We start from the raw sequence: 115,343 nt of genomic DNA, 5'->3' as shown, positions 1-115,343 counted from the left end.
TTTATGGCAGTATAATCGCTAATCGCGTACCAGCTGCCCAGGTATTTCTTTTTCTCTTTCGGGTCTTTAATATCCTCTATAGATAAATCGCCTGTGGCTTTACGGCGCTTCATAGAAATAGGATACACCGGCATCAGCCAAAGCACCTTTACGCCAAGCTGCTTTAGCTTAGGAATATCTTTGGTAAAGGCATTAAACGTTCCCTCTTTAGAGTAATTACGAATATTAGCCTCGTAGATTACCGACTGTTCTAAAACAGCGTCATTTATTGGGGCAATTTCAACCGGTGCTACCGTAGCTACAGGTTTCTTGCTTTGAGAAGCCGTTTTTTTTACCTGTGCTGTACCAATGGTAAAAGCACTAAGTGCAAGGGCAGTTATGACTATTTTTTTCATTGTTTATTTTTTTTGAACCCACAAACAAAAATCCTTATCCAGGTTGATTTTAAACCTCCCCGTTTTTAATAAATCCTTTATTGTATCATCATTACTTAATATCCTGTCTAAATCTCTTGCTACAGCATAGCCTGTAAGATTGTTAATAACACTGCCATTTTCATACTGAAGGTTAAAAGAATATTTTTTCCTGTCTCCCGCTGAATCAAACTCTACAGGATTTAACTGGATAAACGGCCTTGAATCAGGGTCAAGTAACTTATCCATTATCATTTTCTTTTTAGCATCCCATAAATCAAGATATCTTCCTGCTCTCATATACTATCTGAAATTTACGTCAAAAAAACTAATTCAATTCCAGCACCAGTACCGATTTCGGCTCTATGGTAATGTCTTTAGTTACATCTACCATCTTACCTGTAATTACATCGGTACCGTTTTTAAAGGTTTTAATACCTTCAGCAAAACGAGTTGTCTTAAACGTACGGCTTTCGGCAGCGTTGTTTACCATTACCATAACCGTTTCCTTGTCGTTGTAACGGAAATATACGTACACGTTGTTATCCGGCAGAAAATGCATGGTTTTACCGTTATGAATAACATCCTTGCCTTTCCTCCAGCTAAACAGTTTTGACGTAAAATCAAAATACTGTTGCTGCTCTGCCGTACGTCCTGCCTTGGTAAAGGCATTGTTACCATCACCTTTCCAGCCACCCGGAAAGTCGTGGCGTATGTCGCCGTCGCCTTTGCCCTTATCACCTGCCATACCTATTTCCGACCCGTAGTACAACTGCGGAATACCCCTTACCGTAGCCACTATAGCCATAGCCATTTGGTACTTTTTAAAGTCGCCCTTATAGTTCTGGTTAATACGGTTAGTGTCGTGGTTTTCGGCAAATACCAGTATGCTGTTAATGTTGGGGTACAGGAAGTCGTTTGTAAAGTTGTTGTATACCTTTTGTACGCCGTTATCCCAACCCGAATTGTCTTCGTTAAACACCCATTGCAGTGCATCGTATAACGAAAAGTCCATTACGCTTGGCAGGTATGAGTTAAAACTTTCTATAGCGCCAATCTTACTGTCCTTTTGCCAATACGCCATGTGGGCAGGGTTTTGCATCCACACCTCACCTACTATGTTAAAGTACGGGTACTCATCAGTAATGGCCTTAGTCCATTTAGATATCCCTTCCTTATCATTGTAGCTGTACGTATCTACACGGAAACCATCAAGATCGGCATACTCTATCCACCAAATGGCATTTTGTGTAAGGTATTTTAGCACCAACGGATTGCTTTGATTCAGGTCGGGCATAGAAGGCACAAACCAACCGTCTACACACTGACGTTTATCAGTTTTAGAGGCGTTAACATCAAACTGCGTAGTCATGCGGTAGTTACTCTGCGAATAACCCGGGAACTGGTGCACCCACTCGTACGTAGGCAAATCTTTGTACATCCAGTGTTCTGCGCCCCAGTGGTTGGTTACATAATCCAGTACCAGCTTCATTTTACGCTTCTTCACAGCTGCCGAAAGGCGAAGGTAATCTTCGTTAGTACCGTAGCGTGGGTCTATTTTGTACACATCACTCTGGCCATACCCGTGGTAGCTGCCGCGCGGGTCGTTATCCTCGCACAGCGGTGTGGCCCAAACTGCCGTAGCCCCAAGCTCCTGGATGTAGTCCAGGTGGTCTATAATACCCTGAATATCGCCACCATGACGCCCGTTAAGGTTTTCACGATTGGCTTTTTCATTAGTATCTTTTGTTGAATCATTATTGGCGTTACCATTAGCAAAACGGTCGGGCATCAGCAGGTACATCATATCTGCCGATGTATAGCTCTCGCGTGTAGCCGAGCCTTCCCTACGCTGTTTCAGGTCGTACTTTTGGGTAAAAGCCACTTTATTCTTATCGTTTTTAAACGAAAAGGTAAGCTGCTTCGCCGGAACGTTCTTGGTATCTATGGTTACAAACACATAGTTAGGGTTTTCGGTTTTTGCTACATTAGTAACCACCACCCCATCGGACACTTCAGGTTTGTACTGGGCAATGTTTTTGCCGTAAAACATAACCTGCAGTTCCGGGTTGTGCATACCGCTCCACCAAAACGGCGGTTCGGTTTTTTGTACCTGACCAAAGGCTACGCTTGTGCCCAGTAATGCTATGTAAAGTAATTTTTTCATTGTTGCTGTTTGTTCTGCTGCAAGGTTTTAAAAACCTTGTAGCTATTATTTGTTTTTCCCACCCCGCCCTACGGGCACCCCTCCGACGGAGGGGAATTGTAGTACCCTATACTCCGCAGCGTGAGCATTCCCCTCCTCCGGAGGGGTGGCAGAAAGCCGGGGTGGGTATTATTTAAACCTACAAGGTTTTAAAAACCTTGCAGGTTATGTAGAGCTTCTTACACTGTAACCAGTTCGTTTGGTTTCACGGTAACTGTAGCACCGTTTACCACAACGTTTAGCTCATTGTTGCCTTCAAGGGTAAAGTGCGTGGCATCGGCCTGAACCGAAACCTTAAGCACCTGACCGCGGAAGTTTATCTTAAACGAATAGCCGTTCCACTGTGCAGGGATGCGTGGTTCAAAGTGTAGCGTATCGTTTTTCACGCGCATACCGCCAAAGCCTTCTACTATACTCATCCACGTACCTGCCATACTGGTTATGTGCAGTCCTTCTTCTACCTCTTTGTTATAGTCATCAAGATCCAGGCGCGACGTTCTTAAATAGAAGGTATACGCCTGCTCCATCCTGCCCAGTACCGCAGCCTGTATGCTGTGTACACATGGCGAAAGGCTACTCTCATGTACAGTAAGCGGCTCGTAAAAATCGAAATGCCTTTCAAGGGCTTCTTTGCTAAAGTGGTCTTCAAAGAAATAGAAACCCTGAAGCACGTCGGCTTGCTTAATGTATGGCGAACGCAGTATCCTGTCCCAGCTCCATTTTTGGTTAATAGGGCGTTGGCTGCGATCCAGCTGACTTACCGGTACAAGTTCCTTATCCAGGAAACCGTCTTGTTGCAGGTACACACCGTGCTCCTCACTGTACGGGAAGTACATACCATCGGCCACCTCTTTCCAAGAGGTAAGCTCCTCGGCATCCAGTTTTACAATTTCCATAATACGGGAATAGTCTGCCGGGTAATCTGCCTTAACCACATTTAGTTGCTCAGCCGCATAGCGTATACACCACTGTGCAATGTAGTTGGTATAGAAGTTATTGTTAATGTTGTTTTCGTACTCGTTAGGACCGGTTACGCCAAGAATCATGTACTTGTTTTTGTGCGACGAGAACGTAGCCCTCTGGTGCCAGAAACGCGCAATACCAATAAGTACTTCAAGTCCTTTTTCAGGGATGTAGCTGTAATCGCCGGTAAAGCGGTAGTAGTTGTAAATGGCAAATGCTATAGCACCATTACGATGAATTTCCTCAAAGGTAATTTCCCACTCGTTGTGGCATTCCTCACCGTTCATGGTAACCATAGGGTACAGTGCCGCACCGTTTTTAAAGCCAAGCTTTTCGGCGTTTTCTATGGCTTTACCCAGCTGATTATGGCGGTACGTAAGCAGGTTACGCGCTACCTGCTGGTCTTTTGTAGCCATGTAAAACGGTATGCAGTACGCTTCGGTATCCCAATAGGTAGAACCTCCGTATTTTTCTCCGGTAAAGCCTTTCGGGCCTATGTTTAGCCTCGGGTCTTTACCCAGGTACGTTTGGTTCAATTGGAAAATATTAAAACGGATACCCTGTTGTGCCTTAACGTCGCCATCAATAGTAATATCTGCCATTTCCCAAATGCCTGCCCAAGCCTGTTTCTGCTCTTCAAAAAGAGCATCGTATCCTTTGGCTTTCGCCGAAGTGATTACCGCTTTTGCAGCGTTAACCAATTGGTCTTCGGCATGGTTAAGCGTTACGGTATATCCGCCAAATTTCACTATGGCAGCAGTATCATTCTGGTTGGCTTCCAAGGTATAGGTAAACTGCACTTTGCTTTCGGTTGCCTCTGCAGATACAGGCAGTATTTGCAGGTCGTTACCATTCAGGAATATGCTGTTGTGCATATAGGTAGCCGCACCAAATTTGGTTTTAAACGTACGTGCCGTTACAAAAGCTTCATTAGCTTCATGATGCACGCCGGTAGGTTCCCAGAAGGTTTCCTCCCAGTTAGCATCCATGTTTTTTACGCCCGCATCTACATACGGCTTATAGGTAATTACTGCCGCGCGGTTTAGCGGGGTAATTTCATATTTTATAACGCCCAGTTCGTCTTGTACTACCGAAAGGAAGCGTTTTACATTTACTTTTATCTCTGTACCGTTTTGCAATACGGCTTCAAACGAGCGGCTGTACCAGCCCTCTTTCATATTTAGCTCACGACGGAAGTTGTTTACCACGCTGCATTTGGCAAGGTCCAGTGCTTCCCCGTTTACCTCTACGTCTATACCTATCCAGTTTGGCGCATTAAGCACTTTGGCAAAATACTCCGGGTAGCCGTTTTTCCACCAGCCCACCTTGGTTTTATCAGGATAGTAAACCCCTGCTATGTAGCTTCCCTGAAAGGTATGGCCACTATAGTGCTCTTCAAAATTAGCACGCTGACCCATAGCGCCGTTTCCTATACTGAAAAGGCTTTCGGACGAACGTACTCTTTCTGCATCAAATCCTTCTTCTATTACCGACCAATTATCCGGTAGTATGTAATCCTGGTTCATCTGTGTGTTTCTTATTTGTTAACTAGGGTTTCTAAAAACTGAATGGTGATTTCGGCAAACGAGCCGAAGTTGTAGTGTGCGCCCTGTAGTATGGCAGGGTCGCCTATGCTTACGCTGGTCATGCCGCCTATGTTAGCAGCTTCTACCCCAGCCATGGAATCTTCAAAAACAATACTGTCGGCAGGTGATTTGCCCAGCAGCTGTGCCGCACGCAGGAAAACTTCCGGATCGGGCTTGGCATTGGTTACGTCGTTACCGTCTACAATAGCATCAAAGTAGTGCAGTATACCTACCTTTTCCAGTATAGGACGTGCGTTTTTACTTGCCGAACCTAATGATATTAGCTGGTCATTGGCTTTAAGCCAATCTAAAACCGGCAGTACCCCATCCAGGATTTCATCGGCCTGCATGGCGTTTATGTAGTTTAGGTAATCGGTATTTTTTTCGGTAAGCCAACTTTCTTTTTCTTCATTTGTAGCCTGTATGTTACCCAGGCCAAGTATAATTTCAAGCGAACGCACGCGGCTTACGCCTTTTAGCAGTTCGTTATGTTCGTGCGTAAAATCGATACCCAGGCGGTTGGCAATTTTTTTCCATGCCAGGTAATGGTATTTGGCAGTGTCTACAATCACGCCATCCAAGTCGAATATGAATGCTTTCTGTTTCATTTGGGTTTTTTAGAAATATTCAGGGGAAAATATCCCTTTAAAGATTGTTTAGATTTTTACAGTGGGTTCGTCTGTGTCTTTTACACGGGTTACAAACAGCGCCGCAATGATAAATGACACACCACTGGCTATAATGGCATAGATTGGGTTCCCTCCATACACATATTTTACCATAGGGCCGCCTATAATGGCATTAACTATTTGCGGAATAACTACAAAAAAGTTGAATATACCCATGTAAACTCCCATTTTTCGGGGAGGTATAGAGCCCGTAAGAATAGCATAAGGCATGGCAAGTATGCTCGCCCAGCCCACTCCAACACCTATCATAGACAGGATAAGCCAGTCTGGGTTAGGCACAAAATAAACCGAAAGCAATCCTGCACCGCCTATAAGCAATGAATAGAAATGTGTTTTTTTACGCCCCAACACTTTGGCTATGGCCGGAAGAAAAAATGCTATTACAGCCGAAACAGCATTGTATACGCCAAATATTATTCCTGTCCAGTTACCCGCTTTATTATATAGAGCGGTTTCGGCAGGAGTAAATTCAAGCACCTCTTTTAGTGGCGTACCATACAGGTGGTGTGCTATAGCAGGGGTTGTAAACACCCACATACCAAACAGACCGAACCACGAAAAGAACTGTACCCAGCTAAGCTGGCGCATGGTTTGGGGCATCTTAGCAAAGTCAGTAAAAATGTCTTTTATGGAATGGGTTTCCTCTGCAGGTAACTGTGCTTCACCATTGACTGCTTCAAATGCTTCTATCTCTTTTGGCGTATATTCTTTTGTAGTTGTTATGGTTATTAATATAGCCACCACTATAGATATAGCACCTATAATGAAAGACAAGATAACGTTATAAGGCACTTCGCCGGGAACATCATCATGTGCTACATTAAACCAGTTAGCAAGCGCATACGGCAACCATGAGCCAATAACCGCACCTATACCTATCAGTACAGTTTGCAAGCTAAAACCTAATGTTCTTTGGTCTGAAGGCAACATATCTGCCACAAGTGCACGAAATGGCTCCATTGCAACGTTAAATGACGCGTCCATTATCATAAGGAAGCCAGCACCTATCCACAATGCAGGCATAATGGCGGTAAGCGCAGCAGCCTGAGGCATAAATACAAGCCCCAATGCAGCAAGTAGTGAACCTGCAAGAAAATACGGCTTCCTGCGCCCGAAACGAGTCCAGGTACGATCGCTGTAGTGCCCTATAATGGGCTGCACGATAAGCCCCATAAGTGGCGGAATAATCCAAAACCACGAAAGGGTATGCACATCGGCACCAAAAGTTTGCAGGATTCGGCTCGCATTAGCATTTTGTAATGCGAAACCCATTTGGATTCCCAGGTAACCGAAACTCATGTTCCAGATTTCCCAGAAACCTAATTTACGCTTTTCCATTATCGTAATTTAATGATTACTAATACGATAAGCGCATAGCTTATCAAAACTTAATTGTGTGAAGTGAAATTATAAGCTTTGATAATCAGTACAAAGATATACGTTTTTTAATCGGTTGGTTCACAGGGTGTAAAAAAAATTCCGGCACGGTGGCCGGAATTCTATTTTTTAACCCTTTGTTTTTAAGAATTTTACACAAAACTACAAGGTTGTCGTAATTTTTTGGTGAAGTGGTTATTTGGGTAATTCGGTTATTCGAAAGAGGTGGATTTGTGGATGTGTTAATACGTCAATTTGAAAAAACCACCCCGCCCGCCGCGGCGGGCACCCTCCAAGGAAGCTATCGTGTGGACACATCTTTGCGACTTAGCGTCTTTGCGAGGAATTTTCTACCACAAGGTGTACAAAGTTTTTCACAAAGGGCACAAAAGGCCTAAATTATGATTAATACGAACACCAAGGCTTTCCTTTGGAAAGCAAAAAAGTCCACAGAGCGATTTATGTCCACACGACAGCCAAGGGAAGGAGAAAGCTTACTCAAACCCAACAACTCTGATAGCACGGATTATAAATCCGCCTATCAAATTAATGAATATCCCATCGAATAACCGAATTACCAAATAAACGTATAACCTAATTCGTGCTTTCGCGTACTACAAGGTGGGTTTCTATGAGTTCGGTGCGGTAGTGTTCCGGTTCGGCTTCTTCCTCTTCTGTTTCTTCGGCTTCCAGCCTGTCGATGAGCAGCTTGGCAGCACGACCACCCATAACCTCACCATTTTGGCTTACGGTAGTAATGCTCGGGCTGCTGAACTGCGATATTATACCATCGGTAAATCCTATTACCGATAGGTCTTCCGGTATACGGATGCCCATTTTTGTAGCCAGTTTTATAGCGGTAACAGCAAAGAGTTCGTTTACGGCAAAAATGGCATCGGGGCGGTTATCGCGCAGCAGGGCCTCTATTTTGCTGGCGCAACCTTCTATATCCTCAATTTTTACAATCAGGTTTTCATCTATAGCCATATCATGGTCACTCAGCGCGTTAACATAGCCATCGGTACGCAGGCGGCCCACACTTACGTAGTCTACCGTAGTAATAAGCCCAATTTTTTTAAAGCCTTTACTTACAAAGAAATCTACTGCCTCATAAGCTGCAAGCTGGTCGTCTATAATTACCTTATCGCACAGCACGTCGTTTGTAACGCGATCAAACATCACCACTGGCATACCCTGGTTTATTACCTCCTGTATGTGGTGAAAGTCACGCTTTTGCTGGGTTTCCTTGCTAAGTGCCATAATAAAACCATCGGTACTGCCGGTAGCCAGCATTTCCATGTTTATTACCTCTTTGTCAAACGATTCGTTACTAAGACACACAATTACGTTATACCCGTGGTCGTTAGCCACCTGTTCTATACCGCTAATCACAGTAGCAAAAAAGTGGTGCACAATTTCAGGGATAATAATACCTATAGTCTTGGTTTTCTTATTCTTAAGACTCAGCGCTATGTTGTTTGGCTTGTAATTATACAGCTTAGCAAACGCCTGAACTTTAAGGCGGGTATCTTCTCCTATTTCGGGACTGTTTCGTAGGGATTTAGATACAGTGCTTATAGATACATCCAGTTCTTTGGCTATTTGTTTTAAGGTTACTTGTCTTTTCATCAGAAGAAAATTTATTGAGGGCGGATGAATCTTGTTTGTATGTACTTCCGCAAAAAACAAAGATATAATACATTGATAGTAAAACAGATTTTTCCCGAAAAAAGATTTAAAAGCACAACAAACCTGTGTTCATTAATATTTTAAAAACGTAATTCTAAAAGGCTCTACAAAAATGAGCACCCTTACATTGCTTCATTTAACGATAACGATTATTCATAAAACAACTTTTTAGCACAATTCTCTAAAATAGCATTCGAAAAATAAATAATATGTTTTTTGTTAAGAAAAAAATTGTAAATTTAATAACAAAGCTGTTTTAAGCTTTAAAGCCGACAGTGTTAACAATTATTAACCCGCAAAACTCTGATTTTCTATGTAGAAAAACTCCTTAAACCCAAGATTTAAAATTAAACCGACCACAAATTGTCAAAACCAAAATAAACCCCATGATATTTTTAAAAATTGACAATTAAACACCGTTAAAAGAGGGTTATTCATCGAAAGTTTTCAACACGACAACGTTGTAGTAGGGGGTGTTCAGCGAAAACGTTTTTTTGGTATGATGCTTTTAGATAATTTTAACCTTCGAAGTGATTTTATAAGCTATTTAAAAACGCAAATTTAACCTAAACAACTTGTATGAAAACTATGTATCAGAAGTTTTTATTGTTATTGCTGATGGTGCCTTTCGGGCTTTTGGCGCAGACCAAAAACCTAACAGGAACCGTACGTGATAATACCTCCGGACAGCCTCTACCCGGTGTAAATATTATAGTAGAGGGAACACAAAACGGCACTTCGACTGACATGGACGGTAAGTATACACTACCAAACGTGGCAAAAGGAAGCAAAATTGTGTTCAGCTTTATAGGATATGCGTCTCAAACCATAGACTATACAGGTCAGGCATCTTTAGACATAACCCTGTCTGAAGACGCTACACAACTAAAAGAAGTGGTAGTAATAGGTTACGGTACCACTACTAAAAAGAACAACTCGGCAGCGGTAACTACCGTAAAAGCAGAACAATTTCAAAAAGGCCCTATTGTAGGTGCAGAGCAGCTTATACAAGGCCGTGTATCTGGTGTACAGGTAACCACCGGTGGTGGTGAGCCAGGCAGCGGATCATTGGTGCGTATAAGGAGTGGTGCATCGTTAGCAGCTAACAGCGATCCTCTTTATGTAGTAGACGGTGTGCCTATTGAAGTAGGCGGTGGTGGATCTATAGGTGGCAGGAATGCACTTGCAGCCATTAATCAAAACGACATAGAGAGCATGACGATACTTAAAGATGCTGCAGCTACAGCAATTTACGGTTCGCGTGCGAGTAATGGTGTTGTTATTATTACTACTAAAAAAGGTAAGTCTGGCGAAATGAAAGTTAACTATATAGGTAACTTCCAGGCATATCAGGTAGGAAAAACTGTAGATGTGCTTAGTGCAGATCAATACAGGAACTTTGTTACCACAAACGGTACCCCTGCACAACAAGCGCTTTTAGGAACTGCTAATACTGACTGGCAAAAACAAATTTACCGTACAGCACTGGGTACAGACCACAACATTTCTGCCCAGGGTGGTAACGATAATATTGTGTACAGGGCTTCTATGGGATACACCAATATGAATGGTATCCTTAAAACCGACAATTTTCAAAGGACAACATTAGGAGCTAACGTTACAGGCAACTTCTTTGACAAGCACCTTAAAATTGAGGTAACAAACAAAAGCTCAATAATCTATAACCTTTATGCAGATAAAAGCGCAATTGGTGCCGCTGTAGCTTTTGACCCTACACAACCTGTACACCAGGACAACGCTTTCGGAAACTATTTCCAGTGGGCTACTAATGGTGCTTATGAAGTAAACGCAAGCCGCAACCCGGTAGCTTTCCTTGAGCAAAAGCACAATTATGGTAATAACTTCCGCAGCATAGGTAATGCTCAGCTTGATTATAAAATCCACGGATGGGAAGACATGAAACTTGTAGCCAACTTTGGTTACGACTATGCTTCAGGCCGTACTTATGGAGATGTGGACAGCGACTATGTTGTTACCGGCGAAGCAGGAAGCAGCTACGAAACTACACAGGACACTAAAATACAAAACATGGATTTGTATTTTAACTACAACAAGTATCTAGAGTCTATAAAAACAAACATAGAGCTAACCGGTGGTTATAACTATCAAGACTTTAAATACAGCGGCAGCGGCAGCAGCTATAGTGCAGTAAACGATATTACAAACTATTCTATACCGTACAACAACCGCCTTAACTTACAGTCTTTCTTTGGCAGGGCTACATTTACTATAGCAGACAAATACATCCTTAACGGATCGTACAGGGCAGATGCTTCGTCTCGATTTACAGACCACCCGTTTGGTTCTTTCCCTGCCGTATCCGGAGCATGGAAACTTAGCCAGGAGAATTTCCTTAAAGACAGCAAAGTTATTAGTGAACTTAAGCTGCGTGCAAGCTGGGGTATAACAGGACAGCAAGACACAGGATACCTTTATCCGGCAGCTGCACTATATTCGGTATCTACAAACACAGCAGCTTATCAAATGGGATATGATGCTGCAGGACACCCTGTATATTACACTACGTACTCTCCTACTGCTTACAACAAAGACCTTAAATGGGAACAAAGTACTACTACTAACTTTGGTGTAGACTTCTCTCTTTTCAACGGCCGATTTACAGGTACAGTAGAATACTATCAGCGTGAAACTAAAGACCTTATAGTATATGCACAAAACCCTCAGGGTGTAAACTTTTCTAACTATGCCTACTACAACATAGGTAACATGAAAAACAAAGGTTTAGAAATTATGGCCGATGTTTACCCAGTGAAAACTGACAACGTTACCTGGAGGGTTGGCGGAAACATTACATTCCAAAACTCTGAGATTACAAAACTTAACTCTCAAAGTGTACCTGGATTCCCTGGTTACAACATTGGTGGTATAAGCGGAGGTGTAGGTACTACCATACAAAACAACCAGGTAGGTTTTTGGCCAAACTCTTACTATGTGTATGAGCAGGCTTATGACGCCGATGGAAAACCGCTTGAAGGTGTATATGTAGACCGTAACAACGACGGTGTAATAAACGAAAAAGATAAATACCGTTTCCATAAGCCACAAGCTGATATATTCTATGGCTTTAATACAGACCTATCAGTAGGTAACTGGTGGTTTTCTACCAGCTTCCGTGGTACTTACGGAAACTACAACTACAATAACGTGTTTTCTAACACCGGCAACTACGCTACAGGCTTACCTACAAACGGTAATTACCTAAACAACATGCACACTAATGCCTTGGCTACTAACTTTAACAATCCGCAATACCTAAGCGATTACTACGTACAAAACGCAGCGTTCCTAAGGTGGGATAACGTAACTCTGGGTTATACATTTAAAAATGTATTTAAAGAAGGAAGCACCATGCAGCTAACAGGTGCTATACAAAACGTGCTTGTTATTACCGGATATAAAGGTATAGATCCTGAAATTGCAGGAGGTATAGACAACAACTTTTACCCAAGGCCTCGTATATATACCCTGGGCCTTAATGTAAACTTCTAAAAAAATTGTAAAAGAATATGAAAAACTTAAACATAAAACTTTTAGCAGGACTTTTTATAGCGTCGCTATCGCTTACTTCCTGTTTAAATGACCTGGATCAGTCAGACCCGGCCAGTGAGGGTATCCCTACTGTAGAAGAGCTGTACAGTGATCCGGCTGCTTACAAGCAAACCCTGGCTAAACTATATGCCGGATTTGCAACTACCGGACAGGTAGGACCTGCAGGTTCACCTGACATTGCCGGTATAGACGAAGGTTTTAGCCAGTACATAAGGGGCTTGTGGTATATGCAGGAACTTACTACTGACGAAGCCGTAATAGGCTGGAATGACCAGACTATTAAAGACTTTCATTACCAGACATGGTCGTCTAACGACAACTTTATAAACGCTACATGGAGCCGTCTTGACTTTGAGATTAAAAACTGTAACGAATTCCTTAGGCAAACCACAGACGAGAAACTAAACTCTCGTGGTGTAGATGATGCTACAAGGGCTGAGATACAGGTATATCGTGCTGAAGCTCGTTTCCTTAGGGCACTTAGCTACTGGCATTTCCTTGATTTCTTTGGTGGCCGTGTAGGGATTGTTACAGAAAACGACCCTACTTCGTATTTCCTACCGGAGCAGGCTACTGCGCAGGAATTGTTTGACTTTATTGAAAGTGAACTTTCTGAAATAGACTCTCAGCTTAAAGCTCCACGCTCTAACGAGTACCCAAGGGCAGACCAGGCAGCAGCATGGATGCTTAAGGCTAAACTGTACATGAACGCACAAGTGTATACCGGCACAGCCAAATACACTGAAGCTTTAGCTGTACTGGAAAACGTTATAAATGCAGGATACCAGCTTCATGATGATTATGATGAGTTGTTTATAGCAGACAACGACACTAACGGCGCTCAAAACGAAGTAATATTTGCAGTTGCTTTTGATGGCCTTAACACACAAACTTACGGTGGCACTACCTTCCTTGTGCATGCACCGGTGGGCGGCAGTATGAACATAGCCGAGTTTGGAATAAACGGCGGCTGGGGCGGCGTACGCACCACATCGGCCTTTGTAGGTAAGTTTGACACTAACACTTCAGATGACCGTTCAAACTTCCATACAGACGGACAATCTTTGGCGATAACAGACATTAGCAACTTTGCTGACGGTTACGGTATCAAAAAATGGAAAAACGTAACTTCTGAAGGAGTTGCAGGATCTGATGCAGCAGGAAACTTTGCAGACACAGACTTTCCTATGTTCAGGCTAGCCGATGCTTACCTTATGTATGCCGAATGTGCCCTAAGAACAGGAACACATATTTCTGAAGGTGTAGGTTATGTAAACCAGGTAAGAACGCGTTCTTTTGCAAGTACAGTAACTACCATAGACCTTGACTTCATTCTTGATGAAAGGGCTCGTGAGCTATACTGGGAAGGTCACCGCAGGACCGACCTTATTCGCTTTGGCAAATTTACAGGCGGTGCTTATGTATGGCCTTGGAAAGGCAACACGCCAAACGGAAGCCCTACAGCAAGCTACAGGAATATTTTCCCTATCCCTGCTAACGCTATGGCGGCTAACCCGCTACTTACACAAAACCCTGGCTATTAATAACTCAAAAAAAATTGTAACGCAATACTCATGAAAACTCTAAGAAACTCTATAATAGCGATATGCGCAATATTTGCGGTATCTTGTAACGTTGACGACGTAGAAAACAGGCCGGTAGTACAGGCCAATGGAGACATAACGCTTTCGGCTCCTGAGGACGGAAACGTATATGTACTAAGCCCTGACCAAATGAACAACCTTGCCGAAAGGTTTGTATGGACAGCTGGTGATTTTGGCGACGGTATTATACCTAACTACGATATTCAGATAGACTATTCTGGTGACAACTTTGATACTCCGGTAATAGTTGCTTCTACAAACAATACCACTCAGGTAGCAATAAGTCAAAACGTATTAAACAATGCGCTTCTTAGCTTAGGTGCTACTCCATTTGAGAGCGCTACCCTTCAAGTAAGGATTCGTGGTTATGTAGATTCAATAGAAATGTACAGTAACAGTGTAGAAATCTATGTAACTCCATACACTACAGAGACTCCTCGCCTATGGGTACCTGGCGGTTACCAGGCAGCAAGCGGATACGGTGCCGACTGGACTCCTGCAGATGCTCCTCAACTACTTGCTACAGGATACGGTGATACACACTTTGAAGGTTATGTATACTTTGCATCTGTAAGTGAGTTTAAATTTACTTCTCAGGCAGACTGGAATGGTACTAACTATGGTGCGGGCAGCGCAGCTAACACACTTGATGCAGCCGGTGGAAACCTTACTCCTCCTGCAGCAGGTTACTACAAAGTTGCTGCTAACACAGACCCTGCTACACTAAGCTATACACTTACTCCAGCAAGCTGGGGTATTATAGGTAGCGCTACTCCTACAGGATGGGACAGCGATACAGACATGGTGTATGACCCTGCTACTAAAAAATGGACCGTTACTATAGCCCTTACCGGTGGCCAGGAAGTTAAATTCCGCGCTAACGACGCATGGGATCTTAACTATGGTGATGACGGTGCTGATGCTTCTCTAAACGAAGGTGGTGCTAACATTGCAGTAGCTGCAACAGGTACTTACCTTGTAACACTTGACTTAAGCAGTCCGAGGGCGTATACTTACAGCCTTCAGCTTCAGTAAATATAACCTAATTTAAAGGGGCTGGCTTTTGTCAGCCCTTTTTTATCTCAAATTTCGACCTGATGAAAAAACTTACTTTAGTACTATTTTTACTATTAAGCGCTATAGGCTTTGCGCAGGTTTCTACCACGCCCAGCCCGGGCATCCCTACAGAGGCCATGACGCTTAACTTTAATAAGACAGGTACAGGCCTTGCATCGTATACCGGAACCATATATGCCCACATAGGCCTTACGGTAAATGGGCAGCAATGGCAAAACGTTATAGGTTCATGGGGAAACAACACTACCCAGCCTGCTCTTACAGCTGCGGGCGGCAGTAATTACACCCTTAACCTGGGACCAGACCTTTATACATACTTTGGTGTACCTACAAGCAGCACCATTACACAGATATGTGTAGTGTTCAGGGCAGCAGCAGGATCACCACAAACCGATGATTATTTTGTAAACGTTGGCGCGTTTCAGGTTACAATGACCAGCCCTGCCGAAAATTCTGTAACGCTTATTAACTCGGGCGCCAGCGTTAGCATTAGCGCTACAAATACAGGTGGTAATGCCAGCTACAACCTTTTGGCAAACGGCACCAGCATTAACACTAACAGCTCTACATCAAGCTACAGCTATACACACAGCAATATTACAGGCAACACCCATTACCAGCTTACCGCTACACTGGGCAGTGATGTTATTACAAAAGAATTTGACGTAATGGTAAATCCGGGCACCATAAGCGAGGCACTGCCTGCCGGTACCCGCGACGGTATAAACTACAACGCTACAGACAACACCAAAGCTATCCTTGTGCTTAATGCCCCGGGCAAGGACTTTGTTTATGTGGCAGGTAGCTTTAACGGCTACAATCCCGGCACAGCCTATGCGATGAAAAAAGACCCTGCAACGGGTAAATTCTGGCTGGAACTTACCGGTCTTACCGCAAACCAGGTATACACGTATCAGTACTGGGCAGTAGACCAAACGCCTCTTGCCAATACACAATCGCTTGTAAAGGTAGCCGACCCGTTCTCTACCCTTGTACTATCTCCTTATGACGATCCGTACATTACAGCCGACGTATACCCTAACCTTCCTGCATACCCTGCGGGACAATCTTATGAAGTATCGGTACTACAAACAGGCCAACAACCTTACAACTGGCAGGCAACAAACTTTGTACGCCCTGCTAAGGAAAACCTTATTGTATACGAAGCGCTTATCAGGGATTTTGGCAGCGATAAAACCTGGAACGGCCTTGCTGATAAAATAGCTTACTTTAAAGGATTAGCGGTTAACGCTATAGAGCTTATGCCGGTTATGGAATTTGAAGGAAACATATCGTGGGGATACAATACTGCATTCCACATGGCCCCTGATAAAGCTTACGGAACTCCGGACAGCATGAAGGCGTTTATAGACCTGTGCCACCAAAACGGCATTGCGGTAATACTGGATGTGGCACTAAACCACGTTTACGGCCGCTCACCATTGGCACGTATGTGGTGTACTGACCCTGACGGCGACGGTTTTGGCGATGCTTCAACCGAAAACCCATACTGTAATGTGGTGGCAAAACACTCGTACAGTGTAGGCACCGACCTTAACCACAGCAGTACTCTTACCCAGTACTACGTGCAGCGCACCGTAGAAGAATGGATGACAGAGTACAACATTGATGGTTTCCGTTGGGACCTTACCAAAGGTTTTACCCAAAACTGTACTGCCAGCGACGAAACCTGCACAAACGGTTATCAGGCAGACCGCGTGGCCATCCTTAAGCAATATGCCGACTACCAGTGGGCTATAGACCCTGATTTTTACGTAATCTTTGAACACCTGGGTGTAGGCGGCAGCGCTAACGAAGAAGTGGAATGGGCTAACTATCGTGTAAGCGAAGGAAAAGGTATAATGCCGTGGGGCAAGTTTAACAGCCAGTATAACCAGCTGAGCATGGGCTACCCGGACGGCAGTAACTTTAACGCCATGGACTTTGAAGTACGCGGCTATACTGCACCAAGGGTGATGGGATATGCCGAAAGCCACGATGAAGAAAGGCTTATGTACAAAAACCTTTTATACGGAGCATCATCTGGTAGTTATGATGTAAAAACATTAGCTACAGCCCTTGAAAGGCAAAAAGCCATAGGCGCAGTATTGTTTACCATACCGGGGCCTAAAATGCTATGGCAGTTTGGCGAGCTTGGATATGACTACGGTGTTAACTATTGCGAAAACGGCACCTACAGCAGTGACTGCCGCACAAACCCTAAGCCTATACCATCTGAAATAGGATATACTACTAATGATTCGCGTACGGCTATATACGATGTATGGTCGCAAATCATAGACCTTAGGCTGCATAACGAAGTGTTTAACACCACTACATTTACCATAGCATCGGGTACGCTTACACCAAGGATAGACGTATGGAACAACAATCTTACTGAAAATGACCTTAAAGCAGTAGTTGTCCTGGCCAACTTCAGTACAAGTGCACAAACCGTAAACACATCGTTTTCTATAAGCGGTGACTGGTACAACCTTATGGACGGTACCACAATAAGCAGTACGGTAACTACTGTTACCCTGCAACCGGGCGAGTTCAGGATATACGGCAACAAGCCTGCAAACCTGGGCACAGGTACTGTAAAAGCTGCTTCGGCAGTACTGTACCCTAACCCGGCTACAAATAGTTTTTACTTAAGCACTCCGGTAAACCACGCCGAGGTATATGCCCTAACCGGCCAGCTGGTAAAAAGCTACGGATCTAACACAAACGGAACCGGCTTTGACATTAGCGGACTTAGCAAAGGGATTTACCTTGTAAAAGTTACCGACACCACCAACCGCACCAGTACTATGAAACTCGTAAAAGAATAATAGTTTTTGTGTTAGTTAAATAAGTTTAAGTTAGGCATAGGGCTTCCTTTTAAACAGGGAAGCCTTTGCTTTAAATCCACAATGAATGAAGAAGAAGGCATTTCCCCAAAACATTTTTATTGCCCTGATGCTGTTGCTTGCAGGCTTTGGTTACAGCCAAACCACCAGTGTACAGTTTCAGGTAAACATGAATTACCAGGTAACCCTGGGCAACTTTAACCCCGCCACGCAAACCGTAGACGTTGCCGGCACATTTAATAACTGGGGCAGCCCCACAACGGTACTTAGCGATACCGATGGCGATGGTATTTACACCACTACCCTAACCCTTACCGTAGGCACTACCTATCAGTTTAAAACCCGTATTAACGCACAGTGGAACGGCACTGAGGAATTTTCGGGTGGTGGGCCAAACCGCAGCTATACCGCTGTGGAAAACGGTGTGCTAAGCTACTGGTACAACGACCAGCTTCCGCCGGATTTGCTGGACGTAAACATCAGCGCATCGGCACTTATAATACAGCCAGGCCAAAGCATACAGTTTACCGATGCTTCTGCCGGAACCCCGGTATCTTGGCAATGGTCGTTCCCGGGAGGAACACCTGCCACTTCTACAGACCAAAACCCGCAGGTGAGCTATGCGGCTGAAGGCAATTACAGCATAACCCTTACCGTAACCAATGCGGGAGGTGAATCGGCTACGGAAACATTTACAGACTACATACGTGTGGATGCCATGCAAACGCACTGGTGGAACGACCGCGTATTTTACGAAATATTTGTTCGCAGCTTTAAAGACAGTAACAACGACGGCAAGGGCGACATACAGGGGCTTATAAGCAAACTGGATTACCTTAACGACGGCAACCCGAATACGACTACAGACCTTGGTGTAACCGGCATATGGCTGATGCCGATAATGCCTTCGCCAAGCTACCACGGCTACGATATTACAAACTATCTGGGTATAGAAGAAGATTACGGCACCGCTGCCGATTTTACCGAACTTATCAATGCCTGCCACGCGCGCGGCATTAAGGTAATTATAGATATGGTAATGAACCATACCAGCAGCCAGCATCCGTGGTTTGTAGCCTCGGCTTCGAGCACTACAAACGATAAGCGCGACTGGTATATTTGGAACGACACGGATCCCGGTACCGCAGGACCTTTTGACACTTACCCATGGAACCTGCTAAACGGCGATTACTACTACGGTGCATTTTACAGCGGTATGCCCGACCTGAACTACTACAACCCCGAGGTACATACCGAAATGGAAAACATAGCATCGTACTGGCTTACTGATATGAATGTAGACGGTTTCAGGCTGGATGCCGTGCGCTACCTGTACGAAAGTCCGGGTGTGGTAGAAGACGATCCTCAAACTGTAGCCTACTGGCAACAATACCGCCAGTACTACAAATCGATAAAACCAGATGCTTTTGCAGTGGGCGAGGCTTGGGATATTACTTCGGTAGCCAAGCAATACACAAATAACAACGGACTCGACTATTGCTTTGAATTTGAACTGGCAGACAGCATCATCAACGGGCTGAACAGCACTAACGCATCTGACCTTATAAGCCAGATGAACGAGGTAATAACAAGCTATCCGTTTCAGCAATGGGGTACGTTCCTTACCAATCATGATGGCGACCGTACCATGAGCCGCCTGGGCAGCAGCACCGATAAGGCTAAAGCAGCTGCTACCATGCTGCTTACCCTGCCGGGTATACCTTATATATATTATGGTGAAGAAATAGGCATGACAGGGGTAAAACCTGATGAGAACATACGTACCCCCATGCAGTGGAGTAACACATCGGGGGGTGGGTTTACAAACGCAAATCCGTGGTACGCCATAAATGGCGACCTGCCTACTAAAAACGTAACCCTACAACAGGCTACAACAGGGTCGTTATGGCAGCACTACCGTAACCTTATAGCACTTCGCAACAACGAAGTAGCATTAAGGCAGGGTACTTACCTACCGGTAGCCAGCAACAACACAGGCATATTTGCTTACATACGCCAGTACCAAAACCAAAACATACTGGTAGTAGTAAACCTGAACAGCAGCACCGTAACCGATGCTACTGTTACGCTGGTAAACGGAAACATTACCCCGGGTAACTATACCATGACCGAACTGCTGGGTGGCAGCAGTCTTGACGTAACTGTTACTGCCGATGGTGGCTTTGCCGGACTGAACCCGGGCAGCATAGCAGCTAAAGGCTATAAAGTGTACAAGCTAACAGGTATACTGGGTACCGAAACGCTAAACAAAAACAGCGTAGTGCTGTACCCTAACCCTGCGGTAACAAGCTTTAGGGTGAATGTGGCAGCCGCTACTATAGAAATATACAACACCGCAGGCCAAAAGGTGAAAACCAAAAACAATGTAGCCGAGGGCGAAGCTGTAGACATAGCTTCGCTTGCCAAAGGGCTATACGTTGTAAAAGTAACCGGCACAAACGGCCGCAAACAGACGATAAAACTTCTGAAACAATAGTTTGGGTTAAATGATTGTTTCAACCACGAGGGGCTCCTGATAACAGGAGCCCCTTATTTTTTAGTTTCAATTCGCTGTTCTCATAAAAAAGCTGTTTAGCAAAGTTAAAACGGTATTTAGAATGCGCCTTCAACACGAGAACCCAAAGCTGGATGAACGTTAACCTGCATGTTCAGCGGCCTCACACCGAAGGTGTAATCTTTTTCTTTGAGTATCCCTGCGCTCGCTCTGCGAGTCTCTGTGTTACAAAATCTCCACAACCACCAAACTTATGAATGTTAGGGTAATGCTAAACCATTGGCGCGAAAAATGGTACCGTGCTATCTTTACAAAAATGATGGTTGAATATGAAAAAGCTACTGATACTACTCCCGCTGGCATTGCTGTTTGTAATGTGTAAAAGCAAAACCACCGCCAAGGCTACGCCTAAAGACTACATTATATATAGTGACAACTTTAAAGGCGCTACCGATGCACAAAAAAATAATTTTTTGAAAGGGCTGGATGCTACTGATGAAAACTACTCGGTGCTGATGCTAACCAAAAACTTTATAGGTGCAGAGATTACAGTAACTACAGACGGTAAGCAGGTGTACAAAGGCTACCCTATTTCAGACAAAAAACTGGGGCTGGCAGAAACCATACGCATCAGCAATACTGCCGATACCGAGGTATACGACTCCTACACCAAACAAAAAATGGTGCTGGAGCAAAAGGACACCAAAAAATATAAGTTTATATACATGGCACGCAGCGGTGCTAAGCAGGTGCCTTTTAAGGTGATGTATAGTAATAAGCTGAGGAAGTAAACCTGTTCAAATTTCAATCATTAGCAAATAGGCTATCGAGATGCTTTTTTACATCTTCAGCATATATAATAATTGTAGTATCTTTTTTTATGATATGGAAATCACTCGTGTTCTTTAATTTAAAAATAGAGTCTCCCACACTTATTTTATCCCACATAGGCTGAATTGGATAATATTTATGACGATAAACTTTAAAAAAGGGATTATTCCTGTTTGCAGAATCTAATGCTTTTTCATTTACCACGCCAATGATTTCTTCTTTTTTAAAATTGTCAACGAATTGCTCAATCATTTTTGGCTCACTGCTCATAAACATCATATAAAAGAAGAATGGAACAAAAAATACAACTGCACAGATTGCCTTCACTTCAGCACGCTCAAAAAATGACTCCTCTTCTGTATTATCTAAAAAATTGACTGGCATCGGTTTTTTTGTAAAGTTAGAAAACAAAACAATTCTAATTGCAGCAAATATATATCTCCTTACCTGTCATTTCATTAAAAACATCTTGTCAGTAAATCTTTTTACAACATATTTGTATTTCACATAAATAATTGTACTTTTGCACTCCCTTTATTGGGGATGGAATGTTTAATTAAAATAATTTACTGTGAACACATTAAGCTACAAAACAGTTTCGGCAAACAAAGCCACTGCACAAAAAGAGTGGATAGTTGTTGACGCTGAAGGGCATAATCTGGGACGTTTTGCTTCAAAAGTTGCGATGCTTTTAAGGGGCAAATACAAAACAAATTATACTCCGCACGTGGACTGTGGCGATAACGTAATTGTTATCAACGCAGACAAAATCAACCTTACAGGTAACAAACTTGACGACAAGACTTACATCCGTCACACTGGTTACCCTGGAGGTCAAAGGACGCTTACTGCAAAGAATGTAATGGCTAAGAACCCTGCTATCCTTGTAGAAAAAGCTGTTAAGGGAATGCTGCCTAAGAACAAACTTGGCGCTCAGCTTTTCCGTAACCTGAATGTATATGTAGGACCTGACCACAAACATGCTGCTCAGACTCCTAAAACCGTTAACTTAAACGACCTAAAGTAAGATGGCGACAATTCACAAAATTGGCAGGAGGAAAACTGCTGTTGCCCGTGTTTACCTAACCGCAGGTTCAGGAAAAATCACGGTTAACAAAAAAGATCTTGAGGTATACTTCCCTACCGCTACACTACAATACAAAGTGCGTCAGCCACTTTCTATGACTAACAACGTAGAAAACTTTGACGTAAAAGTAAACGTATATGGTGGTGGTGTTACAGGACAAGCTGAAGCTGTACGTATGGCTATCGCTCGCGCAATGTGCGAAGTTGATGCTGAAAACAGGCTTGTGCTTAAACCAGAAGGACTACTTACAAGGGATCCACGTATGGTAGAACGTAAGAAATTCGGCCAGAAGAAAGCCCGTAAGAGATTCCAGTTCTCTAAACGTTAATATTATCCGCATCCTGAAATTGATCAGGATATTGATTATTGATTTAAAAAAGAAACCATGTTGTTGTTGCCCCGCTGAGGCGAGGGGTTAGTTTAGCATCTAAATGGGCAAGGCCGTACATACGCCACTTACCCATTGCGCTTACTCAACAGAACGTAAACTATTACAAAAATGGCAAACAAAGTAGATGTAAAAGAATTACTGGAAGCAGGTGTTCACTTTGGACACATGACCAGGAAATGGGACCCTAACATGGCCCCTTATATATACATGGAGCGTAATGGCATACACATTATCAACCTGTATAAAACTGCAGCTAAAATTGATGAGGCTAACGAAGCCCTTAAGAAAATTGCTGCTTCTGGCCGAAAAATCCTTTTCGTAGCCACAAAAAAACAAGCTAAAGACATCGTAGCTGAAAAAGCTACAACTGCTAACATGCCATTCATCACCGAAAGGTGGCCAGGTGGTATGCTTACTAACTTCGTTACTATCCGTAAAGCTGTTAAGAAAATGGCTTCTATCGATAAAATGAAGAAAGACGGTACATTCAACACTCTTTCTAAAAAAGAGCGTCTGCAAGTAGATCGTCTACGTGCTAAGCTTGAGAAAAACCTTGGTTCTATTGCAGACATGACAAGGCTTCCTGCCGCTCTGTTTGTTGTAGACATTAAGGCTGAACACATCGCAGTAAAAGAAGCTCAAAAATTAAACATTCCGGTTTTCGCAATGGTTGATACCAACTCTGACCCACGTCAGGTTGATTATGTAATCCCTGCAAATGATGACGCTTCTAAATCAATAGAAAAAGTACTTTCTCTGGTAACTGGTGCTATCGTTGAAGGTCTTGCTGACCGCAAGTCTGACAAAGAAGACCTACAGGACCTTCCTGCAGCTGAAACTGCAAACGAAGAAACTGTAGTAGCTGAGGCTCCTGCAACTACTTCAGAAGAGTAAAAATTAACATTACAATAAAGCCGTTGTGCGGGGTAGTGTTTACTTTTGTGGCATTATCTGTATAACGGCTTTAATTTTTTTAACAAAACATCAAATAAAAAACAACATACAAAATGGCAAATATTACTGCTGCAGACGTAAATAAACTACGCCAGACTACCGGTGCCGGTATGATGGACTGCAAAAAAGCACTTGTAGAAGCTGAAGGCGATTTTGAAAAAGCAATTGAAATCCTTCGTAAAAAAGGACAAAAAGTTGCTGCTAACAGGGCTGACCGCGAATCTACCGAAGGTGCTGTTATCGCTGTTGTAAACGCAGACAAAACTTCAGGTGTGGTTATTTCACTAAACTGTGAAACTGACTTCGTAGGTAAAAACGAATCTTTCCTTAAACTGGCTAACGATTTTGCTGCCCTTGCACTTGAAAGCGCTTCTCTTGAAGATCTTCTTGCTAAGCCATACGAAGGTATCACTGTAGGTGAAAAACTTACTGAACAAACAGGTGTTATCGGTGAGAAAATAGAAATCGGTGCTTTCGAAAAACTTGAAGGTGCTTTTGTAGGTTCTTACATCCACGCAGGTAACCGTATCGCTACTCTTGTAAGCCTTTCTGCTAACGTAGAAGGTGCTGAAGAAGCTGCACGTAACGTAGCTATGCAGGCTGCTGCTATGGCTCCACTTGCACTTAACGAAGAAGGTGTAGACGCTGCTGTTGTAGAAAAAGAAATAGAAATCGCTAAAGATCAACTTCGTCAGGAAGGTAAGCCAGAAGCTATGCTTGAAAACATTGCTAAAGGTAAACTTGGCCGTTTCTTTAAAGATAACACTCTTGTAAACCAGGATTACATTAAAGACAGCAAACTAAGCGTAAGCCAGTATGTTAAGTCTGTAGATGCTTCTCTTATCGTTACAGGTTTTAAAAGGGTTGCTCTTGCTTAATTAGCACACTCTTTTATATCATATAAAACGCCCCATTCGGGGCGTTTGTGTTTTATATACTATTATCATTTAGAGTCTATCGCACCAGGCTAAAGTGTCCGCGTATGGTACGCCCGTCGGTCAGGTTCAGCAAATACCAGTAATCAGTAGACGGCACATGAGCACCATTATAAGTACCATCCCACTTTTGCGTAGGCGTAAGCGAAACCAACAGCTTTCCATAACGATCAAAAATATACACCATACTGCCTGTATAATTTTGCCCTGAAAGCCCAGGTATATACCATTCGTCATGGGTACCATCTCCATTTGGAGTAAAGTAATTGGGTATATCCAGCACCCCCACCCTTTTATCAATAATACCACACCCCTTTGTATCATACACATAAATGGTATGCACACCTCCTGATACATTCTGAAAATACGATTCTTCCTGCCACGGCCCATTAGGGCTGTCAAGACTGTACAAATAGGTAGTTTGTACCCCGCCCAATGGTGTAGCTACTATAGTTATGGTGTTATTATCTTTTAAGTCCTCTACCTCAACGGTATTAATTAGAGCAATATTACTCGCCGTTACTGTAAAGGTGCGCACTTTTTGGCACCCTGTATCCACATCGGTTACCGTTACTGTATAGGTACCCGGCATATTTACCTGAATAAAATTCGTGGTTTGCCCGGTACTCCACAAATAACTGTAATAATTACCTGCAACACCCGATTCCAGTATAATATAATCACCGGTATTAAGACAAACCAAACCAGCGCCCGTAGCCTCTATAGGCGGCAGCGAATGTAATATAAGCTGTATAGGCGCTATAGCCAGGCAGGCATTATTATTCTCTATACGCGCAAAAACAGTTTGACCTCCCAGCACCGTATTAGTAAATGCAGAAGCTATCCTGTTTTGCTCTAAAAGCGCATCGTTTTCCGTTAAATAATACAACACACTATTTACACCATTTTCATATCCCGCTGCTGCCAGGTTAAACTCAGCGTAGCCATCTTCCGCCCCGTCATCATCACATTCTTCAAGGGTAACAAGCGGATACTGGGTAGTATTTACATTCAATGTAAGCTGCGATACCCTGTAACATCCCGTAAGAGTATTTTCGGCACGTACGGCTATTTGTTCACTATATGCAACGATATTTGTATACGCGGCCGGCAGCGGATTAGTAGCTGCATCAGCATCGGCGGCTGTAGCATAATAACTCACAACCACATTGTTATTATTAGGACTTACAAACAACCCATCGGCCTGAGTAAGATTAAACTGGGTAATACCATCGGGGTTAATTTGTGGGTCGCATTGTTCCAGTACAGCGTTAAATGCAATAGGTGGTAATGGCTGTACTAACAAAGTAATAGGTACCACATAAAAACAGGCGGGATTTGCTACACTTTGTAACCTAAAGTACACAACAGTATCGGCAGTAGAAAAAGTTGCCGGCAGCGGGTTTTGCTGCGCATTGGCATTAATGCCATTAGCATACCAGTTTACCGTAAAACCACTACCCACGCCTAAACCTGTGGTAACCTCGCTAAGGGTAAAAGCATACATACCATTTGTGTTACTGCCGTCGGCATCCGTATCGCATACCGCGTAAGTATCTGAAGAAAGGCTGGGGCCTTCTGACACTATTAGGTTAAACGAACTTGTGGCAAAACAACTTGTATTACTGTTATTAACTACGCGCACATAAATAGTTTGCGGGTTTGTAGCATTAGTATAATCATTAACATTTAGCGGATTGTGGTTAGTGTCGGCATCTTCCTGCGATGCGTAATAATACACTGTGTAATCGGCAGCGCTTTGGCCACCTCTTACTGCTGCGCTATTATTACCTAACGTAAAGCTCATTTGCCCGGAATCGTCAACGCCGCAAAGCACCATGTCAGGAGGCGTATTAGCCACCGGAGGCGCCGTAACATTAACGCTGGAAGTAACTACATCTGTTCCGTCATTATGAGTTATGGTAGCGGTTACACTATATACACCCGAAGCGGCATACTGATGCTGTGGAGCTTCTTCAGTAGATGTAGCACCATCGCCAAAATCCCAAACCACAGAATTAAACACTTTATTTACGTATAACTGAAATTGTGTAGGCTGCCCCAAACAGGTTGCCGTGGCTACAATACGCGCCGAAAAAATAGACGTTATAAATGGTGGAAGCCCAAACACTGCTATAGACCCCACGGGGAGACTCACTCCGTTACTTATATAGTTACAGTCAGCACCATCATTTTCGGGGTTATTTATAACGTCGAGCGTGTTTTGTCCGTTTACTGCCTTATAAATTTTACCGTTAGGCCCCAGCTGTAATGTAGTACTGGTATTTCCACTCGCTATCTGTATGCCAGACGAGCCTATATCAATACTTTCCAGGTTATATTGCCACACAGAAGCATCACTCTGGGCATCCTGAAGGGAAACATATAGCTTCTTTTCTTGTGCAGAGAATTCAATTCCATACGGACGAACATCCTGTACAATCAAATCAGCATTAGAAAGCTGCCCGGTAGCATCATCAAAATCATAAAGGTAAACAGCTCCGTTATTTTCAGTTCCACCCGCTACAAATCCTCTTTGCTGATGCGCTATCGCAATGTATTTACCCGTAGGCGAAGCTTTAATACAGCCTATAGCATTTCGCCTGTATCCTGCAGTGGAAACAGTGGGTAAAATGGTTGTTATTACAGGAGTGGCATTTACCCCGTTTTCATCTACCGCAAAAGCATAAAACTGGTTTATAAAATGAGTTACCACCCAGTAACCGGTATCGGCACTGTTTTTAACGGCTGTAACTTTTTCGGAGCACCGATATTTTATTTGTTCTGTATCCAAAGGATCATAGGTAAGCAGCGGCACATTTCGGGTAATAACATCGCCTATACTGCCATTAGCACCAACTACAGACAAGTCTATTATAGAGTAGTTAAAACCATTATTAAAACCATCGTCAGCTTCAGGTATAGACTGCTGCCCATTAGGCTCATCATACACCCCGGTATACACATCGGGGTAAACGGCAGCATTTTGATGATGTGGCTCATCTACGGTAAAAACATAATAAATATTGGGATTATTCTTTTTAGGGATGATAATTGCCGACTGTGTACTCGATGGGTCACCAAACAGGCCGGTTCCCCCCATATAATTACCATTAGGCATTATTACATGGTTACGATCCCACACGGTACGCCCATCAGTATAAAAAAGCAGGTTCCCATCGGCATCACTCATAGAGCTACAGCCTTCATTAGTACTCATTTGTCCTCCTGCCAATGCCGATACCGTGCCGTCATCGTTAAAATGCACACCTGCATTCCAGCCGAAAAACCAGTTATTCGCCTCTTTTTGCGCAAAAAGAGGCAATACAAATAATAGTACGGCTATAAAGGTAATTTTCTTCAACGATGACAAATTGTAAATCTATCAAAAATAACACATTTAGCCCTGAAATGTGTTTATCATCACAAAAATATTAACCTATAAAAATAACTGCTTTACCGCAAAACACATTATTTTTTCACACTAAATACTACCTTTACATAAGTTGAGCAATAAAATGGCTAAGAAATATCAAAACTTCATACTGCATCTGTTAGGATGCCTTCTTTTTTTAAGTATCCCCGTGCTGCTCTCTCCAGACCTGCACAGTAATGGGGGCATCATTAATATGGCGCCATTCCGAAGAAGTTTTCTTACCCAGATTTTACTCTTAGGTTTTTTCTATGCTAATTATGCCTACCTGATACCGCAATTATATTTTACACGTAAGTATGTGCTTTTTTTCTTGATACTTGCCATAGCGCTCGCAATCATTTCATGGCTGCCTGATATATTAGTCCCCGAAGCACGTGAGCAAATGCACAATATGTTTAGGCCCCGCCCAGACAATTTGCCTCCGGGCATGCCGCCACCGGGTGATAACCGCTTTTTTAACCCTGGCCCTGAGAGAAGGTTTTTCAGGCCATTTTTCTTCGGAGGGTCATTGCAGTTTTTCCTCGCACTTTCATTGTCGTTTCTGCTTAGGGTAAACAAGCGCCTGGCCGACATAGAAAGCGAAAAGCTTAAAACGGAGGTAAGCTATCTTCGCGCGCAAATAAATCCGCATTTCCTGTTCAACACCCTAAACAGCCTGTATGCACTGGCGCTTGAAAAGAGCGATAATGCAGCCGAAGCCATCTTAAAATTATCGGGCATGATGCGCTATGTAGTTACCGAAAGCAGCCGCGAACACGTAGCCCTGCAAAGTGAAATAAATTACATAAAAAACTACATAAGCCTGCAGCAGCTTCGTATGGATGAAAATACTACCTTTAGCCTAAAGGTTCGGGGTGATGCTACAGGAAAGCAAATATCGCCACTGCTGCTGATTCCGTTTATAGAAAATGCCTTTAAATATGGGTTAAACCCCGAAAAGGAAGCTGTTATAGAAATTGCGATTGACATAGATGAAAACCAGTTGGCATTATACGTGAAAAACAATAAGGTAAACGTAAATATACCGGAAGAAGAAAGCAGCGGGCACGGACTGGAAAACACCCGGAAAAGACTGCAATTCCTTTACCCGGACAAGCATAGCCTCACAATACACGACAACCCCGATACATTTGAAGTAAAACTTATATTACTACTGGTATGATAAAAGCCATAGCCATAGACGACGAACCGTTAGCACTAAAGGTAATAAGCCATTTTTGCAGTAATGTAGACTACATAGAGCTTTGTAAAACCTTTACAAAGACTGACGAAGCACTGGCCTACCTGGAAAAAAACCAGATAGACCTGCTCTTCCTGGACATACAAATGCCCGGCAGGAACGGCCTTGATTTTTACAAGATGCTTAAACCGGAAACCATGGTTATTTTCACCACAGCATATAGTGAATATGCCGTGGAAGGCTTTAACGTAAATGCCATAGATTACCTACTGAAACCTTTTTCGCAAGAACGTTTTATTACCGCAACAGATAAAGCCAGTAAAGAATACCGTAACCGCAAAGAAAGCAAAGGAGCCGACAACCACCTGCTGCTACGTGCCGATTACAAACTGCACCGTATAGGCTATGAAGACATATTGCTTATAGAAGGACTGGACGATTATATACGTGTACATATAAAAGGTAAAAGCCCCATAACAGCCCGAATGTCTATGAAGGCAATAATGGAAAAGCTGCCTCAGCCTGATTTTTTAAGGGTGCACCGCTCGTACATAATACCGATGAACAAAGTAAAAAGCCTGTACAACAAAACCATACAAATTGAGGATTTTGTAATACCCGTGGGCGACACCTATAAAGAAACAGTATCTAAATACTTTTAATTAGGTACTGCATTTACAATATGGCTTTTTGTTTTAAACTAAAAAAGCCGAAAACACTTCTGTTTTATTTAACTGAAGGTTTAAATTTTTGGTAATACACATAGGGCTGCCATTATGGGCAGCCCTATTTATTTTATTTTATTTTGTTTCAAAAGATGTCTCCACTTGCTCCGTCAGTTCGAAAGAAGCTCTCGTGTCACTACGCTTCAATTAACATTGAAGAGATAAGAACTCTACGAACTCTTTAATATTCCGCAGGAATACTTTGAGAACTTAAAAAAGCATTAATAAAACTTTGAGAAACTTCGCGCTTCCTTCGGGTAACAACCTCTCTGTGTGCCCCTGCCCCTCCTCCGAGAAACTCTGTGTTACAATTTTGCACAAATCCGCCAAGACAAAAAGGAGAGATGTCCCTGCCTCACTTCAGCAATATTCAAGAGCGGATTTAAACCGTAATTCTTACTGTAAAACCCTCATAACTGCGCACATTCAGTACAGTACCGTCTTCAAATATTAAGTACTGCCCTTTTATACCGGTAAGCATACCGCTGTAATTTGGCGTGGTACTTAGGTTAAGGCTGCTTATTTTTTTAGGATACTGTAATACCGGATAATTTAAGATATATAAATGCTCGGGAGTGGTTTCAAAAAACTCCGTGGTTTCTGCAGGCAGTAGGCTCTGGGCACTGTTTCGCATAGCTACCAGGTCGAATTGTGTTACCTCGTTCGTTAACATCTTCTTCCAGTTTATCTTATCCGAATAATGATCTTTCAGCGCCACTTCGGTAATCCCTGCCAAATAGCGGTTAGGCACCTCCACAAGCGGTATAGCAGCACTGGCTCCCTGGTCTATCCATCGGGTGGGCACCTGTGTTTTTCGGGTTACCCCTACCTTCATATCGCTACTGCAAGCCAGGTATACTACATGTGGCTGTAGCTGCACGCGGCTTTCGTACTCCAGGTCGCGGTCGGCTACCCCCAGGTGGGCAGTACTCAGCTCAGGGCGCATAATCCAGTCGCCCACCGCCGGGCTGCTATAAAAACAATCATAACAAAAACCCTGACGCCATATTTTTTTCTTTTTACCACAATTAAGACACTGATAACCTGTAAAATTGATTTCAAAAGACTGCCCCAGCAGCTGGTTCATGTGTATAAAACTATCATTAAAAACCAGGTAGTACTGTATAGGACTGCCCGGCTCGGTTTGCATTTTTGTGAGTACGCCTTCGTATTGCATGGAAAAATTTACTATTTTTAAGGCAATAAAGATATAAAATATGGCATTGCCAATTATAAACTCTATTGCATCGTGGATCCTTAAAAAGCGTATACACGACATGGAGCTATTCCTGAAGTACCCCAATGAAGTGCAGGAAGAACTGCTTCATAACCTTTTAGACACTGCAAAAGACACCCTGCTGGGTATAAAATACGACTTTGCATCCATAAACAGTTACCGCGCCTTTGCCGAAAGGGTTCCCGTAAGCACTTACGAAGACCTGGAGCCGCTTATAGAGCAAACCCGCCGTGGCGAACAAAATGTATTTTGGCCCACTGCCATAAAATGGTTTGCCAAGAGTAGCGGTACCACAAACGCTAAGAGCAAGTTTATACCCGTAAGCCCCGAGGCGCTTGAAGACTGCCACTACAAGGCCGGAAAAGATATGCTATGCCTGTACCTGAACAACAACGAGGAATCGCAATTGTTTACCGGAAAAAGCCTGCGCCTGGGCGGCAGCAAGCAGCTGTATGAAGACAACAACAGCATTTTTGGAGACCTGTCGGCCATACTGATAGACAATATGCCGTTTTGGGCAGAGTTTAGCAGCACACCGAGTAACAAAACATCGCTTATGGGCGAATGGGAAACCAAGCTGACCGCCATAGTAAACGAAACTATAAACGAAAACGTAACCAGCTTTGCCGGTGTACCCAGCTGGATGATGGTGTTACTAAACCGTATTATGGAAACCACAGGCAAGGAAAACCTGCTGGAAGTATGGCCAAACCTTGAGGTGTACTTTCATGGTGGGGTAAGCTTTGAACCGTACCGTTCGCAGTACCAAAACATCATTCCGAAAGGAGATTTTAAATACTACGAAATATACAACGCATCCGAAGGGTTCTTTGCCATACAGGACAGCAACTACAGCAACGACCTGTTACTAATGCTGGATTACGGCATCTTCTACGAGTTTATACCAATGGACACCTTTGGTACAGACAGGCAACGCGTAATTCCGCTTAGTGAGGTTGAAATGAACAAAAACTACGCTGTGGTAATTACTACCAATGCCGGACTGTGGCGATACATGGTAGGCGACACCGTACGCTTTACCAGTCTTAGCCCGTATCGGATACGCATTACAGGGCGCACCAAGCACTATATTAATGTGTTTGGCGAAGAGCTTATGGTAGAAAACACCGATAAAGCCTTGGCCAAAGCCTGTGAACAAACCGGTGCCGAAGTACGGGACTATACCGTAGCCCCAATTTTTATGGAAGGTAAAGAAAAAGGCGCCCACGAATGGATTATAGAGTTTAAGGCTCAACCTGAAAACACTGAAGCTTTCAGGAATGCACTGGATCTTGCCTTACAAAGTGTAAACAGCGACTATGAGGCCAAGCGCTACAACAATATGACCCTAAATAAACTGGTACTAAATGTAGCCCGCCCTAAGCTTTTTTACGACTGGCTTAAAGAACAGGACAAACTGGGTGGCCAGCACAAAATACCACGCCTTAGTAACGAGCGCAACTATCTGGAACAGCTAAAAGCACTACAGGTAGAAGACAGTAGTATGGCTTAAAAATTTAACACTATAACCAACAGCCATTTGGCACTGCATTTGCTCACTATAGGCAAAAACATTTGAAATGAAAAAGATACAAAAGAAAAGGAACTATGTTTTAGCAGGTATTACCCTTATTGCTTTAATGGCCTCCTGTAGCCCACCGCATCGTTATGGCTGCAGCAGGCGTTGCCGCATTCCGCTATCAATAAACGAACAGCAAAAACCGGCACAACAAAGAACCGTTCATTCATAAATAACTTAAAAATTTAATTTTTAACATTTTTTTTGTACGTTTGAAGTATGAGTGTAAAGTACCACGGCTTATCGGAAGAATATGATGACAAACGCATAAAAGAATTGCGCAAGTATGGCATACTCGATACTCTGCCGGAGCAGGCTTATGACGATATGACCCGCCTTGCAGCAATAATATGCAATGCACCTATAGCCATTATAAGCTTGGTAGACAAAGACCGACAGTGGTTTAAATCCATAAAAGGGCTTGACGCCGAAGAAACACACAGGCAACATTCGTTTTGCTCGCACGCCATAGTAACCCCGGATCAACCTTTTATTGTAGAAGATTCACGCCTGGACGACCGCTTTAAAGACAACCCTCTTGTTACCGGCGCACCCAATATTGTTTTTTATGCCGGAATACCTCTAAAAAGTGAAAACGGCTATGGCTTGGGCTCTTTTTGCATTATAGATACCGTTCCAAGACACTTGTCTGATGAACAGATAGAAGCACTACAGATATTAGCCCGACAGGTAATGCTATTGCTGGAAATGCGTAAAAAAACAGCCGAACTGGACATTAAGACAGAAATGCTGGGAATGAAGCTTAAAAAATTTGACGAAACCGTAGCCCAAAAAGTAACGGAGGCAATGAATAAAAAGAAATAAAACCAAGACCGCAAAAACGGTCTTTTTTTTTTACAAAACCAACCATGCTTTTCCACACAAAAAAGTTTATTGTAAACTGCTCTATGCAAGACATTAAAAGACATTTTGCAAAGAAAGATTTTGATGACTTTACAATAGAATACCAACAGATGAACCTTTACTCGGTTAAAGCAAAAGACTCGTTTCTTGTATTTACTTTTGAAAGCGGTGAAGAATTCCCTATTGAAACAATGCTTAAAGTAAAACCGTTAGGAGAATCCACACAGTTTAGCTTAAAACCTACCATTAGAGCCGAAATGGTTCTTTTTAATTTTGTTGCAGTAATTCTATTGGGCATTATTTACTACACATTAACTATAGACTTCTTCCTTACCTCTGTAGCTATTGCAATAGTTATATTTTTTTCGCTTCATGGAGTATATTATAAGCAGGAACAAAAACTAAACATAGCTATATACCATTATTTTATGGAATACTACGCCATCAAAGAGACATAAAATGCAAAACCCCGCCAATGGCGGGGTTCACTATATAAAAAACTATCAAGATTATATCTTAAACGTAACCACCGGACGAACCGCATGGTTTACCAGGTCTTCACTTATGCTTCCGTTAAAGAAGTGGGCAAGTCCCTGACGACCGTGTGTGCACATACCCACAAGATCGGCATTTACACTGTTACTAAAGTGTAGTATACCTTTTTCTACATTAACATCGTTATAGATATTAACTGTAAAACCGTTTTCTATAGTAAAGCCTGCAGCAAAATCATTAATGATTTTTTCGGCAGCATGAGTAGATTTAAAATCACTTGGCGTATTTACATAAAGCAGGTGTAGTTTAGCCTTAAAGCTGTTTGCAAAATCTACCACTTGTGCAAATGGCTTTTTAATTTCAGCAGAGAAATTAGAAGCAAACACAAAGTTACTTGGGTTAAAATCTATCTCGTCTTTTTTGATAACCAGTACAGGAATATCAGAAGTCCTAACCACTTTTTCTGTGTTAGAGCCTATAAACATTTCCTTAAAGCCGCTGGCACCGTGCGATCCCATAACTATAAGGTCTATATCGTGCTTTTTAGCAGTTTTCACAACTCCTTCAAAAGCTTTATCAAACAATATTGCATCAGTAACAGCAAGGCCTTCAAGGCATTCAGCAGCTTTCACTTCATCAAACCTTTCGTGGGCTTTTTTAAGGAAAAATGCAATTTCAGGCACCTCAGCACCAGCTACTACGGCATCGTTTTCCTGGCTTGGTAAATCAAGCAGGTGTAACAGGAATATTTCGCCGTCATTTTCACGGGCTATCTTAGAGGCTACTTTAAGCGCGTACTCGGCATGGTCAGAAAAATCTGTCGGTACTAAAATTTTTTTCATAATGAATGCTGTTAAAAAAATGTTTCGGTTGCTAATTTAAACAGGTGAAAGGTAAGAATTAATTTTACATTAACCAATGATTTTCAAGATATAAAAATTATTCGTATATTTGCGCAGTTATTTACTAAATCATAAGTAATGAGGGGACACAGAGTCCCCTCTTTTTATACAAGTTATGGCATTAAAAGACAAAGTGGCCGCCCTTGTGGAAACCGCATTACAGGAACGCCCGCACCTTTTTTTGATAGACCTTACAGTGGGTGCCGATAATAAGATAAACCTTACTATAGACGGAGATAACGGCGTTACACTGCAAGATTGCATAGACATGAGCCGTGCCGTAGAGCATAACCTGGACAGGGAAGAAGAGGATTTTGCCCTTGAAGTAGCCTCGGCCGGTGCTGCAAGCCCGTTAAAGCTACCAAGGCAATACAAGAAGAATGTGGGCCGCACTATAAAGGTAACTACAGCAGAAAGCGAAATAGAAGCCGAACTTACGGATGCTACCGAAGAAGTTGCTGTACTGGAATGGACCGCCCGCGAACCTAAAAAAGTAGGTAAAGGAAAAGAGACTGTAGCCAAGAAGGCAGAGATACCTTATGGTGATATAAAACAAGCTGTTGTTGTAATTAAATTTTAAAAAATAGATGTTGGCATGGAAAATCTGGCACTAATAGATTCGTTTTCAGAGTTTAAAGATGATAAACTAATCGATCGTGTTACCCTTATGGCAATCCTAGAAGATGTTTTCAGGAATGCACTAAAAAAGAAATACGGATCTGACGATAACTTTGACATCATTATAAACCCGGACAAGGGAGATATGGAGATATGGAGAAACCGTGTGGTAGTAGCCGACGGTGAGGTAGAAGATCCTAACTCTGAGATTTCGCTTTCTGAAGCCCGAAAAATAGAGCCTGACTTTGAGGTAGGCGAAGAAGTGTCTGAAGAAGTAAAACTGATTCAACTGGGACGCAGGGCCATCCTTGCGCTACGCCAAAACCTTATCAGTAAGATACACGAACACGACAACACCAACCTTTATAAACAATTTAAAGATATAATTGGTGATATTTATACCGCAGAAGTGCACCACGTAAGGCCAAAAGCTGTAATTTTGGTGGATGATGAGGGCAATGAAATAGTATTACCAAAAGAAAAACAGATTCCATCTGACTTTTTCCGTAAGGGCGACAACGTACGCGGTATTATAGAAAACGTGGAACTGAAAGGTAACAAGCCACAAATTATCATGTCTCGTACTTCAGAGAAATTCCTTGAGAAACTATTCGAACAGGAAATCCCGGAAGTGTTTGACGGTCTTATCACCATTAAAAAGGTGGTACGTATACCGGGCGAAAAAGCTAAGGTAGCCGTAGACTCTTACGACGACAGGATAGACCCTGTAGGTGCTTGCGTGGGTATGAAGGGAAGCCGCATACACGGTATAGTACGCGAACTGGGTAATGAAAACATAGACGTTATAAACTACACTACAAATACACAGCTGTTTATATCAAGGGCACTTAGTCCGGCTAAAGTATCATCTATAAAAATAGACGAAGAAAGTCACAGGGCCGATGTGTTCCTTAAACTGGAAGAAGTATCTAAGGCTATAGGCCGCGGCGGGCATAACATAAAGCTTGCCGGCCAGCTTACCGGATACGAACTTGATGTAATACGCGAAGGGAACCCTGCTGAGGAGGAAGACGTAGAACTAAGCGAATTCTCTGATGAAATAGAACAGTGGATTATAGACGAGTTTGCCAAAATAGGCCTCGACACTGCCCGCAGCATACTAAACCAGGACGTACAAGACCTTGTAAGAAGGACTGACCTGGAAGAAGAAACAATCCTTGAAGTAGTAAGGATACTTAAAGAAGAATTTGAAGATTAACATCTGAGACTAAACCTATATTACGGCAACACAACACCGACGATAATAGTAAAAATAATTTATGTCTGAAGAAAGAGCAATAAGATTAAACAAAGTTTTAAGGGAACTGAATATTTCACTGGACAGGGCTGTAGACTTTTTAAAGGATAAAGGCCACATCATTGAGGCAAGTCCAAACGCCAAGATATCCGGTACGGAATATAATGCCCTTTTCAGCCAATTTTCTGCCGACCAAAGTAAAAAAGCCGCTTCGCTTGAGGTAAGCGAAGAAAAACGCAAGGAAAAAGAGGCCCTTCGCCTGGAGCGTGAGCGTGAGCTTGATGAAAAGAAGAGGCAGGATGAGGAAAAGCAAAGGCAACAGCAGGAAGTGATACGTGCACGCGCATCGCTTAGCGGGCCTGTGGCCGTAGGCAAAATAGACCTGAACCCTAAAAAACAGGAATCTGCACCTGCCTCTTCAGACAATACAGCTGCAGCTAAGCCTGAAACCGCACCGCAACAACCACAAGCCGAAAAACTGGTAGTGGAAGAACCGGTAAAAGCAGAAAAGCCAGCTGAACCGGTACAGCAGCCACAAGCCGAAAAACCGGTTGAAGCTAAACCGGCTCCTGCACCTGCACCAGCTCCGGTACAACCGCAAGCTCCTGCACCGGCTCCTGCTCCTGTAGCAGCCCAGCAACCGCAGGCACCGAAAGCCGAAAAACCGGTTGATGCTAAACCGGCTCCGGTACAACAACCTGTACAAAAACAGCCTGAAGTTGCTAAACCGGCCGAAGAAGCTGCACCGGTACAGGAAAAAATTGAAACACAGTACCAAAAACTTTCGGGTACTACATTTACCGGACAGAAAATAGACCTTTCTCAGTTTGAGAAGCCTAAAAAGAAGAAGGAAGATTTCCGTAAGGATAACAACCAACGTCCGGGTGGTGGTCAGCAAGGTGGTGGCCAGGGCGCTAACAACGACAAGAAGAAGCGTAACCGCATTACCCCAAACACTAACAACAACAATAATAACGGTAACAACAATAACCGACCTCAGGGTCAGGGTGGCGGACAAGGTGGAAACCAACAAGGTGGAAACCGTAACCACCAGGGCGGAGGAAACAACAATAACAACAACCGCAACAACCAGGGCGGTAACAATAATAAATTTGGCAACAAGCGTCCTGCCATTGTAGCTAAAGTAGAGCCTACCGAGGAAGAAGTTAAAAACCAAATCCGCGAAACGCTTGAAAAACTACAAGGTAAAGGTGGTAAATCTAAAGCCTCTAAATACCGTAGGGATAAGCGTGAAACGCACCGTCAACGTAGTGACGAGGAGCAACGATTAGCCGAAGAAGGAAGCAAAATACTGAATGTAACAGAATTTGTTACTGTAGGTGAAATTGCTACCATGATGGATGTGCCTATTACTAAGGTTATTGGTACTTGTATGGCTCTTGGCCTTATGGTTACCATGAACCAAAGGCTGGATGCTGAAACACTTAAAATAGTAGCAGACGAGTTTGGTTATGAAGTAAACTTTGTAACTACCGACATAGAAGAAGCTATAGAAGAAGTACAAGACCGCGAAGAAGATCTTGTAACACGTGCTCCTATAGTTACAGTAATGGGTCACGTAGACCACGGTAAAACATCGTTACTTGACTACATCCGTAAAGCAAACGTAATTGCAGGTGAATCAGGAGGTATAACCCAGCACATAGGTGCGTATGGTGTTACCCTTGAAAACGGCCAGAAGATTACTTTCCTAGATACACCGGGTCACGAAGCGTTTACCGCAATGCGTGCACGTGGTGCCCAGATTACGGATATTGCTATTATTGTAATTGCAGCAGACGACGATATCATGCCACAAACCAAGGAAGCCATTGCTCACGCGCAGGCTGCCGGTGTGCCTATGATATTTGCCATTAACAAAGTGGATAAGCCTACTGCTAATCCTGAAAAAATTAAAGAGAAACTTGCCGGTATGAACCTCCTTGTAGAAGACTGGGGTGGTAAATACCAATCACATGATATATCGGCTAAGCAAGGTATGGGCGTAAAAGAACTACTTGAAAAAGTATTACTTGAAGCCGAACTTCTTGACCTGAAAGCTAACCCTGATAAACTTGCCGTAGGTACGGTAGTAGAAGCCCAGCTTGATAAAGGCCGTGGTTATGTAGCTACTATACTGGTACAAGGCGGTACACTTCGTGTAGGCGACTACCTTCTTGCCGGTAAAAACCACGGTAAGGTAAAAGCTATGCACGATGAGCGTGGCCACAACATTAAAGAAGCAGGCCCGTCTACACCAATATCTATATTAGGTCTTGATGGTGCTCCTACAGCAGGTGATAAGTTTAACGTATTTGAAGACGAACGTGAAGCTAAGCAAATTGCTGCCAAGCGTACACAGCTTATACGTGAGCAATCTGCGCGTACTAAGAAGCACACTACCCTTGCAGAGCTTGGAAGACGTATTGCCCTTGGACAATTTAAGGAGCTTAACATCATCATCAAAGGTGACGTGGACGGTTCGGTTGAAGCGCTTGCCGATTCATTCTCTAAACTGTCTACAGAAGAGATTGAAATCAAGATTATACACAAAGGTGTAGGTGCTATTACAGAAAGTGACGTAATGCTTGCCTCTGCATCAGACGCTATCATTATAGGATTTAACGTTCGCCCAGCAGGTAATGCTAAACAGCTTGCCGATAAGGAAGAAATTGACATCCGTCACTACTCTATCATCTACGATGCTATAGATGACCTTAAAGACGCAATGGAAGGTATGCTTTCGCCAGAGCTTAAGGAAGAAATTACCGGTAGCGCAGAAATACGTGAGGTATTCAAGATTTCTAAAGTGGGTAGCATTGCAGGTTGTATGGTTACAGACGGTAAGATATTCCGTAACTCAAGGATAAGGCTTATCCGCGAAGGTGTGGTTATCTACACCGGTGAGCTTACTACACTAAAACGCTTTAAAGACGACGTTAAAGAAGTTTCTAAAGGTTATGACTGCGGTATGCAGATTAAAAACTACAACGACATACAACAGTACGACGTTATAGAAGCGTACCACGAAGTAGAAGTGAAAAAGAAACTGAAGTAATTCAGGTATATAAATGAAAGTCCCGCCATAGTGCGGGACTTTTTTTGTTTAGCATCATAATATAATATCATTTGTAGACAGCGATTTATAGCAGAGTGTTCCATTACGACGATAGGAGAAATCTCGGGTTATACATTATAGATGTTTCTACTCCGCTGCACTTTGGTCGACATGGAAGAAGCGGAAAACAACAACAAAAAACCCGCTCATGGCGGGTTTCATTTATTCTGCAGGGGCTAATTCTATTTCCAGCCCGTTTATATCTTCCGTTATGGGAATTTGGCATCCCAGGCGGCTGTTTGGCTTTACATTGTATGCCTCAGCCAGCATGGCATCCTCATCAGGACCCATTTCGGGCAAGGCGACATCATTAAGCACATAGCACTGGCATGATGCACACATGGCCATACCGCCACAAATACCTATAGTACCTTCGGGAGCCAGTTCGTATGCACGTACCACTTCCATGATGTTCATGGCCATATCAGTAGGCGCATCCACCTCGTGGGTTACTCCCTCCCTATCGGTTATCTTTAATGTTATATTGTTCATTTAATTTGTTTCAAGTTTCAAGTTTCAGGTTGCTTCCTCGAACTTAGTATAACACAGCTGAGAACTTGAAACCTGAAACCTGAAACAATTTATTCTATCGCTTTAACCACTTGCTTTTCGGCTTCCTTGCGGGTACCATCAAAGCCGTCTACACCGCTTACAGTGGTGTATTTAAGCACATATTTTTTACCCGGGTTAATACGGTTGTATACGCTTTGGCACATAAGGGTAGCCTCATGGAACCCACAAAGTATTAGCTTCAGCTTTCCGGGATACGTATTTACGTCGCCTATGGCATAGATACCCTCAATATTGGTTTGATAATCCAGTGCGTTGTTTACCTTAATAGCGTTCTTTTCTATTTCAAGTCCCCAGTTTGCAATGGGACCTAGTTTTGGCGTAAGCCCAAAAAGAGGAATAAAGTAATCCGCTTCAATACGCTGGTGTGCTCCTTCTATATCCAGGTCCAGTGCCTCTACCTTTTCGGCACCATGTATACCGGTAACCTCAGCAGGAGTAATAAGGCGTACTTTACCCAGGCTCTTAAGCTCCTGTACTTTCTCTACGCTATCAAGTGCCCCACGAAATTCGTTACGGCGGTGCACAAGCGTTACCTCAGCAGCTACATTAGCAAGGAAGATAGTCCAGTCCAGCGCCGAGTCGCCACCACCTGCTATTACAATCTTCTTATCGCGGAAAAGCTCAGGATCTTTCACAAAATATTCTACGCCTTTATCTTCATAAAAGGCAATGTCTTCTATCAGAGGCTTTCGAGGCTCGAAACTACCAAGACCACCCGCAATAGCTACAGCTTTAGCGTGGTGTTCTGTACCCTTGTTTGTGGTAACAATAAACGTACCGTCTTCAAGTTTCTGAATGGTTTCAGCACGCTCGTTAAGGGTAAAGCCCGGCTGGAACTGTTTTATCTGTTCCATTAGGTTAGTAACCAAATCACCAGCAAACACCGATGGAAAACCCGGTATATCAAATATAGGTTTCTTAGGATAAAGCTCGGTAAGCTGGCCACCCGGCTGCGGAAGCGCATCTATAATATGGCATTTTAGTTTTAACAGGCCTGCTTCAAATACGGCAAAGAGCCCTGTGGGCCCTGCACCTATAATTAATATATCTGTACTAATCATTCTTTAAAAAGGATAAAACGAATTCAAGGCAAAATTGCCTAAAAACGCTTTAAATAAATATGACATATATCATTGTAGCGGTTTAAGCTACATTAACTACTGTTTCTATTTGCGGAACGTATTTTTTAATGGTGGTTTCCACACCGGCACGCAGGGTCATTTGGTTTACGCTGCACCCCACACAAGCACCTTCAAGGCGCACCTTTACATGCTTATCTTCCTCAATATCAATCAGGCTGATGTTTCCGCCGTCTGACTCCAGGAACGGACGTATTTCGTCCAGTGCCTTTTCTACATTGATCTTAATTTCTTCTGTAGTCATATTATTTCTTTTTAACAGCCGAACATCCGGCCATAGTGGTGATTTTAATAGCTTCGGTTGGTGGCAGGTTATCGTTCCTGTCTACGGTTTCCTGAACTACATTGCGCGCAAGGGTTTCAAAGGCGGCCTCAAGCGGTGTAGCCGTTTGCAACGCAGCCGGACGACCGTAGTCTCCTGCTTCGCGAATGCTTTGCACTATAGGCACCTCTCCAAGGAAAGGCACATCCAGGTCTTCGGCAAGGTTTTTAGCACCTTCTTTACCAAAGATATAATATTTATTATCAGGAAGTTCATCCGGCGTAAAGTAAGCCATGTTTTCTATAATACCCAGTACCGGTACATTTATAGATTCCTGGCGGAACATAGCCACACCTTTTTTGGCATCGGCAAGTGCTACAGCCTGAGGCGTGCTTACAATTACCGCACCTGTAATAGGTAACGACTGCATAAGGCTTAAGTGAATGTCGCCGGTTCCTGGAGGAAGGTCAAGCAACAGGAAATCAAGTTCTCCCCAGTCGGCATCAAAAATCATCTGGTTTAGCGCCTTACCCGCCATAGGGCCACGCCATATAACAGCCTGCTCAGGTGTGGTAAAGAAACCTATAGAAAGGATTTCTACACCGTAGCTGCTTATTGGTTTCATTTTGCTTTTACCGTCTACTGTTACCGATATAGGGCGCGAACGCTCTACATCAAACATTATAGGCATAGACGGACCGTAAATATCGGCATCAAGCACACCTACTTTAAAGCCCATTTTAGCAAGGGTTACAGCCAGGTTAGCCGTAATAGTAGATTTACCTACACCACCTTTACCAGACGATACTGCAATAATATTGCTGATACCCGGTATTTGCTTGCCCTTAATTTCAGGTTTTTCAGGGGCTTCTACCCTTACGTTTACCTTTACTTTTGCTTCAGGCGAAATTTGTTCCTGAATGGTTTTTATAATATCGGCTTCGGCGCGCTTACGAATGTGCATGGCCGGTGTGTTCATTACCAGTTCTACCACTACTTCGTCACCAAAGGTAAGTACGTTGCGTACGGCACCGCTTTCTACCATATTCTGGCCTTCTCCGGCAAGGGTTATGGTTTCTAGTGCCTTTAATATTTCTTTTCTGTCGAGTTTCATAATATATATTAGCTAACAGCCTCTTATTAAGACTGATTTCAAATTGCAAAGATACTGTGAAAACCTGATACAATAAAAACATAGCCTTAAAATTATCAGAGCTTTTTAATACACTAACCCATGCATTTACAGCGATTATATTTGTTAATAATAACAACATCTTATAACAATAAAAAAGCTACATTTACACATGTAAATCACTAATTTTTAAACAAATACACAAAGTATGAAAAAACTTTTCGCAGAATTTTTCGGCACTTACTGGTTGGTTTTTGGTGGTTGTGGCAGCGCATTGTTTGCCGCGGGCATTCCCGATTTAGGAATTGGGTTTGCCGGAGTAGCACTGGCCTTCGGGCTTACGGTATTAACCATGGCGTATGCTGTGGGACACATTTCCGGAGGACATTTTAACCCGGCAGTATCATTCGGGTTATGGGCAGGAGGGCGGTTTACGTCTAAAGATTTGGTTCCCTACATCCTGGCACAGGTAATGGGTGGGCTTGCGGCAGCGGCAACACTGTATTTTATAGCTTCTGAAAAAAATGGTTTTTCTATAGACCCCACAAAGGCGGGCGCATTTGCTGCTAACGGATACGGAACTTTATCTCCTGATGGATACTCTACAGCAGCAGCATTTGTTACTGAATTTGTACTGACGCTGTTTTTTGTAGTGATTATTATGGGCGCAACAGATGTATTTGCCAATGGAAAATTTGCCGGTGTAGCTATCGGACTGGCACTTACACTTATACATCTTGTAAGCATACCTATAACAAACACATCGGTAAACCCGGCACGTTCTACCTCACAAGCAATATTTGCAGGAGGAGAGTACATACCCCAATTGTGGCTATTTTGGGTTGCACCTGTTTTAGGCGGTATAGTAGGAGGATTTATTTACAAGATACTTCTGGAATCTAAACCTAAATAAACTATTATAATAAAGGCGAAAAGTGTATTTCCGCCTTTATTATTTGAGTTCCACTACAGGATCCCAAAAGTATGTATTAAACTCAACAATCTTGTTATCCCTTACGGCTACCCCTTCGCTTTCCAAGAGCTGTTGCATAAGATTAGTTCCCTCAAAATGATGCTTTCCGGTAAGCAGGCCCACACGGTTTACCACACGGTGTGCAGGCACATCGCGCTCGCCTACTGCATTCATAGCCCAACCCACCATACGTGCCGAACGTGTAGCTCCCAGGTATTTTGCAATAGCACCATAACTGGTTACACGCCCGTAAGGTATCAGTCGTGCAACTTCGTATACTTTTTCGAAAAAATTATCTTGCTGCTGTGCCATAAAGAAACGGGTTAATTGCGCAGTATCTTTATCAGGGTTATAATGGCTACGATACCGGTAATGGAACCTATAAAGTAATTTACGTTTCGCATAAAGAAATCAGTTTTATGCTCAAACTTTTTAAAGAAGGCAATGTATAAGTAAAAAACAGCATACGCCCCCAGTACTATACCCACCACAAAAAGAAAGGTATTTATGGTTGAAAAGTCAATCACTTTACCGCGGGAGAAGGAAACCGTAACAAATACGTAAAAAGGTATGGGGAAGAAGTTAAGCGCCGAAAGCATGGCTCCCATAAGATAACTGCCCACCTTACTGCGTACTTTAATTTCTACATCCTTCTTTTTTTTCTTTTTTTCTTTCCGTTTTGCAAAAAAGAAAAAGTAAAAGGTAAGCAGAGCAAAAATGCATACCCCTATTTGTTGCAGTTCCAGTATTAACTCGTGGTTTCGGCTTATAATACGGGCAAAAGACACCGCTATATACGCCTGGATAAACACCACAGTAGCAGCACCCATGGCAAACAAGCCCGCACTTTTACGGCCTTCCTTAAGACTTACCTTGGCAGCAGTAATGTTTAGCAGACCCGGCAGTAATGTGGCCAGAAATGAAATGAGAAACCCCAGTACTACCGGAACTATGTGCTGCATATATTATTTAATTTTAAACCTTATATAGGTTATGGGCTTACCCTGCTCCAGGTACTGCTGCTCGTAAAAGGTTTGTATACCCGTTACAATTTCGGGAGCACCTTCATTACGGTACACATTGTGGTTAGCATAAATAACCTCGTGCCCTTCGCCATGCAGTAAGCCAAGAGTATAACCGTGCATAAACTCGCTATCGGTTTTAAGGTTTACCACACCATCAGCTTTTAGTATCTTTTTATAGCGTTGTAAAAACTCAGTATTTGTAAGCCTGTGCTTGGTACGCTTATATTTTATTTGCGGATCGGGGAATGTAATCCATATTTCACTTACTTCGCCTTCAGCAAAAAAATGCTCAATCAGTTCTATCTGTGTACGAAGAAAGCCTACATTAGTAAGTCCTTTCTCCACAGCAGTTTTGGCACCACGCCAAAAACGGGCACCTTTAATATCTATACCTAAGTAGTTAGCTTCCGGAAAACGCTCGGCAAGCCCCACAGAATATTCACCTTTACCACAGCCAAGCTCTAAAACTATAGGCATGTCGTTTTTAAAAAACTCCTCATTCCATTTGCCTTTAAGCGGAAAATTTCCGGCTACGGCTTCCTCCCTTGATGGTTGCAGCACATTGCCAAAAGTTTCATTTTCCCTAAAGCGCTTCAGTTTATTCTTACTTCCCACTATTTAAATTTAAATTTTTGGTAAAATTAGGGAAATATATGACAATTGAAATAATTTTAGATTGCGTAGGTAACTACTTTTTAAAAAGATAACATTTGGAACCGCGCAAAAAAATTCTGGTAGCCCCACTGGGAAAGGGCTTCGGGTACGCTACAAGGTGCATCCCCATAATTGAGGCGCTGGAAAACCACGGCTTTGAACCCATTATTGCTTCAAACGGGGGAGCGCTATTGCTGCTGCAAAAAGAATTCCCTCACCTTACAACGGCCGAACTGCCTGCTTATCATTTGGAATACGCAAAACCCGAAGGGCTTTTCAGCCTGAAAAAGGTAACGCAGTTAGTACACATGTACAGGGCCATACAAAAAGAGAAAAAAACGGTAGCACAGCTGGTACGGGAAATGGATATTAAAGGAATAATATCTGATAACAGGCCGGGCGCCTACAGTAAAAAAGTACCTTCGGTTTTTATAACCCACCAGGTAAACATACTACAGGGCAACCTTAGCGGTATAGCCAGCCATATGCACCGTAGTTTTTTTTGGAGGTTTACCCAATGCTGGGTACCCGATGTAAAAACCGGGCAAAACCTTTCGGGCAAGCTGGGACATACTGAGGAAGAAATACCAAACCTGCGCTATATAGGCACGCTAAGCCGCCTGCACAAAACAAATAAAGATAAAAAATACGACCTTGCCGTAATAATAAGTGGTGCTGAGCCACACCGCAGCCAGCTGGAAGAAAAGCTAAAACCGGCATTAATAAACTATGATGGTAATGTGGTACTGATACGCGGTATTGTAGAAACCGAACAAACCGTATACTACACCGGACACATAACAGAGTACAACTACATGAACAGCACCATGCTGGAAGATGTGCTAAACCGTAGCGAAATGGTGTTGTGCCGCCCCAGCTACAGTAACATTATGGATTTGGCAAAACTGTGTAAGTGTGCATTTTTTATCCCTGTACCGGGTAATGAGGAGCAGGAATACCTGGCCAAGAAAATGAAAAAGGCAATGATGGCTCCGTACTCTAAGCAGGAGAGCTTTAAAGCCGAGCATCTGGAGAAAGCCAAGATGTACAAAGGGCTTAGGGATATAAACGGACTGGGTAAATGGAAAGATTTATTTAGCCTTTTCGAGGGTGAATGAGAATTCTGACCCAGTACCAAATGTACTTTCTACATACATTTTTTCGTCGTGGGCTTCTATGATGTGTTTTACTATAGCAAGCCCCAGACCCGAACCGCCTTCGCTACGGGCACCGCTTTTATCTACACGGTAAAAACGCTCAAATAAACGCGGTATGTGCTTTTGCTCTATACCCTCGCCATTGTCTTTTACACGAATGATTACTTTGTTATTTACAAGATCTTCAATACTCACCTCAGTAGTACCGTCTTCTCTACCGTATTTTATAGAGTTCATAACAAGGTTTGTTACCACCTGTTGCACTTTTTCCTGATCGGCATATACCATAACAGGCTTAATGTACTTCATGTCGAACATCAGGATGATGTTTTTACTATCGGCCTTCATTTCCAGCAGATCGAATACATTTTGCACCAGTTCTATAATATTAAAGCGGGTATACTGCAGGTTAAGGTCGCCCACCTCCATTTTGGTAATCATATCCAGGTCCTGCACTATATATATAAGACGCTCCACACCTTTTTCGGCCCGTTGCAGGTACTTTTTACGCAGTGTTTTGTCGTTCATGGCACCATCGATTAGTGTAAGCAGGTAGCCCTGCACGGTAAACAGTGGTGTTTTTAACTCATGCGACACATTACCCAGAAACTCGCGGCGGTATTCTTCCTTGATTTTAAGGGTTTCTATTTCCATTTTTTTATCGCGCGCAAACTTTTCCAGCTCGCGGGTAAGCGTAGCCATATCGGTCATTATGGGCTTACTGCGTAGGGGGCTGGCTTCAAGCAGGGCAATATCGTCGTAAATTTTCTTTACCCTGCGGTAAATAAAATGCTCTACCCGGTATTGCAGCACAAAAAAACAGAAGGTAAATAACGAGAAGGTAAACAGCAGGATAAAAAACCAGTTTACCGTATAAACAAAATACAGCAGCCCTGTAAGCATGGCTGCTGAAAATAATGAGATATATGATGCCGATTTTACGGCAAACCTGTATGACTTTTTAAACTTTATGTTCACTAAATTTCGAGCTTATAGCCCACGCCTTTGATGGTTTTAAAAATTTCGTCGCCTATTTTCTCACGAAGCTTACGTATGTGTACGTCTATAGTACGCCCGCCTACAACCACTTCATTACCCCACACTTTATCCAGGATTTCTTCTCTTTTAAACACCTTGCCCGGCTTAGAGGCCAGCAGATAAAACAGTTCAAACTCCTTGCGTGGCAGTACAATTTCGCGGTCTTCTAATACAATTTTGTATTCTTCGCGGTTAATTTCAATATTACCTACCTTTAAAACATCCTCTTTGTTTTCGTCTTCTTTCAGCCTCCTTAAAAGCGCCTTAACCTTGCTAACAAGTAATTTTGGCTTAATCGGTTTGGCTATGTAGTCGTCTGCACCGGCATCAAAGCCTGCCACCTGCGAATAATCTTCGCTACGGGCTGTAAGGAACGTGATAATAACATTAGAAAGTTCGGGTATCTTCCTTATGTTCTCTACAGCTTCCATACCATCCATTTCGGGCATCATTACATCTATAATAATAAGGTGTGGCAATTCCTTCTTTGCTTTGGCTATTGCCTCCTTACCATTAACCGCAGTAACGATTTGATATCCCTCCTGAGAGAGGTTATATCCCACAATTTCAAGGATATCCGCTTCGTCGTCGACTAACAAGATCTTAATGTCTTTCTTCTTCATTTTTGACGCTATATGATTGTTTAGCGGTGGTAAAGGTAAAGATAATAAAAAACCGTCAAAGTGTGTTAACGGTAATTTAATCTGTTAACAATTTAATAATAAATAGTAAATCCAAATCTAACATTTGCCTAACATTTGGTTTAACACCTCAAAGCATCTTTGCACCGAAATTAAACGACACGAAATGAAACTTAGATTTTTAGTTATTTTACTACTTACGTTCTTAACAGGACTTGCACAGGAAAAGGCTACCTTAACCGGTAAAGTTACTGACAAGGACATGGGAGGCGAGGCTTTGCCTTTTGCCAGCGTTATGGTTAAAGGAACCCAACTGGTAACCAACACTGATGAAACAGGTATGTACACTTTACAGGTACCTGCCGGAACCTACACTATAGTATTCTCTTTCTTAGGTTATGAAAACAAAGAAGTAAAGGTAACTTTAGCTGCAGGAGAAACAAAAAACATTGACCAGATTCTTGGCTCTTCAAGCGTGCAACTACAAGATGTTGTAATAGAGAAGGTAATAAACCGGGAAAAAGAAACGGCTCTACTTTTAGAACAAAAGAAAGCCGTAGAAATAAAGCAAAGTATAGGCGCACAAGAACTAAGCCGTAAAGGTATTGGCGACGTAGAAGAAGGCCTTACAAAAATAACAGGTATTACAAAAGTTGGATCGCGCGGGCTTTTTGTTCGCGGACTTGAAGACCGATACAACAACCTTCTTGTAAACGACCTTGCGGTACCATCTAACAACCCTTTCCAGAAAATCATACCGTTAGATCTTTTCCCTACCGACATTGTAGGTGTGGTAGATGTTTACAAAACATTCAGCCCTAACATATATGCTGACTTTGCCGGAGGTACTTTTAATATCGCTACATCTAAAGGAAGTAAAGAAATTACTAAACTAAGCATAGGCGTAGGATACACTACAAACAACAACCTTTCTGATTTTAAAATATCTTCAGATGCTCATTCTGCAAAAGGATTCTTTGGCCTTACAGGCAGCGACAGGGAAATGCCTTCAATATTTGGCAACACCCCCACAAACAAGACGCTAACCGGACAACAGTCTGAGGCAGCTTTTAAAAGCGGATTCAACACCGATTCTTACAAGAGCCCACTAAATACCAGTATTGGCTTTTTGCACAGCGAAAAATTTGACCTTGCTAACAACGGAAAATTAAGCTATATCCTGTCTATAAACGCAGACAACTCGTTTCAGGTACGTAAGGGTGTAGACAGAACCCTTTTTGGTAAAGACATTATTCAATACAACAACAACTTCTACACCAGCGAATACAAGTACAAGACTAACACTTCTGCTCTTGTAGGTGTAAACTATAAAAAAGACAGGTTTGACGTTTGGTTTAACACGTTCTACCTAAGGACTACAGAAAACTCTATCCAGGACCAGTACGGTGTTTCAGACAACCAGGTAAACAACCCTAATTATTTACTACGCACTAATCAGCTTGACCAAAGCGATTATATTACTGCACAGGTAATGGGTAAATATTTCTTTGATGAAAACAAAAACCAGTTTGTACGTGCAGGCGGATCGTTCTCTAAAACATCATACAGCCAGCCAGACCGTAAGTTCTTTGGAGGTACACTAGAACCTAACAAAACAGACATTATATCTAGCTACGGAGGAAACAACTTCCTGCGTCAGTACTTTGACATAAGCAGTAACTTCTATTTTTCAGGTATTGCAGAATACGTGAAGAAATTTGGAAACAAAGAAGAAAAACAGCACCAGTTTACCGTAGGCTATAACGGAAATGGAAGCGAAAGCGGAACATCATACCGTTTTGTATCGTCTTTCAGGCCGGAAAGTGCATCAGGCTCTACTGCCATAACCTTTAATCTGGACAACATAGACCCTCAGATCACTTCAGATCTTTTAGCAAACAACGGAGCTTTTAGAGAAAGTTCTAACTCTCAGTACAAAACTGAACTTACCGACTTTATAAATGCCGGGTTTGCAAACGTGCTACTACATTATGGCGAAAAATGGGAAATTAACGCCGGTGTACGTGCAGAGAACTACATGAGGGATATTAAGTATCGTGAAAACGGGTCGTTTAACGCTGCTTTCCAACACATTAAAACAAACAAAACTTATATATTACCGGCAGCAAGCGTTAAATACAGTGTAAGTGAAAAAGCAAACTTCCGTTTTGCAGCAGGACAAACTTATACTAAGCCGGTTCTTATAGAAACACTTCCGCTTTCATACATTAACGCCGACGGTACATCAACCCAGGGTAACGGATACCTTAAGAATAGCGACAACTACAACGTAGACCTTAAATATGAAATTTTCCCTACAAATACTGAAATGTTCTCAGTAGGTGTATTTGGTAAAAAGATAAACAATGCTATAGAACGTACTTTCCTGGCAAGTGCAGGTGGTTTCCAGACTACTTATGAAAACACAGGAGACGCTACTTTATATGGTGTAGAAGCTGATTTCATCCTTGATTTAGCCCGATTAACTCCGGCATTCAAAGATTTAAGCTGGGGCTTTAACACCTCTGTAATGAACACTAATATAAAAGTAAACGACTACGCACTTAACTATACCGGCAGCCTTCTGCAATCAGTAGAAACACACAAAGACCGTCAGTTACAGGGAGCAAGTAAATGGCTTATAAACTCTGACATTAAATACCAGTTTAACATAAAAGAGAACTGGAGCAATACATTATCTTTAGTGTACGGTGTATTTGGCAAAAGGATATTTAGCGTAGGTACTAACAACATAGACCACATTTACGAACTTCCGGTACAAAAACTTGACCTTGTATGGGGCAGCAAAATATCTGAACACTTCGACTTTAAACTTTCTGCCCACAACCTGCTTAACCCTAAAGTACGCTTTGAAGTAGGCGAAGACAGCAAAGGCGAGTATATTGAAGATTCGCGCATGATGAAAGATTATAAGCGTGGTGTAGGCTTCTCATTAGGACTTAACTACACGTTTTAATTAAATAATAATTTTTAAAATGGCCGTAAAAGCAATGCTTTTACGGCCATTTTGCTTTTACCAAAACATCAGAAATGTTACAAACAATACACCTAAACAAGGCTAAAACACCATAAACAAACACTTTTACGGTAAACTAACCTTGGTAACATTTGCATAACCTTCAATTGAATTTACTTTAACCATCATATAACACTGAAATAACAGCTTAACAAGATTGTACAACTACTTTTGGAGCATCAAAAAAGAAGAACTTTTAACTATTACAAAAAAAATAAACAACGAAACTTATGAAAAAATTTCTTTTAGGAATGGTGCTGGCAACTGCCTTTTTAGCAACTAGCTGTGGTGACGACGACAGTACTCCTCAACCGGTAGAAGGCGCTATTACTGGTCCTATTACAACTGACACAAACTTTGCTTACGGAAACTACACCCTTTCTGGAATTGTAAAAATCAACTCTGGTGTTACAGTAACTTTTGAAGCCGGTTCTACAATTACCTGCGACAAAACTACAGGAGACAACGCCCTTGTAGTACTTAAAGGTGGTAAACTAATAATAAACGGAACTGCAAGCAGCCCGGTAGTATTTACTGAAGCTTCTAAAGTACCAGGTTCATGGGGTGGTATCATTATGTACGGTGATGCTCCTATCAATGCTGCCGGTGGTGTAGCTACTGCAACATCTGAAGACGGTAACAACCAAACTTACGGTGGTACTAACGCTACTCACAATGGTGGTCAGCTTAGCTACGTTCGTGTAGAGTATGCTGGTGCTAAACTTGCAGACGGTACTAAAGAAAACAACGCATTTACATTCTACTCTGTAGGTTCAGGAACTGTACTTGATCACCTTGTAGCTTACAAAGGAGCTGACGATGGATTTGAGTTTTTTGGTGGTACTGTAAGCGCTACTAACCTTGTTTCTTACGGTAACTATGACGATGCTTTCGACTGGCAAGACGGCTGGCAAGGCCAAAACAACAGCAACTGGTACGCTTACCAAATATCAAAAGCAAACTTTGGTATGGAAATAGAAGCATCTAGCAACAATAACACCTACTTCCCTGTAATTACTAACATCTCTTTAATAAGGGCTGCCGGTACTACCCCTGAAGTAGCTGGTGACGTACAAGTAGACGCTATACAGTTTAAGAAAGAAGGTAACGGTAACTTTAGCAACATAATCGTAGATGGTTACGGTAGCTACACTGAAGGTACTACAGTATATGAAGGTGCTGCTCTTAAAATCCAGGATGCTGCTACAAATACAGACCAGGTAAACACCGGTCGTATTAAAATAAACAACATCAAAATATCTAACACGTCTCACGAAATCCTTCCTGCTTCATCTTCATTCTCAGTAAGCATGCCTTCAGGAAGCTGGTCTACAAGCACTACTGCAACTGGCGCAAGCTTAAGCAATGGTAACTGGACTACAGTAGATGGCGTACAGCTTATCAACTAAGAACAACCATTCTTTTAATACAAAAGCACCGCAATGCGGTGCTTTTTTCGTTATATTAAGATTTACACTAAATAATACACGCTTCAAACGTTAAAATAACAGTATAAAATTTAATAATTTTTCATAACAAAATTTGGTACGGTATTTGAAAATAATTTCTTAAATTTGAAACGTAGATAGAGCGTATGAAGAAATATTACTTTTATATCACCATTTTGCTGTTCACTTTGTTTTCGCTAGGCGCCGCTGCCCAGGAAAGCAAAGCAACACCTGCCGGAGGTAAAGAGCCTATAGAAGGGCTTAACATTTACCCTAACCCGGCCAGTGGCGGCCGCCTCTACATCACTTCTAAAAGTGGCCAAAACAAAGACGTAGAAATCTATGACGTACTGGGTAAACGCGTACTTGCCGTAAACCTTACCGGAAAAGAAGTAAACATTTCCGAACTTACACCCGGCGTATACATCATTAAAGTAAAAGAAGGCGATGCTACCGAAACCAGGAAGCTTATCGTTAAGTAATTTTTTCACTATTCCGGTCAAAAATTAATCATAATTTCACACAAGGCAGCAGTTAGTTACACCTAATCTGCGTACATTTGTAGCCGGATTAATAAAAACAAAAGCCTAAATGAGAAAGATTTACACCCTTTTATCTGCTGTTGCGGTTACTGTAGCAGCCAATGCACAAACTAACCTACTAACTAACCCTGGTTTTGAAACATGGGCCGACGGTGCTCCACAACAATACACGCCTTATACAGGTACAAGTGGATCTCCAAGTATAAACAACTTCCTTACACAGGAAACTACTATAGTACACGGAGGAACAAGCTCTGCTAAGCACCAATCTCAAAACTCTACTCAGTACCTTGAGTATGATGATCTTATCCCTGTAACACCAGGACACAGCTACACCATTAGCTACTGGTACCTTGATAATGACGATTCTGCTTCAACAAGGCTTTGGTCTGCCTGGTTAGACTCAGCATACGCAACTTCAGGTTTTGATCAGAGTGCTTTACAAATAGCTACTTACTCTAGCAACGACCCAAGCTGGATTAACAACGTGGTTACTACAACTGCACCGGAAGGCGTTTCTTACCTAAGGTATCAGGTAAGGACTTACAGGCAGTCTACAACAAATGTAGGCGGATATGTTTACTACGATGATTTTTCATTTGTAGATAACACTGTTGCAAGCGTTAACCAAAACGACATTGCAGGGCTTAAAATATACCCTAACCCACTTACCGGAAACGTACTTAACATTACTTCAAACACTAATGGTGTTAAAGAAGTAGCTATCTACGACATAATAGGCAAGCAGGTATTTGCAGGTAAAACAGTAAACAACACCGTAAACGTAAACAACCTTACTGCCGGTGTATATATAGTAAACGTTACTGAAGAAGGCAAAACTGACACAAGAAAACTTGTTGTAAAATAGTTTTAGCCCGGAAACTGAGTGTTTCCAGCCAAAATATTCTTAATTTTAACTTTACATAAGCGTAAAGTTTTTTCAAGATTTCTATATTTGTTGTTGGATTAATAACAAATTTGAACATGAAAAAACTTTACGCTTCTTTATTTATTGCAGCTTTGGCTTCAACAGCTGTAAACGCACAAACGAATCTTGTTCCTAATGGAGACTTTGAAGCATGGACTGACGGAGCACCGGAAGGCTTTACAGTAACCCCTGCTACTAATGGTGGAACAGTTACACAATCTACTACCGAACTACACGGCGGCGCTAGCGCAGCACTATTTACAGCACCTGCAGGAACCGGAAACGTAAAAGCAGCTATAGCTGACATACCTGTTACAGCGGGCCACACTTATGTTTTCTCATACTGGTTTAAAGACGAAAGCGACAACGCACGTGGTAGGCATTGGGCTTCTTGGAGGGTAGACACCGCTACTCAGCTAACAGATAACGCCGATGTGCTACAACCGGGTTATTATGAAAACACTTCAGGGTGGCAACAAGTTACCTATACACTAACTGCTCCTGCTACAGCTACACTTTTTAGGTTAGACTTTAGGGTTTACCAACAAGCTGACGGCGCAAACTCTGGCCTTATATACTATGATGATGTAATGTTCTACGACCAGGCAACAGCAGGCGTTAACCAAAACGACATCGCTGGCCTTAAAGTATTCCCTAACCCACTTAGCGGAAACGTACTAAATGTTACTTCAAACACTAACGGTGTTAAAGAAGTAGCTATTTATGACATTATTGGCAAACAGGTATTTGCAGGCAAAACAGTAAACAACACTGTAAATGTAAACAACCTTACTGCCGGTGTATACATTGTAAACATTACCGAAGAAGGCAAAACTGCTACAAGGAAACTTGTTGTAAAATAATCCTTTCTTTATACCATACCGAAAGCACCGCCCTACAGCGGTGCTTTTTTATTTCATACCTTTGCAAAAACATTATTACCTTGGTTAGCGCAGCCGATATATTTACCATATCCTCAAAGAAAGAGTTCGAAAAAATCACCATGAAGGTGTTTCGTCATCAGTATGACAATAATACGGTATACCGAGATTTTTGTACGCTGCTGAAACGCGACAAGCAAAACGTAAAGCGCATATACGATATTCCGTTTTTACCCATACAGTTTTTTAAATCGCATGAGGTAGTAAGCACCACCGACTCTGTTATTGAAACCTTTACCAGCAGCGGTACTACGGGCGCCATAACCAGCCGTCACCTTGTTACCGACCTAAGCTACTACGAACAGAGTTTCCGCATGGCATTTTCTCAGTTTTATGGCAATATTGAAGATTACGCCGTACTGGCGCTCCTACCCTCTTACCTGGATCGCGAAGGCTCGTCGTTAATTTATATGGTGGCCGACCTGATTGAAGGATCTAACAACCCCGACAGTGGTTTCTACCTGCGCAACTATGATGAGCTTATTACAAAACTCACCACGCTGGATAAAGAAGGCCAAAACGTACTGCTTATAGGCGTTACCTACGCTTTGCTGGATTTGGTTGAAAAACAGCAATTCAGCCTGAGCAATACAATAATAATGGAAACCGGCGGCATGAAAGGCAAACGCCGTGAAATGATTCGCGAGGAGTTGCACGAAATATTATGTAACGGTTTCGGGGTAAGCAAAATACATTCTGAATACGGTATGACGGAATTGTTGTCGCAAGCCTACTCCCTGGGCGATGGCATTTTTGAGTGCCCACCGTGGATGGATATTCTTATCCGCGATACCGAAGATGCCCTTACCTATATAGACTACGGAAAAACCGGCGGGGTTAATGTAATAGACCTGGCCAACTACAATTCCTGCTCGTTTATAGCCACACAGGATTTGGGTAAAAAATACCCGAACCAAAGCTTTGAAGTCCTGGGCCGTTTTGACAACAGCGACATTAGGGGATGTAATTTGATGGTTTTGTAGATTGGATTTTTAGATTTCTGGAAGGTTAGATTTTTAGAACCTAATTACGAAACAAGAAACTATACAGCAACAAAAAAGAGGCCGAAGCCTCTTTTCTTATTTTAGCGTTAAAACAAACGATTTGTTTTTACCAAACTGTACCAGTATGTACTTACCTAAAACCAAGTCCTTATTGGTTATCTTGTAGTAGGCAGTAATTTTTTCTTTGTTTACCGCTACTGCATTTGCAGCAATGCCTTTCCTGGCCTCACCCCTCGACGGGAATATCTTGGTAACATCGGCAAGCAGCTCCACGAGATCCTGCTCCTCACTAAGGTTTTCAGCAGTAATATCAGCATAGAAGAACTCACCAAAAATATCAGTAAAGAAATCCTCGCTCACGGCGTTCAGCTGCTCATAGTTGTATTTAGAAAATACAAACTCACTCCTGCGCAGGGCTTCCTCATACTGCTCCTTACCGTGTACAAAGGTAGTTACTTCCTCGGCAAGTTTCTTTTGCAGCAACCTAAGGTGTGGCGCTTCCCTGTGCGTTTCTATCAGTGTGTTTATTTCTTCTTCACCAAGGAAGGTGAATATCTTAATGTACTTCTCAGCATCAACATCGGTAGTTTTTACCCAAAACTGGTAAAACTTATACGGCGAAGTTTTATCGGCAGTAAGCCATACGTTACCCCCTTCAGATTTACCGAATTTACTTCCGTCGGCTTTAGTAATCAGCGGGCAGGTCATGGCGTAAGCCTCCTTCAGGCTCTCTTCGGTATTCATACGGCGGATAAGTTCTGTACCCGTAGTAATGTTACCCCACTGGTCGCTGCCGCCCAGTTGTAGTTTGGCTCCGTAAGCTTTGTGCAGGTGGTAAAAATCGTATCCCTGAATAAGCTGGTAGGTAAACTCGGTAAACGACATACCCGCACCGGCTTCACCGCTAAGGCGTTTCTTTACAGAATCTTTAGCCATCATGTAGTTTACGGTAATACGTTTACCTACATCGCGCGCAAAGTTGATAAACGAAAACTCCTTCATCCAGTCGTAGTTGTTTACCAGCACCGGCGCATTGGCTTCTTTAGAATCGAAATCAAGGAAGCGCGAAAGCACAGCCTTAATACCGTTTACGTTCTTTTCAAGGGTGGCTTCATCCAGCAGGTTACGCTCGTCACTTTTACCCGACGGGTCGCCTATCATACCGGTGGCACCACCTACAAGAGCAATGGGCTTATGACCGCTACGATACAAATGCACTAATATGATAATTGGCACAAGGCTGCCTATGTGAAGGCTATCCGACGTTGGGTCAAACCCAATATACGCAGTCGTCATACCTTTAAGCAGTTCCTCTTCAGTTCCCGGCATAATGTCGTGCACCATGCCCCTCCATTGTAATTCGGCTACAAAATTTTTCATATTAGTGATTTTAATGCGGTTGCAAAAATACAAAGGCTAATCAACTTTCGTGAATATTTTTAAGCAATAATTTAGCATTACTAAGGCGTTAAGGCCGTGATGTTTTATTAATCCACCCGCCAAATTGCTTATATTTGTTACCATGATACTAATTACCGGCGGAACAGGATTAGTAGGCGGCCACCTGCTACTGAAGCTCGCGGAGGGTAACACACCTCTGCGTGCCATATACCGCAACAAACAGAATATAGATAAAACCCGTCAGCTTTTTTCGCGATACAGCAAGCAGGAACAGTTTGCCACCATAGAATGGGTACCTGCCGATATAAATGACATCCCTGCCCTTGAGGAAGCCTTTACAGGTGTAACCCATGTATACCACTGTGCGGCAAATGTATCTTTTGACCCAAGAGATGAGGAGGTTTTGCGCAAAGTAAACATAGAAGGCACTGCCAATATGGTAAACCTCTCGCTGGCTTTTGGCATACAGAAATTTTGCCATGTAAGTTCTATAGCGGCATTGGGCGACCCTGTAGTACCCGGCAGCACGATTACCGAAGAAACCGAATGGAACCCCGAAGCTTACCACAGCGATTACCAGATTACAAAATACGGTGCCGAAATGGAAGTATGGCGCGGCTGGCAGGAAGGCCTTAATGTAGTAATTGTAAACCCCGGGCTTATTTTCGGGCCAGGCTACTGGAACCAAGGCAGCGGAGCGGTGTTTAAAGCCGTAAAGCGCGGACAGTATTTTTACACCCTGGGTAATTGTGGCATAATAGCCGTAGAAGACGTGGTAAACGTAATGATACAACTTACCGACAGCAACATTAACGGCGAACGCTACACCCTGGTGGCAGAAAACATTACATTTAAAACGATGCTGGATACCATAGCAGCGGGAATGGACAAAAGCGGCCCCGTAATGTACACCAGTAAACCACTAATGAGCTTTGCATGGCGGTTTGACTGGCTTTTAAGCCGGCTGTTAATGCGCAAACGCCTGCTTACAAAACACATGGCACATTCGGCATATACCACAGAACCTTTTGACAACAGTAAAATAAAGCAAGTACTGGGATATACTTTTACAGATATGAAACCTTACCTCAAGGAACTTGCCCCTGAATATACAAAGTATTAAAAAAGCTCCGCAATTGCGGAGCTTGATGTTTATTGTATAAATTAAAATTTTACAGCACTCCACTCCATTGAGCCTACAGCAGTTTCGGCTACAGAGTCATGCTGGATGACAACTGAAGTAGGAAAAAAACGGATGCCTTTCTCCTTGAACGGAAACTGGGTTGTATCGGCACAATACACTGGCATGTTTAATTTCCTGTTTTCCATAAATTTTCGCACCTTTTCCGGGCTTTCAGGGGAAACCATGTAAAAGTCTACTGCACCAAAATGCTTCCTGTACTTTTCTATGGAATCCTTTTCGGCGATACAGGGTTTACAAAAAGTTCCCCAAAAATGAAAAAACTTTGCCTTGTCGCCTTTTAAATCCACAATTGTATCTGTACCATCTGTCTTTACGAGTTTAAACTTCGTGTCGGCAAGCGTATATTCTGTATTATTAATTTTATTAAAAAAGCCTACCGTATCAGAGGTCACAATTGACATGAAAAATAATATAAAGACAGCTAACGGAACAATCCAAAGAAGATGTTTAAGTACCGGTTTCATAATTTGGTTGATTTTTATTTGCTTTTAGGACACGACCAAATTTAATGAAGTTTAATAACTTAAGGAATAATGATAATTCATTTCTATTACTTAGTCTTATCAAAAAATATCCCAATATACAATCGGTTTCGACATGCTCAGCCTCACTGTACATTGGGATACATTATATAATCAGATTTTTATTGTTACTGTGGCAACTGCCTGTTCTCAGGTGCTAAAGCCGGGCTTCCTGCCGAAGGTGTACCACCGCCCGAAGAAGGACTGTCAAAACGGTTAGGGTTTGCAGGGTTAGACGGATTTGCAGGGTCAGCTACATTAGCCTGAGGCTTCTTTACACCCAGCTTTTCCTGCTCGTGCTCTATACGCCCGGTTATCTTTTTTTGCATCTTCTCATAATTCTTAAGGTCAGATGCATACCAGGTATGGTTTTGTACCAGCGTAAGACTGTCTATTTTGTACTTTTTGTAAATGTAGGTCTTCGGGTCTACACCACTGCTGTCCAGCGCCGATGCCTTATATGATTTTACTGATTGCATTATAGCCATATCATATAATATGTCTACCATCTGGTTTTCGCTAATAAGCTTCTTAGGCTTAGGCACTACCTCGTCTTTACAGGCTATTGCCATAAGCGCCAGTATTATTACAGCCAGTTTCTTCATAGGGCAAATGTATACTTTATTTTGGTTCAAAGGTTTATCCGCGATCAAAAAGCAGCCTTTCGCCACAACGGATGTCTTTTACCTTAAAGTTATTATAAACGAGCTGACCGTTTACAAAAGTATGTGTAATGCGCGATTTAAAGTTAACCCCTTCAAATGGAGACCAGCCGCATTTGTACAGTATGTTCTCTTTTTTAACGTTCCATGGCAGTCCCGGGTTTATAATAACCAGGTCGGCATAATAACCTTCGCGGATAAAGCCGCGCTTTTCTATCTGGAACAGTTTGGCCGGGTTGTGGCACATTTTCTCCACAATCTTCTCTACCGAAATTTTCTTTTGGTGATAAGCTTCAAACATAGCCACTACACTGTGCTGTACCAACGGCCCACCGCTTGGCGATGAAGTATAAGGATTTTTCTTTTCCTCCAGGGTGTGTGGCGCATGGTCTGTAGCAATTACATCTATGCGGTCGTCCAGCAGGGCTTTCCACAACGCATCGCGGTCTGCAGCCGTTTTTACCGCCGGGTTCCACTTTATAAGCGAACCTTTTGTAGCATAATCGGCATCGGTAAACCATAGGTGGTGTACACATACCTCGGCAGTTATTTTCTTCTCCTCAAGAGGAATTTTATTGGTAAACAAGTCGGTTTCTATAGCCGTAGACACATGGAAAACGTGCAGCCTGGCGCCGGTTTTCTTAGCAAGCGCTATAGCACGCGACGATGATATATAGCAAGCCTCGGCACTGCGTATTTCCGGATGGAATTTTACAGGGATATCATCACCGTATTCTGCTTTATATTTTTCAAGGTTTTGGCGTATGGTAGCCTCATCCTCGCAGTGTGCAGCGATAAGCATGCTTGTGCTGCTAAAAATCTTTTCCAGCACCTGCTCGTCATCTACCAGCATGTTTCCGGTAGACGACCCCAGGAACAGTTTTATACCGGCTACGTTTCTCGGATTGGTTTTTAGTATCTCTTCTATATTGTCGTTAGTACCACCCAGCATAAAAGAGTAGTTTGCATAAGAAACCTCTGAAGCCCTTTGATACTTCTGTTCTAAAATTTCCTGCGTTACCGCATTTGGCACCGTATTAGGCTGTTCTATAAAAGAGGTTATACCACCCGCTACGGCAGCACGCGATTCGGTTTCTATATTACCCTTATGGGTTAGTCCCGGCTCACGAAAGTGCACCTGGTCATCTATAGCTCCCGGTATAAGAAAACTCCCCTCAGCATCAATGATTTTCACATCGGGCGACTTAGGGCTTATCTTATCCGCAATTTCTTTTATAATCTTGTCCTCAATATAAAGGTCGCCCTCAAAAATTGTACCCTCATTTACAATTTTGGCATTCCTTATAAGTATCCTGTTCATGGTCGTTTTATAGTCTGTTCAGCATTTTTTTCCAGCGCAGCCTTATTACTCCAAATATAGCTTCTTTAAATATGGCCGAGCTCATTTTACTTTCGCCCTTAGTACGGTCTGTAAATATAATAGGTACTTCTACAATATTAAACCCGTTAGCATAAGTGCGGTATTTCATTTCTATCTGAAACGCGTAACCCACAAATTTTATGCGGTCCAGGTTAATACTTTCCAGTACTTTTCTTTTGTAACAGATAAAACCGGCAGTAGCATCGCGTATGGTCATTCCGGTTATGGCACGCACATAGCTGCTGGCATAGTAGCTCATAAGCACACGGCTCAGCGGCCAGTTTACAACATTTACTCCGGTAACGTATCGAGATCCTATAGCCAGGTCGGCTCCTTTATGGCAGGCTTCGTACAACCTGGTCAAATCAGCAGGGTTGTGCGAAAAATCAGCATCCATCTCAAAGATGTATTCGTATTTGTTTTTTATGGCCCATTTAAAGCCGTGCACGTATGCGGTACCAAGTCCTGATTTTCCGGCCCTGACCTCCAGGTGCAATGACGGATATTCGGCCTGTAGCTCACGCACCATTGCAGCGGTACCGTCGGGCGAATTATCATCAACCACCAGCACATCAAAAGCCACATCCTGAGCAAATACCGCCCTGATAATGGCTTCAATATTGTCGATTTCGTTATAGGTAGGAATTATTACGATTCCGTCGTTCATGTTCCTGGTAGAATTTTGTGCAAAAGTAGGTATTTATTAACGCTTAAAAAACAATTAAATGAGAATTAACGACCACAAGAATAAAAAATACTAATTTTGCGCAATGGATAATTTCACACTGCACGAACGCATTATAGGAGCTCATGACTGGGCTACGTATCTATTTGTGCTTTGTTTTGCCATTATAGCTGTAAACCGCACTGTTTTTGAAGTTCGCTTTGCCGAATTTACAAAACTTGCCTGGTCTGATAAGTATATGAAAATATACAAAGACAGCAGCAACCTGCAAAGCTGGTTTACCATTTCTTTCTTCATTGTACAAGTGGTATCTTATGCCTTTTTACTACAGTTTATACTGGTGTATTTTTATGGAGAAAGTGCCCAGGGCGGTTTCCTGAAATTTATTCAGCTGCTTACACTAATAAGCAGTTTTGTACTGGCAAAATATCTTATAGAAAAAATTATAGCCACGGCTTTTGACATAGAAGAATTTAACGAACAGTTTAACCTGCATAAGGTAAACTATCGGGCTTATATAGGCATGCTGCTGCTACCCGTAAACGTAGTACTGTTTTACAATTTAGCCCCAAAAGCCTTTGTACTATACATAATTTTAGGCCTTATAGTGGCCGGCAGCATCCTCTCGTATCTTATTTCATTGAGGATTTATCAAAAATTGATACTCAGTAAATTGTTTTACTTTATTTTGTATCTTTGCGCTCTTGAAATAGCACCTTATTTTTTCCTATATTATTGGTTCACCAATCGCTAGATAATAACTATATTTATGAAAGTGAAAACAATTTTGGTTTCGCAGCCGGAACCTAAAGTAGAAAATTCACCGTACTTTGAAATTCAGAACAAACTGAAGGTAAAAGTAGACTTCAGGCCTTTTATCCACGTAGAAGGCGTTAGCGCCAAGGATGTAAGGGCACAGAAGATAGACCTTAACAACTACACTGCTATTATCCTAACCAGCAAAAACTCTGTAGACCACTTTTTCCGCGTAGCAGAAGAAATGCGATATAAGGTTCCGGAAACACTTAAATATTTTTGCCAAAGCGAGGCTATTGCCTTTTACCTGCAAAAGTATGTAGTGTACCGCAAGAGAAAGATATATGTAGGCCAGAAGGATTTTGCCGAACTGTCTCCACTGATAAAAAAATACAAAGACGAGAAGTTTCTACTTCCGGCATCAGATCAGCTGAACGACGACATACCACAGGTACTAAACACCCTGAAGGTAGACTGGACTCCGGGTACTTTTTACAAAACCATGATGAGCGACCTTAGCGACCTTAAAGATGTGTACTATGATGTACTGGCATTCTTTAGCCCTACAGGTATAAAATCGCTGTTTAAAAACTTCCCCGACTTTCAGCAGAACAATACCCGCATAGCTGTATTTGGCTCTACTACACAAAAAGAAGCACTGGATCACGGTCTTCGTGTAGATATAATGGCACCCGCACCGGGCACACCGAGTATGACAATGGCACTTGAAAAATACATAAACGAAGTAAACAAGGCAAAATAACATTACTATTATATACAAAAAAAACCGCTCGTTGAGCGGTTTTTTTATACCTGTTAATCAATCTTACAAATACAGTTTTACAAAAAAAATAGCTGCCCGTCCCCGGGCAGCCCTTTCCAAAAACATCTATTCTAAAAATCCACAATTATGCCAGCGGACCGCCGGCTATAATTTCATCATTTGAGAACTCCTCAAATTTAGCAAAATTTTCCCTGAAGTTCGCCGCAAGCTCCTGCGCTTTTTCGTCGTACGCCTGTTTGTCCTGCCAGGTATCCCTTGGGTTCAGCACCTCATTTGGCACACCAGTACAGCTTTGCGGCACCGCAAGTCCAAAATACGGCTCGGTAACAAAAGCAGCTTTATCCAGCTCACCATTTAGCGCTGCCGCTATCATGGCGCGGGTATAGCGTAGTTTCATACGACTACCAGTGCCGTAAGCACCACCCGTCCAGCCGGTATTTATAAGCCACACATTTACGCCGGTCTCCTGCATTTTATTTATAAGCATTTCGGCATATGTAGCAGGATGCAACGGCATAAACGGCGCACCAAAGCAGGCCGAAAAGTTGGGCTGCGGTTCCTTAACACCTTCTTCTGTTCCGGCTACCTTAGCGGTATAGCCACTAACAAACCAGTATGCAGCCTGACCCGGGGTAAGTTTACTTACCGGAGGCAGTATACCAAATGAATCAGCACTAAGGAAGAAGATATTCTTAGGGTTATGCCCCACTGAGCCTGGCTGAATATCGTTAATAAAATCTATAGGGTAGCTTACACGGGTATTTGGTGTAATGCTTACATCTTCAAAATCTACCTCTTTAGTCCCGGGTTTAAACACCACATTTTCAAGTAAGGCACCACGCTTTATAGCCCTGAAAATATCCGGCTCGTTCTCCTCAGTAAGATTAATCACTTTTGCATAACAACCGCCTTCAAAGTTAAACACACTATTTTCGTGCGTCCAGCCGTGTTCGTCGTCACCTATCAGCCTACGTGAAGGATCGGCCGAAAGCGTTGTTTTACCCGTACCCGAAAGGCCAAAGAAAATGGCGGTATCACCATCCTTGCCCACATTGGCACTACAGTGCATAGGAAAAGTATCTTTAAACACAGGAAGTATAAAGTTTAGCGCCGAAAAAACACCTTTCTTCATTTCACCGGTATATCCCGTACCTCCTACAAGCACTATTTTCCTGGTAAAATTCAGTATCGCAAAGTTTTCAGATCGTGTACCGTCGGTTTCAGGGTTTGCTTTAAAGCCCGGAGCAGAAATTACATGCCATTCTGCATCAAACTCATCAAGCTCATCAGCCTCAGGCCTCAGGAACATGTTGTAGCAAAACAAGTTGCCCGAAGGCAGCTCGTTTACCGCCCTTACATTAAGCCTGTACGCCGGATCGGCACACACATAGGCATCGCGCACATAAAGCTCCTTACTAGACAGGTACTGCATCATTTTGTTGTACAGAGCATCAAACTTATCTGCATCAAAAGGAATGTTTACCTTACCCCACCATACCCTGTCTTGGGTAATGGCATCTTTAACAATAAAGCGGTCTTCGGGAGAGCGGCCTGTAAAGGCACCGGTGTTAATGGCCAGCGCACCGGTATCGGTTTCTGTGCCAAGCCCTTTTTCAAGGGTAATGTTGTGTAATTCGTCCGGAGGCAACTGGTACTTTACTGTAGCCCCAGTAATTCCGAGTGATTCAAGCGAAATCGTTTTCGTAAAAAGGCTGTAGTTATCCATACTCTGGGTCAATGTTTGGGTTATTTACTGCCCCAAAGATACGGATAAAATCATTTGACCATAAAATATTATAGTCAAATTACGTATTTCGTTTAATTATGTGTAAAAATAACACTCCCCAAGCCGAAATTAGTAACAATCCTCCAATAGGTGTAATGATGCCAAATTTCTTAATTTCGAAAGGAATGTACTTCTTTAGAGCCAGTAAATAGATAGAAACTGAAAAAAGCACAACTCCTGATACCACCAGGATAAATATCTGTTTTTTTACATTTTCGGGTAATATACTTGCAGATGCTACAAATAACAAAAACAGGGCATGATAAATTTGGTAACGTACGCCGGTTTCAAATGAAGCAACAGATTCGGGCTCAACGATTTTTTTTAAACCATGAGCACCAAAAGCCCCCAGTAAAATACCTGTCATTCCTAAAAAAGCAGCAGTGGCTAATATATTTCTTTCCATTTTATGTAAATTTTGCACCGTAAAGTTACCCACAAATTAAGATTTAACAATACAGGATGGTGTTTTAATATGTAACAATTTATTACTTTCGTGTTACAAAACATACAAACACAACATGCGAAATATTTTAATAATCGGTGCAGGGCGATCAGCAACATCACTTATTGATTACTTGCTGGACAAATCCGAACCTGAAAACCTGCACATAACAATAGGTGATCTTTCTGCCGAACTTGCCGAAAGAAAAACCAAAGGGCACCCCCGCGCTACAGCTATAGCCTTTGATATTTTTAATGAAACGCAACGCCATACACAAATAAAAAAAGCTGATATAGTTATAAGCATGCTGCCCGCACACCTGCATTATGAAGTAGCTAAAGACTGCATTACATACAAAAAACATATGGTTACCGCCAGCTATATAAGCCCTGCAATGGCCGAGCTGGATGAGCGCGTAAAAGATGCCGGACTTGTTTTTATGAACGAATGTGGGCTCGACCCCGGTATAGACCACATGAGCGCCATGAAGATTATAGATGAAATAAGAGACAAAGGTGGCAGGATTATGCTGTTTGAATCGTTTTGTGGAGGACTGGTAGCACCTGAAAGCGATAACAATCTATGGAATTATAAATTTACGTGGAACCCTCGAAATGTGGTACTGGCAGGTCAAGGAGGTGCTGCCAAGTTTATACAGGAAGGCACCTATAAGTACATACCTTACAATAAGCTATTTCGCAGGACCGAGTTTATGGACGTAGAGGGCTACGGGCGTTTTGAAGGATACGCTAACCGCGATTCGTTAAAGTACCGCAGCGTATATGGCCTGGACGATGTGCTTACGCTATACCGCGGCACACTACGCCGTGTGGGCTTTTCAAGGGCTTGGAATATGTTTGTTACCCTGGGCATGACGGAAGACACCTATATAATGGAGAACAGCGACAAAATGAGCTACCGGGAGTTTACCAACTCTTTTCTGCCCTACCACCCTACTGATTCGGTAGAACTGAAACTGCGTCATATACTTAAAATAGACCAGGACGATATATTGTGGGAAAAACTACTGGAACTGGATCTCTTTAACCCAAATAAAAAAGTAGAACTACATAATGCCACTCCAGCCCAGATACTGGAAAAGATACTATCTGACAAATGGACACTATCACCGGATGATAAAGACATGATAGTAATGTACCATAAATTTGGCTATGAAATTAACGGTAAAAAAGAACAGATAGACAGCACCATGGTATGCATAGGCCAAGACCAAACGTATACCGCCATGGCTAAAACCGTAGGACTTCCTGTAGCCATAGCTGCACTTAAAATACTTAACGGGGTAATAAGCACTCCGGGAGTGCAGCTTCCTATAAACCGCGAGGTATATGAACCTATTTTAAAGGAACTGGAAACCTATGGCATTGTATTCCATGAAAAGCAGGTACCCTACCAGGGCTACAATCCGTTTAATGTAGCCAGTTAAGACCATACTACACACAATATAATTATTCCGGGAATCCCTTGTGTAAGCAGGGGATTTTTGTTTTACAAACCAAAATGTAAATAACTGAATTATAACTGCGTACACATAAATACGCAGCTATTAAAAACAGGTATTTACACCCTAACACAACCCGCTGGATTACAGTAGCTTGCACCTATCAATATTGATTAAAACGGTGGAGCCAGAAACCACCCTAAAAACGGGGCGATACCGAAAAGCCATACGAGTAGGAAATCAAAATCCAACAAATTACTATTATGTCAACTCAAAACACTTTCGCAACAGACTTACAAACAGGCGCATGGACACCATACCGTGAACCATCTGCACAGGAACTGGCAATTTTTAACGAAGCCATGAAAGGTATTATAGGCGTTAACTATAAGCCGCAGGCTGTATCTTCTCAGGTAGTAGCCGGAATGAACTATCGCTTTAAATGCCATGCATCATTACCACAGGCACCTATAGGCGGCTGGGAAGCCATAGTGGAAATATACCAGCCACTGGAAGGACTACCTCCTTATGTTACAGGCATCATAAGGCTTTAAGGTCTTAGCATATTTTCTGGTTATTGAGGTCGCGCATAAAAGCGCGGCCTTTGTTTTTTTGAAAATCAATCAAAAAAGGGTCTCTAACAAAAAACTGTAAGTGAAAGTTGTATTTTTGTATAAAACCATAAGCCATGAAAATAAACCAGGCACAAATAGAAATAGACGGCATAGACAAAGAGATACTACGCTACCTTATGGAAGATGCCCGAAAACCCATACTACAAATAGCCGGCAAAATAGGCATCTCTGGTGCAGCAATACACCAGCGTTTGCGTAAACTGGAACAATCGGGAGTTATATCGGGATCTAAGTTTACTGTAAATACAAAGGTTTTAGGATACAGTACCATGGCCTTTGTAGGTATTTATCTTGATAAGGCATCGAGTAACCCGGAAGCAGTTAAAGAGCTTAAAAAAATACCCGAGGTACTGGAGTGCCACTACACCACCGGGAACTGGAGCATACTTATAAAAATAATATGCCGTGACAATGAGCACTTAATGCAACTGCTTAATAACCGTATACAACCTATACCGGGCGTGAGCCGTACCGAAACTTTTATTTCGCTGGAACAACAAATAGAGCGCCAGATTCAGCTTTAGTAAATACAATTCCATTACAAAAAATTAGTAACCGCTATAAATAAATAATGGGCACCTTACGGTACCCACTATTGTGCATCCAACTAAAAAATTACTAAAACATGCTATAATTTTTAATTCAGAAAAATTACAGCAAGATCTTTATACAGTAGTGGATTTAAAAACGGCCCCGGAGGGGGGATTCCGGGGCCGGCATCCAACTAAAAAATTACTAAACAATTGTGGAAATGAGGGGGTAGAAGTAAAATTTCCACAATAAAGCTTTTGATTTTTCTGTACATATTTTTTAATAACCGTCCCCGGTTGGACCCCAGGGACAGGTATTATATTAGTTCATCATTATTTTCTTAGTAACTACCTGACCACCTTCAAGTGTCATGTTTACTATTACAACTTGTTTAGAAGCGTTAATTGTACCTGATGCAAATTCAGCGTTATCAACTTTTGCATTTTGGTAAAGCATCCTTCCAAGTGTATCGTACACTACTACTGATTTTATTGTTTGAGATGCAGTAGCTTTAATTTCGTTGTTGCTGTTGTATACTACTACTTCAGATGGAGTAGTTAGCGCAGGGCTATCAGTACCAAGAGCTGCTTCTGCGGTATAGAACACTGTAAACCTGTTATCAAAAGTACCTGCTGCAGTTTCGAAAGTATAGTTGTTCAGTGTAAGATCACGTACTAAACCTTCTTGCTCGTCTCTTAGGTAAACTTTTTGTCCGTCTACAAATACACCGTCCATATTATCAAGACTAAATGTGTAAACACCTGCTGTTGTAGCTGTAAATCCTAGAGGCACTACGTCTGTGTTAACAAAACCACCACGTGTTTGTATAGACATGCTTTTTACAACATCTTCCTGTGTAAGCAGTGAATAAAGGCTGATGCTACCAGGAGAAAGAGCTTGTGAATCGTAACCGTTATCAATACCTGTTGTAGTTACCGGGTTGTAAGCTATAAGTGTTTGAGAGAAATCACCTGCTTCGCTTGTAGCGTTAATCCATACACGGTCGCCAAAGTTTACCTCAACTTCTTCTTCAGGAGCAGTAGTTGCAGCTGCAGCTGATTTAAAGAAACTTGTAGACTGAGTAGCGATACGCATATCGTTTCTGAAAATAGCTTCTTTACCTGCACCAGAAGCTTTTACTATAAAGCCTTGGGCCGTGTTTAAGAAACCTTTGTTTGGAGCTACTGTGAACGGGTTTACTATATTGTAGTTACCAGATGAACTATCTCCACCAGGAGCACTGTTAGCTACATAACCTGAAAGGTTCATTGTACCGTATGAAGTTTGAGTTTGATTATTCGTTTTCCTCCATATCCAAAGTGTACCATCAATATTATTAAGGTTAGCATTGATAAAGTCTACGGCGCTTATTGGCGATGGATAAGGATTACCTATTGAATTGAAAGCATGTGAACTATCCCCATAAGTAAGCGCTGTACGTATTGTACCATTGTTAGGTACACCTTCAAAAACACCTGCAAAAGTCATCCTTGTAAGACCTGCGTTGTAACCCTGTGTAGCATCGGCATTTGGCATACGGATTAAGTAACCTGCACCTTTAGCAAACTTAGTAGTAGCTTCAGCTTGAGGAATATAAAGACCTTCTACTGCACTGTAGCGATAGAAACGTCCTGTTACAGTAGCTGGCGAGAAAGCTAGTAGCGTTTGGTAACCTGTAGCCCTGTCATCATATACCGGTGCACACCACATAGTATAGTCAAGCCTTTTTAGGTAACCGCTGTTACGTTTTATTGTAGCAGTACCAGAGTTAGCGTCGTTTTCTATTTGTATCAGGTTTGATCCGCTTTCAAAAGTAAGGGTACCTGTACTTTGTACGTTTACAGCGTGTGTTATAATTGCTGTACTGTTGCTTATGAAGTTTACACTTGCACCGTTTAGCACATACATAGAGCATCCGTAAAACGTTCCGCCTGTTTGTGTATAGTTAGCAGCAAACACTACGTCTTTGCTTGCCGAAGGATCACCGTTGTTCCATGAAGTACCGTTCCATACTGTAGCGCTGTCACAGTAAATACCTGTAGTACCTGTAGGGGTTGGGTAAGCCAGTGGGCCAAATTCATCTGCACCCCTGTCTGGTGTAGTAGTACTCCTTACCTGTCCGTCTATGTCTTTAGTAACGAGTGCAAGAACAGCTGCCGAATTGTTTATAGGATCGTTTGTTGTATTATTACCATCAAGGTGAAGGTCTGTAGCACTTGCAAACACAGGACTAACACTTATGGTATTAACCTCTTTGCCGGTTGCTGATTGCCAACCTGAAAGTGCAGTCTGGTAAGCAGGATTATCACTCCAGGCAGCATTATCACCTACATATCCAAGTTTATCAGCTGAATAAATTACGTTGTAATCAAGGTTCGAAATCTGACTGATGTATCCGTCTATTATTATTGCACACCTACGCACGTTTGTAGCTGCTTGGGTGTTAACAAATATATTATTTCTTACATCTACAGCAGAAGCAGTACCACCAACATAAAGAGCAGCTGAGTAACCTGAAGCTCCATCTTGTGTATAATTAAGCGACACACTGTTGTTGTATATTTTGTAGCCTCCACCGCCATTAATTGCAATACCATATCCGTTAATAAATACTCCTCCGTTACCTGGAGCAGAAACATCTGCTATAAAGTTGTTTGCTACAAGAATATTTGAACTTGTATTTGTAGAAGCAAGCACTACGCCACCAAACGTCTGATACTCAGTAGTGGTTTTAGTAATATTCTTTATCTGGTTACGGGTAATAGTACCGTTAGAAGAGTTTCCGCTTACATATACACCGGCAGATATTAAACTACCATCGTTAGTATTTCTGTAAAGGTTATAAATATAGTTCTCTGTATAAGTAAAGCCGTTAACGTTTACAAACGAAGCCGGACAAATAATTGTCTCTGTTGTAGCAGCACCAAGGTCGTTACCACTTACATAAACACCTGTTGTAAGCGTAGTAGCGTTACCATTAATATACACACCTTGTTTTACGTTATCTACGTCGTTAGCCGATATAGTAAGGTTAGAGTTATTAGCTTCAGCAGCCACAACATTCATCCTATTGTTATCACCTATCTCGTATTTTCCAGAATATACTGCCACACAATATGCACCACCCTGGTTTTTAACAGTCATTTTCATGTAGCAGTTCTTAATTGTGTTGTTTGTAGCACCATCAGCACTACCGTTACTGGCTATCCATATTACAGAACGACCTACATAAGTTATGTCATCATTGTTTACAAACTTAAGGTTTCTTGTACTTCCTCCATCAGTATTACTACCGTCAAATATTACATAATCCGCTCCTTTTAGGATAAAGATTGCAGGCACACCAGTATAGTTATTAACATTAGTAGCAGTAATAGTTGTAGTAATACCCGAATAAGGCTTAAAAGTTACTGTATTAGTAGCAGAACTGTTAGCTATCGTGTTTATAGTGAAAGGGAACGTTTCAGTAGTATTAGTATAAGCAGTATCTTTCAAAAGGAACTTAACCGGGCCTGAAATACCATAAGTGTTAAGGTAGTTTACAGCAGCAGTAATAGTACTAAACTGAGGGTATTCTGTTTGTGTAGTGCCACTTATCACGTAAATACCGTTAAGAGGGTTTCCGCTTAGCCCCTGCTGGGCAACTGTAATGTTTACAGTACCTGTAGCAGTGTAGCCGTAAGAGTTTGTTATCTTGTATGTAAAAGTATCTGAACCTAAGTAACCTGTTGTTGGGGTATATAGTATCGAAGTTCCGCTTACTGAAGCTGTACCATTACTTGGGCTAGATACTACCGCCACAGAAGATATGGTACCGTTACCGGCAGTATCGTTAGATGTTACCGCTATAGTAATTGGTGTATTTACAGCTGTAATTACAGTATCAGTGTTTGCTACCGGCGCTACATAAGCAGCAACGGTTACAGTTACAGTTGCAGCAGTGCTCGATACTCCGTTAGAACCTACAGCTTTGTAGGTAAAGGTGTCGTTTCCTGCATAAGTACCGTTTGGCGTATATGTAATTTGGGTACCATTTACTACAGCAACTGTACCGTACGCAGGGTTTGAAGCAACAGTAACAGAGCTGATAGTAGTACCTGAAGCAGCAGTATCGTTTGAAGTTACACTGATGGTTACAGGCTGTGTAGAGATTGTACTTGCAGTATCGTTTGCTACCGTAGGAGCAGGAGGCGAAGTTACAGTCATTGAAACTGTAGCAGCAGTGCTTGAAACACCGTTAGCACCAACAGCTTTATAAGTGAACGAATCTGAACCTATATAACCACTGTTAGGCGTATATTTTATTTGGGTATTGTTTAAAACAGTTACAGTACCATGAGTAGGGTTACTTGCTATAGTAACAGAACTGATAGTAGAACCCGAAGCAGCAGTATCATTAGAGGTTACACTTAGTGTTACCGGGGTTAAATAATCTGTAGTAGCCGAATCGTTTACTGCTGTAGGAGCAGGTGGCGAAGTAACAGTAATAGTAACCGTAGCGGCGTTACTTGTATTTCCGTTAGCCGCAACAGATTTGTACGTAAATGAATCCGTACCGATATAACCACTGTTAGGTGTATATTTTATCTGGGTACCGTTAACAATAGTAACAGTACCATTAGATGGGTTACTTGCTATGGTAACAGAATTGATGTTAGAATTTGAAGTAAAATCATTAGAAGTTACACTAACAGTAACCGGGGTTAAATAATCAGTAGTAGCTGTGTCATTATTAGCAGTAACACCTGTTGTCGCCGCATCATAAACTACACCGTAAATAGCAGGACCATCACTGCTTGTACTCGCAGCATTATTAACTATAGGATCGTGCTTAAGAAACCAAACATTATAATACTGATCCACTTGGTATGCGTATATCCTTATGTACAAGGTTTCACCGGCATTTACATAATAGTTAGATTCAAATGAATAACTCATTGTTTGCCCGGCAGTAGATGCAGCAGACGTATTAGTAGTAAGATCTGTCCCTGAATTAAATGAGTTATCTGAAGGAGTATTGTTTGAACTCTTTTTATAAATAATCCTGTATGCACCTGCTTGATTGCTATATTTAAATGTAAGGTTCTTAACCAATATCTTTTTGCCCGTAGCTGCCGTTATCTTCAATTCGTAATACTTGCTGTAATCAAACGAAGTATTAGCACTAGCATTACTAGGCCAGCCGCTACTATAAAAACCTGTATAGGTATCACTACTGTTAAAGTTTATACCACCTCCGCTTATGTTAGCAGCAGAAAATGATGACGGAGTAGTCATTGTACCGGAACCACCGTTGTAATACATTGGCACAGCTGAAGGACTACTATCGTTTATCCTGGTACCTTCCCACCGTACAAGAAGCTCAGAAGCTGTTACTGTGGCATTTTGAGAAAAGCCAATAAAAGGCAATAGCAATAATAGAAATAATGCTTTTTTCATTTTAGTAATTATTTAAAATTTAGGTAGTTAAGGGGGGCTTAACTATTTTTTGGATGCGACGGCAAATGTATAAAGAAAAATTGTCTCTCAAAATTTTTTAAAGACTTTTTTACATTTTTTTCGCCTTGATTATCAATAAGTTTCAGATTAAGTGCATTTTTTCACGTTAAAATACATCTTTTTCAGAGCGCTTAAGGCAGGTGCAATCCTCCTTATTTAACCAATTACGTGAGCTAAGTTGCTTCTTTTAAGGCTAATTTCATGATTTGTGTTTATTTTAGTAATTATTTTTTAGTTGCTTCAGGATGCTTTACATTACGGGGGGATGAATCCCGTTTTGTAATTATTACATGACAAATGTACGGTGCGTTTCGTCGCGTTTTTTTCACTTTTCGTCGGATAGAATTTTAACACCGACTAAAAGGCTTTATGTGTCGACGAATGGTAAACAGTACCGATAAGCGTATTTATTTGCATTTCGTCGAGACAAATGTAACGCCATAAAGATGTATTTTACAATGGATAAACTATAGACAAAAACCTGTACAGGTTTTTGTAAATATCTGTTTTTTAGATTTTTATGTAAAAACGAAATTTGTCTATACAATGAACCTCTTCCTGGAAGCGATAAATCTTACAAGTATTACCCGATTTCAACTTTTACCATTCGTCGACACTTATTGTTGTTTGGTGGCTTTTCCTACAATATAAAAGCCCCGCCAAAAATGGCGGGGCTTCTCTAAAAAATTAACCGGATATATATAGAAAGAGAAATTAATCTCTTGATCGCCCTCCAAAAAGCATCATGGCATAGTATAATAGTGTAGCCACTGCTCCTACCGCGGCCACCACATACGTACGGGCAGCCCACTTAAGCGAATCTTCGGCACCGGCATACTCCTGAGGGCTTACCATGTTTTTGTTTTTTAACCAGGCAAGGGCACGGTTACTGGCATCATACTCCACCGGAAGGGTAATAAGGCTAAACAATGTAGCAACAGCCATAAGGCCAAGCCCGGCTACCGCTAAATACCATCCCACACCCACATTTGTCATAGCTCCCAGCAGAAAACCTATAAACAATAACGGCATAGACAACTGCGAGGCTACATTAGTAACCGGCACCATATTACTGCGTAGTTGCAGCATACTGTATGCCTGCGCATGCTGTACGGCATGGCCTACCTCATGGGCGGCTACCGCTGCGGCGGCGGCATTTCGTTCATTATATACTGCCTCGCTAAGGTTTACCGTTTTATCGGCCGGGTTATAGTGGTCTGTAAGCCTACCCGAGGTAGAAATAACTTTTACATCATATATGCCGTTATCGTGCAGCATTTTGGTGGCTATTTCGGCGCCACTCATACCGTTGCGCAGGTGTACGCGCGAGTAGTATTCAAATTTGCTTTTCAGCTTTGCGCTTACCGCAAAACTGGCAATACCTATAACTAACAGTAATAAATAATATCCTCCTATCATTGTATTCGTTCTTTAATTGTTTGCTAATCATACTGCAAAAAGAAAGCCAATCTTTTCAGACTGGCTTCTCTACTGTTATTTTGGCAGAACTTTAAAAGTTCCAAATTACTTTGGCATAAAAGCGGCCCTGGCCACCTTCTTTAACGGTATTGGTTACAGATGCATATTCCGAATGCCAGCTGGCACGTGCTATATTCCACTCGTACCCGGTAGCCAGCCTTAGTGCATTTTCTTTGTGCTGCAGTACCCCAAACGAAGCCGATGGCCCCAGGTAGCAGTTTTTGTTATACAGGCTTATATGCCCACTATGCGTAGCCGGATCCAGGCTGTTAAGGTCTATAGTATTGCCACGGGTATAGATATCCACCTTATTATACATAAACGATATGTCGAATCCTGCGGCGGCAAACATACCCTTTCTTTTAAAGAAGATATACTGAGGCCTGTACTTAATACCGGTAGCTACCGTATGTACCCTTTCGCCTGTGGTTTTCTGGTCGGCAAAATAATCAGTGTTCCACTCCAGGTCGGCCAGCATACAGCCGTTAATTCGTGTCGTACCTATACTTATTTCAAATACAGTGTTACTAACTTCAGGCAGGCCCTGGGCTGTTAATTTGTCATTCAGCTTAAGGCTTGAAGAAGTAGCCACGCCGCCGGCAAGATAAATCCGCCCCCATTCGCTCTTAAAACCCGGATGTACGGTTAATGAATCGGTTTGCTGCGCAAATGCTCCCTGCACACCGGCTATACATAGTGCAGCAAATAATAGAACTTTTTTCATAATGATTTGTTGATTTACTGTTGTAATTAAATCGTTTTTTTGGTTGCTTTTAGATGTCCAAACGCCATGCCAAAATTTTCTGATTAATTTGTCATCACAAAAATACCACAACACATTACAAACACTACAAAATAACGGGAGAAATAATTAAATTGGCTAAGCAAAACCAAAAGATCTTTTTATGAAAAAAACATTACAAATCTTCCTGCCTCTTATCGCATTACTAATTTCGCCTAAAGCCTTAAGCCAGGTTACAGCATCATTTTACACCAGCGGCACACTCTCTAAAGTGGCTATAGGGTATAACTTTAACGAAAGGCTGTGGGCCGACGCAAGGATATACTCGAGCACCAGCGCAGACGGCATTACCCCCGAGGCAGTAATAAACTACAACTACCTGGCTAAAGAAAGCTACTATACATATATAGGAGTAGGCGCAATTGTGAACGACGTTAACGGTGTTTTGATACCCATAGGCGTGGGTATAAAACCCTTTGAAAACCTAAAGAACCTTTCTATTAATATAGAGTTAGACCCTTTATACGAGATTGACGACGAAGATTTGTACATCAATGGTTTTATAGGACTACGATATAAGTTTTAAACAACAATAAAAAACGAGACCTCTTATATTATTAAAGAAGTCTCGTTTTTTTATATTTCTTGAATAAGACTAATGGTGGCTATTAACACAGCTCTAAGACGTTTTAATCTCAAGCAGTTTTTCAAGTCCCAGTTCCTGTATAGAAATCTCGCGCATTTCTACCTTTCGTACTTTACCGGTTATGGTAATAGGAAAGCTGTCGGTAAATTTCCAGTAGCGTGGCACCTTATAGTGGGCTATACGGTCTTTGCAGTAAGCTCTCAGGCTGTCTTCAGTCAGGGCATGGTTAGGGCGCGGCTTTACCCAGGCCATTATTACCTCTCCAAATTTCTCATCGGGCACGCCTATAACCTGCACATCTTCTATTTCGGGGTGAGAGTATAAAAACTCCTCTATTTCGCGTGGCGAAATGTTCTCCCCTCCCCTAATGATAACATCTTTAATCCTACCTGCTATATTTATATAGCCTTCATCATCCATTACGGCAAGGTCGCCACTGTGCATCCAGCGGGCACCGTCTATAACTACCGCTGTAGCCTGTGGGTTGTTCCAGTACTTTAGCATTACACTGTAACCGCGTGTGCACAGCTCTCCGGGAGTGTTACGCGGCACTATGTCGCCCGTCTTCGGGTCGATGATCTTTATTTCAAGATGATCCTGCACGGTACCTACGGTGCCTACCTGTTTTTCAAGTGGCGCACCAATAACGGTTTGCGTACTTACCGGTGAGGTTTCGGTCATACCATAACAAATGGAAACCTCTTTCATATACATTTTGCTCTGCACCTGTTTCATTACTTCAACCGGGCATGGCGAACCCGCCATAACACCCGTACGCAGGCTGGTAAGGTTGTAGCTGTCAAAATCCTGTAGTGCCAGTTCGGCAATGAACATAGTAGGTACACCGTATAATGAGGTGCATCGTTCTTTTTCTACCGCCTGTAATGTAAGCGTTGGGTCAAAACTCTCCGAAGGGATAACCATAGCGGCACCGTGGCTGGTACAGCACAGGTTGCCTATTACCATACCAAAACAATGGTAAAACGGCACGGGTATGCACACCCTGTCGGCACTGGTGTACTTAAGGCGTACTCCTATAAAGTAACCGTTGTTTAGCAGATTGTGGTGGGTAAGCGTTACTCCCTTAGGGAAACCCGTAGTACCCGATGTATATTGTATGTTAACCGGCTCGTCAAACTGAACCGAAGCTTCAATGGCTTGTAAATCTTCATCAGTAATGCCTCCCGTTTGGGTAAGGAAAGCATCCCAATCCCTGTCCAGGAAAATGGTTTCTTTCAGTTCGGGGCAGTTGGCCTTTACCTCGTCCACCATTTTAGCATAGTCGCTGGTCTTAAACGTAAGCGCCGAAACCAGAAGGCTGATGCCGCTTTGGTTCAGTACAAATTCCAGTTCGCTGCTGCGGTAGGCGGGATTTATGTTTACCAGGATAACGCCTATGCGGGCTGTGGCATATTGCAGCAACACCCATTCGGCGCGGTTAGGCGACCAAATGCCTACGCGGTCGCCTTTTTGGAGGCCTTTTGTAAGTAATGCCTTGGCAACAATATTGGTTTGATGATAAAACTCTTTATAAGTAGCCCTGTAGTTTTGCTGCACGCACACAAGGGCATCATTATCAGGGAAACGTTGTACAGTAAGGGCAAGGTTTTGGCCGATGGTTTGGCCCAAAAGCGGTTTTTCAGATGGACCGCTGGTATAAGAAAGTGATGTGAGGGTATTCAATTTTTAAGCATTTAAACAAGCTAAGTTAACGAAAAAGTGTTTTTAGGGATGTTAAATTGTTACAGTTTTCAGTCATAGTCGCAGTTTCCAGAATTTGGAATAAGCATATCCACAAAAAACCAACAAAACCATTTCTTGTCCTGGTTCAATGTTTTTGGTTTAATTATGTACCAATTTTGCCTTAGCAAAATTTAAGACCGATACTACTATGGATAGGAAACGATTTTTAAAAGTACTTGCCGCACTGCCGCTTGCCGGGGCAGCCGTACGCCTGGGCGACCTGAACCAGCTGGCTAAAGAGCTTACCCCAAGTGTAACCATGCCCGTGCTGTTTCTGGGACACGGCAGCCCCATGAACGCCATAGAAGAAAATGAGTTTGTATCGGGTTTCCGGAAGGTAGCCACTACCATACCTAAGCCTGCCGCCATATTGTGTATTTCGGCACACTGGGAAACAAAAGGTACATTTGTAACCGCTATGGCGCATCCGCAGACGATACATGATTTTGGCGGTTTCCCGAAAGCACTGTTTGATGTGCAATACCCTGCTCCCGGTAGCCCATGGCTGGCGGGTGAAACCCAAAAGCTGATTACATCGGTTAAAGTGCAGCCCGATATGTCGTGGGGTTTAGACCACGGTGCGTGGAGCGTAATAAAACACATTTACCCCAAGGCCGATGTTCCGGTAATACAAATGAGTATAGACTACAGTAAAGATGCCCAATATCATTATGACCTGGCCAAACAGCTTGCTGCCCTGCGCAACAAAGGTGTACTGATTATAGGTAGCGGTAACATAGTGCATAACCTGGGACTGGTAGACTGGAAGAACATCCGCACGGATAACTTTGCGTTTGACTGGGCGCTTGAAGCCCGCCAGAAAGTAAACAAACTGATACTGAATGGCGACCACAAGCAGCTTATCAATTTTAAATCGCTGGGCAAAGAGGTACAAAAAGCTGTACCGTCGCCGGAGCATTACCTGCCGCTGATTTATACCCTGGCACTAAAATCCGAAAAAGAAAAAATAAGCCTGTTTAACGATAAAGCCGTGGGTGGCTCACTAAGCATGACATCTGTAAAAATAGGCTAACCATGAAACAATTACTACTCCTAATCACAGCATTTATTACCATGAATACATACAGCCAAAGCCTGCATTACCTTGTACGCGAACCTAAAGTAAAATCGGCTCATCTACCGGTATTGTTTTTATTGCATGGGGTGGGCAGCAACGAAAAAGACCTGTTTAGTTTTGCCGATAAGCTACCGGATGAATACCTTGTTATTTCGGCTCGTGGACCCATTACGCTTGCCGAGGGCAGATACGCCTGGTTCCATGTGGAGTTTACTCCCGATGGACCGAAGATTAACTTTGAAGAACAAGAAAACAGCCGCAAGCTTATAGCATCATTTATAAAAGAAATGCAGGGCAAATACCATTTTGATGAAAAGCGCATACTGCTTGTTGGCTTTAGCCAGGGCGGCATTATGAACTACAGCGTGGCACTGACCAATCCGGGATTGGTAAAAGGCATAGCCATAATGAGCAGCCGCCTGCTGCCTGAAATAAAACCGCTGATAGCCCCTGCCGATAAGCTGAAAGGGCTAAACATATATATAAGTCATGGTACTGCTGATAATGTGCTTCAGGTGGAGTATGCCCGTAGCGCCAAAGCATATCTTGAAAACCTTGGACTAAAACCCGATTACCATGAGTATGCGGGAGTAGCACATACCATTAATGGTGCTATGTTTACGGATTTACTTAGCTGGATAAATAAACAGTAATGTGGATGGGTTAATCTGTGGATTTGTTTACTTGGCGAAGATTTTTTTTCAAACATCTTGGTACACCCTAACAAATCTACAGATTACCAAATAACCCCCAATTGTGTTAAAATTAGACCTTAACAGGAAACCTCTTTACAAAATTGTTGCGCAACACACACTAAAAGCATTATTTAGCAGTTTTTAAGATACAAAACCAATTCCTAAAACTACAATGCGCCAATTATTAACATCCCTTTTGCTGGTATTGCCATGCATTTTATTCAGTCAGACCATCACCCTCACCGGTAAGGTAAACGACCCTGACAATCATCCACTTGAGGCTGCCACGGTATATCTTAATTCGGTAAAAGATTCTACACTGATTGACTACACCATTACCAATAAAAACGGGCAATTTGAACTAAAGACCAAGGCTACTAAAAACCCTGTTTTCCTTAAAGTTTCGTTTGTAGGCTTTGCGGGTTTCAGCAAAAAACTGGAATCGGTTACGGAGAGCATGGACTTTGGCACCATAAAAATGGAAGACAAAGGCACTACCCTTAACGAAGTGGTTATAGAAAGCGAAGTGCCACCCATCCGTATGAAAAAGGATACGCTGGAGTTTAATGCCGCCTCATTTGCAGTAAGGCCCGATGCTAACCTTCAGGAATTACTAAAGCAACTGCCCGGACTGGAAATAGATGAAGAGGGCAAGATAACCATAAACGGTAAGCCCGTAAGCCAGATACTGGTAAACGGTAAGCCCTTCTTTGACAAGGACGGAAAAATAGCCCTGCAAAACCTTCCGGCAGAGATTATTAATAAAATACAGATAACCGAAGCCAAAACCAAGGAAGAAGAACTTACCGGCCAAAAGGCATCCGGTAATAATGCCAGCATAAACATAACCATAGACGAAGAAAAGAATAAAGGTATGTTTGGGCGGGCTACAGTAGGCTTTGGTACCAACGGGCGGTATGAGCACAGTATGCTGGCCAACTATTTTAAAGGCCAGCGTAAAATAAGTGTACTGGCCAGCACAAACAACATTAACTCAACAGGTTTCTCCATGGATGAAATCTTTGATAATATGAGCGGCGGGCGCAGTATGTCGGCCTGGAGTAACGGCAGCAGCTTTAATATAAACGGAATGCAGTTTGGCGGTGGCAATGGTATTACCCGCACCGACATTATGGGCGCTAACTATGCCGATAAATGGGCTAAAGGGTTTGAAGGAGCCGCCAATTACTTTTATACCGGAGCCAATAGTAAAAACGACAACCAGAGTAAAACCACCACGTTTGTACCCAAAGCAAACGAAACCGACGAAGACAAGGATTACGTTAGCGAAAGCAAAAGCAAGAGCAGGCAAAACCGCTATGGGCAGTTTGTAAACACGCAGTTCGACATAAAATTAGACAGTACCTTTAATATATATACCGAACCTAAATTTCAGAAATCCCACGATTACACCCGAAGCGAATCGGACAGTAAATCGTACCGCCTTAACAACAACCAGATGCTAAACGAAAACTCGGGTATCAACGCTTCGGAATCCGACAATACCGCCTTTAGCAACAACATGGTTATCACAAAAAGCTTTAAGGCAAAAAAGGGGCGCTTTTTAAGCTTTGATGTTGAAAACAACAATCAAAAAGGAGACAACAGCAACATAAACAACACCGTTACCAGCACCTATGTATATACTGACGCTGAACCGGGAATAACAACCGAAAGCCGTAACCGTATACGCCGTACCGGCACCAGCAAAGACCTGTACCATTTTTCGGCTTCATTCGGAGAACCGGTAACCGATTCGAGCAACGTGTACATACAAACCGAAGTATGGCGCGAAACAGAAAGCCAAAACCGGAAAGGTTTTGATTTTAATGACGGAAACGATAACTATACAGACTATAATGATGCCCTGAGTGGGTATCTTAGTTCAAAATCGAACAGGTTTAAGCCGGCTGCAGGTTATAACTTTAATAAGAGCAATATGTACCTTAATATAGAAGGTGGTGCATACTTTATAGATTATAATGCTAACGGCACCTACCTGGGTGAAGGACTCGGCGTAAAGCGGAATTTTGTAATGCCATCGGTAGAAATGTACGGAAATTACCAGCTTACAAAATCGCGCAGCGTGTATATGAACTACAACTATGGTTTCAGTACACCCGAACTGTCGCAGATACTGCCCATAGCCGATGTACTGAACCCTCTTTCTACAACAATAGGTAATGCCGACCTAAACTTTGTAAAAAAGCACGACATGTATATAGGCCTGTATGATTATAACTGGACCGAAAAAACAGGTTACAACTTTTATTTGGGAGGTGATTACTACGAGGACAACATAGGTAACAGTGTGGTTATAGATGACAATGCGCTTACCACCTCTTCTTATATAAACATACACGATACCTACCAGATTTGGGCAGGCGGACAGTATGGTAAAACTTTTAAAAAAGAAGCCCACAGCCTAAATGCTTCAGTAGGGTTTTATTTTGGCAACAGTATAGATAAAGGAATGCAAAACGAGCAGATGTTTAAATCGGAAACATTTTCTGTAGCGCCGCGTGTAAACCTTACCTATAAATACGGCGAACTGCTTACCATAAACCCACGCTACCGTTTTGAGTATAACCAAACTGATTTTAGCAACTATAATGTAAGTTCGGCTAAAAGTAATATTCATACCGTTAGTGTTTCCACTACAAGCTATTGGCCTAAGCACGTAATTTTTGGTAACGACCTTACCTACACCTACAACCCGCAGCTGGCATCGTTCCAAAAATCATTTTATTTATGGAACACCAGTTTAGGTTACAACTTTTATAAAGACCAACTAACCTTTAAAGTAAAAGTGTACGACTTACTGAACCAAAACCTGGGCACCAGCCGAAGCGTATATCCTACAGGTATATCAGAGCAGATGAATACCGTACTGAAACGTTACGTAATGTTTTCGCTTAGCTTAAAGCTGGATAAATTTGCCGGTAAAAAGGATGCTGCTACAGAAGCTACCGGTGGCATCATTACCTTCTAATATTGCAGGAACGTTATTTTAAGTTGTTAAAAAAATCAAAAATCCCAATAACAACTTAAACCTTTTCGCTAAAAACCAGTCAATAGTAGATACACTAACACAAAACCAATTGAAAAGTTAATGCAAAAAATCCTTACTATCTTATTACTGGCCGTTACCACATGGGGTTACAGCCAGTCAATTACCATTAAAGGCGCGGTGCAGGACCCCGATGGGCTGCCGCTGGAAGCAGCTACCGTGTACATTCGTTCCGTAAAAGATTCTACTCTTTTAGACTACACCATTACAGACAACAAAGGAAACTGGCAAATGAAATCGCGCGGCATATCCCAGCCGTTTACGCTTAAAGTTTCGTTTGTGGGTTTCGGTACGTACCAAAAGCAATACGAGTCGTTAACTAAAGACACCGACTTCGGTTTGGTAAAGCTCACCGAAAAAGGAACGGAACTAAAAGAAGTGGTTATAGAAAGCGATGTGCCTCCGGTAAGGGTAAAAAAAGACACGCTGGAGTTTGACGCGGCTTCTTTTAAAGTCCGCCCGGACAGTAATGTGCAAACCCTGCTGAAACAGCTACCGGGTGTAAACATTGATGCTGACGGAAAAATAACCGTAAATGGTAAGGAAGTAAACCAGATATTGGTAAACGGTAAGCCTTTCTTTGACCGCGACGGTAAAATAGCCCTGCAAAGCCTTCCGGCAGAATTGATAAAAAAAATCCAGGTATCAGACTATAAAACCAAAAAGGAGGAACTGCAAAAAAAACCTGGTTCGGGAGATAATGCCAGCATTAACCTAACCATAGACAAGGATAAAAACAAAGGTATTTTCGGCCGGATAACTGCCGGATACGGTACTAATGACCGCTATGAGGCAAACGGGCTTGTAAATTATTTTAAAGACACCCGTAAGATTAGCCTGCTGGCATCGAGTAATAACATAAACGCGTCGGGTTTTAGTAACGACGATATCTTTGACAGTATGGGCGGTGGCCGAAACATGATGATGTGGACCAGCGGTGATGGCTCAACCTATATAAACGGTGTTCCGGTAGGTGGTGGTGGCAGCGGTATAACTACCACAAACATTATAGGCGGTAATTACAGCGACGAGTATTTTAAAGGGTTTGACCATTCGGCAAGTTATTTTTACAATAATTCCGACAACAAAAACAATACACGTACGCGCAGTGAAACCTTCCTGACGGATGAAAATGGCGCAGCTACTGAAAACAGGCTTATAAATAATCGTGTAGCCGATTCACGAAGCCTTACAACCACCCACACGTTTAATACCGAATTTGACATAAAGCTGGACAGTACCTCTACCCTTAACTTTAGGCCAAAGTTTGTGAGGACTAACAGTAAGCGAACTACATCGAGCACACAAAACACTACCGATCAAAATGATACCCTGCTGAACGAAAGTGATGGTAGTACCATGAACGACGGCGACAAGAATGCTTTTAGCAGCACGCTTACCTATAACAAAGTGCTTAATAAGCGCGGAAGATCTATAAGTGCTGAGTTTTCTAACAGCAATACTTCTAACCAAACAGCGTATTACAACAACACAAATACCACTTTTTACGAAGACTTAGACGGCGACGGTAATACAACAGCCCGAAACGACAACCGTAACCAGCTGCAAAAAAACCGCAGCCTGCAAGACAGTTATACCATGGACCTGTCTTATACAGAACCTGTAGCCGACTCTGTAAACGTAGAAATAGGTGCCCGATACAACTGGGCTAACGATGTTACAGACAACAAAGGTTTTAACTATAATGCTGCAACAGCAAATTATACCACAGCAGCCGACTCTATAACCAACTACCTTAACAGCAATACTATTACTGTAAACCCTTATGCAAGTTTCCGCCTGGAGCAGAAAAAGCTGAACATAACCCTTACGGGAGGTACGGGCATTTACAACTTTGACAACTTTGGGCGTTACCGCGGCCAGGACTATACTGTGAATAAAAATTACCTGCTACCTATGGCTTCGGCAAGGTTTAACTACCATTTTCAAAGAAGTACCCGATTATCGCTAAGCTATAACTTTAATACCAGTTTTGCATCGGCTTCTCAGATACTACCTATAGAAGATGTAAGCAATGCCCTTAGCACTACAACGGGTAATCCTGATTTGGCTCCGGCAAAATCACACCGGGTAGGTATAAACTATAATAAATTTGATTTTGCCACCCGCTCCGGTTTCTTTGTGTATGGGGGTGCTACCATAAACGAAACCCAAATAGTAAATTATACTGAGATTAACGCATCGGGTAAACGTAACAGCACGTACGAGAACATCAATGGAGGATATAGCACCTATATGGGGGGTAACTATAATAAAAGTATAAAATCAGAATCAGGCAACAACCTACGTTACAATCTGGGTTTGAATGTTAACTACAGTCGCAGCCTGGGTTTCCTGAATACCCAAATGTACGCCGCCAATAACCTGGGGATAACGCCTAATGTAAGTCTAAACTACGACCTGGGCGAAGTACTTAGTATTAACCCGAGTTATACTTACACCCTAAACAGTGCAAAGTACACTAATTACAGCATAGGTTCGGCCGAAAATTTTGTACACAAAGCTTCGGTTATTGTAACAAATTACTGGCCAAAGCATTTTGTTATGGGTAATGATTTAACGTATACCTATAACTCGCAACTATCTGCCGGGTACAAAAAAGATTTCTTTTTATGGAACACCAGTATAGGGTACAACTTTTATAAAGACCAGTTTACCTTTAAAGTAAAAGTGTACGACCTTTTAAACCAAAACCTGGGCAACAGCCGTACCATTACCTCTACAGGTATTACCGATGTACAAAACACGGTACTGAAACGCTACGCCATGTTTTCGCTTACCTGGAAAATAAACAACTTTGGCAATAATAAAAAACCGGGACAGGGCATGCCGGGCGGTGGCCGCGGTATGCGTATGCGCACACCTGGATTTTAATATAACCCAACGATATACAAAAAGAGGAGCCACACATAGTGTTGCTCCTCTTTTTGTATAAAACTAAGTAGCTAAGAATATCAGCGGCTTAGTAGCTTCTTACAACACCTTTTTAAACAAGCTGCTGGCGGTATGCCCACCAAAACCAAAGGTATTGTTCAGTACGTATTTTAGGTCTGCCTTTTGGCTTGCGCCGATAACCAGCTTTGCATTAGCCGGAATACGTTCGTCAAGGTTAGCCACCTCGGTATTGATTGTACCGGGGATAATACCATCGCGCAATGATAGTATACTGATGATACTTTCTACAGCACCGGCAGCACCCAGCAGATGGCCTGTCATACTCTTGGTAGCGGTAACAGTAATATCATTCCCTTCAAAAACGGTAGCAATACCGGTAAGTTCGCCTATATCGCCCAGCGGAGTAGAAGTAGCGTGCGCATTTACATAGCCTGCGGCAGCTACCTCATCCGGAGAAATACCCGCTTCTTTAAGCGCACGTTTCATGCCCAGTATAGCACCAAGCCCATCGGCAGGTGTACCCGTAAGGTGGTAGGCATCGGCAGCCATCCCCCCGCCTATTAGTTCGGCATAAATTTTAGCACCACGCGCCACAGCATGATCCCATTCTTCCAGTATAATCGAACCCGCGCCCTCGCCTGCCACAAAACCGTCGCGGCTTTTATCAAACGGGCGTGAAGCACTCTGTGGGTTATCGTTGTTTTTGCTCAATGCCTGTGCCGCACCAAAACCGCCTATAGACGATGGTGTAAGTGCAGCCTCGCTACCACCGGTAACCATTATGGTAGCCTTGCCCATACGTATGGTATCGGCAGCAGCAATTATAGCCGAGTTACTCGACGCGCAGGCCGAAACCGTAGCGTAGTTAGGCCCGTGCAGGCCGTAGCGTATAGAAAGCACACCCGCAGCAATATCTACAATCATTTTAGGAATGAAGTAGGGGTTAAATCGCGGTGTACCATCACCCGAGTGGAACTCTTTTAATTGTTCTTCAAACGTGCCTATACCACCGTTTCCGGTAGCCCATATTACGCCCACATCATAGCGCTCTTCTGCACTCATGGCTGCAAAATCGATACCCGCATCTCGCAGGGCTTCTTCTGTAGCTGCTATGGCATACTGGGTATACAGGTCGTATTTTTTCAGTTCTTTCTTCTCAATGTAATCTTCGCCGTTAAAGCCCTTAACCTCACAAGCAAAACGCGTTTTAAATTTAGAAGCGTCAAATTTAGTAAGGGGGCCTGCGCCGCTTTTACCGCCTACAATGCCTTCCCAAAACTCGGCAACAGAATTACCAAGCGGGGTTATGGCTCCAAGGCCGGTTACTGCAACTCTTTTCATTTTATGTCAGTTTTTATAAGATTCGAATATCCTTTGGCTAACAGCCTTGTTTTGTCTTCATTCCATACATCAGCGTGTATGTTTACTATTTGCCGGCCTTTTTTTACCACCCGGGTTTCGGCAATGATAACATCTCCGGCACGGGCTGAGGCAAAATAATCAACGGACAAATTTACGGTAACATGGAAAACTTTTTCGCCATAAACAATTAAAGTTGCACCCATGGCATCGTCTATCATAGCAGCCATAACACCACCATGAAGGGTACCAAACGGGTTAGTCATCTCAGGGCGAACAGTATACTGAAACACAAGGCTACCTTCTTCCACCTTTAATATTAAAGGTTTCAGCCAGTTCATAAACGGCGACGGCGAACCTTCTACCTCTTTGGTTTCAAACTGCCTTAAAAAGGCTGCTTCTCTTGTATCCATAAAACATTTTTATATTTTAAATACCGAATGTTATATTTTATAATACCAATCGGTATAATATTATTCAAAAAAATTATTTCGCTACATCGTTCACCATACGTTTGGCTACTTTAAGAGCCGCGTTCATTACATCATTGTGTCCGGTAAGTTTCCACAGCATTACTCCTCCCTCTATCACTGCAATAAACCCATAGGCAAATTCGGCGGCATCTACACTCTTTCGAATCTGCTTTTGTTCCTGCCCTTCTTTAACAATACTTTCTACATTGCGCTTCCACATTTGCACAGCCATCTGGGCTCTTTTACGCAACTCAGGGTGGGTATCGTCTGCCTCGGTAGCGGTATTCAGCACCGGGCAACCGTATTGTAGTATTGCATCCTTAGGCATTTCGGCATAAACCGATATATAGGCTTTCAGTTTATCTATAGCCGATGTATGCTTGCCTCCCAGCCTCTCGCTGATACGGTTTACAACCCTGCGGTAATTGTAGTCAAAAGCTGCAAGGGCCACCTCATCCTTATTTTCAAAGTTGCCATAGATACTACCCTTTGTAAGGCCGGTGGCTTCGGTAAGGTCTGATATAGACGTACCCGCATACCCCTTGCGGTTAAACACCGGGGCGGTTTTTTCTATAATAAACTGTTTTGTTTTTTCAGCCTTAGTCATGGTACAAAGTTAGCAAATAAATATACCACTCGGTACAAAAGTCATAAATTTTACTTATGCTGATATAAATCACATTTTGGTATTTAAACAAATACTAATTTTAATGTAGGAAAACAGAAAATTCCGTAACTTTAAACAACGAACCTTAAAATGTAAAAGCAATGCAAGTACATTTAAATACTGACAACCACTTCGACGGAGCAGGAAGAAAAGAAGGCTACTGGAGCGAAGTAGCACATGAAAAACTAAAACGATTTGAAGAACGAATATCAACACTGGAAATACACCTTGCTGATGAAAACAGCGGGGCAAAGCATGGTGCCGAAGACAAAAAATGCACCATTGAGGCGCGTGTAAACGGTTATTCGCAACTATCAGCCAGCTGCAAATCAGACAGTATAGAAAAATCCATACTGGGCGCACTGGACAAACTAAAAAGCGTACTGGAACACGCCCTGGATAAAGCAAAAACACATTAATACAACCCACATAGAACACTAAAAGCTCCCCATGGGAGCTTTTATTTTTTTTATAGCCTAACATTAACGCAGGCGGGTAGTATCTTTTACTGCTGCGCTGTCTACCGGGGTTACAATAAACTCTCCTGTTAAAGCTTTTGGTATTTTTTCAACCTTTTTATTTTCTATTAAAGAATCTACAGGCTCAGGAGCTGCCATACCTACAGCGTATGATTCACTTAACTTCCCTTTTTCTTCTTTAGTAGCTTTAGGCTTCTCTTCTTCAACTGAACCATAAAACAGCGCCGCATCTCCTCCCCCACCACCAACCATAGGGGCTCCCGTTGTATGCTCGGGTTCGGGTGCTATAGCAGGTTCGCCTTTTGTATTATTACAGCTGAACAATGTAGTACCCATACACACCAGCAGCGCCAGGGCAAACATCTGTATACTGCTCAGCGGCCTTCGGGCTATACGGTTTACCAGTGCCGGTGGCAGCAGTGGCTTTTCGGGTGGGGTGAGCTGCTCTGTACGGAAACGCCCACATACCTTCTGCCCTTTATGCTGCTCAAAGAAGCTTGCCACCCCATTATCATCCATTGCAGTAAAGTCGACAACGGTCTTTTGGCACAAGCCACAAAAACGCCCTTTGTCTTCGGGTGTCATGGCATCCCAGTTTTCATGGCAGGGCTTTGGTATAGAAATATTTACAGACTTCATTTACAGTTGGTTTTATTTTTTAAAACGAAGATCCTCAATATTTATTTTATCCATTTTAATCTCAACAGGCGGTGGAGGAGGCGGAAGATATTTCTCGCCGGGCATAACTACAATAACCCTCTTTATGTTGGAGTCTTCGCATAAATCAAAATAGAGGGTGTCTTTTGCAACCTGCAAAAAATCATCCATTTCATGCCCATTGCCCACGTGGCACGTTTTAAATTCAGAATATGGCATGGTATCCTTGTCATATTTTGGTTTAGGAGGTTGAATTGTATCATAATAAACCACATCCTGTTCCGCTTTATCAGTATGCCTACAACCGCAAACAAAATACCCGGCTGCAAAGCACAGCACGGGTAATAGGATATTTTGTGTATGGCCTCGCATACAGTACGTTTATTTCCTTCCTTTTATCCTCCAGCCAACAGCTGAAGAATCAGAAGGTACTGTTATCGTGTCGGTAGCGTCTCCGGGATAATCATCACCCGGATAACCCGGCTCACTCACCCCTACGCTATCGTCTGGATAAACAATAGTGTCAGAAACCACTACGGTGTCAGAAATTACATAACTACTGTCGGCAATAGTGGTAGTATCAGTAATGGTATCGGCTCCAATAAGTGAAGCATTTTCATTAACGGCGGCAGGGTCATCGGCTTCACAATGTATGGAAACCACAGCCACTGCAAGCACCAGTGCAGAGATAAAAATTCTTTTCATAGCAAGATTGATTTTTTTGGTTTAACGAATGTTATGCAATTTTATTCCCTTAAAGATAATGATTTACTGATAAGTAGCTTTAAAAATGTATTTTTGCGCCATGGAAAATCCTTTTACCCACGAGTATTTTATGAAGAAAGCCTATCAGGAGGCTTTAACTGCTTTTGACAAAGGCGAAATACCCGTAGGAGCTGTAGTGGTGGTAGACAACCGCGTAATAGCCAAAACCCATAACCTTACCGAACTCCTTACCGATGTTACCGCCCATGCCGAAATGCAGGCCATAACAGCAGCGGCAGGTTTTCTTGGTGGAAAATACCTTACTAACTGCACCATTTACATTACCCTGGAACCCTGCCAAATGTGTGCCGGTGCGCTGTACTGGAGCCAGATAAGCCGCATAGTATACGGCGCCCACGATACCCACCGTGGCTACACCGCCATGGGAGGAAAACTGCACCCGAAAACCGAAGTGATTACCGGGATTATGGAGGAGGAATGTAGCGCCCTGATGAAGGATTTTTTTAAACGGAGAAGATAGTTTCAGGTGTTTTAAAATTTTGCCACAAACACTACGCCTTTTCACAACGGCCACAAAGCAAGTCTTATAGTTTCGTATACACTACGTTTTTAATCCTGATTATCAGGATTGAGGACACAAGGTTGGCACGTCATGCCTCGTGTGCTTAGCAGCTTGGAACAAGCCTTAATCCATAGAACTTTGAGGCCGTCGTGAAAAACCTTCGTGCTCCTTGTGGTAAAAAATACTGCACCTGATAATCAGCTTTCGTACAACAATTATTCTTGCAAATATCTTAATGATAACCAAAGATTTACGCTCTCTTGCTATTGTAGAAAAAAAAATTATTAACTTCACACAATATTTATCGGCTATATATAGTTATAGCAAAAATTGAGGGTTGAAAAACCACAAGGTTCACAAAGGTTTTTAATAAGTTCACAAGGTTGTTCTGTATTGCTTTTGCGGGCCGCACCCCTCCTACGCCATACCTCCTTGTTCCCTTCCGTAAAACGCCCCCGTGCCCCGCGTGCCACGCAATCTTCTCGGGAACCAAAAATTAAAAAAACGACCTTAACCTTTCACAGACCAGCGCCATGAAAACACTAAAACTGGTGTGCTGCCTTGCGGCCATCACATGGTTTTTTAATGCCTGCCAAAACGATGCAGGCCCTGAGTTCGACTCAGATTTTTCCCTCTACCGCGATTACATTACCAATTTTTCCTCCGGGGTCATTTCCACCAAAGCCGACATCCTTGTGGGGCTGGCCTTTACCAAAAGCGAATGGGTACAGGACCAGGAGCTCAGCAACGATTACTTCAGCATTTCGCCTGCCGTAAAAGGGAAAGTAACCCTTTTACCCGACAACACCCTTGCTTTCCGTCCCGAAAAACGGCTGGAGCACGACAAGGAGTATTACGTAACCCTGCACCTGTCTAAATTCATTAAGGTGCCGGACAACCTGCGTGATTTTAAATTCCGCGTGAAAACGCTGAAACAGGATTTTATGGTAACGCCAAACGACCTGCAAAGCTATGACCGCGACACCCAGTACCTGAACGTTACCCTGAAAAGCGCCGACAACCTGGATACTAAAATTGCCGAAAAGCTGATTACCGCTACACAAAATGGCCGTAAGCTTGAAGTGAAGCTTGTTAGCACCATGCAGGGCAATGCCGAATTTAACTTTGTTATAGACGGCATTAAGCGCGAGGCTCAGGACAGCAACATTACCATAAGCTGGAACGGCAAGCCTTATAACATAGAGCAGGAAGGCAGCACTGAGTACACCATACCCGGCAAGGATAACTTTAAGGTAATGAGCGTACAGGCCGCCGAGGGCGATAACCAGACGCTGCTCATCAATTTCTCTGACCCTGTGCGGAAGGATCAGGATTTTAGCGGGCTTGTAGCGGTGGAAACCGTTAAGGGCATTACATTTTCTACCGAGGGCAACCTGCTTAAGGCGTACTTCGCCGAGCCGCTGAACGGCAGCTTTTTGGTCGAGGTTTTCCAGGGGATAGAAAGCACCGAAGGCTACAAGACCAAGACCACGTTTTCTGAAAAGGTAGTATTTGAACAGCTGGCGCCACAGGTACGCTTTGCCAAAAATGGCAGCATACTACCCGCCAGCAGCAACCTGAAACTGAACTTTGAGGCCGTAAACCTCAGTGCCGTAGACGTGCGGGTCTACCGGATATTTGAAAGCAATGTTATGCAGTTTTTGCAGGACAACGATATAAACGAAAGCGGCTACAGCCTGCGTGATGTGGCTTTGCCTGTTGCCAAGACCAAACTGGTACTGAACAGCAACAAAATGTTGAACTATGGCAAGTGGAATGCTTTTGCACTCGACTTATCTAAACTGGTAAAACCCGAACCGGGCGCTATTTACCATATAAAACTATCCATGCGTAGGTCGTACTCGCTGTACCAATGCGATGGCGAGGAATCTGCCACTGACAGTACCGACAGTGAAGAGGAATCCGGCGACGATGAAGCCGAAGAAGAAGACTTCACCGAATACGACGACTACGATTATTACCATAGTGATTACGAATGGGACCAGCGCGAAAACCCGTGCAGTAACTCCTACTATTACGACCGCGAGGTAGAAACCAATGTGCTGGCAAGCGACCTGGGGGTTATTGCCAAAAAAGGCAAAAACAACAGTTTCTTCTTTGCCGTAACCAGCATTACCACTACCAAACCCATAGCGGGTGCCAGTGTGGCGCTGTACAACTACCAGCAGCAAAAGGTGGCTTCAGGTCAGACGAATAACGAGGGCATCGTTACCCTGAACAGCGACCGTAAGCCGTATTTTGCCATTATAAGACAAGGCAGCAATACTACGTACATAAAGCTACAGGAAGGCTACACGCTTTCGCTGAGCAACTTTGACATAGACGGCACCGAACTGCAAAAAGGGCTTAAGGGCTTCATCTACGGCGAACGCGGTGTGTGGAGGCCGGGCGATACGCTATACCTCAGCTTTATGCTGAACGACAAGGAGAGTAAGCTGCCCCCTACCCACCCCGTAAAGCTTCGCCTGAGCGACCCGAATGGCAAGATGATGCACCAGGCCGTACAGCCACGCAACAGCCTGAACCATTACACCTTTGTAGTGCCTACGCAAACCGAAGCCCCTACAGGCAGTTGGGAGGCTATGGTATCAGTTGGTGGGGCGCATTTTTATAAAGCTATTAAAATAGAAACCATAAAACCGAACAGGCTCAAGATAAAGAACGGCTTTGACGGGCACATGCTTTTTGCCAATAAAAAGAACAACGCCACTGTGAGCGTAGCATGGCTGCACGGTGCGGTAGCCAAAGGGCTTAAAGTGGAAATTCAGGCAAAATTCATGCAGCAGTCCACCACATTTAAGGGCTACCCTAACTATGTGTTTGACGACCCTGCACAGGATTTTGGTACCGAGGAGGTGAACATCTTCTCGGGCAATGTAGACGAAACTGGAAGCACCCATGTGAGCGTAGAACCTAAGCTGCAAACCCGCGCACCGGGAATGCTGAAGGCGGCCATCATTACCAAAGCTTATGAAAAAGGCGGCGATTTTAGTACTGATGTGGTTTCAGCGAGCTATTCGCCTTACGATACTTATGTGGGTGTGCGCATGCCGCAGCCTAACAAATATGGTATGCTGGAAAACGGAAAGAGCAACCGCTTTGAAGTAGCTGCAGTAGATGCAAACGGCGTACCGCGTGCAGGCCGCAAGCTGGAAGCCAAAGTGTACAAAGTAGAGTGGCGCTGGTGGTGGGATACCGGTAACAACGGCGTGTCTACCTACAGCAATGCCGTGAGCAATACCCCGGTGTATACTACCCAGCTTATGACCGGTGCCGACGGTAAAGCAGCCTTTAACTTTAGTACCGACAAAGAAGAATGGGGCAACTACCTGGTACGCGTTACCGATGTGCAGGGAGGCCACTCGGCAGGTGGTACCGTGCTTATCGACTATCCGTACTGGAGCGGGCGCAGCCGTGCCACAACGGGCGAGGAAGCCGCCATGCTAATGTTTACCACAGACAAAAAGAAATATGCCGTAGGCGAAAAGGCTACCATATCCATCCCTTCAAGCGAAGGAGGCCGTGCGCTGGTTTCACTGGAAAACGGCACTAAAGTGGTAAAGACTTATTGGGCACAAACCAAGAAAGGCGAAACCCAGTTGCAGATACCTGTTACAGGCGACTTGGCACCAAACGTATACGTACACGTAACACTGCTTCAGCCGCATGCATCCACCAAAAATGATGCGCCGATACGCCTGTACGGCATAGTGCCGATAGAGGTGGTGGATAAATCGACCGTACTGGAACCGCAGATAAGCATGCCCGATGTACTGCGCCCCGAACAGAAAACCACTGTAAAAGTGAGCGAAAAGCACGGCCATGCCATGACCTATACCATAGCCGTGGTAGACGACGGCCTACTGGACCTTACCCGCTTTAAAACCCCGGATGCCTGGACGGCTTTCTATGCCAAAGAAGCGCTGGGCGTTAAAACATGGGACGTATACGACCAGGTAATCGGTGCGTATGGTGGTAAGGTAAACCAGGTATTCAGTATAGGTGGTGATGCCGATATGGGCGGCGGCAAGGCGAAGAAAGCCAACCGCTTTAAACCCGTAGTAATGTACTACGGCCCTTTCAAACTGGAGAAAGGCCAAAGCCGTACACATACCCTGCAATTGCCTAAGTATGTTGGTTCGGTGCGTACCATGGTGGTAGCCGCCGATGATAAAACCAGCGCTTACGGCAGTACCGAAAAGACCACTCCGGTACGCAGCCCGCTGATGCTATTGGCTTCGCTGCCGCGTAAGGTAACGCCGGGCGAAAAGGTATCGCTTCCGGTAACGGTATTTGCCATGGAAAAACAGATAAAAGATGTAACAGTACAGCTGAAAACCAATAACGGACTGAAAGTTATCGGGACGGCTTCGCAAAAAGTGAGCTTTGCCCAGCCGGACGAAAAAGTGGTGTATTTCGACCTTGAAGTACCAAATACTTTGGGCATTGGTAAAGTCACAGTTTCGGCAACGAGCGGTAAGGAGCGCGCCAGCTACGATGTGGAGCTGGATGTAATGAACCCGAACCCGGTTACCACTTCGTTTAAGGAAATTGTACTGAAACCGGGTGGTTCGGCTACCATTGACTGGCAACCGTTTGGCGTGGCAGGCAGCAACAAGGCAAGGCTGGAGGTATCGTCGTTCCCGAGCATCGACTTTAACCGCAGGCTCGATTACCTGATACAGTACCCGCACGGCTGCGTGGAGCAGACTACCTCATCGGTATTCCCGCAGTTGTATCTGGCCGACATTGCCGATATTGACCAAAACCGTAAAAACAAAATACAGAAGTATGTAACGGCAGCCATTAAAAAGCTGCAAAACTTCCAGACCGGCAGCGGTGGCTTTGCCTACTGGCCGGGCAACCCTGAACCCGATGAGTGGGGCAGCAGCTACGCCGGGCATTTCATCGTAGAAGCCGAGAAAAAAGGCTATGCCCTGCCGCTGAACATGAAAAAACAATGGCTGAATTACCAGAAAAACATCGCACGCGAATGGCGCTATACTTCAGGCAACCATAATGATATGGAGCAGGCCTACAGGCTGTATACACTTGCGCTGGCAGGTTCGGCTGACCTTTCATCCATGAACAGGCTTCGTGAAACACCGGGCATCGGCAATGAGGCCAAACTGCGCCTTGCTGCCGCTTATGCGCTGGCCGGGCAAAAAGGCGTAGGCCAGCAATTATTGGCACAAAGCGTACTTGATGAAACCAATGAGTACAGCTACTATTACTACGGTTCGCCGGAGCGTAACAGGGCCATGGCACTGGAAACACTGATTGTGCTTGGTGAGAAAGAACGTGCCTTTAACCTGGCTACAAAACTTGCCAAGCAGATGAGCAGCAACCAGTGGATGAGTACACAAACCACGGCCTATTGCCTATACAGCATGAGTAAGTTTGCCCAAAGCAACGGCCAGAAAGGTATTGACATAGCGTATACATCTAACGGTAAGGGCGGTTCGTTAAAGACTGCCAAGACCTTTGCCGACCGTGTGCTGGATGTGGCTGCCAACAATAAGGTAACACTGCGCAACAACAAGCAGGGCAACCTGTATGTAAAGGTGGTGTACAGCGGCATACTCCCTGTGGGCCAGGAACAAACCGAGCAGCGCGGGCTGAGTTCGTCTATAGTATTTAAGGATCGTGCCGGCAAGGTGATTAACCCTGCTACGCTTTCGCAAGGTACCGAGTTTGTAGCCGAAGTTACTGTGGGCAACCGTAAAGGCGAACGTGTGGAGAACATTGCGCTGACGCAGATTATACCAAGCGGTTGGGAGATAGTAAACACGAGGTTTACCGACTTCGGCAGCTTTGCCGAAAACCAGGTGGACTATACCGATATACGCGACGACCGTACGAATTTCTACTTCAGCATGAAGCCGAACGAGAGCCATACCTTCAGGATATTGCTCAATGCCAGCTATGCGGGTACGTATTACCTGCCTGGTGTACAGGCAGAGGCCATGTATGATAACAATTATGTAGCAAGGACCAAAGGCCAGTGGGTTAAGGTGGTACGGTAATCGATATTAATGACAGTGAACGCGATGACAACAAAACAGAAATTAGTATTGCTTTTAATATACTCGAAACCCGGTATCAATAGTATATACAGCCTGGTTAAGATTTTTGAACGACATGACTTTCCTGCCGAAATGGGGGCTAATCTAAAGCCTATGTTAGAAAAGGGTTTAATACGAGTCTCCCAGAATTTTGATAATGGGACACCTTCACACTATGCTATTACCAATGAAGGCGAAGCATATCTCTTAAGTGAGGACATTGAACCTGAGATATTGGATTATGTGAGGAAGTTTGAGCAACCTAATGTACTGACAGAGATTACAGAAACCTATTTAACGAGCTTAAAGCAAAAGGGATAGTACATATTCAGGACAACTATGTTGTCTGGCAAGGACCAAAGGCCAGTGGGTTAAGGTGGTGCGGTAATGCACCACCCCTCCCTTTGGGGGAATAATGTAAAAATGTGCTATATTTGGTATAAAAAGCAGCTATAATGGAAGCTATAAAACTAAGGGAAAAGCTGATACAGGAAATCAGCATGGCCGACGAAAGCCTGCTGAAAGCAGTAGATGATGTGGTGGAGCAATACCACAGCCATCATCCGCCTGTGGTTTCAGAACCCTTGTCTGTTGAGCAATATAACCTTGAACTGAAACGTGCTGAAGACGACATCAGCAACGGGGATTCCTTTAGCCATGAAGAAGTAGCAGAAATTATAAAGCGATGGGGAAAAAGGTAACCTGGTCGCGCTTTGCATTGGAGCACCTTAGTGATATCCATGAATATATTTCGAACACCTCAGGCTCTGTAGCCATTGCAGATAAAGTTGTTTACACTATTTATAGCCATGTTTCCACGCTTTCCATTAACTGCCTGATGTATACTTTAGACATTTACAAGCTTTATAACGACGGCAGCTATCATGCTTTTGAAGTTTATAAGTATCGCATTTCATACAAAATACTAGCCGACGAAATCCATATCCTGGCCGTAAGGCATACGGCCCGTAATCCAAAACAATATTAACCATCAATGAAAAACCTCACCTTTAGTATAACTTTTCTAATTACAATAACCGGTTGCTTTGCCCAGAAAAATACAGACAAGCCCAAACTTGATGCATACAAGGCATTGACAGAGGCTGCAGCACAATACACTTACCTCAGCACAACCGTAGCGCCGGGCCAGTACCCCAAGACATGGCATGATGACAAGCAAAAGGCTGAAAACAGCGATTCGGGGTGGTGGTGCAGCGGGTTTTATCCCGGTACATTGCTGTACCTGGCTGAAGCCGAAGGAGTACCGGCACTGAAACAGGAAGCACTTGCCTTTCTGGAAGACCTGAAAAAAGAACAGTACAATACCACCACGCACGACCTGGGCTTTATGATGTATTGCAGCTTTGGCAATGCAGAAAGGCTCAACCCTAAAAAGGAGTATGAAGACGTGCTGATGCAGAGCGCTAAAAGCCTCATCACGCGTTATAACCCTGTGGCAAAGTGCATAAAATCGTGGGATAGCGCGCCATGGAACCATGCGTCTGCCGATGAAATGCCGGTGATTATTGATAACATGATGAACCTGGAACTGCTGTTCTGGGCCAGTAAGCACAGTGGCGACCCAGTGTACCGCGACATAGCCATTAACCATGCCAATACTACCATGAAAAACCACTTCAGGGCCGATTATAGTTCGTACCACGAGGTGGTGTACAACATCCATACCGGTAAGGTTACTAAACAAATAACCAACCAGGGAGCGGCCGATAACTCGTCTTGGGCACGCGGGCAGGCCTGGGGATTATACGGTTATGTGGTAATGTACCGCGAAACCAAAGATGTTAAGTACCTGGAGCAAGCCAAGCATATAGCACAGTACATACTGCATTATCCTACAATGCCGAAAGACCTTATACCGTACTGGGATTACCAAGCGCCAGGTGTACCTAATGCGCTACGTGACTCTTCGGCGGCAGCCATAACAGCTTCGGCTTTGGTGGAACTGGGTGGTTATGTAGACACAAAACTCACGGATGAATATTGGTCGGCCGCGGAAACCATACTTACAACACTTACGAGTCCGGAGTATTTTGCAAAAAAAGGCACTAACGGTGGTTTTCTGCTGAAACACGGTGTGGGCAACATGCCTAACAAAACTGAAATAGACACCCCACTAAGCTATGGTGACTACTATCTAGTAGAAGCGCTAATGCGATACGAGAAAATCCTTTTGTAAACCGCTACCAAAAACAGGATTTAGCACCCCATGAACATTAAAGAGCACATCCGTAAAAAGACCCGTGCCGTTTGGCATTGGGTTAAAACCAATAAAATTAAGTCCGGCATAGCAGTGGTGCTACTCGCGGGGTATTATTTCTGCCTGCCGCGTACGTTGTTTAGCGAACCGTACAGCACGGTTATAGAAAGCACCGAGGGCAACCTGCTGGGTGCGCGCATAGCAGCCGACGGGCAGTGGCGTTTCCCGGCTCAGGACAGTGTGCCTTATAAATTCAGGCAATGCATAGTGTATTTTGAAGACCAGCATTTTTACAAACATCCGGGTTTTAACCCTGTGGCTATTGCCAAGGCCATGAAACAAAACCATGATGCCGGGCATGTGGTGCGTGGCGGTAGTACGCTAACCCAGCAGGTTATCCGCCTGAGCAGGGAGCACCAAAAGCGCAGTTACTTTGAGAAATTCATTGAAATCATCCTGGCTACACGCCTGGAATTTCGTCATAGTAAAGACGAAATACTAGGGCTGTATGCCGCGCATGCCCCGTATGGAGGGAATGTAGTGGGGCTGCAAATGGCTTCGTGGCGGTATTTTGGCGTACAGCCGCACCAGCTTTCGTGGGCAGAAACGGCTACACTGGCGGTATTGCCCAATGCACCCAGCCTTATTTTCCCGGGGAAAAACCAAAAGCTGCTGCGTGCCAAGCGCGACCGCCTGCTGAAAAAACTATACGATGAAAAAGTAATAGACAAGACTACCTACGAACTTTCGTTGCAGGAAGATTTGCCCCAAAAACCGTTCGACCTGCCGCAAGCGGCTCCGCACCTGCTGCAACGTATAGCCAAAAAACAGGACGGGCAGCGCATACGCACCACCGTGAAATCTGCCTTGCAAAACAGGGTGAACCAAATTGCGGCACGCTACTACCAGGAGTACCGCCAAACTGAGGTGTATAATATTGCCATCTTGGTAGTGGATGTAAAAACGCGCAATGTACTGGCTTACGTGGGCAACGCCCCTACTGATAAAGCCCACCAGAAAGATGTGGATATTATCCCTGCGCCGCGCAGTACGGGCAGTATTTTAAAGCCCTTGCTGTTTGGGTCGATGCTTGATGCCGGTGAGTTACTGCCCAATACCCTCGTGGCTGATGTGCCCACACAGATAGCAGGCTACAGCCCTAAAAACTATGAGTTGACATATGATGGTGCCGTACCCGCACAAAAAGCCCTGTCGCGCTCGCTGAACATACCGGCGGTATTGATGCTGAAGGACTATGGCGTGTACCGTTTTTACGACAAGCTACAGGATTTTAAACTGAGTAATATTAATAAATCGCCAAACCATTACGGGCTGTCGCTAATACTTGGCGGCGCCGAAAGCAACCTGTGGGATTTGTGCCGTACCTATTCGGGGCTTACATCTACGCTGAATTATTTTACTGCCTCGCAGGCGAAATACCGCAGCGATGAGTTTACCGACCTTAACTACGACAGTACTGTACAACGGACATTTGGCTCTGAAACCTGGCAGAAACCCGTAATAGGCGCAGGTGCTATATGGTGTACCTACAATTCCATGAAGGAAGTAAACCGCCCCGAAGGCGACGAAGCCTGGAAATTTTACGACTCGTCATTGGAAATTGCCTGGAAAACAGGCACCAGCTTTGGCAGCCGCGATGCCTGGGTCATTGGCACCAACAGCCGCTATGTAGTGGGTGTTTGGGTGGGCAATGCTACCGGCGAAGGCCGTCCGTCACTTACGGGGGTAGGCAGCGCTGCGCCCATCTTGTTTGATGTGTTTAACCTGTTGCCAAGGCAAAAGTGGTTTGCCCCGCCATATAACGATTTGCAGGAAGCCGAAATTTGTGCCACAAGTGGGCATTTGGCAGGCGAGCATTGCCCGGTATCTAAACAATGGATACCCATAAGTGGCAGCAAAACCAAACCCTGCCCGTACCATAAAACCGTGCAACTGGACCCAACAGGGCAATACCGCGTAAACAGCAGTTGCGAAGCCATAGACAATATGGTAACCCAAACCTGGTTTGTACTGCCACCCGTTATGGAATGGTATTACAAAAACCTGCACATGGATTACCGCCCACTACCACCTTATAAGCCCGGTTGCGAGGGTACGGCAGGCACTTACATGGATTTTATTTACCCTAAGGAAAACGGCAAAGTATACCTCACACGGAATTTTGCCGGTGAGGTACAACCTGTTATCTTTAAGGCGGCGCATACTAACCCGAAAGCGAAGCTGTTTTGGTACCTGGGCAATGAATACCTTGGCGAAACCCAAACCTTTCATGAAATGCAGGTGCGTGCAGGTACAGGGAATTATTATCTTACCATAACCGATGAAAGCGGGAATGAAGCGAAACGGTTTATAAAAATTGAAGCGCCGGAGTAAAATTCTTAATTGTGAAAAAATGAGTATACAAATTGTAAATGAAGCCATTGGACAATATCAAATTTCAACAGGAATTACAAGAAATGACTTAGAAATGCTTGCCGGAAACCCTAAAACTAAAACAATACAATTTTCAAGACCTTTGAATTATAACGAAATTAATCTTTTAGAGGAATTAATTTTCTCCAAAAGAAATGATATCCAATTGCGTATATATGGGCATAATACCGATTTAAGTTACATTCAAAAAATACCTTCATTAAGGAAAATTTCTGTTGATTGTATGATTGATTCTAAAGGTATTGAAACAGTTACTAAACTTGAAAAATTAGAGGGTTTAGGTGTTGGTATCTTTAATTTGGAAAGTTTTGACTTTTTGAACGATATTAATCCAAATCTGAAAGAATTATACCTTTTTCAAACAACTTCTAAAAAACCCAACATTGGCTACATTAATAGATTTAGAGATTTAGAATTTCTTTATTTAGAAGGGCAACAGAAGGGCATTGATTCTGTAAGCAGACTTAGTAAACTTCAGAAAATTGTACTGCGTTCTATTTCAACCCAAAGCATCGATTTCCTTACCAATTTACAAGAGTTATGGTCTGTAGATATTAAACTCGGAGGAATAAAGAATTTTGACGCATTATCAAGCTTGCCCCAGCTTAAATATTTAGAGCTTTGGCAAATCCGTGATTTAGGAGACTTGAGCTTTGTTTCTAATCTAATTACTTTACAGAATTTATTCATCCAGTCTTTAAAACAGGTGCAGAAATTACCCGATTTTACTCAAAATAAATCTTTGCGACGAATATATCTCAAAATCTAAAAGGATTAAAAGATCTTTCAAGTTTAAGAGAAGCACCTTTCTTGAAAGAATTTATTTATGCTTCGGCAGAAAGCTTTAAACCTGAGGATATGCTCCCCATTCTTGAAAATAAATCAGTCGAAAGTATATCATGTGGTTTTGGTAGTTTCAAAAGAAATATTCTTTTCGAAGAACTTGCATCTAAGTACAACAAAACGAAATATAAGTATACTGATTTTATCTATCTATAACGATCCCCTCTGTATCAGGCTGCTGGCGTTTTCTACGCTGTCGCGTTTTTGCAGCACAATCATTTCGGCAAGGATTTTCCCCATGGCGGTAAAGTCGGTAGATATGGTGGTAATGCCATTGCCCACCACCTTTTTCAGCGGTATATCGTTATACGAAATAATACCCACATCCCTGCCTATACGCAGTTGCTGCACACGCGCCTGCTCTATAACGTTTACCAGGTGGCGGTCGTTTGGTATTACATACGCCTCACCGGGTTCTATGCCGTGATTTTCAAAATCAGGAATAACCTCATACGTAAAACCGTTATCGTTACAAAAACGCAAAAAGCCTTCTTTCATGCCGGGGGGCTGCTTAAAATCGGGGAAAATAAGTATCAGCTTACGGTACTTGCGTAGCTTGGTTACCCCTTTGGTAAGGCCGTTGTACATATCAGCTACAAAGTTTTGATGCACAGACGGGTAGTCGGCCAGCTCGGCAGTAGTCTGGTCAAGTATATACACATCGTTCTTGGGGAGTTCTTTAATAATATCTGCGACACCCTGTAGCGTGGTGGGCATAATCACATATTTGCTGTAGTCACCGTTGTTTTCATTAACCAGCTTTTTAAATACATCGATATTAAAATAGTGGAAGAAAATATCAATCTGCGCGCTGCTGCCCATGGTTTCCTTAAAGGAATTGTACAGGTCTTCCTTAAACGAGTTAAACTCATCAAAAAGCAGGAACACCCGTTGCTCCATTGCAAACTCTTCACTCTTTACATAATACCCCTTGCCCAGGCGCGCGTAGATAATGCCGCGCTTTTTCAGGTCTTCGTAAGCGAGCAAAACCGTATCGCGCGACAGCGAAAACTCCAGCGCCACCTTGTTTACACTGGGTAGTTTATCGCCCCGGCGCAGGCGTTTTTCGCTTATTGCGGTTTCTACAGAGAGTACTATCTGCTTGTATTTGGGCAAACTACGAAAACTGTCTATGTGTATGAGTTTCATGGCTACAACGTTTTAAACTGGTGGCTAATATACAAAAACTGGTAGGTACTGGTATGGTTAGGTAAAATTAATTTCTACTTTTGATGCTGAATTAATAATATTAATATGGAAAATTCCCAGATTTCATATTTTACACCAAAATGTGTTACGAATTTATTCGGTATACTTCCAGACGGTAAGGAAGTGTACAGCTATACCCTTGGCAACGGCCGTGGGCTCGAAGCTACTTTTATCAACTACGGCGCTACCATCACTTCACTAAAGGCTGCGGCCGGAGATGAAGTTGTAGACACCGTTCTGGGGTTTGACAACATACAAAACTACATTCAGTCGTTCGGGCTTCCGTCGGGTCCCTACTTTGGCTCGGTAATTGGTCGCTATGCAGGCCGTATCAGCCAGGCGGAAGTTACCCTGAACGGCGGTACTTATAAACTTAATGCCAATAATAATGGCAATACCCTGCACGGCGGCCTTAGCGGCTTTGGCCGTGCCTACTGGCAAATGAAACGCATACAGGGCGGCGAAAGGCCAAGTATAGTATTTACCTACACCAGCCCCGATGGCGAAGAAAACTTTCCGGGGAACCTTACCATAGAGGTAGAATACACCCTTACCCCTGAAAACGAACTACTGGTAAACTACACCGCGGTGACCGATAAAACCACCGTACTGAACCTTACCCAGCACAGCTACTTTAATTTGGGTGGCCACACGCAAACGTTAGAGAGGCAACTGGTACAGGTTACCGCCGACGAAATACTGGAAGTAACCCCTGAAGGAATCCCTACGGGTAATTTTACCAAGGTAGCCGGTACAGCTTTGGATTTCAACCAGGCTGCCGAGTGCCCAAGATCTATAGACAACTCATTTGTACTGCCGCAAAATTATGAAAGGCTTGCTGCCAAGCTGTACAACCCGGAAAATGGTCTTGAAATGACGGTATATACAGACCAACCGAGCGTACACATTTATGTGGGCGGCAACTGCTTCGGGCAACTGAAAGGCAAGGAAGGTGCCGATTACCACCCGTACAGCGGTATATGTTTTGAAGCACAAAACTACCCTGATGCACCAAACCAGCCGCATTTCCCTAAATCTGTACTAAACCCGGGTGAAACTTACACCCAGCGTACAAAATTCCAGTTTAAGCACATACTGTAACATGAAAGCATTTCGCTATATATTATCCCTGTTGGTTTTGTCGGTTGCCCTTGTACAATGCGGCGGCGATGACAACAACAATACACCCGACCCAACGCCTACGGATGATTTTATCCGCGCGGCAGATATGTCGTACCTACCGGAAGCGGAAGCCGACGGGGCAGTATACAAAAAAGATGGTGTAGCACAGGATGCTATCATCACCCTTAAAAACGCAGGTGTAAACTACATACGCATCCGTTTGTGGAAAAACCCGTCTACAGGGCACAGCACCTTTAATGAGGTGAAAGCCTTTGCACAACGCGTGCACAATGCCGGGCTTAAAGTATGGCTTACGGTACATTACTCAGACACCTGGGCCGACCCTTCAGCACAGGCCGTACCGGCAGAGTGGGCAAGCCTTAGCTTTGCCGACCTGAAAACCGCTGCCGTAAACTACACTGGGCAGATACTTACAGACATTCAGCCCGACCTGATTCAGATAGGTAACGAAACCAACGATGGTTTTATGTACCCGTACGGTAACCTTACCAATAACGAAAGCCAATACCTGCAACTGGTTACAGCCATTAGCGCTAAAATACGCCAACAGGCTCCTGATACTAAAATAATGCTGCACCATGCGGGCACCGAAGGCGCAAGCTGGTTTTACGGCAAAGTAGCCAATGTAGATTATGACTATATAGGGCTTTCATACTACCCTATTTGGCACGGCAAAGATCTTGCAGCACTTAAGAGCAGCATAACATCGTTAGGCAACACCTATAATAAAAAAGTGCTTATAGCCGAAACGGCTTATCCGTTTACCCTAAACTGGAACGACTGGACAAACAACGTAGTGGGCCAGAGCGACCAACTTATCCCCGCGTATGCCGCTACTCCTGCAGGCCAGCTGAGTTTTCTTAACGCAGTGCGCAGCCTTGTAGAAACCAGTGGCGTGGGCGCTGGCTTTGCGTATTGGGGTGGCGAATGGACAGCCTGGAAAGGCACTGAGGCAACAAATGGCTCTACCTGGGAAAACCAGGCACTATGGGGCTTTGATAATAACGCGCAACCCGCGCTCGATGCTTTTGCACAAGCAGTAGAATAATGAAAAAGTTAGCATTAATAGTATTACCGTTTTTATTTGCTGCCTGCCATACGCCAGGGTTAAGTGTGAGGAAAACTGACTTTGGCGGCAGCTGGCAATTTACTAAGGACAGCCTTGCGGGAAATTGGCAAAAAATAAGCCTGCCGCATACCCCGCAGGAAGAAAAGCTGGTGGTAATACAGCAGTGGCAAGGTGACTGTTGGTATAAGAAGACATTTGAGGTTCCGGCCTCAGCTAAAGATAACAACGTGTTTTTACGTTTTGAGGGCGTAATGCACGAAGTTGAAATTTGGGTGAATGGTAAAGCAGTAGCCCGGCATGAAGGAGGTTATACCCCGTTTACTGTAAACGTTAGCCAATGGGTTAGGTTTGGGTTAGAAAATTCAATGGCATTAAAAGTAAACAACCAGGATAACCCACACATTCCGCCGGGCAAGCCGCTTGCCGAACTCGATTTTAACTATTATGGAGGCATTTACCGCAACGTGCAGCTTATTACTACAAACAAGCTGTACATTACCGATGCCGTAGCGGCCAATAAAACCGCAGGTGGCGGGGTGTTTGCACATTTTTATCATACCGATAAAAACAATGCCGACGGCACCCTGAAAACCCATATTAAAAACGATTATAACTCGGCTAAAGAGTTTTATATAAAAGCTGTATTTACTGCCCCCGATGGCAAACAACAGGAGTTTGTTTCGGAGAAAAGCATGGTGGCAGCCGGTGCAGATGCCGAGATAAAACAGGACATCAATATAAAGTCGCCCATGCTATGGGGTGTTACAAACCCTAATATGTATACGCTTGACGTAAGCATAGTATCGGGTAATGAAACGGTAGACACATATAGCACCAAAACCGGTATTCGTTCGGCAGAAATAAAAAACGACGGCTTTTACCTTAACGGTGAAAAACTGTATATAAATGGTACTAACCGCCACCAGGAGTATCCGTACCTGGGTTATGCAATTTCAGATGAAGCGCAGTACCGTGATGCCGTGAAGATAAAGAGTGCAGGGTACGATTTTGTACGCCTGTCGCACTACCCGCAGAGTGAGGCGTTCCTGAATGCCTGCGACGAGTTGGGCATACTGGTTATGGATTGTATTTCCGGATGGCAGTATTTTGGTGATGCTACATTCCAAAAGAACTCTATACAGGAAATCCGCGACCTTGCCCGCCGCGACCGTAACCACCCGAGTATTATTTTCTGGGAGGTTTCGCTAAACGAAAGCAACATGGACGAAGCCTATATGGCTGCTGCCAATAAAGCCCTGCGCGAGGAGCTTCCGTTTGAGGATGTGGTAACCGCCGGATGGATGGATAACGATAATTACAACCTGTTTATTCCGGCGCGCCAGCACGGCAAGGCTCCGGATTACTGGACAAAATACGATAAAGGCAACCGTAAGATATTTATAGCCGAATACGGCGACTGGGAATACTACGCCCAGAATGCGGGCTTTAACCAAACAGCCTTTAGCGGACTTAAGGAAGAAGAGCGCACCAGCCGCCAGTTTCGCGAAAGCGGCGAAAAAAGGCAGCTGCAACAGGCATTCAACTTTATGGAAGCCTACAACTCTAACCTGAAAGGCAAGAACACCATAGGCCACGCAAATTGGCTGATGTTTGACTATAACCGCGGCTACAGCCCCGACCTGGAAACATCGGGTATCAGTGATATTTTCCGCCTGCCGAAGTTTGCGTACTATTTCTACCAGAGTCAGCGCGATGCTTCGCAAAAGCTGAACAAAGATGTGGCACAGGGGCCAATGGCGTTTATAGCCTCAAACTGGAACGAAAAATCGAGCCCTAAGGTTACCGTTTACAGTAATTGCGACGAGGTGGCGCTGTACCTTAACGGTAAACTCACTAGCAAACAAAAACCGGCTAAAGATCCGTTTACAGACAGCCTGCCCCACGCACCGTTTGTGTTTAACTTAGGTACATTCACACCGGGAACACTGAAAGCAGTGGGTTATATAAATGGTAAGGAAGTAACCGAAAACACGGTAACCACAGCAGGCAAGGCCGCCAGAATTGTATTGGAAGCCGACCTTTCGGGTAAGCTTGTAAATGCCGATAAGCCGGACATGATATTCGTCTATGCCAAAATTGTGGATGAAAACGGCAATGTACTGCCCGAGGCTACAACCCCGGTAACGTTCAGCCTGGGTAGCGGTAACGCCGTTATTACCGGCGAAAAGACCATAAACGCAGGTGCGGGCATAGCAGCCACACTGTTGCGTACCGAAAATCTTGAAAACACCATAACTGTTAAGGCCACTGCGGCCGGATTACCAATAGCTATATTAGAGATAAAGCGATGAAGAAAAAGTTAGTACAGCAGGTTTCGGCCAGCTTTAAAGAAAAATTTGGCGCAGAGCCCGGCCACATATTCCTTTCTCCGGGGCGCATTAACATTATAGGCGAGCACGTAGACTACAACGACGGTTTTGTGCTTCCGGCAGCCATAAACAAGTACGTTTGCTTTGCCGTATCTGAAAACGGAACAAGCAATGTAAACCTGTATGCCAAAGACCTTGACCAAAGCTACAGCTTTAACCTTAACGATGCCCTGCAACCCGGTGATACCATGTGGGCCAACTTCTTCCTGGGTGTAGCACACCTTATTAAAGAACGCGGCCTTACGCTAAGCGGAGTAGACGTGGTATTTAGCAGTACCATACCTATGGGTGCAGGCCTATCTTCATCGGCTGCGGTAGAGTGTGGTTTTGCATTTGCCCTTAATAACATCTACAGCCTTGGCCTTAGCAAGGAAGAAATAGCGCTTATCGGGCAGAAGTCTGAGCACACATTCGTAGGTGTAAACTGCGGTATCATGGATCAGTTTGCCAGCGTATTTGGCAAAAAGAACAAGGTTATAAAACTGGACTGTAATAACCTGGACCACGAGTACCACAGCGCTGATTTTAAAGAATATTCATTACTACTTCTTGATAGTAAAGTAAAACACACCCTGCTGGAGTCGGGTTATAACGACCGCCGCAACGAGGTAGAACAGGGCCTTGCCAAACTGAAAGCACAGTACCCAGAAATAAACACGTTCCGCGACCTTAGCGAGGCTCAGGTAGAAGCCTGTAAAGACCTGCTGGGTGATGTGGTATACCGCCGTTGCCTGTTTGTAGTACGCGAAATTCAGCGTGTGCTTGATGCAGTATCTGCTTTGGAAAAAGAAGACTTTAAAAAACTGGGCGAACTGATGTTTGCCACACACAACGGACTTAGCAAAAACTACGAGGTAAGCTGTGAGGAGCTTGATTTCCTTGCCGACGCAGTGCGTAACGACGAAAACGTACTGGGCGCCCGTATGATGGGTGGCGGTTTTGGCGGCTGTACCATTAACCTTGTAAAAAAAGATGCGGTAAACGGCATTATAGAGCGCGTAGCCGCAGCGTACAAAGAGAAGTTTAACATAAAGCTAGAAGCCTACAAGATAAAAATATCTAAAGGTACCAGCGTATATAAGAACGAACATGCAGGCATTTGATAATAACGAGCATCCGCACAGAAGGTACAACCCGCTTATAGGCGAATGGGTACTGGTATCGCCGCACAGGGCCAAAAGGCCTTGGCAAGGGCAAAAGGAAAGCGCCGGAGGTGAAGACCGTCCGCACTACGACCCTACCTGCTACCTGTGTGCCGGTAACGAGCGCAGCAATGGCGTATTTAACGATAAGTATACCGATGTATTTGTATTTGATAACGACTTTCCGTCATTATTACAGGAAGAGGTAGAAAAGCCTGCCAGTACTGATCTTTTCCGTATTGAACCGGAAAGGGGCATTAACCGTGTAATCTGCTTTTCACCAAGGCACGACCTTACCCTGCCTGAAATGGAAGTGGAAGCCATAAAAAAAGTGGTAGACGTATGGAAAGCACAGTACATAGACCTGGGCAGCCGCGACTTTATTAACCACGTACAGATCTTTGAGAACAAAGGTGCCGTAATGGGCTGCAGCAACCCGCACCCGCACGGCCAGATATGGAGCCAGAGCTCACTGCCTACAAACGTAGCCAAGACACAGGATAACCTGAAAAAATACTACGATGCTAACGGCCGCAGCCTTCTTGCCGATTACCTGAAAGAAGAGCTGGAGCGTAATGAGCGCATCGTTTTTGAAAACGAACACTTTGTAGTACTGGTGCCTTTCTGGGCTATATGGCCATTTGAAACGCTTATTGTAAGCAAGAGGCATTTTGGTAAAATTACCGACATGACCGAAGAGGAATCATTGGCTTTTGCTGAAGCCATTAAAACGCTTACTGTAAAATACGATAACCTGTTTGAAACCTCTTTCCCGTATTCATCGGGTATACACCAGTCGCCTACAGACGGCGAAGACCACCAGGAGTGGCACTTCCACATGCACTTCTACCCGCCATTGCTGCGTTCGGCTACGGTGAAGAAGTTTATGGTAGGCTACGAGCTGATGGCTGAAGCACAACGCGATATTTCTCCTGAAAAAAGCGCTGCCACGCTAAGGGAACTTTCTACGGTGCACTATAAGCAACAGTAAATTAGTAAATACACCCAATAATTTTTTTGTAACCCAAATCTCAACAAACACACAATTATGCATTCTTCATTAGCCAATGCGGATTATATCGTGTTCCTTGTCTACTTTGTACTTATTGTAGGCTACGGATTATGGATATACAACCGTAAGAAAAAAGAGAGCGCCTCCAGCAGCGATTACTTCTTAGCCGAAGGTTCGCTTACATGGTGGGCCATAGGTACATCGCTTATTGCCAGTAACATTAGCGCAGAGCAGTTTATAGGCATGAGCGGCAGCGGCTTTAAGATGGGCCTTGCCATAGCCACCTACGAGTGGATGGCTGCCATAACCCTTATTGTAGTAGCGGTATTTTTTATACCTGTGTACCTAAAGAACAAGATTTTTACCATGCCGCAGTTCCTTCACCAAAGGTACAACGGTACGGTAGCCATGATTATGGCGGTATTTTGGTTATTGCTTTACGTAGTGGTAAACCTTACCTCTATATTGTACCTTGGTGCACTGGCAGTAAGCAGTATATCAGGTATTGATTTTAATATCTGTATTGCGTTCCTTGCCATATTCAGCATCATGATTACCCTGGGTGGTATGAAGGTTATCGGCTTTACCGATGTTATCCAGGTATTTTTCCTTATCTTAGGAGGACTAATTACCACATACTTAGCCCTTAACCTGGTATCAGACCAGTTTGGTGGCGAAGGCATAATGGATGGCTTTAGCCTGCTAAGCAGTAAGGCCAGCGACCACTTCCAGATGATACTTAGCAAGGAAAGCCCTAACTACAGCGCGCTTCCGGGACTGTCAGTACTTGTTGGTGGTATGATTATTGTGAACCTTAATTACTGGGGATGTAACCAGTACATTACACAGCGTGCACTGGGCGCCGACCTTAAAACAGCACGTGGCGGGCTACTATTCGCTTCATTCCTGAAGCTAATGATGCCGCTTATTGTGGTAATACCGGGTATTGCAGCGTATGTGCTGTACCAAAACGGCAGTTTCCAGAGCGAGATGATGCAGGCCGGTGAACTGAACCCGGACCGCGCGTATCCTGTACTGCTAAACCTGCTGCCTGCAGGCCTTAAAGGGCTTTCGTTTGCAGCGCTTACGGCAGCTATTGTAGCCTCGCTTGCGGGTAAGGCAAACAGTATAGCAACCATTTTTACGCTGGATATTTACAAGAAGCGTATCAATGAAAATGCCGACGAAAAGAAACTGGTAAATGTGGGCAAAATCACCGTGGTTGCGGCTATGGTTATCGCTATCATCATATCACCGTTCCTGGGCATTGACAAAAAAGGCGGTTTCGAATTTATACAGGAGTACACAGGCTTCTTTAGTCCGGGTATCTTCGCCATGTTTATACTGGGCTTCTTCTGGAAGAAAACCACGAGTAATGCGGCCCTGTTTGCTACAGTGGGCGGATTTATCTTCTCGTGTTTCCTAAAGGCACTACCGGGGCTTATGGATCTTTCGTTCCTGTACCCTATCGGGTGGGCAGTACCAAATGCAGAAGGCTTATACGAAATACCGTTCCTGGACAGGATGGCACTGGTATTTGCCCTGTGCGTTATAGGTATGTTCTTTATCAGTGTTAAAGAAAACCAGAAAGGCGTAAAAACTAACGGCCTTGAAATAGACACCACAATGTTTAAGGTAACTCCGGCGTTTACCGTAGGTGCGCTAATTGTTACCGGCATTACAGCAGCACTCTATACCATATTTTGGTAGATTGTTTAATAAATGTTTTTTTACACACACAGAAGCGCGGCCTGCAAGCCGCGCTTCTACTTTTTTAGAGGGTTATAGTCAGCAATTACAAAAGTTTTACCACTAAGTACACTAAGTTTTTTCACAAGGTTCACAAGGCTTTGTGGATAAAGGCTTGTTCCAAGCTACTAAGGTCACGAAGCTTTACGTGCCAATCCTTGTGTCCCTCAATCCCGATGATCGGGATTGAAACCTTTATGCAATAATTGTAAGCCTTGCCCCGTGTACTTCGCGAAAATACTTAGTGTGCCTTGTGGTAAAATTATACAGTACCCCGCCAAAATGCACTTATATGGACTCCTTTTAAAGGCTGATTATTTCGTGCAAAATATTCATAAATTTGCACTATGGAAAACACGCTGCTCAGCACTGTAAACTCGCCTGCCGATTTGAGGAAACTCAGCCCGCAGCAATTGCCGCAACTGGCTGCCGAACTGCGTAATTTTATTATTGACGTGGTATCAGTTAAGGGTGGGCACCTGGGCGCCAGCCTGGGTGTGGTAGAGCTTACCATAGCGCTGCATTATGTGTTTAGCACACCTGATGATTTACTCGTATGGGATGTAGGCCACCAGGCCTACGGACATAAGATACTTACCGGCCGACGCGATGTATTTGCTACCAACCGTGAATTTGGCGGTATTAGCGGTTTCCCGAAACGCAGCGAAAGTGAGTACGACACCTTTGGCACCGGCCACAGCAGCACCTCTATATCGGCGGCACTGGGTATGGCTATCGCCTCAAAGCTACAGGGCGATACTGCCAAAAACCACATAGCCGTTATAGGCGATGCCAGCATAGCATCGGGTATGGCCTTTGAGGGGCTGAACCATGCAGGCGTAACGGATGCCAACCTGCTGGTGGTGCTAAACGACAACGCCATAGGCATAGACCCAAGCGTGGGTGCACTAAAGCACTACCTTACCGAAGTAAAGGAAGGACGCAACCCAAGACAGAACAATATGATAAGTTCGCTGAACTTTGACTATACTGGCCCCATAGACGGCCACGACTTTACCGCACTGATACGCGAACTGGAGCGCCTGAAGCAAACTCCCGGCCCTAAGTTTCTGCACATAATTACTACCAAAGGCAAAGGGCTGAAACAGGCCGAAGAAGACCAGGTGAAATACCATGCACCGGGCAAATTTGACAAGCTTACAGGTGAGGTTTTGGCTATAGCCGAAAGCCATCTTCCACCAAAATACCAAGATGTTTTTGGGCTTACGCTTACTGAGTTGGCTACGCAAAACGATAAAATTGTAGGTATTACCCCTGCCATGCCGTCGGGTAGTTCCATGAAGTTTATGATGGACGCCTTCCCCGAAAGGGCTATAGACGTGGGCATTGCAGAACAGCACGCCGTAACCCTTGCCGCCGGTATGGCCACACAGGGTATGGTGGTGTATTGTAATATTTACTCAACATTTTTACAGCGCGCTTACGACCAGGTAATTCACGATGTGGCATTGCAAAACCTGCCGGTTATCTTTTGCCTGGACAGAGCCGGGCTTGTGGGTGAAGACGGTGCTACCCACCACGGAGTATTCGACATTGCGTACCTGAACTGCGTACCAAACATGATACTGTTTGCCCCGTTGAACGAAACTGAATTGCGAAACATACTCTATACAGCCCAGCTTGGCCTGCCCCACCCTATAGCCATACGCTACCCGCGCGGGCGTGGTGAAGGCACCGACTGGCAACGCCCTTTTGAACCTATAGCTATAGGCAAGGCAAAACAACTGAAACACGGCAGCAGGATAGCCGTACTGAGCACCGGTACAATTGGCAATAATGTTACCAAGGCGTTACAGGATTTGGCAAATGAAGCAGCATTTTCGCACTGGCATTTCGGGTTTATAAAACCGCTGGACGAGGAGGCGCTTCATAACATATTTAAAACACACGAAACGGTAATAACCATAGAAGACGGAAACGTTGTAGGAGGATTTGGCACAAACATTAACACTTTTGCCGTAAGCCATAATTACACATTGAAAATTAATAATTTAGGTATCCCTGATAGCTTTATTGAGCATGGAACCGTAGCACAACTACAACATTCATGTAAAATAGACGTTAATTCTTTAAGGGATTTCTTTTCCGGCTTATAGTAAATGACGATTTTTGCATGATTTTTGCGCAGTTTTGCACGAACCGAAAAAAACCTCAGGATCAATGATGAAGATTAAAGCTTGCTTTAGCGCTGTTCTGCTTGTTTTGTTTTTCCAGCAAGGCCATGCACAGGCGCTGATAACCACTACCCTGCCCGACACGATTTCGCATTGGGAAAAAACCAATGCCGTGGGGCTTGA

At 43.4% G+C, this 115,343-nt stretch carries 92 protein-coding genes (2 of these 92 cut by a window edge); 54 read left to right on the top strand and 38 right to left on the bottom strand.

Annotated elements, in window-relative coordinates:
• The 7 genes from ACLI1A_RS09250 to ACLI1A_RS09220 all read right to left on the bottom strand — a co-directional run.
• Positions 1-395, bottom strand: partial view of an alpha-amylase family glycosyl hydrolase gene (locus ACLI1A_RS09250; protein ID WP_411408364.1) — the start only. 1,057 nt of this gene lie to the left of the window's left edge; only the first 395 of its 1,452 coding nucleotides appear in the window; its start codon is at positions 393-395; its stop codon lies off the left edge, out of view.
• Positions 396-398: 3 nt separating this feature from the next.
• Positions 399-713 carry a hypothetical protein gene (locus tag ACLI1A_RS09245; RefSeq protein ID WP_411408363.1) on the bottom strand — a complete coding sequence of 105 codons (315 nt, stop codon included), beginning with the start codon at positions 711-713 and terminating at the stop codon, positions 399-401.
• A gap of 28 nt (positions 714-741) precedes the next feature.
• On the bottom strand, positions 742-2,580 hold the full coding sequence (locus ACLI1A_RS09240) for a glycoside hydrolase family 13 protein (protein WP_411408362.1): 1,839 nt from the start codon (positions 2,578-2,580) through the stop codon (positions 742-744).
• A gap of 218 nt (positions 2,581-2,798) precedes the next feature.
• On the bottom strand, positions 2,799-5,108 hold the full coding sequence (locus ACLI1A_RS09235; RefSeq protein ID WP_411408361.1) for a glycoside hydrolase family 65 protein: 2,310 nt from the start codon (positions 5,106-5,108) through the stop codon (positions 2,799-2,801).
• 11 nt (positions 5,109-5,119) lie between these two features.
• Positions 5,120-5,776, bottom strand: a complete 657-nt coding sequence (pgmB, locus tag ACLI1A_RS09230) for a beta-phosphoglucomutase (protein WP_411408360.1) — start codon at positions 5,774-5,776, stop codon at positions 5,120-5,122.
• Positions 5,777-5,824: 48 nt separating this feature from the next.
• Entirely contained in the window at positions 5,825-7,195 is a 1,371-nt protein-coding gene (locus tag ACLI1A_RS09225; RefSeq protein WP_411408359.1) for an MFS transporter, read from the bottom strand.
• 633 nt (positions 7,196-7,828) lie between these two features.
• On the bottom strand, positions 7,829-8,863 hold the full coding sequence (locus ACLI1A_RS09220) for a LacI family DNA-binding transcriptional regulator (RefSeq protein WP_411408358.1): 1,035 nt from the start codon (positions 8,861-8,863) through the stop codon (positions 7,829-7,831).
• 639 nt (positions 8,864-9,502) lie between these two features.
• Here ACLI1A_RS09220 and ACLI1A_RS09215 point away from each other — a divergent pair.
• The 6 genes from ACLI1A_RS09215 (at position 9,503) to ACLI1A_RS09190 (ending at position 21,353) form a co-directional block, all read left to right on the top strand.
• The gene (locus ACLI1A_RS09215; protein WP_411408357.1) at positions 9,503-12,454 is read left to right on the top strand and encodes a SusC/RagA family TonB-linked outer membrane protein; all 2,952 of its coding nucleotides are present in this window, start codon (positions 9,503-9,505) and stop codon (positions 12,452-12,454) included.
• A 17-nt stretch (positions 12,455-12,471) separates the two neighbouring features.
• A complete protein-coding gene (locus ACLI1A_RS09210; RefSeq protein WP_411408356.1) occupies positions 12,472-14,058 on the top strand; it encodes a RagB/SusD family nutrient uptake outer membrane protein in 1,587 nt (528 codons plus the stop codon).
• Positions 14,059-14,088: 30 nt separating this feature from the next.
• Positions 14,089-15,153 carry a SusE domain-containing protein gene (locus tag ACLI1A_RS09205; protein WP_411408355.1) on the top strand — a complete coding sequence of 355 codons (1,065 nt, stop codon included), beginning with the start codon at positions 14,089-14,091 and terminating at the stop codon, positions 15,151-15,153.
• Positions 15,154-15,215: 62 nt separating this feature from the next.
• Positions 15,216-18,029, top strand: a complete 2,814-nt coding sequence (locus ACLI1A_RS09200; protein ID WP_411408354.1) for an alpha-amylase family glycosyl hydrolase — start codon at positions 15,216-15,218, stop codon at positions 18,027-18,029.
• Between the two features lie 85 nt (positions 18,030-18,114).
• Positions 18,115-20,544, top strand: a complete 2,430-nt coding sequence (locus ACLI1A_RS09195) for an alpha-amylase family glycosyl hydrolase (protein WP_411408353.1) — start codon at positions 18,115-18,117, stop codon at positions 20,542-20,544.
• A gap of 347 nt (positions 20,545-20,891) precedes the next feature.
• Positions 20,892-21,353, top strand: a complete 462-nt coding sequence (locus tag ACLI1A_RS09190) for a hypothetical protein (RefSeq protein WP_411408352.1) — start codon at positions 20,892-20,894, stop codon at positions 21,351-21,353.
• A gap of 13 nt (positions 21,354-21,366) precedes the next feature.
• On the opposite strand, the gene ACLI1A_RS09185 is transcribed toward ACLI1A_RS09190, so the two are convergent.
• A complete protein-coding gene (locus tag ACLI1A_RS09185; RefSeq protein ID WP_411408351.1) occupies positions 21,367-21,777 on the bottom strand; it encodes a hypothetical protein in 411 nt (136 codons plus the stop codon).
• A 187-nt stretch (positions 21,778-21,964) separates the two neighbouring features.
• Between ACLI1A_RS09185 and rplM the strand changes: the two genes are divergently transcribed.
• The 4 genes from rplM to tsf all read left to right on the top strand — a co-directional run bounded on the left by rplM (position 21,965) and on the right by tsf (position 24,703).
• The gene (gene rplM / locus ACLI1A_RS09180; RefSeq protein ID WP_411408350.1) at positions 21,965-22,420 is read left to right on the top strand and encodes a 50S ribosomal protein L13; all 456 of its coding nucleotides are present in this window, start codon (positions 21,965-21,967) and stop codon (positions 22,418-22,420) included.
• Position 22,421: 1 nt separating this feature from the next.
• Positions 22,422-22,808 (top strand): 30S ribosomal protein S9, encoded by a 387-nt coding sequence (rpsI, locus tag ACLI1A_RS09175; RefSeq protein WP_411408349.1) that lies wholly within the window; start codon positions 22,422-22,424, stop codon positions 22,806-22,808.
• A gap of 171 nt (positions 22,809-22,979) precedes the next feature.
• Positions 22,980-23,765, top strand: a complete 786-nt coding sequence (gene rpsB / locus ACLI1A_RS09170) for a 30S ribosomal protein S2 (protein ID WP_411408348.1) — start codon at positions 22,980-22,982, stop codon at positions 23,763-23,765.
• 113 nt (positions 23,766-23,878) lie between these two features.
• Entirely contained in the window at positions 23,879-24,703 is an 825-nt protein-coding gene (tsf, locus tag ACLI1A_RS09165) for a translation elongation factor Ts (RefSeq protein WP_411408347.1), read from the top strand.
• A gap of 76 nt (positions 24,704-24,779) precedes the next feature.
• Here the strand turns inward: tsf and ACLI1A_RS09160 are convergent, their stop codons facing one another.
• The gene (locus ACLI1A_RS09160) at positions 24,780-28,124 is read right to left on the bottom strand and encodes a T9SS type B sorting domain-containing protein (RefSeq protein WP_411408346.1); all 3,345 of its coding nucleotides are present in this window, start codon (positions 28,122-28,124) and stop codon (positions 24,780-24,782) included.
• A gap of 154 nt (positions 28,125-28,278) precedes the next feature.
• Between ACLI1A_RS09160 and ACLI1A_RS09155 the strand changes: the two genes are divergently transcribed.
• The gene (locus tag ACLI1A_RS09155) at positions 28,279-29,358 is read left to right on the top strand and encodes a sensor histidine kinase (protein ID WP_411408345.1); all 1,080 of its coding nucleotides are present in this window, start codon (positions 28,279-28,281) and stop codon (positions 29,356-29,358) included.
• Positions 29,355-30,038 (top strand): LytR/AlgR family response regulator transcription factor, encoded by a 684-nt coding sequence (locus tag ACLI1A_RS09150; RefSeq protein ID WP_411408344.1) that lies wholly within the window; start codon positions 29,355-29,357, stop codon positions 30,036-30,038. Before ACLI1A_RS09155 ends, ACLI1A_RS09150 begins: the two co-directional genes overlap by 4 nt.
• 445 nt (positions 30,039-30,483) lie before the next feature.
• Here ACLI1A_RS09150 and ACLI1A_RS09145 read toward each other — a convergent pair whose 3' ends face one another.
• Positions 30,484-31,278, bottom strand: a complete 795-nt coding sequence (locus ACLI1A_RS09145) for a DUF2797 domain-containing protein (RefSeq protein ID WP_411408343.1) — start codon at positions 31,276-31,278, stop codon at positions 30,484-30,486.
• Between the two features lie 40 nt (positions 31,279-31,318).
• On the opposite strand from ACLI1A_RS09145, the gene ACLI1A_RS09140 reads away from it, so the two are divergent.
• From ACLI1A_RS09140 to ACLI1A_RS09125, 4 genes are all read left to right on the top strand, one after another.
• The gene (locus ACLI1A_RS09140) at positions 31,319-32,851 is read left to right on the top strand and encodes a GH3 auxin-responsive promoter family protein (RefSeq protein ID WP_411408342.1); all 1,533 of its coding nucleotides are present in this window, start codon (positions 31,319-31,321) and stop codon (positions 32,849-32,851) included.
• A gap of 67 nt (positions 32,852-32,918) precedes the next feature.
• Positions 32,919-33,089, top strand: a complete 171-nt coding sequence (locus tag ACLI1A_RS09135) for a hypothetical protein (RefSeq protein ID WP_411408341.1) — start codon at positions 32,919-32,921, stop codon at positions 33,087-33,089.
• A gap of 47 nt (positions 33,090-33,136) precedes the next feature.
• Positions 33,137-33,742: a GAF domain-containing protein gene (locus ACLI1A_RS09130; RefSeq protein WP_411408340.1), complete on the top strand. Its 606-nt coding sequence runs from the start codon at positions 33,137-33,139 to the stop codon at positions 33,740-33,742.
• Between the two features lie 44 nt (positions 33,743-33,786).
• A complete protein-coding gene (locus ACLI1A_RS09125; protein ID WP_411408339.1) occupies positions 33,787-34,239 on the top strand; it encodes a hypothetical protein in 453 nt (150 codons plus the stop codon).
• 51 nt (positions 34,240-34,290) lie between these two features.
• Here ACLI1A_RS09125 and ACLI1A_RS09120 read toward each other — a convergent pair whose 3' ends face one another.
• Complete coding sequence (locus ACLI1A_RS09120) at positions 34,291-35,118, bottom strand: universal stress protein (protein ID WP_411408338.1); 828 nt, start codon at positions 35,116-35,118, stop codon at positions 34,291-34,293.
• A gap of 175 nt (positions 35,119-35,293) precedes the next feature.
• Between ACLI1A_RS09120 and rimP the strand changes: the two genes are divergently transcribed.
• The 3 genes from rimP (at position 35,294) to infB (ending at position 40,112) form a co-directional block, all read left to right on the top strand.
• Positions 35,294-35,758, top strand: a complete 465-nt coding sequence (rimP, locus tag ACLI1A_RS09115) for a ribosome assembly cofactor RimP (RefSeq protein WP_411408337.1) — start codon at positions 35,294-35,296, stop codon at positions 35,756-35,758.
• 15 nt (positions 35,759-35,773) lie between these two features.
• A complete protein-coding gene (gene nusA, locus ACLI1A_RS09110) occupies positions 35,774-37,015 on the top strand; it encodes a transcription termination factor NusA (protein WP_411408336.1) in 1,242 nt (413 codons plus the stop codon).
• Between the two features lie 61 nt (positions 37,016-37,076).
• Positions 37,077-40,112: a translation initiation factor IF-2 gene (gene infB, locus ACLI1A_RS09105; RefSeq protein ID WP_411408335.1), complete on the top strand. Its 3,036-nt coding sequence runs from the start codon at positions 37,077-37,079 to the stop codon at positions 40,110-40,112.
• A 222-nt stretch (positions 40,113-40,334) separates the two neighbouring features.
• Here the strand turns inward: infB and ACLI1A_RS09100 are convergent, their stop codons facing one another.
• From ACLI1A_RS09100 to ACLI1A_RS09085, 4 genes are all read right to left on the bottom strand, one after another.
• The gene (locus ACLI1A_RS09100; protein WP_411408334.1) at positions 40,335-40,664 is read right to left on the bottom strand and encodes a ferredoxin; all 330 of its coding nucleotides are present in this window, start codon (positions 40,662-40,664) and stop codon (positions 40,335-40,337) included.
• A gap of 89 nt (positions 40,665-40,753) precedes the next feature.
• Positions 40,754-41,806, bottom strand: a complete 1,053-nt coding sequence (locus ACLI1A_RS09095) for an NAD(P)/FAD-dependent oxidoreductase (RefSeq protein WP_411408333.1) — start codon at positions 41,804-41,806, stop codon at positions 40,754-40,756.
• A gap of 82 nt (positions 41,807-41,888) precedes the next feature.
• Positions 41,889-42,128, bottom strand: a complete 240-nt coding sequence (locus ACLI1A_RS09090) for a NifU family protein (protein ID WP_411408332.1) — start codon at positions 42,126-42,128, stop codon at positions 41,889-41,891.
• Between the two features lies 1 nt (position 42,129).
• Positions 42,130-43,260, bottom strand: coding sequence for a P-loop NTPase (locus ACLI1A_RS09085; protein WP_411408331.1), 1,131 nt, complete (start codon positions 43,258-43,260; stop codon positions 42,130-42,132).
• A 226-nt stretch (positions 43,261-43,486) separates the two neighbouring features.
• Here ACLI1A_RS09085 and aqpZ point away from each other — a divergent pair, with 226 nt between their 5' ends.
• Entirely contained in the window at positions 43,487-44,191 is a 705-nt protein-coding gene (gene aqpZ / locus ACLI1A_RS09080; protein ID WP_411408330.1) for an aquaporin Z, read from the top strand.
• Between the two features lie 39 nt (positions 44,192-44,230).
• On the opposite strand, the gene ACLI1A_RS09075 is transcribed toward aqpZ, so the two are convergent.
• Genes ACLI1A_RS09075 through trmB form a run of 3 tightly spaced genes read right to left on the bottom strand, consistent with a single transcriptional unit; the run spans position 44,231 to position 45,891 of the window.
• Complete coding sequence (locus ACLI1A_RS09075; RefSeq protein ID WP_411408329.1) at positions 44,231-44,563, bottom strand: MGMT family protein; 333 nt, start codon at positions 44,561-44,563, stop codon at positions 44,231-44,233.
• A gap of 11 nt (positions 44,564-44,574) precedes the next feature.
• A complete protein-coding gene (locus ACLI1A_RS09070; protein WP_411408328.1) occupies positions 44,575-45,213 on the bottom strand; it encodes a LysE family transporter in 639 nt (212 codons plus the stop codon).
• A gap of 3 nt (positions 45,214-45,216) precedes the next feature.
• Positions 45,217-45,891 carry a tRNA (guanosine(46)-N7)-methyltransferase TrmB gene (gene trmB / locus ACLI1A_RS09065; RefSeq protein ID WP_411408327.1) on the bottom strand — a complete coding sequence of 225 codons (675 nt, stop codon included), beginning with the start codon at positions 45,889-45,891 and terminating at the stop codon, positions 45,217-45,219.
• A gap of 95 nt (positions 45,892-45,986) precedes the next feature.
• Here trmB and ACLI1A_RS09060 point away from each other — a divergent pair, with 95 nt between their 5' ends.
• A complete protein-coding gene (locus ACLI1A_RS09060; RefSeq protein ID WP_411408326.1) occupies positions 45,987-47,048 on the top strand; it encodes a glycosyltransferase in 1,062 nt (353 codons plus the stop codon).
• On the opposite strand, the gene ACLI1A_RS09055 is transcribed toward ACLI1A_RS09060, so the two are convergent.
• Both ACLI1A_RS09055 and ACLI1A_RS09050 read right to left on the bottom strand, forming a co-directional pair.
• Complete coding sequence (locus ACLI1A_RS09055; protein WP_411408325.1) at positions 47,022-48,065, bottom strand: sensor histidine kinase; 1,044 nt, start codon at positions 48,063-48,065, stop codon at positions 47,022-47,024. The two genes, ACLI1A_RS09060 and ACLI1A_RS09055, sit on opposite strands and share 27 nt — an antisense overlap.
• Positions 48,065-48,748 carry a response regulator transcription factor gene (locus tag ACLI1A_RS09050; protein ID WP_411408324.1) on the bottom strand — a complete coding sequence of 228 codons (684 nt, stop codon included), beginning with the start codon at positions 48,746-48,748 and terminating at the stop codon, positions 48,065-48,067. The genes ACLI1A_RS09055 and ACLI1A_RS09050 overlap by 1 nt, the downstream gene beginning before the upstream one ends.
• 184 nt (positions 48,749-48,932) lie before the next feature.
• Between ACLI1A_RS09050 and ACLI1A_RS09045 the strand changes: the two genes are divergently transcribed.
• From ACLI1A_RS09045 to ACLI1A_RS09020, 6 genes are all read left to right on the top strand, one after another.
• On the top strand, positions 48,933-51,743 hold the full coding sequence (locus ACLI1A_RS09045) for a carboxypeptidase-like regulatory domain-containing protein (RefSeq protein ID WP_411408323.1): 2,811 nt from the start codon (positions 48,933-48,935) through the stop codon (positions 51,741-51,743).
• Between the two features lie 290 nt (positions 51,744-52,033).
• Positions 52,034-53,212, top strand: a complete 1,179-nt coding sequence (locus tag ACLI1A_RS09040) for a hypothetical protein (protein ID WP_411408322.1) — start codon at positions 52,034-52,036, stop codon at positions 53,210-53,212.
• Positions 53,213-53,397: 185 nt separating this feature from the next.
• Positions 53,398-53,733, top strand: coding sequence for a T9SS type A sorting domain-containing protein (locus tag ACLI1A_RS09035; protein WP_411408321.1), 336 nt, complete (start codon positions 53,398-53,400; stop codon positions 53,731-53,733).
• Between the two features lie 109 nt (positions 53,734-53,842).
• Positions 53,843-54,661, top strand: coding sequence for a T9SS type A sorting domain-containing protein (locus ACLI1A_RS09030; RefSeq protein ID WP_411408320.1), 819 nt, complete (start codon positions 53,843-53,845; stop codon positions 54,659-54,661).
• A 116-nt stretch (positions 54,662-54,777) separates the two neighbouring features.
• Positions 54,778-55,584: a T9SS type A sorting domain-containing protein gene (locus ACLI1A_RS09025; protein ID WP_411408319.1), complete on the top strand. Its 807-nt coding sequence runs from the start codon at positions 54,778-54,780 to the stop codon at positions 55,582-55,584.
• Between the two features lie 80 nt (positions 55,585-55,664).
• On the top strand, positions 55,665-56,645 hold the full coding sequence (locus ACLI1A_RS09020) for an acyl transferase (RefSeq protein WP_411408318.1): 981 nt from the start codon (positions 55,665-55,667) through the stop codon (positions 56,643-56,645).
• A gap of 96 nt (positions 56,646-56,741) precedes the next feature.
• Here ACLI1A_RS09020 and tyrS read toward each other — a convergent pair whose 3' ends face one another.
• Entirely contained in the window at positions 56,742-58,046 is a 1,305-nt protein-coding gene (gene tyrS, locus ACLI1A_RS09015) for a tyrosine--tRNA ligase (protein ID WP_411408317.1), read from the bottom strand.
• A 142-nt stretch (positions 58,047-58,188) separates the two neighbouring features.
• On the opposite strand from tyrS, the gene ACLI1A_RS09010 reads away from it, so the two are divergent.
• Positions 58,189-59,190: an NAD-dependent epimerase/dehydratase family protein gene (locus ACLI1A_RS09010; RefSeq protein ID WP_411408316.1), complete on the top strand. Its 1,002-nt coding sequence runs from the start codon at positions 58,189-58,191 to the stop codon at positions 59,188-59,190.
• 41 nt (positions 59,191-59,231) lie between these two features.
• On the opposite strand, the gene ACLI1A_RS09005 is transcribed toward ACLI1A_RS09010, so the two are convergent.
• The 4 genes from ACLI1A_RS09005 to ACLI1A_RS08990 form a co-directional block, all read right to left on the bottom strand.
• Positions 59,232-59,735 (bottom strand): TlpA family protein disulfide reductase, encoded by a 504-nt coding sequence (locus ACLI1A_RS09005; RefSeq protein ID WP_411408315.1) that lies wholly within the window; start codon positions 59,733-59,735, stop codon positions 59,232-59,234.
• Between the two features lie 185 nt (positions 59,736-59,920).
• The gene (locus ACLI1A_RS09000) at positions 59,921-60,397 is read right to left on the bottom strand and encodes a DUF4296 domain-containing protein (RefSeq protein WP_411408314.1); all 477 of its coding nucleotides are present in this window, start codon (positions 60,395-60,397) and stop codon (positions 59,921-59,923) included.
• Between the two features lie 34 nt (positions 60,398-60,431).
• Complete coding sequence (locus ACLI1A_RS08995; RefSeq protein ID WP_411408313.1) at positions 60,432-61,775, bottom strand: dihydroorotase; 1,344 nt, start codon at positions 61,773-61,775, stop codon at positions 60,432-60,434.
• A 7-nt stretch (positions 61,776-61,782) separates the two neighbouring features.
• The gene (locus ACLI1A_RS08990) at positions 61,783-62,502 is read right to left on the bottom strand and encodes a polyprenol monophosphomannose synthase (RefSeq protein ID WP_411408312.1); all 720 of its coding nucleotides are present in this window, start codon (positions 62,500-62,502) and stop codon (positions 61,783-61,785) included.
• A 103-nt stretch (positions 62,503-62,605) separates the two neighbouring features.
• On the opposite strand from ACLI1A_RS08990, the gene ACLI1A_RS08985 reads away from it, so the two are divergent.
• Positions 62,606-63,274 (top strand): DUF4271 domain-containing protein, encoded by a 669-nt coding sequence (locus tag ACLI1A_RS08985; RefSeq protein WP_411408311.1) that lies wholly within the window; start codon positions 62,606-62,608, stop codon positions 63,272-63,274.
• Between the two features lie 15 nt (positions 63,275-63,289).
• On the top strand, positions 63,290-64,039 hold the full coding sequence (locus tag ACLI1A_RS08980; RefSeq protein WP_411408310.1) for a uroporphyrinogen-III synthase: 750 nt from the start codon (positions 63,290-63,292) through the stop codon (positions 64,037-64,039).
• Between the two features lie 145 nt (positions 64,040-64,184).
• On the opposite strand, the gene pckA is transcribed toward ACLI1A_RS08980, so the two are convergent.
• Both pckA and ACLI1A_RS08970 read right to left on the bottom strand, forming a co-directional pair.
• On the bottom strand, positions 64,185-65,786 hold the full coding sequence (gene pckA, locus ACLI1A_RS08975) for a phosphoenolpyruvate carboxykinase (ATP) (RefSeq protein WP_411408309.1): 1,602 nt from the start codon (positions 65,784-65,786) through the stop codon (positions 64,185-64,187).
• A 79-nt stretch (positions 65,787-65,865) separates the two neighbouring features.
• Positions 65,866-66,252, bottom strand: a complete 387-nt coding sequence (locus ACLI1A_RS08970; RefSeq protein ID WP_411408308.1) for a DUF423 domain-containing protein — start codon at positions 66,250-66,252, stop codon at positions 65,866-65,868.
• A gap of 115 nt (positions 66,253-66,367) precedes the next feature.
• Between ACLI1A_RS08970 and ACLI1A_RS08965 the strand changes: the two genes are divergently transcribed.
• The 3 genes from ACLI1A_RS08965 (at position 66,368) to ACLI1A_RS08955 (ending at position 68,912) form a co-directional block, all read left to right on the top strand.
• The gene (locus tag ACLI1A_RS08965) at positions 66,368-67,738 is read left to right on the top strand and encodes a saccharopine dehydrogenase family protein (protein WP_411408307.1); all 1,371 of its coding nucleotides are present in this window, start codon (positions 66,368-66,370) and stop codon (positions 67,736-67,738) included.
• Positions 67,739-68,016: 278 nt separating this feature from the next.
• On the top strand, positions 68,017-68,307 hold the full coding sequence (locus ACLI1A_RS08960; RefSeq protein ID WP_411408306.1) for a hypothetical protein: 291 nt from the start codon (positions 68,017-68,019) through the stop codon (positions 68,305-68,307).
• Positions 68,308-68,441: 134 nt separating this feature from the next.
• Complete coding sequence (locus ACLI1A_RS08955; RefSeq protein WP_411408304.1) at positions 68,442-68,912, top strand: Lrp/AsnC family transcriptional regulator; 471 nt, start codon at positions 68,442-68,444, stop codon at positions 68,910-68,912.
• A 328-nt stretch (positions 68,913-69,240) separates the two neighbouring features.
• Here the strand turns inward: ACLI1A_RS08955 and ACLI1A_RS08950 are convergent, their stop codons facing one another.
• From ACLI1A_RS08950 to ACLI1A_RS08940, 3 genes are all read right to left on the bottom strand, one after another.
• Complete coding sequence (locus ACLI1A_RS08950) at positions 69,241-74,358, bottom strand: beta strand repeat-containing protein (protein WP_411408302.1); 5,118 nt, start codon at positions 74,356-74,358, stop codon at positions 69,241-69,243.
• A gap of 774 nt (positions 74,359-75,132) precedes the next feature.
• Positions 75,133-75,834 (bottom strand): zinc metallopeptidase, encoded by a 702-nt coding sequence (locus ACLI1A_RS08945; protein WP_411408444.1) that lies wholly within the window; start codon positions 75,832-75,834, stop codon positions 75,133-75,135.
• A 94-nt stretch (positions 75,835-75,928) separates the two neighbouring features.
• Positions 75,929-76,621, bottom strand: a complete 693-nt coding sequence (locus ACLI1A_RS08940; protein ID WP_411408300.1) for a hypothetical protein — start codon at positions 76,619-76,621, stop codon at positions 75,929-75,931.
• Between the two features lie 181 nt (positions 76,622-76,802).
• Here ACLI1A_RS08940 and ACLI1A_RS08935 point away from each other — a divergent pair, with 181 nt between their 5' ends.
• Positions 76,803-77,225: a hypothetical protein gene (locus ACLI1A_RS08935; RefSeq protein ID WP_411408298.1), complete on the top strand. Its 423-nt coding sequence runs from the start codon at positions 76,803-76,805 to the stop codon at positions 77,223-77,225.
• Positions 77,226-77,318: 93 nt separating this feature from the next.
• On the opposite strand, the gene ACLI1A_RS08930 is transcribed toward ACLI1A_RS08935, so the two are convergent.
• Positions 77,319-78,968, bottom strand: coding sequence for an AMP-binding protein (locus tag ACLI1A_RS08930; protein ID WP_411408296.1), 1,650 nt, complete (start codon positions 78,966-78,968; stop codon positions 77,319-77,321).
• Positions 78,969-79,176: 208 nt separating this feature from the next.
• On the opposite strand from ACLI1A_RS08930, the gene ygiD reads away from it, so the two are divergent.
• From ygiD to ACLI1A_RS08910, 4 genes are all read left to right on the top strand, one after another.
• Positions 79,177-80,061: a 4,5-DOPA dioxygenase extradiol gene (gene ygiD / locus ACLI1A_RS08925; protein WP_411408294.1), complete on the top strand. Its 885-nt coding sequence runs from the start codon at positions 79,177-79,179 to the stop codon at positions 80,059-80,061.
• A 2-nt stretch (positions 80,062-80,063) separates the two neighbouring features.
• Positions 80,064-80,759: an alpha/beta hydrolase gene (locus tag ACLI1A_RS08920; protein ID WP_411408292.1), complete on the top strand. Its 696-nt coding sequence runs from the start codon at positions 80,064-80,066 to the stop codon at positions 80,757-80,759.
• A 214-nt stretch (positions 80,760-80,973) separates the two neighbouring features.
• Positions 80,974-83,793: a carboxypeptidase-like regulatory domain-containing protein gene (locus ACLI1A_RS08915; RefSeq protein WP_411408290.1), complete on the top strand. Its 2,820-nt coding sequence runs from the start codon at positions 80,974-80,976 to the stop codon at positions 83,791-83,793.
• 120 nt (positions 83,794-83,913) lie between these two features.
• Entirely contained in the window at positions 83,914-86,766 is a 2,853-nt protein-coding gene (locus tag ACLI1A_RS08910; protein WP_411408288.1) for an outer membrane beta-barrel protein, read from the top strand.
• 99 nt (positions 86,767-86,865) lie between these two features.
• On the opposite strand, the gene fabF is transcribed toward ACLI1A_RS08910, so the two are convergent.
• The 3 genes from fabF to ACLI1A_RS08895 all read right to left on the bottom strand — a co-directional run bounded on the left by fabF (position 86,866) and on the right by ACLI1A_RS08895 (position 89,226).
• Positions 86,866-88,128, bottom strand: a complete 1,263-nt coding sequence (gene fabF, locus ACLI1A_RS08905) for a beta-ketoacyl-ACP synthase II (protein ID WP_411408286.1) — start codon at positions 88,126-88,128, stop codon at positions 86,866-86,868.
• Complete coding sequence (locus tag ACLI1A_RS08900) at positions 88,125-88,559, bottom strand: PaaI family thioesterase (protein WP_411408284.1); 435 nt, start codon at positions 88,557-88,559, stop codon at positions 88,125-88,127. Before ACLI1A_RS08900 ends, fabF begins: the two co-directional genes overlap by 4 nt.
• Positions 88,560-88,632: 73 nt before the next feature.
• On the bottom strand, positions 88,633-89,226 hold the full coding sequence (locus tag ACLI1A_RS08895) for a TetR/AcrR family transcriptional regulator (RefSeq protein ID WP_411408282.1): 594 nt from the start codon (positions 89,224-89,226) through the stop codon (positions 88,633-88,635).
• Between the two features lie 161 nt (positions 89,227-89,387).
• Between ACLI1A_RS08895 and ACLI1A_RS08890 the strand changes: the two genes are divergently transcribed.
• Positions 89,388-89,705 (top strand): HPF/RaiA family ribosome-associated protein, encoded by a 318-nt coding sequence (locus ACLI1A_RS08890; protein ID WP_411408280.1) that lies wholly within the window; start codon positions 89,388-89,390, stop codon positions 89,703-89,705.
• A 63-nt stretch (positions 89,706-89,768) separates the two neighbouring features.
• Here ACLI1A_RS08890 and ACLI1A_RS08885 read toward each other — a convergent pair whose 3' ends face one another.
• The 3 genes from ACLI1A_RS08885 to ACLI1A_RS08875 form a co-directional block, all read right to left on the bottom strand.
• On the bottom strand, positions 89,769-90,404 hold the full coding sequence (locus ACLI1A_RS08885) for a hypothetical protein (RefSeq protein WP_411408278.1): 636 nt from the start codon (positions 90,402-90,404) through the stop codon (positions 89,769-89,771).
• A 12-nt stretch (positions 90,405-90,416) separates the two neighbouring features.
• Positions 90,417-90,641, bottom strand: a complete 225-nt coding sequence (locus tag ACLI1A_RS08880) for a hypothetical protein (protein ID WP_411408276.1) — start codon at positions 90,639-90,641, stop codon at positions 90,417-90,419.
• A 162-nt stretch (positions 90,642-90,803) separates the two neighbouring features.
• Entirely contained in the window at positions 90,804-91,127 is a 324-nt protein-coding gene (locus ACLI1A_RS08875) for a hypothetical protein (protein ID WP_411408274.1), read from the bottom strand.
• 100 nt (positions 91,128-91,227) lie between these two features.
• Here ACLI1A_RS08875 and ACLI1A_RS08870 point away from each other — a divergent pair, with 100 nt between their 5' ends.
• The 7 genes from ACLI1A_RS08870 to ACLI1A_RS08840 all read left to right on the top strand — a co-directional run bounded on the left by ACLI1A_RS08870 (position 91,228) and on the right by ACLI1A_RS08840 (position 103,237).
• Positions 91,228-91,668 (top strand): nucleoside deaminase, encoded by a 441-nt coding sequence (locus tag ACLI1A_RS08870; protein ID WP_411408272.1) that lies wholly within the window; start codon positions 91,228-91,230, stop codon positions 91,666-91,668.
• Positions 91,669-92,243: 575 nt separating this feature from the next.
• Positions 92,244-97,757, top strand: a complete 5,514-nt coding sequence (locus ACLI1A_RS08865) for an alpha-2-macroglobulin family protein (protein WP_411408270.1) — start codon at positions 92,244-92,246, stop codon at positions 97,755-97,757.
• A gap of 494 nt (positions 97,758-98,251) precedes the next feature.
• Positions 98,252-98,497 (top strand): hypothetical protein, encoded by a 246-nt coding sequence (locus tag ACLI1A_RS08860; protein ID WP_411408268.1) that lies wholly within the window; start codon positions 98,252-98,254, stop codon positions 98,495-98,497.
• On the top strand, positions 98,482-98,784 hold the full coding sequence (locus ACLI1A_RS08855) for a type II toxin-antitoxin system RelE/ParE family toxin (protein ID WP_411408266.1): 303 nt from the start codon (positions 98,482-98,484) through the stop codon (positions 98,782-98,784). The genes ACLI1A_RS08860 and ACLI1A_RS08855 overlap by 16 nt, the downstream gene beginning before the upstream one ends.
• 6 nt (positions 98,785-98,790) lie before the next feature.
• Positions 98,791-99,993: a glycoside hydrolase gene (locus tag ACLI1A_RS08850; RefSeq protein WP_411408264.1), complete on the top strand. Its 1,203-nt coding sequence runs from the start codon at positions 98,791-98,793 to the stop codon at positions 99,991-99,993.
• 30 nt (positions 99,994-100,023) lie between these two features.
• The gene (pbpC, locus tag ACLI1A_RS08845; RefSeq protein WP_411408262.1) at positions 100,024-102,408 is read left to right on the top strand and encodes a penicillin-binding protein 1C; all 2,385 of its coding nucleotides are present in this window, start codon (positions 100,024-100,026) and stop codon (positions 102,406-102,408) included.
• A 19-nt stretch (positions 102,409-102,427) separates the two neighbouring features.
• Positions 102,428-103,237, top strand: a complete 810-nt coding sequence (locus ACLI1A_RS08840) for a hypothetical protein (RefSeq protein WP_411408260.1) — start codon at positions 102,428-102,430, stop codon at positions 103,235-103,237.
• A gap of 224 nt (positions 103,238-103,461) precedes the next feature.
• Here ACLI1A_RS08840 and ACLI1A_RS08835 read toward each other — a convergent pair whose 3' ends face one another.
• Entirely contained in the window at positions 103,462-104,460 is a 999-nt protein-coding gene (locus ACLI1A_RS08835) for a GntR family transcriptional regulator (RefSeq protein ID WP_411408258.1), read from the bottom strand.
• A gap of 105 nt (positions 104,461-104,565) precedes the next feature.
• Between ACLI1A_RS08835 and ACLI1A_RS08830 the strand changes: the two genes are divergently transcribed.
• The 8 genes from ACLI1A_RS08830 to ACLI1A_RS08795 form a co-directional block, all read left to right on the top strand.
• Positions 104,566-105,621 carry an aldose epimerase family protein gene (locus tag ACLI1A_RS08830; protein WP_411408256.1) on the top strand — a complete coding sequence of 352 codons (1,056 nt, stop codon included), beginning with the start codon at positions 104,566-104,568 and terminating at the stop codon, positions 105,619-105,621.
• A gap of 1 nt (position 105,622) precedes the next feature.
• Entirely contained in the window at positions 105,623-106,711 is a 1,089-nt protein-coding gene (locus tag ACLI1A_RS08825; RefSeq protein WP_411408254.1) for an arabinogalactan endo-beta-1,4-galactanase, read from the top strand.
• Positions 106,711-109,044, top strand: a complete 2,334-nt coding sequence (locus tag ACLI1A_RS08820; protein WP_411408252.1) for a glycoside hydrolase family 2 TIM barrel-domain containing protein — start codon at positions 106,711-106,713, stop codon at positions 109,042-109,044. Before ACLI1A_RS08825 ends, ACLI1A_RS08820 begins: the two co-directional genes overlap by 1 nt.
• Positions 109,041-110,225 (top strand): galactokinase, encoded by a 1,185-nt coding sequence (galK, locus tag ACLI1A_RS08815; RefSeq protein ID WP_411408250.1) that lies wholly within the window; start codon positions 109,041-109,043, stop codon positions 110,223-110,225. Before ACLI1A_RS08820 ends, galK begins: the two co-directional genes overlap by 4 nt.
• Complete coding sequence (locus ACLI1A_RS08810) at positions 110,212-111,255, top strand: UDP-glucose--hexose-1-phosphate uridylyltransferase (protein ID WP_411408248.1); 1,044 nt, start codon at positions 110,212-110,214, stop codon at positions 111,253-111,255. The genes galK and ACLI1A_RS08810 overlap by 14 nt, the downstream gene beginning before the upstream one ends.
• Positions 111,256-111,312: 57 nt before the next feature.
• A complete protein-coding gene (locus ACLI1A_RS08805; protein WP_411408246.1) occupies positions 111,313-112,986 on the top strand; it encodes a sodium/sugar symporter in 1,674 nt (557 codons plus the stop codon).
• Between the two features lie 386 nt (positions 112,987-113,372).
• Positions 113,373-115,142, top strand: a complete 1,770-nt coding sequence (locus tag ACLI1A_RS08800) for a 1-deoxy-D-xylulose-5-phosphate synthase (protein WP_411408244.1) — start codon at positions 113,373-113,375, stop codon at positions 115,140-115,142.
• A gap of 64 nt (positions 115,143-115,206) precedes the next feature.
• Positions 115,207-115,343, top strand: partial view of a DUF3078 domain-containing protein gene (locus tag ACLI1A_RS08795; RefSeq protein ID WP_411408242.1) — the beginning only. It continues 817 nt past the right edge of the window; 137 of the gene's 954 nt are visible here — the first part of the coding sequence; the start codon lies at positions 115,207-115,209; its stop codon lies beyond the right edge, outside the window.

The organism is Flavobacterium sp. RHBU_3 (assembly GCF_046613565.1).
Lineage (GTDB): Bacteria > Bacteroidota > Bacteroidia > Flavobacteriales > Flavobacteriaceae > Flavobacterium.
This window is presented reverse-complemented; position numbering and strand designations above follow the sequence as displayed.

Bases quoted from the DNA above. Each gene is read 5' to 3' on its own strand.
- aqpZ (WP_411408330.1), top strand. From the start codon at position 43,487: ATGAAAAAACTTTTCGCAGAATTTTTCGGCACTTACTGGTTGGTTTTT.
- ACLI1A_RS09240 (WP_411408362.1), bottom strand. From the start codon at position 2,580: ATGAAAAAATTACTTTACATAGCATTACTGGGCACAAGCGTAGCCTTT.
- ACLI1A_RS09125 (WP_411408339.1), top strand. From the start codon at position 33,787: ATGCTTTTCCACACAAAAAAGTTTATTGTAAACTGCTCTATGCAAGAC.
- ACLI1A_RS09140 (WP_411408342.1), top strand. From the start codon at position 31,319: ATGGCATTGCCAATTATAAACTCTATTGCATCGTGGATCCTTAAAAAG.
- ACLI1A_RS08850 (WP_411408264.1), top strand. From the start codon at position 98,791: ATGAAAAACCTCACCTTTAGTATAACTTTTCTAATTACAATAACCGGT.
- ACLI1A_RS08970 (WP_411408308.1), bottom strand. From the start codon at position 66,252: ATGGAAAGAAATATATTAGCCACTGCTGCTTTTTTAGGAATGACAGGT.
- ACLI1A_RS08875 (WP_411408274.1), bottom strand. From the start codon at position 91,127: ATGAAAAGAATTTTTATCTCTGCACTGGTGCTTGCAGTGGCTGTGGTT.
- tyrS (WP_411408317.1), bottom strand. From the start codon at position 58,046: ATGAAAAATTTTGTAGCCGAATTACAATGGAGGGGCATGGTGCACGAC.
- rpsI (WP_411408349.1), top strand. From the start codon at position 22,422: ATGGCGACAATTCACAAAATTGGCAGGAGGAAAACTGCTGTTGCCCGT.
- fabF (WP_411408286.1), bottom strand. From the start codon at position 88,128: ATGAAAAGAGTTGCAGTAACCGGCCTTGGAGCCATAACCCCGCTTGGT.
- ACLI1A_RS08940 (WP_411408300.1), bottom strand. From the start codon at position 76,621: ATGAAAAAAGTTCTATTATTTGCTGCACTATGTATAGCCGGTGTGCAG.
- ACLI1A_RS09000 (WP_411408314.1), bottom strand. From the start codon at position 60,397: ATGAAGAAACTGGCTGTAATAATACTGGCGCTTATGGCAATAGCCTGT.
- ACLI1A_RS08860 (WP_411408268.1), top strand. From the start codon at position 98,252: ATGGAAGCTATAAAACTAAGGGAAAAGCTGATACAGGAAATCAGCATG.
- pgmB (WP_411408360.1), bottom strand. From the start codon at position 5,776: ATGAAACAGAAAGCATTCATATTCGACTTGGATGGCGTGATTGTAGAC.
- ACLI1A_RS08950 (WP_411408302.1), bottom strand. From the start codon at position 74,358: ATGAAAAAAGCATTATTTCTATTATTGCTATTGCCTTTTATTGGCTTT.
- ACLI1A_RS09195 (WP_411408353.1), top strand. From the start codon at position 18,115: ATGAAGAAGAAGGCATTTCCCCAAAACATTTTTATTGCCCTGATGCTG.
- ACLI1A_RS08800 (WP_411408244.1), top strand. From the start codon at position 113,373: ATGGAAAACACGCTGCTCAGCACTGTAAACTCGCCTGCCGATTTGAGG.
- ACLI1A_RS08980 (WP_411408310.1), top strand. From the start codon at position 63,290: ATGAAAGTGAAAACAATTTTGGTTTCGCAGCCGGAACCTAAAGTAGAA.
- ACLI1A_RS09205 (WP_411408355.1), top strand. From the start codon at position 14,089: ATGAAAACTCTAAGAAACTCTATAATAGCGATATGCGCAATATTTGCG.
- ACLI1A_RS08855 (WP_411408266.1), top strand. From the start codon at position 98,482: ATGGGGAAAAAGGTAACCTGGTCGCGCTTTGCATTGGAGCACCTTAGT.
- ACLI1A_RS09235 (WP_411408361.1), bottom strand. From the start codon at position 5,108: ATGAACCAGGATTACATACTACCGGATAATTGGTCGGTAATAGAAGAA.
- ACLI1A_RS09200 (WP_411408354.1), top strand. From the start codon at position 15,216: ATGAAAAAACTTACTTTAGTACTATTTTTACTATTAAGCGCTATAGGC.
- ygiD (WP_411408294.1), top strand. From the start codon at position 79,177: ATGGATAGGAAACGATTTTTAAAAGTACTTGCCGCACTGCCGCTTGCC.
- ACLI1A_RS08825 (WP_411408254.1), top strand. From the start codon at position 105,623: ATGAAAGCATTTCGCTATATATTATCCCTGTTGGTTTTGTCGGTTGCC.
- ACLI1A_RS09150 (WP_411408344.1), top strand. From the start codon at position 29,355: ATGATAAAAGCCATAGCCATAGACGACGAACCGTTAGCACTAAAGGTA.
- ACLI1A_RS09190 (WP_411408352.1), top strand. From the start codon at position 20,892: ATGAAAAAGCTACTGATACTACTCCCGCTGGCATTGCTGTTTGTAATG.
- galK (WP_411408250.1), top strand. From the start codon at position 109,041: ATGAAGAAAAAGTTAGTACAGCAGGTTTCGGCCAGCTTTAAAGAAAAA.
- ACLI1A_RS09135 (WP_411408341.1), top strand. From the start codon at position 32,919: ATGAAAAAGATACAAAAGAAAAGGAACTATGTTTTAGCAGGTATTACC.
- ACLI1A_RS09155 (WP_411408345.1), top strand. From the start codon at position 28,279: ATGGCTAAGAAATATCAAAACTTCATACTGCATCTGTTAGGATGCCTT.
- ACLI1A_RS09005 (WP_411408315.1), bottom strand. From the start codon at position 59,735: ATGAAACCGGTACTTAAACATCTTCTTTGGATTGTTCCGTTAGCTGTC.
- ACLI1A_RS09050 (WP_411408324.1), bottom strand. From the start codon at position 48,748: ATGAAGAAGAAAGACATTAAGATCTTGTTAGTCGACGACGAAGCGGAT.
- tsf (WP_411408347.1), top strand. From the start codon at position 23,879: ATGGCAAATATTACTGCTGCAGACGTAAATAAACTACGCCAGACTACC.
- ACLI1A_RS08840 (WP_411408260.1), top strand. From the start codon at position 102,428: ATGAGTATACAAATTGTAAATGAAGCCATTGGACAATATCAAATTTCA.
- ACLI1A_RS08830 (WP_411408256.1), top strand. From the start codon at position 104,566: ATGGAAAATTCCCAGATTTCATATTTTACACCAAAATGTGTTACGAAT.
- rimP (WP_411408337.1), top strand. From the start codon at position 35,294: ATGGCATTAAAAGACAAAGTGGCCGCCCTTGTGGAAACCGCATTACAG.
- ACLI1A_RS08960 (WP_411408306.1), top strand. From the start codon at position 68,017: ATGTCAACTCAAAACACTTTCGCAACAGACTTACAAACAGGCGCATGG.
- ACLI1A_RS08870 (WP_411408272.1), top strand. From the start codon at position 91,228: ATGGAAAATCCTTTTACCCACGAGTATTTTATGAAGAAAGCCTATCAG.
- ACLI1A_RS09025 (WP_411408319.1), top strand. From the start codon at position 54,778: ATGAAAAAACTTTACGCTTCTTTATTTATTGCAGCTTTGGCTTCAACA.
- ACLI1A_RS09035 (WP_411408321.1), top strand. From the start codon at position 53,398: ATGAAGAAATATTACTTTTATATCACCATTTTGCTGTTCACTTTGTTT.
- ACLI1A_RS09185 (WP_411408351.1), bottom strand. From the start codon at position 21,777: ATGCCAGTCAATTTTTTAGATAATACAGAAGAGGAGTCATTTTTTGAG.
- ACLI1A_RS09145 (WP_411408343.1), bottom strand. From the start codon at position 31,278: ATGCAATACGAAGGCGTACTCACAAAAATGCAAACCGAGCCGGGCAGT.
- ACLI1A_RS08810 (WP_411408248.1), top strand. From the start codon at position 110,212: ATGCAGGCATTTGATAATAACGAGCATCCGCACAGAAGGTACAACCCG.
- ACLI1A_RS08910 (WP_411408288.1), top strand. From the start codon at position 83,914: ATGCAAAAAATCCTTACTATCTTATTACTGGCCGTTACCACATGGGGT.
- ACLI1A_RS08965 (WP_411408307.1), top strand. From the start codon at position 66,368: ATGCGAAATATTTTAATAATCGGTGCAGGGCGATCAGCAACATCACTT.
- ACLI1A_RS09130 (WP_411408340.1), top strand. From the start codon at position 33,137: ATGAGTGTAAAGTACCACGGCTTATCGGAAGAATATGATGACAAACGC.
- ACLI1A_RS09100 (WP_411408334.1), bottom strand. From the start codon at position 40,664: ATGAACAATATAACATTAAAGATAACCGATAGGGAGGGAGTAACCCAC.
- ACLI1A_RS08890 (WP_411408280.1), top strand. From the start codon at position 89,388: ATGCAAGTACATTTAAATACTGACAACCACTTCGACGGAGCAGGAAGA.
- ACLI1A_RS09070 (WP_411408328.1), bottom strand. From the start codon at position 45,213: ATGCAGCACATAGTTCCGGTAGTACTGGGGTTTCTCATTTCATTTCTG.
- ACLI1A_RS09225 (WP_411408359.1), bottom strand. From the start codon at position 7,195: ATGGAAAAGCGTAAATTAGGTTTCTGGGAAATCTGGAACATGAGTTTC.
- ACLI1A_RS09215 (WP_411408357.1), top strand. From the start codon at position 9,503: ATGAAAACTATGTATCAGAAGTTTTTATTGTTATTGCTGATGGTGCCT.
- ACLI1A_RS08935 (WP_411408298.1), top strand. From the start codon at position 76,803: ATGAAAAAAACATTACAAATCTTCCTGCCTCTTATCGCATTACTAATT.
- ACLI1A_RS09245 (WP_411408363.1), bottom strand. From the start codon at position 713: ATGAGAGCAGGAAGATATCTTGATTTATGGGATGCTAAAAAGAAAATG.
- ACLI1A_RS09010 (WP_411408316.1), top strand. From the start codon at position 58,189: ATGATACTAATTACCGGCGGAACAGGATTAGTAGGCGGCCACCTGCTA.
- ACLI1A_RS09210 (WP_411408356.1), top strand. From the start codon at position 12,472: ATGAAAAACTTAAACATAAAACTTTTAGCAGGACTTTTTATAGCGTCG.
- pbpC (WP_411408262.1), top strand. From the start codon at position 100,024: ATGAACATTAAAGAGCACATCCGTAAAAAGACCCGTGCCGTTTGGCAT.
- ACLI1A_RS08805 (WP_411408246.1), top strand. From the start codon at position 111,313: ATGCATTCTTCATTAGCCAATGCGGATTATATCGTGTTCCTTGTCTAC.
- ACLI1A_RS08835 (WP_411408258.1), bottom strand. From the start codon at position 104,460: ATGAAACTCATACACATAGACAGTTTTCGTAGTTTGCCCAAATACAAG.
- ACLI1A_RS08900 (WP_411408284.1), bottom strand. From the start codon at position 88,559: ATGGATACAAGAGAAGCAGCCTTTTTAAGGCAGTTTGAAACCAAAGAG.
- ACLI1A_RS08990 (WP_411408312.1), bottom strand. From the start codon at position 62,502: ATGAACGACGGAATCGTAATAATTCCTACCTATAACGAAATCGACAAT.
- ACLI1A_RS09095 (WP_411408333.1), bottom strand. From the start codon at position 41,806: ATGATTAGTACAGATATATTAATTATAGGTGCAGGGCCCACAGGGCTC.
- ACLI1A_RS09220 (WP_411408358.1), bottom strand. From the start codon at position 8,863: ATGAAAAGACAAGTAACCTTAAAACAAATAGCCAAAGAACTGGATGTA.
- ACLI1A_RS08865 (WP_411408270.1), top strand. From the start codon at position 92,244: ATGAAAACACTAAAACTGGTGTGCTGCCTTGCGGCCATCACATGGTTT.
- pckA (WP_411408309.1), bottom strand. From the start codon at position 65,786: ATGGATAACTACAGCCTTTTTACGAAAACGATTTCGCTTGAATCACTC.
- ACLI1A_RS08915 (WP_411408290.1), top strand. From the start codon at position 80,974: ATGCGCCAATTATTAACATCCCTTTTGCTGGTATTGCCATGCATTTTA.
- nusA (WP_411408336.1), top strand. From the start codon at position 35,774: ATGGAAAATCTGGCACTAATAGATTCGTTTTCAGAGTTTAAAGATGAT.
- ACLI1A_RS09090 (WP_411408332.1), bottom strand. From the start codon at position 42,128: ATGACTACAGAAGAAATTAAGATCAATGTAGAAAAGGCACTGGACGAA.
- ACLI1A_RS08885 (WP_411408278.1), bottom strand. From the start codon at position 90,404: ATGAAGTCTGTAAATATTTCTATACCAAAGCCCTGCCATGAAAACTGG.
- rpsB (WP_411408348.1), top strand. From the start codon at position 22,980: ATGGCAAACAAAGTAGATGTAAAAGAATTACTGGAAGCAGGTGTTCAC.
- ACLI1A_RS09075 (WP_411408329.1), bottom strand. From the start codon at position 44,563: ATGGCACAGCAGCAAGATAATTTTTTCGAAAAAGTATACGAAGTTGCA.
- ACLI1A_RS08920 (WP_411408292.1), top strand. From the start codon at position 80,064: ATGAAACAATTACTACTCCTAATCACAGCATTTATTACCATGAATACA.
- ACLI1A_RS09085 (WP_411408331.1), bottom strand. From the start codon at position 43,260: ATGAAACTCGACAGAAAAGAAATATTAAAGGCACTAGAAACCATAACC.
- ACLI1A_RS09030 (WP_411408320.1), top strand. From the start codon at position 53,843: ATGAGAAAGATTTACACCCTTTTATCTGCTGTTGCGGTTACTGTAGCA.
- ACLI1A_RS08955 (WP_411408304.1), top strand. From the start codon at position 68,442: ATGAAAATAAACCAGGCACAAATAGAAATAGACGGCATAGACAAAGAG.
- ACLI1A_RS08820 (WP_411408252.1), top strand. From the start codon at position 106,711: ATGAAAAAGTTAGCATTAATAGTATTACCGTTTTTATTTGCTGCCTGC.
- ACLI1A_RS08895 (WP_411408282.1), bottom strand. From the start codon at position 89,226: ATGACTAAGGCTGAAAAAACAAAACAGTTTATTATAGAAAAAACCGCC.
- ACLI1A_RS08880 (WP_411408276.1), bottom strand. From the start codon at position 90,641: ATGCCATATTCTGAATTTAAAACGTGCCACGTGGGCAATGGGCATGAA.
- ACLI1A_RS09120 (WP_411408338.1), bottom strand. From the start codon at position 35,118: ATGAAAAAAATTTTAGTACCGACAGATTTTTCTGACCATGCCGAGTAC.
- ACLI1A_RS08985 (WP_411408311.1), top strand. From the start codon at position 62,606: ATGGATAATTTCACACTGCACGAACGCATTATAGGAGCTCATGACTGG.
- infB (WP_411408335.1), top strand. From the start codon at position 37,077: ATGTCTGAAGAAAGAGCAATAAGATTAAACAAAGTTTTAAGGGAACTG.
- ACLI1A_RS09045 (WP_411408323.1), top strand. From the start codon at position 48,933: ATGAAACTTAGATTTTTAGTTATTTTACTACTTACGTTCTTAACAGGA.
- ACLI1A_RS09040 (WP_411408322.1), top strand. From the start codon at position 52,034: ATGAAAAAATTTCTTTTAGGAATGGTGCTGGCAACTGCCTTTTTAGCA.
- ACLI1A_RS08995 (WP_411408313.1), bottom strand. From the start codon at position 61,775: ATGAACAGGATACTTATAAGGAATGCCAAAATTGTAAATGAGGGTACA.